Source organism: Bifidobacterium simiarum (assembly GCF_002802905.1).
In the GTDB taxonomy this organism is placed as follows: Bacteria; Actinomycetota; Actinomycetes; order Actinomycetales; family Bifidobacteriaceae; genus Galliscardovia; species Galliscardovia simiarum.
This window is the reverse complement of the sequence record NZ_PEBK01000009.1, coordinates 1-115,343: the sequence shown is the minus strand read 5'-3', so window position 1 is coordinate 115,343 and position 115,343 is coordinate 1. Positions and strand designations below refer to the sequence as shown.

87 protein-coding genes, 1 tRNA gene and 2 pseudogenes are annotated in these 115,343 nt (G+C 63.8%); 60 read left to right on the top strand and 30 right to left on the bottom strand.

Features of this window, described 5'->3' with window-relative positions; translation table 11 throughout:
- Nucleotides 1-67: 67 nt before the first annotated feature.
- Nucleotides 68-991: a glycosyltransferase family 2 protein gene (locus tag CSQ87_RS09220; protein ID WP_100513579.1), complete on the bottom strand. Its 924-nt coding sequence runs from the start codon at nt 989-991 to the stop codon at nt 68-70.
- Nucleotides 992-1,092: 101 nt separating this feature from the next.
- Here CSQ87_RS09220 and CSQ87_RS09215 point away from each other — a divergent pair, with 101 nt between their 5' ends.
- The 11 genes and pseudogenes from CSQ87_RS09215 to CSQ87_RS09165 all read left to right on the top strand — a co-directional run bounded on the left by CSQ87_RS09215 (nt 1,093) and on the right by CSQ87_RS09165 (nt 13,929).
- Nucleotides 1,093-2,778: an AI-2E family transporter gene (locus tag CSQ87_RS09215; protein WP_100513578.1), complete on the top strand. Its 1,686-nt coding sequence runs from the start codon at nt 1,093-1,095 to the stop codon at nt 2,776-2,778.
- A complete protein-coding gene (locus tag CSQ87_RS09210) occupies nt 2,779-4,005 on the top strand; it encodes a glycosyltransferase family 2 protein (RefSeq protein ID WP_100513577.1) in 1,227 nt (408 codons plus the stop codon).
- 22 nt (nt 4,006-4,027) lie between these two features.
- Complete coding sequence (gene dacB, locus CSQ87_RS09205; RefSeq protein WP_243388904.1) at nt 4,028-5,581, top strand: D-alanyl-D-alanine carboxypeptidase/D-alanyl-D-alanine endopeptidase; 1,554 nt, start codon at nt 4,028-4,030, stop codon at nt 5,579-5,581.
- Nucleotides 5,582-5,583: 2 nt separating this feature from the next.
- On the top strand, nt 5,584-6,696 hold the full coding sequence (gene tilS / locus CSQ87_RS09200) for a tRNA lysidine(34) synthetase TilS (RefSeq protein WP_100513576.1): 1,113 nt from the start codon (nt 5,584-5,586) through the stop codon (nt 6,694-6,696).
- Nucleotides 6,683-7,246, top strand: coding sequence for a hypoxanthine phosphoribosyltransferase (hpt, locus tag CSQ87_RS09195; RefSeq protein ID WP_100513575.1), 564 nt, complete (start codon nt 6,683-6,685; stop codon nt 7,244-7,246). The genes tilS and hpt overlap by 14 nt, the downstream gene beginning before the upstream one ends.
- The gene (gene ftsH / locus CSQ87_RS09190; protein WP_100513574.1) at nt 7,246-9,432 is read left to right on the top strand and encodes an ATP-dependent zinc metalloprotease FtsH; all 2,187 of its coding nucleotides are present in this window, start codon (nt 7,246-7,248) and stop codon (nt 9,430-9,432) included. Before hpt ends, ftsH begins: the two co-directional genes overlap by 1 nt.
- Nucleotides 9,432-10,052 carry a GTP cyclohydrolase I FolE gene (folE, locus tag CSQ87_RS09185; protein ID WP_100513573.1) on the top strand — a complete coding sequence of 207 codons (621 nt, stop codon included), beginning with the start codon at nt 9,432-9,434 and terminating at the stop codon, nt 10,050-10,052. The genes ftsH and folE overlap by 1 nt, the downstream gene beginning before the upstream one ends.
- 272 nt (nt 10,053-10,324) lie before the next feature.
- On the top strand, nt 10,325-11,206 hold the full coding sequence (folP, locus tag CSQ87_RS09180; RefSeq protein ID WP_100513572.1) for a dihydropteroate synthase: 882 nt from the start codon (nt 10,325-10,327) through the stop codon (nt 11,204-11,206).
- Between the two features lie 189 nt (nt 11,207-11,395).
- Nucleotides 11,396-12,355 (top strand): annotated as a pseudogene (folK, locus tag CSQ87_RS09175) (2-amino-4-hydroxy-6-hydroxymethyldihydropteridine diphosphokinase); the annotation flags it as partial.
- A 42-nt stretch (nt 12,356-12,397) separates the two neighbouring features.
- Nucleotides 12,398-12,967, top strand: coding sequence for a DUF3180 domain-containing protein (locus CSQ87_RS09170; RefSeq protein ID WP_100513570.1), 570 nt, complete (start codon nt 12,398-12,400; stop codon nt 12,965-12,967).
- An 80-nt stretch (nt 12,968-13,047) separates the two neighbouring features.
- Nucleotides 13,048-13,929, top strand: a complete 882-nt coding sequence (locus CSQ87_RS09165) for a hypothetical protein (RefSeq protein WP_100513569.1) — start codon at nt 13,048-13,050, stop codon at nt 13,927-13,929.
- A 93-nt stretch (nt 13,930-14,022) separates the two neighbouring features.
- Here CSQ87_RS09165 and CSQ87_RS09160 read toward each other — a convergent pair whose 3' ends face one another.
- Nucleotides 14,023-14,943: an acyl-CoA thioesterase gene (locus CSQ87_RS09160; RefSeq protein ID WP_100513568.1), complete on the bottom strand. Its 921-nt coding sequence runs from the start codon at nt 14,941-14,943 to the stop codon at nt 14,023-14,025.
- A gap of 206 nt (nt 14,944-15,149) precedes the next feature.
- Nucleotides 15,150-15,728 (bottom strand): hypothetical protein, encoded by a 579-nt coding sequence (locus CSQ87_RS10810; RefSeq protein WP_165776814.1) that lies wholly within the window; start codon nt 15,726-15,728, stop codon nt 15,150-15,152.
- Between the two features lie 311 nt (nt 15,729-16,039).
- On the opposite strand from CSQ87_RS10810, the gene CSQ87_RS09155 reads away from it, so the two are divergent.
- From CSQ87_RS09155 to CSQ87_RS09145, 3 genes are all read left to right on the top strand, one after another.
- Entirely contained in the window at nt 16,040-17,353 is a 1,314-nt protein-coding gene (locus tag CSQ87_RS09155) for an MFS transporter (RefSeq protein ID WP_100513567.1), read from the top strand.
- A gap of 195 nt (nt 17,354-17,548) precedes the next feature.
- The gene (locus CSQ87_RS09150; RefSeq protein ID WP_243388903.1) at nt 17,549-20,320 is read left to right on the top strand and encodes an alpha-L-rhamnosidase; all 2,772 of its coding nucleotides are present in this window, start codon (nt 17,549-17,551) and stop codon (nt 20,318-20,320) included.
- Nucleotides 20,321-20,399: 79 nt separating this feature from the next.
- Nucleotides 20,400-21,389 (top strand): LacI family DNA-binding transcriptional regulator, encoded by a 990-nt coding sequence (locus CSQ87_RS09145; protein ID WP_100513566.1) that lies wholly within the window; start codon nt 20,400-20,402, stop codon nt 21,387-21,389.
- A 490-nt stretch (nt 21,390-21,879) separates the two neighbouring features.
- Here CSQ87_RS09145 and ettA read toward each other — a convergent pair whose 3' ends face one another.
- Entirely contained in the window at nt 21,880-23,559 is a 1,680-nt protein-coding gene (gene ettA / locus CSQ87_RS09140; protein WP_100513565.1) for an energy-dependent translational throttle protein EttA, read from the bottom strand.
- A gap of 380 nt (nt 23,560-23,939) precedes the next feature.
- On the opposite strand from ettA, the gene CSQ87_RS09135 reads away from it, so the two are divergent.
- Genes CSQ87_RS09135 through CSQ87_RS09125 form a run of 3 tightly spaced genes read left to right on the top strand, consistent with a single transcriptional unit; the run spans nt 23,940 to nt 27,050 of the window.
- Complete coding sequence (locus CSQ87_RS09135) at nt 23,940-24,491, top strand: PadR family transcriptional regulator (protein WP_100513564.1); 552 nt, start codon at nt 23,940-23,942, stop codon at nt 24,489-24,491.
- On the top strand, nt 24,491-25,759 hold the full coding sequence (locus tag CSQ87_RS09130) for a hypothetical protein (protein ID WP_100513563.1): 1,269 nt from the start codon (nt 24,491-24,493) through the stop codon (nt 25,757-25,759). Before CSQ87_RS09135 ends, CSQ87_RS09130 begins: the two co-directional genes overlap by 1 nt.
- A 58-nt stretch (nt 25,760-25,817) precedes the next feature.
- Entirely contained in the window at nt 25,818-27,050 is a 1,233-nt protein-coding gene (locus CSQ87_RS09125; RefSeq protein WP_133122384.1) for a hypothetical protein, read from the top strand.
- Nucleotides 27,051-27,099: 49 nt separating this feature from the next.
- Here CSQ87_RS09125 and CSQ87_RS09120 read toward each other — a convergent pair whose 3' ends face one another.
- Nucleotides 27,100-27,858, bottom strand: a complete 759-nt coding sequence (locus CSQ87_RS09120; protein ID WP_207761132.1) for an SDR family oxidoreductase — start codon at nt 27,856-27,858, stop codon at nt 27,100-27,102.
- Between the two features lie 154 nt (nt 27,859-28,012).
- Between CSQ87_RS09120 and CSQ87_RS09115 the strand changes: the two genes are divergently transcribed.
- Together CSQ87_RS09115 and CSQ87_RS09110 are read left to right on the top strand one after the other, a co-directional pair.
- The gene (locus tag CSQ87_RS09115; RefSeq protein WP_243388905.1) at nt 28,013-28,477 is read left to right on the top strand and encodes a MarR family winged helix-turn-helix transcriptional regulator; all 465 of its coding nucleotides are present in this window, start codon (nt 28,013-28,015) and stop codon (nt 28,475-28,477) included.
- On the top strand, nt 28,474-29,988 hold the full coding sequence (locus CSQ87_RS09110; RefSeq protein WP_100513560.1) for a DHA2 family efflux MFS transporter permease subunit: 1,515 nt from the start codon (nt 28,474-28,476) through the stop codon (nt 29,986-29,988). Before CSQ87_RS09115 ends, CSQ87_RS09110 begins: the two co-directional genes overlap by 4 nt.
- Nucleotides 29,989-30,191: 203 nt before the next feature.
- Here the strand turns inward: CSQ87_RS09110 and CSQ87_RS09105 are convergent.
- Nucleotides 30,192-30,653, bottom strand: a pseudogene (locus CSQ87_RS09105) (HD domain-containing protein); the annotation flags it as partial.
- A 265-nt stretch (nt 30,654-30,918) separates the two neighbouring features.
- Nucleotides 30,919-32,421, bottom strand: a complete 1,503-nt coding sequence (locus tag CSQ87_RS09100; RefSeq protein WP_207761131.1) for an MDR family MFS transporter — start codon at nt 32,419-32,421, stop codon at nt 30,919-30,921.
- Nucleotides 32,422-32,810: 389 nt separating this feature from the next.
- On the opposite strand from CSQ87_RS09100, the gene CSQ87_RS09095 reads away from it, so the two are divergent.
- The 3 genes from CSQ87_RS09095 to CSQ87_RS09085 all read left to right on the top strand — a co-directional run bounded on the left by CSQ87_RS09095 (nt 32,811) and on the right by CSQ87_RS09085 (nt 36,133).
- Nucleotides 32,811-34,115: a class I SAM-dependent methyltransferase gene (locus CSQ87_RS09095; protein ID WP_100513559.1), complete on the top strand. Its 1,305-nt coding sequence runs from the start codon at nt 32,811-32,813 to the stop codon at nt 34,113-34,115.
- Between the two features lie 170 nt (nt 34,116-34,285).
- Nucleotides 34,286-35,215, top strand: a complete 930-nt coding sequence (gene rarD, locus CSQ87_RS09090; RefSeq protein WP_100513558.1) for an EamA family transporter RarD — start codon at nt 34,286-34,288, stop codon at nt 35,213-35,215.
- Between the two features lie 141 nt (nt 35,216-35,356).
- Nucleotides 35,357-36,133, top strand: coding sequence for a TetR/AcrR family transcriptional regulator (locus CSQ87_RS09085; RefSeq protein ID WP_100513557.1), 777 nt, complete (start codon nt 35,357-35,359; stop codon nt 36,131-36,133).
- A 70-nt stretch (nt 36,134-36,203) separates the two neighbouring features.
- Here the strand turns inward: CSQ87_RS09085 and CSQ87_RS09080 are convergent, their stop codons facing one another.
- The 8 genes from CSQ87_RS09080 to deoC all read right to left on the bottom strand — a co-directional run bounded on the left by CSQ87_RS09080 (nt 36,204) and on the right by deoC (nt 45,680).
- Nucleotides 36,204-37,637 (bottom strand): MFS transporter, encoded by a 1,434-nt coding sequence (locus CSQ87_RS09080; RefSeq protein WP_100513556.1) that lies wholly within the window; start codon nt 37,635-37,637, stop codon nt 36,204-36,206.
- Nucleotides 37,638-37,926: 289 nt separating this feature from the next.
- Nucleotides 37,927-38,880, bottom strand: coding sequence for a nucleoside hydrolase (locus CSQ87_RS09075; RefSeq protein WP_100513555.1), 954 nt, complete (start codon nt 38,878-38,880; stop codon nt 37,927-37,929).
- A 33-nt stretch (nt 38,881-38,913) separates the two neighbouring features.
- Nucleotides 38,914-40,245: a NupC/NupG family nucleoside CNT transporter gene (locus CSQ87_RS09070; RefSeq protein WP_100513554.1), complete on the bottom strand. Its 1,332-nt coding sequence runs from the start codon at nt 40,243-40,245 to the stop codon at nt 38,914-38,916.
- 165 nt (nt 40,246-40,410) lie between these two features.
- Complete coding sequence (locus CSQ87_RS09065) at nt 40,411-41,709, bottom strand: pyrimidine-nucleoside phosphorylase (RefSeq protein WP_100513553.1); 1,299 nt, start codon at nt 41,707-41,709, stop codon at nt 40,411-40,413.
- A 147-nt stretch (nt 41,710-41,856) separates the two neighbouring features.
- On the bottom strand, nt 41,857-42,813 hold the full coding sequence (locus tag CSQ87_RS09060; protein WP_100513552.1) for a sugar-binding transcriptional regulator: 957 nt from the start codon (nt 42,811-42,813) through the stop codon (nt 41,857-41,859).
- 84 nt (nt 42,814-42,897) lie between these two features.
- Nucleotides 42,898-43,605, bottom strand: coding sequence for a purine-nucleoside phosphorylase (gene deoD, locus CSQ87_RS09055; RefSeq protein ID WP_100513551.1), 708 nt, complete (start codon nt 43,603-43,605; stop codon nt 42,898-42,900).
- Nucleotides 43,606-43,668: 63 nt separating this feature from the next.
- Nucleotides 43,669-44,868, bottom strand: coding sequence for a phosphopentomutase (locus CSQ87_RS09050; protein WP_100513550.1), 1,200 nt, complete (start codon nt 44,866-44,868; stop codon nt 43,669-43,671).
- A 137-nt stretch (nt 44,869-45,005) separates the two neighbouring features.
- A complete protein-coding gene (gene deoC / locus CSQ87_RS09045) occupies nt 45,006-45,680 on the bottom strand; it encodes a deoxyribose-phosphate aldolase (RefSeq protein ID WP_100513549.1) in 675 nt (224 codons plus the stop codon).
- 263 nt (nt 45,681-45,943) lie between these two features.
- On the opposite strand from deoC, the gene CSQ87_RS09040 reads away from it, so the two are divergent.
- The 6 genes from CSQ87_RS09040 to prmC all read left to right on the top strand — a co-directional run bounded on the left by CSQ87_RS09040 (nt 45,944) and on the right by prmC (nt 50,744).
- Nucleotides 45,944-46,017: transfer RNA gene (locus CSQ87_RS09040), tRNA-Ile, on the top strand.
- A 175-nt stretch (nt 46,018-46,192) separates the two neighbouring features.
- Nucleotides 46,193-47,146: a potassium channel family protein gene (locus CSQ87_RS09035; protein WP_243388902.1), complete on the top strand. Its 954-nt coding sequence runs from the start codon at nt 46,193-46,195 to the stop codon at nt 47,144-47,146.
- Nucleotides 47,147-47,286: 140 nt separating this feature from the next.
- Nucleotides 47,287-48,069, top strand: coding sequence for an SDR family oxidoreductase (locus tag CSQ87_RS09030; protein ID WP_100513547.1), 783 nt, complete (start codon nt 47,287-47,289; stop codon nt 48,067-48,069).
- 123 nt (nt 48,070-48,192) lie between these two features.
- Complete coding sequence (gene rpmE, locus CSQ87_RS09025; protein ID WP_100513546.1) at nt 48,193-48,405, top strand: 50S ribosomal protein L31; 213 nt, start codon at nt 48,193-48,195, stop codon at nt 48,403-48,405.
- A 229-nt stretch (nt 48,406-48,634) separates the two neighbouring features.
- On the top strand, nt 48,635-49,729 hold the full coding sequence (gene prfA / locus CSQ87_RS09020) for a peptide chain release factor 1 (protein WP_100513545.1): 1,095 nt from the start codon (nt 48,635-48,637) through the stop codon (nt 49,727-49,729).
- 118 nt (nt 49,730-49,847) lie between these two features.
- A complete protein-coding gene (prmC, locus tag CSQ87_RS09015) occupies nt 49,848-50,744 on the top strand; it encodes a peptide chain release factor N(5)-glutamine methyltransferase (protein ID WP_100513585.1) in 897 nt (298 codons plus the stop codon).
- Between the two features lie 20 nt (nt 50,745-50,764).
- On the opposite strand, the gene CSQ87_RS09010 is transcribed toward prmC, so the two are convergent.
- Nucleotides 50,765-51,466: a sugar O-acetyltransferase gene (locus tag CSQ87_RS09010; RefSeq protein WP_100513584.1), complete on the bottom strand. Its 702-nt coding sequence runs from the start codon at nt 51,464-51,466 to the stop codon at nt 50,765-50,767.
- A 281-nt stretch (nt 51,467-51,747) separates the two neighbouring features.
- On the opposite strand from CSQ87_RS09010, the gene CSQ87_RS09005 reads away from it, so the two are divergent.
- The 4 genes from CSQ87_RS09005 (at nt 51,748) to guaB (ending at nt 56,066) form a co-directional block, all read left to right on the top strand.
- Nucleotides 51,748-52,425: an L-threonylcarbamoyladenylate synthase gene (locus tag CSQ87_RS09005; RefSeq protein ID WP_100513544.1), complete on the top strand. Its 678-nt coding sequence runs from the start codon at nt 51,748-51,750 to the stop codon at nt 52,423-52,425.
- Nucleotides 52,422-53,651, top strand: a complete 1,230-nt coding sequence (locus CSQ87_RS09000; protein WP_100513543.1) for an MraY family glycosyltransferase — start codon at nt 52,422-52,424, stop codon at nt 53,649-53,651. Before CSQ87_RS09005 ends, CSQ87_RS09000 begins: the two co-directional genes overlap by 4 nt.
- A 154-nt stretch (nt 53,652-53,805) precedes the next feature.
- On the top strand, nt 53,806-54,336 hold the full coding sequence (locus tag CSQ87_RS08995) for a Cg1360 family ATP-synthase-associated protein (protein WP_100513542.1): 531 nt from the start codon (nt 53,806-53,808) through the stop codon (nt 54,334-54,336).
- 182 nt (nt 54,337-54,518) lie between these two features.
- On the top strand, nt 54,519-56,066 hold the full coding sequence (gene guaB / locus CSQ87_RS08990) for an IMP dehydrogenase (protein WP_100513541.1): 1,548 nt from the start codon (nt 54,519-54,521) through the stop codon (nt 56,064-56,066).
- A gap of 186 nt (nt 56,067-56,252) precedes the next feature.
- Here guaB and CSQ87_RS08985 read toward each other — a convergent pair whose 3' ends face one another.
- Nucleotides 56,253-57,515, bottom strand: coding sequence for an MFS transporter (locus CSQ87_RS08985; RefSeq protein ID WP_243388901.1), 1,263 nt, complete (start codon nt 57,513-57,515; stop codon nt 56,253-56,255).
- Between the two features lie 118 nt (nt 57,516-57,633).
- Nucleotides 57,634-59,424 (bottom strand): glycoside hydrolase family 13 protein, encoded by a 1,791-nt coding sequence (locus CSQ87_RS08980; protein WP_100513582.1) that lies wholly within the window; start codon nt 59,422-59,424, stop codon nt 57,634-57,636.
- Between the two features lie 295 nt (nt 59,425-59,719).
- On the opposite strand from CSQ87_RS08980, the gene CSQ87_RS08975 reads away from it, so the two are divergent.
- Nucleotides 59,720-60,757, top strand: coding sequence for a LacI family DNA-binding transcriptional regulator (locus CSQ87_RS08975; protein WP_100513540.1), 1,038 nt, complete (start codon nt 59,720-59,722; stop codon nt 60,755-60,757).
- 175 nt (nt 60,758-60,932) lie between these two features.
- Here the strand turns inward: CSQ87_RS08975 and CSQ87_RS08970 are convergent, their stop codons facing one another.
- The 3 genes from CSQ87_RS08970 to CSQ87_RS08960 form a co-directional block, all read right to left on the bottom strand.
- Nucleotides 60,933-62,594 carry an aryl-sulfate sulfotransferase gene (locus CSQ87_RS08970; RefSeq protein WP_100513539.1) on the bottom strand — a complete coding sequence of 554 codons (1,662 nt, stop codon included), beginning with the start codon at nt 62,592-62,594 and terminating at the stop codon, nt 60,933-60,935.
- A 541-nt stretch (nt 62,595-63,135) separates the two neighbouring features.
- Entirely contained in the window at nt 63,136-64,404 is a 1,269-nt protein-coding gene (locus CSQ87_RS08965; RefSeq protein ID WP_100513538.1) for an MFS transporter, read from the bottom strand.
- Nucleotides 64,405-64,621: 217 nt separating this feature from the next.
- Nucleotides 64,622-66,373: a glycoside hydrolase family 13 protein gene (locus CSQ87_RS08960; RefSeq protein WP_100513537.1), complete on the bottom strand. Its 1,752-nt coding sequence runs from the start codon at nt 66,371-66,373 to the stop codon at nt 64,622-64,624.
- Nucleotides 66,374-66,840: 467 nt separating this feature from the next.
- On the opposite strand from CSQ87_RS08960, the gene CSQ87_RS08955 reads away from it, so the two are divergent.
- A complete protein-coding gene (locus CSQ87_RS08955) occupies nt 66,841-67,881 on the top strand; it encodes a LacI family DNA-binding transcriptional regulator (RefSeq protein WP_243388899.1) in 1,041 nt (346 codons plus the stop codon).
- 182 nt (nt 67,882-68,063) lie between these two features.
- Nucleotides 68,064-68,771, top strand: a complete 708-nt coding sequence (gene orn / locus CSQ87_RS08950) for an oligoribonuclease (RefSeq protein ID WP_100513536.1) — start codon at nt 68,064-68,066, stop codon at nt 68,769-68,771.
- Between the two features lie 33 nt (nt 68,772-68,804).
- On the opposite strand, the gene CSQ87_RS08945 is transcribed toward orn, so the two are convergent.
- Nucleotides 68,805-71,018 (bottom strand): beta-L-arabinofuranosidase domain-containing protein, encoded by a 2,214-nt coding sequence (locus CSQ87_RS08945; RefSeq protein ID WP_100513535.1) that lies wholly within the window; start codon nt 71,016-71,018, stop codon nt 68,805-68,807.
- 146 nt (nt 71,019-71,164) lie between these two features.
- Nucleotides 71,165-73,471 carry an alpha-galactosidase gene (locus CSQ87_RS08940; RefSeq protein WP_100513534.1) on the bottom strand — a complete coding sequence of 769 codons (2,307 nt, stop codon included), beginning with the start codon at nt 73,469-73,471 and terminating at the stop codon, nt 71,165-71,167.
- Nucleotides 73,472-73,796: 325 nt separating this feature from the next.
- On the opposite strand from CSQ87_RS08940, the gene CSQ87_RS08935 reads away from it, so the two are divergent.
- The 16 genes from CSQ87_RS08935 to CSQ87_RS08860 all read left to right on the top strand — a co-directional run bounded on the left by CSQ87_RS08935 (nt 73,797) and on the right by CSQ87_RS08860 (nt 93,339).
- Nucleotides 73,797-75,557: an ABC transporter substrate-binding protein gene (locus CSQ87_RS08935; RefSeq protein ID WP_100513533.1), complete on the top strand. Its 1,761-nt coding sequence runs from the start codon at nt 73,797-73,799 to the stop codon at nt 75,555-75,557.
- Between the two features lie 162 nt (nt 75,558-75,719).
- Nucleotides 75,720-77,627: a dipeptide ABC transporter ATP-binding protein gene (locus tag CSQ87_RS08930; RefSeq protein WP_100513532.1), complete on the top strand. Its 1,908-nt coding sequence runs from the start codon at nt 75,720-75,722 to the stop codon at nt 77,625-77,627.
- The gene (locus tag CSQ87_RS08925) at nt 77,624-78,832 is read left to right on the top strand and encodes an ABC transporter permease (protein ID WP_100513531.1); all 1,209 of its coding nucleotides are present in this window, start codon (nt 77,624-77,626) and stop codon (nt 78,830-78,832) included. Before CSQ87_RS08930 ends, CSQ87_RS08925 begins: the two co-directional genes overlap by 4 nt.
- 1 nt (nt 78,833) lies before the next feature.
- Nucleotides 78,834-79,790, top strand: coding sequence for an ABC transporter permease (locus tag CSQ87_RS08920; RefSeq protein ID WP_100513530.1), 957 nt, complete (start codon nt 78,834-78,836; stop codon nt 79,788-79,790).
- Between the two features lie 72 nt (nt 79,791-79,862).
- A complete protein-coding gene (locus tag CSQ87_RS08915) occupies nt 79,863-81,497 on the top strand; it encodes an aminopeptidase P family protein (protein WP_100513529.1) in 1,635 nt (544 codons plus the stop codon).
- The gene (locus tag CSQ87_RS08910) at nt 81,494-82,786 is read left to right on the top strand and encodes an alpha/beta fold hydrolase (protein ID WP_100513528.1); all 1,293 of its coding nucleotides are present in this window, start codon (nt 81,494-81,496) and stop codon (nt 82,784-82,786) included. The genes CSQ87_RS08915 and CSQ87_RS08910 overlap by 4 nt, the downstream gene beginning before the upstream one ends.
- A 535-nt stretch (nt 82,787-83,321) precedes the next feature.
- Nucleotides 83,322-83,966: an amino acid ABC transporter permease gene (locus CSQ87_RS08905; RefSeq protein WP_100513527.1), complete on the top strand. Its 645-nt coding sequence runs from the start codon at nt 83,322-83,324 to the stop codon at nt 83,964-83,966.
- A 1-nt stretch (nt 83,967) separates the two neighbouring features.
- Complete coding sequence (locus CSQ87_RS08900; protein WP_100513526.1) at nt 83,968-84,633, top strand: amino acid ABC transporter permease; 666 nt, start codon at nt 83,968-83,970, stop codon at nt 84,631-84,633.
- Between the two features lie 105 nt (nt 84,634-84,738).
- Entirely contained in the window at nt 84,739-85,635 is an 897-nt protein-coding gene (locus tag CSQ87_RS08895; RefSeq protein ID WP_100513525.1) for a substrate-binding periplasmic protein, read from the top strand.
- 218 nt (nt 85,636-85,853) lie between these two features.
- Nucleotides 85,854-86,663, top strand: coding sequence for an amino acid ABC transporter ATP-binding protein (locus tag CSQ87_RS08890; protein ID WP_100513524.1), 810 nt, complete (start codon nt 85,854-85,856; stop codon nt 86,661-86,663).
- 350 nt (nt 86,664-87,013) lie between these two features.
- Nucleotides 87,014-88,219: a proline reductase-associated electron transfer protein PrdC gene (locus CSQ87_RS08885; protein ID WP_100513523.1), complete on the top strand. Its 1,206-nt coding sequence runs from the start codon at nt 87,014-87,016 to the stop codon at nt 88,217-88,219.
- 262 nt (nt 88,220-88,481) lie between these two features.
- On the top strand, nt 88,482-90,284 hold the full coding sequence (gene prdA / locus CSQ87_RS08880) for a D-proline reductase (dithiol) proprotein PrdA (protein WP_100513522.1): 1,803 nt from the start codon (nt 88,482-88,484) through the stop codon (nt 90,282-90,284).
- Between the two features lie 53 nt (nt 90,285-90,337).
- The gene (locus CSQ87_RS08875) at nt 90,338-90,526 is read left to right on the top strand and encodes a CBO2463/CBO2479 domain-containing protein (protein ID WP_100513521.1); all 189 of its coding nucleotides are present in this window, start codon (nt 90,338-90,340) and stop codon (nt 90,524-90,526) included.
- A 64-nt stretch (nt 90,527-90,590) separates the two neighbouring features.
- A complete protein-coding gene (gene prdB / locus CSQ87_RS08870; RefSeq protein WP_100513520.1) occupies nt 90,591-91,328 on the top strand; it encodes a D-proline reductase (dithiol) protein PrdB in 738 nt (245 codons plus the stop codon).
- A gap of 80 nt (nt 91,329-91,408) precedes the next feature.
- Nucleotides 91,409-92,038, top strand: a complete 630-nt coding sequence (locus CSQ87_RS08865) for a TetR/AcrR family transcriptional regulator (protein ID WP_100513519.1) — start codon at nt 91,409-91,411, stop codon at nt 92,036-92,038.
- A gap of 143 nt (nt 92,039-92,181) precedes the next feature.
- A complete protein-coding gene (locus CSQ87_RS08860) occupies nt 92,182-93,339 on the top strand; it encodes a proline racemase family protein (protein WP_100513518.1) in 1,158 nt (385 codons plus the stop codon).
- A gap of 1,140 nt (nt 93,340-94,479) precedes the next feature.
- On the opposite strand, the gene CSQ87_RS08855 is transcribed toward CSQ87_RS08860, so the two are convergent.
- Nucleotides 94,480-96,579, bottom strand: coding sequence for a CocE/NonD family hydrolase (locus CSQ87_RS08855; protein WP_100513517.1), 2,100 nt, complete (start codon nt 96,577-96,579; stop codon nt 94,480-94,482).
- A 158-nt stretch (nt 96,580-96,737) separates the two neighbouring features.
- Nucleotides 96,738-98,291 (bottom strand): MFS transporter, encoded by a 1,554-nt coding sequence (locus tag CSQ87_RS08850; RefSeq protein WP_100513516.1) that lies wholly within the window; start codon nt 98,289-98,291, stop codon nt 96,738-96,740.
- Nucleotides 98,292-98,566: 275 nt separating this feature from the next.
- Here CSQ87_RS08850 and CSQ87_RS08845 point away from each other — a divergent pair, with 275 nt between their 5' ends.
- Complete coding sequence (locus tag CSQ87_RS08845) at nt 98,567-99,229, top strand: TetR/AcrR family transcriptional regulator (protein ID WP_165776813.1); 663 nt, start codon at nt 98,567-98,569, stop codon at nt 99,227-99,229.
- Between the two features lie 107 nt (nt 99,230-99,336).
- Complete coding sequence (locus CSQ87_RS08840) at nt 99,337-100,233, top strand: DUF559 domain-containing protein (protein ID WP_133122383.1); 897 nt, start codon at nt 99,337-99,339, stop codon at nt 100,231-100,233.
- A gap of 301 nt (nt 100,234-100,534) precedes the next feature.
- On the opposite strand, the gene hypD is transcribed toward CSQ87_RS08840, so the two are convergent.
- The 4 genes from hypD to CSQ87_RS08820 form a co-directional block, all read right to left on the bottom strand.
- Nucleotides 100,535-102,964: a trans-4-hydroxy-L-proline dehydratase gene (gene hypD / locus CSQ87_RS08835; protein ID WP_100513513.1), complete on the bottom strand. Its 2,430-nt coding sequence runs from the start codon at nt 102,962-102,964 to the stop codon at nt 100,535-100,537.
- A gap of 391 nt (nt 102,965-103,355) precedes the next feature.
- Nucleotides 103,356-103,553 (bottom strand): hypothetical protein, encoded by a 198-nt coding sequence (locus CSQ87_RS08830; protein WP_100513512.1) that lies wholly within the window; start codon nt 103,551-103,553, stop codon nt 103,356-103,358.
- Nucleotides 103,554-103,771: 218 nt separating this feature from the next.
- Nucleotides 103,772-104,554, bottom strand: coding sequence for a glycyl-radical enzyme activating protein (locus CSQ87_RS08825; RefSeq protein ID WP_100513511.1), 783 nt, complete (start codon nt 104,552-104,554; stop codon nt 103,772-103,774).
- Nucleotides 104,555-104,741: 187 nt separating this feature from the next.
- A complete protein-coding gene (locus CSQ87_RS08820) occupies nt 104,742-105,101 on the bottom strand; it encodes a hypothetical protein (RefSeq protein WP_100513510.1) in 360 nt (119 codons plus the stop codon).
- A gap of 619 nt (nt 105,102-105,720) precedes the next feature.
- Here CSQ87_RS08820 and CSQ87_RS08815 point away from each other — a divergent pair.
- The 7 genes from CSQ87_RS08815 to rpsI all read left to right on the top strand — a co-directional run bounded on the left by CSQ87_RS08815 (nt 105,721) and on the right by rpsI (nt 112,463).
- A complete protein-coding gene (locus tag CSQ87_RS08815) occupies nt 105,721-106,713 on the top strand; it encodes an NAD(P)-dependent oxidoreductase (protein ID WP_165776812.1) in 993 nt (330 codons plus the stop codon).
- A gap of 108 nt (nt 106,714-106,821) precedes the next feature.
- Nucleotides 106,822-107,466, top strand: a complete 645-nt coding sequence (locus CSQ87_RS08810) for an IMPACT family protein (RefSeq protein ID WP_100513508.1) — start codon at nt 106,822-106,824, stop codon at nt 107,464-107,466.
- A gap of 61 nt (nt 107,467-107,527) precedes the next feature.
- Nucleotides 107,528-108,268, top strand: a complete 741-nt coding sequence (locus CSQ87_RS08805; protein ID WP_423734788.1) for an AbrB family transcriptional regulator — start codon at nt 107,528-107,530, stop codon at nt 108,266-108,268.
- Between the two features lie 230 nt (nt 108,269-108,498).
- Nucleotides 108,499-110,670 (top strand): 4-alpha-glucanotransferase, encoded by a 2,172-nt coding sequence (gene malQ / locus CSQ87_RS08800; protein ID WP_100513507.1) that lies wholly within the window; start codon nt 108,499-108,501, stop codon nt 110,668-110,670.
- A complete protein-coding gene (locus CSQ87_RS08795; protein WP_279324848.1) occupies nt 110,667-111,170 on the top strand; it encodes a very short patch repair endonuclease in 504 nt (167 codons plus the stop codon). Before malQ ends, CSQ87_RS08795 begins: the two co-directional genes overlap by 4 nt.
- A gap of 328 nt (nt 111,171-111,498) precedes the next feature.
- Entirely contained in the window at nt 111,499-111,948 is a 450-nt protein-coding gene (gene rplM, locus CSQ87_RS08790; protein WP_100513505.1) for a 50S ribosomal protein L13, read from the top strand.
- A 23-nt stretch (nt 111,949-111,971) separates the two neighbouring features.
- On the top strand, nt 111,972-112,463 hold the full coding sequence (rpsI, locus tag CSQ87_RS08785) for a 30S ribosomal protein S9 (RefSeq protein ID WP_100513504.1): 492 nt from the start codon (nt 111,972-111,974) through the stop codon (nt 112,461-112,463).
- A 93-nt stretch (nt 112,464-112,556) separates the two neighbouring features.
- Here the strand turns inward: rpsI and glgX are convergent, their stop codons facing one another.
- A complete protein-coding gene (gene glgX, locus CSQ87_RS08780) occupies nt 112,557-115,241 on the bottom strand; it encodes a glycogen debranching protein GlgX (protein ID WP_100513503.1) in 2,685 nt (894 codons plus the stop codon).
- Nucleotides 115,242-115,343 lie beyond the last annotated feature (102 nt).

The following is a 115,343-nucleotide window of genomic DNA, read 5'->3' as shown; positions in this document are numbered from 1 at the left end:
GTACGTCGCACAATATGTCGGGGGCGAAGTATTCCTTCCCCTTGAGAGGAAGGTGGCCGACGAAACTCTATTCGTGTTTTTCGTCGTAGACTTCGTCGGTGGGGGTTTCGTCGTAGAGCTCGTGGCCTTCCTTCTCGGCGAGTTCCATCTGCTCGTTGATCCACGCGGCCTCGGCCGGATTGATGTCGGCCGTGTTCAACACCTTCTGCCACACCGGATAGAACAGGTGCATTACCGGGTACATGGCGGTGAACAGGATCTCCGGCTTATGCTCGCGCCAATGCTGCGGATGCGCGTCGAAGGTGTTCCTGAACCGCTTCATGTAGTTGCGGAACGAACTCAGCGAGGTGTCCATGCGTCGGGCGCTCATGCCGGCGATCATGCGCGGCGAATACACGGTCTTGAGCCCCTTGCCGATCAGATGCAGTGAAATGTCGATGTCCTCATGCATGACGTCGGACTTGTCCCGGCACACCTCGCCACGGATCTCACGCCATGCCGTGGCCCGCAACGCCATGTTCGAGCCGAACAGCAGGGGCTGTCCGCCGTCGGCGCGGTAGATGCGCTTGCGGATCGAATTGTCGCCCTTGAGTCCCATCCTCCGGCTCGGCATGTCATAGTACATCACCGGCCCGGTGGCTCCCATGGCGGTCGGGTCCTCGGTGAAGATGCCGGAGACGACCTCAACCCAGTCGGGCTTGATCATGCAGTCCGCGTCGAATCGGCCGAGAATATCGCCGGTCGCATGATCCAGACCGTAGTTGCGGGTCGGAATCAGTCCCTGCTCCTCGTCCTGATCCATCAGGATCACGTTGTCGTCCGGATGCTGATCGATGAATTCGCGTACGATCCTCGCGGTGTCGTCGGTCGAACGGTTGTTCACCACGATGACCTCGTGAGGCTTCACCGTCTGCCGAGTGGCGTTCAGCAGACAGTCGACGATGCGTTCTTCCTCATTCCACGCCGGGATCACAATTGAGACACTAAGCACGATTCCTACAATACGTGGGACCGGGGATCCGGCGGTACGCGGCCGGGGCCCGGTCCTCCTTCTTGTCGGGGATGTCACCGACGGTGGGAATAATGGCGCGTATGAGCGTACAGCATGAACAGAGCCGGCCCGGGGAACGGTCGGAAACGCAATTGGGGGATCGACCGGGGGATCGATCGGCCGACGAGGAACAGTTCGATCTGGCGGCGGTGTTTCCGTCGAAGGGGGATCCCCGACGGCCTCCCGAATGGTTCGGTCGCGGACTGCTGTATGCGGCGATCGCCGTGTTCCTGTCCATCTTCGTGTGGCAGACGTGGGACAAGATCGATTCGATCGTGCTGTACATCGTCATCTCGATGTTCATCGCGCTGGCCGTGGAGCCGATGGTGCGGTGGCTGGTCGTCCACGGATGGAAGCGTGGTGTGGCCTCCGCCGTTACCTTGGTGGCGTTCCTGATCATCATCTGCGGACTGCTCACGCTGTTCGGCAACATGTTCATCCAGCAGCTCGTCGGCATGGTCAGCAGCCTGCCCGGCCTGTACGAGCAGATCGTCGACGTGGTGCGCGAACAGGCCCATTGGGAGCTGCCCGCCATGCAGGATCTGTGGGGCGAACTGTTCCGTAATCTGCAGACCAGCACCGTGACCAATCTCGCCAATCAGGCGCTGAGCACCACGGCCTCGCTGCTCAACGCCATGCTGGGCATCCTGACCGTCGCGCTGGTGACCTACTACGTGTCGGCCGCCCTGCCGCGCATGCGCCGCAGCGTCTGCCAGTGGGTCGCGCCGAAGAGCCAGGAGCGCTTCCTCGTGGTGTGGACCGTCGTGCAGGACCAGATCTCCAACTTCCTGTACAGCCGCATCATCCTCGCCGCCATCTCCAGCGTGTGCATGTCGGTGTTCATGATCGCGCTCGACATCCCCTACTGGCTGCCGCTGTCGATCTTCTGCGGACTCGTCTCCCAGTTCGTCCCCACCGTCGGCACCTACATCGGCGGCGCGCTGCCCGTGCTGTCCGCGTGGGGCTCCAACGGCATCAAGTACGCGCTGTTCGTCCTCCTCTACATCATCGTCTACCAGCAGATCGAGAACATGCTGCTCTCCCCGGCGATCTCCCAGCGGACCATGGATCTCAATCCGGCCGTCGCCTTCCTCGCGGTCCTCGCCCTCGGCTCCGTGTTCGGCGCGCTCGGCGCGTTCCTCGCGCTGCCGCTCACCGCCAGCTTCCAGGCCGTGTTCAAGGCGTACACCAAGCGCTATGAGCTCATCGACTCCCCGCTGCTCAGCGATCCGAAGCCGCTGAAGAAGTCGAAGATGATCACCGGCATGGAGGCGTTCAACGAGCATGTGATCAAGCCGGTCGCCGACCACATGCCCCGGGCGGCGCAGGGCTCATCCGCGCGCGTACACACGCACGAGACCCAGCTGCGCAGCGAACTCGACTATGCGCACAACCGCCTCGCCGATTTCGCCACGGCGCAGGAGCTCGACGAGTCGGCCACCGTGGCAATTCCCAAGAACGTCGTATCATCGGGTAGAGCCGATCGCGGCGACGGCACCGGCAAACCGGATCTCAATCCGGAGTCTGGCGCGCGCGGCCCGATCGACGAGACGGTCGACGGCGCGCGCGGCAACGCGGGCGATCGGACGAACGGAACCACCGACATCAACGATGGTATTGACATCAACGATGGTATCGGCGACGGCGAGGATCACGGCGAGGACCGAGGTCCGGACGCCGGCGATACCGCGCGAACCGGCCGAAGTGCCAGGGAGGAGTGGCGCTAAATGGCCCTATTGTCCGTCATCGACGTTCTGCTGTTCGTGCTCGGCGTGGTGGGCATCGGCTACCAGATGGTGTGCGTGCTGGCCGGATTCTTCCACAAGGTCACGGTGTTCCCCCAGGCCCCGCAGGACAAGCGGTTCGCGGTGCTGATCTCGGCGAGGAACGAGCGCAACGTGGTGGGCAACCTCATCGACTGCATCCAGAACCAGAGCTATCCGAGCGATCTCATCGACATCTGGATGGTGGCCGACAACTGCACCGACGACACCGCCGAACTGGCGCGCGGCAAGGGCTGCCACGTCGTCGAACGCTTCGACCAGACGCAGATCGGCAAGGGCTTCGCGCTGACCTTCCTGCTTAACCACATGATCGACTCCGGCGTGAGCAAGCGGTACGACGCGTTCTTCGTCTTCGACGCCGACAACCTGCTCGACAAGGAATACTTCACGCAGATGAACAACGCCTTCCAGGCGGGGTTCAGAATCCTCACCAGCTACCGCAACTCGGTGAACTTCGACGACAACTGGGTCTCCTCCGGCTCCGCGCTGTGGTTCGTGCGCGAATCGAGGTTCCTCAACAACTCGCGCATGCTGTTCGGCTCGAGCTGCCATGTGGGCGGCACCGGATTCATGTTCTCCCGCGAGATCATGGAACGCAACAGCGGCTGGAAGTTCCACCTGCTCACCGAGGACCTCGAATTCACGCTCGACTCCATCCTGCACGGCGACCGCATCGGCTACTGCGGCACCGCCGTGCTGTACGACGAGCAGCCCGTGACCTTCAAGCAGAGCTGGCGTCAGCGCCTGCGCTGGAGCCGCGGCTTCCTGCAGGTGTTCCGCTACTACGGCCCCGCGCTCGTGCGCCGCGCCATCAAGGAACGCGACTTCTCCTGCATCGACCTGACCCTGCTGATCTGCCCGTTCACCGCGCTGAGCGTGATCCGTCTGGCACTGGGCATCCTGTTCGTCGCGCTCGGCTTCGTCTCGCTGAACAGCCAGCTCACGCAGCTGACCAACGGCCTGCTGGGCGGTGTGCTCGGCGTACTCGGCATGATGATCCTTGCGGCCATCACCTGCATGGCCGAACGCGAGAAGATCGACGCCACCAACAAGGAGCTCGTGGCCTACTGCCTGAGCTTCCCGATCTACCTGATCAGCTACATCCCGATCTCCTTCCAGGCCATGTTCTCCAAGCCCGGCTGGAAGCCGATCGAACACCGGGGGAAGTGATCGATTCGTGAACGATCGATTCGTGAACGCACGAAACACGGGAACTGACAACGCCTCCATGCTCGGCGGCTCCGTGCCCGACCGCCCGAACGGCCCGATGAACACGGTCCCGTCCCGCGACGCCTCCAGCCGCCGTGCCGCACGCCAGTGGCGGCGCACGATGGCCCGTCGCCGCCGGACCGTGGCCATCGCCGTGATCGTCACGATCCTGCTGGGATCGGCGTACGTGATCGGCGACGCCCATGACGTGCTGCCCGGCCCTTTAAGCGTTCACACCTCGCAGGGCCCCACGTTCCCGGCGGCCGTGGCCGTACGACAGGCGAAGACCGTGACCGGTGATTCCGATACCGGTCCGCAGATCGACGCCGCCAAGGTGAAGTCCCTCGTCGACGCGTTCGCCAAGTCGGAAGGCGTCGGCAACGACTTCTCGGTCGTGATCGCAGACGGCAACGGCGATCCGATCGTGCAGCGGGCCGAGACGACCCCTCGCGAACCGGCCTCCACGATGAAGACCATGACCGCGTACGCCGCCTCCACCACGCTCGACATGTCGTCCACGCTCGACACCGAGGTCTACCTCGACGAGTCCGGCGAAGGCGTGCGGCTGGTGCTCAAGGGCAACGGGGACATGCTGCTGGGGGAGGGCGCCAGCGATCCGGACCACATCAATGGCCGCGCCGGCCTCGCCACATTGGTCGACCGCACCATCGCCGCGCTCAACAAGCATGACGTCAACGCCGTGACGGTCGCCTACGACGATTCGCTGTTCGGCAGCAAGCGCTTCCCCGACACCATCGGCGCCAACAACCCCAATCTCATCTACGCCGCGCCGATGGCCTCCATGGCTATCGACGAGGCCCGCAACTGGACCGGCGTGACCAAGCCGAAGGACCCGGACGTCGAATCGTCGTACCCGACCAGATCCTCCACCCCCGCCTCCGACGTGGCGAAGAAATTCGCCGCCCAGCTCAAGGCCAAGGGCATCAAGGTCTCCGGATCGGTCTCCGAAGGCACGGCCCCCGACGGCGACGCCCCGATCGCCTCGGTGAGCTCGGCCCACCTGAGCGAAATCATGGGCTTCATGCTCAAGAACTCCGACAACACCGAAGCTGAACTGTTCGGCCGATTGACCGCGCTGAAGACCGGGAAGGACAATTCCCCCGAAGGCGCGACCGCCGCCGTGAAGGCCATCCTCGCCGAGCGGGGCATCGACCTGACCGGCGTCAACGTCGCCGACTGCTCCGGACTCTCCCAGGGATCGAAGCTCACCGTCCGGGCCCTCGCCCAGGTGCAGGCCAAATACGTGGAATCCGATGCGGAAGCGGCCCCGGCCGCCGAGGGGCTGGCCATCTCCGGACTGTCCGGCACCGCCCTGCACCGCACCATCAGCAGTTCCGCCGACGGACTCGTCCGTCTCAAGACCGGTTCGCTCGACCAGGTCACCTCGATGACCGGCAACGTATCCCGGGCCAAGGGCGGCACCCTGATCTTCTCGATCATCGTCAACAAGCCCGGCAACATGTGGTCCGCCTCCCGGGCCGTCGACAAACTCGTCTCCGAGCTGCCGGAGGTGTGACCATGGCCTATACCCCGACGATCCGATACGCGATCGGCCAGGTCCGGCTCAATCTGGCCGATCTGGGGATCACCCGTCAGCCGGGCCGCACCCGCGAGCACGGCGAGCACCGGCCGGAACCGGACGCCCCGCTGGTCCTCGTCGCCTGCTCCGGAGGCCGTGACTCGCTGGCCCTCGCCTCCGTCTGCGCCACGGTATGCGGCACGCTCGGCGTGCGCTGCGGCGCGGTGATCGTGGACCATGCGCTGATCGCCGGATCCGCGCAGGTGGCCGAACGGGCCGCGGAACAATGCCGGTCGTTCGGCATGGACCCGGTGATTGTCCGCCGGGTGATCGTGGAATTGTCCGGCGTCGGCGTGGAGGCCGCGGCGCGCGACGCCCGGTATCAGGCCCTGCAGGAAAGCGCGCGCGAGACCGGCGCGGCAGCCGTGCTGCTCGCGCACACCCGGGACGATCAGGCTGAGACCGTGCTGCTCGGCCTCTTCCGCACCATGGGTCTCGACGCGCTCGCCGGCATGCCCACCACCATCGACCGCGACGGCGTGACCTTCAGCCGCCCGTTCATCGGCCTGACCCGGGGCCAAACCACCGAGATCTGCCGGACCTTGGACATCGACTGGTGGGACGATCCCAGCAACGGCGACCGCAGCGCCGACGAGGGAGGACTGTCCACCGACTTGCCGCTGCGCTCGCGGATCCGCAACGCCCTGCTGCCGTATCTGATCCATTTCGTGGACGCCGATCTGGTGGACCATCTCTCCCGCAGCGCGCGCATCGCCCAGCGGGACAAGGACTATCTCGACTCGTGCGCGGCCGAGGCCTACGGCCGTGCGGTCCGGATCGAGCAGGCGGCGGAGGCCGATTCCGCGGGGATTTCGGTGCATATCGACGTGCGGGAACTGGCGGACGAGCACGCGGCGATCCGCTCCCGGGTCATCGCCCGGGCGGCCGCGGATACGGGGATCGAAATCTCCTCGCGTCAGGTGGAGGCCATCGACGATCTGATCCATGATTGGCACGGTCAGGGCGGTGTGCGACTTTCCAGAGGATACCTAGCGATTCGCCAGCGTCACGTCATTCATCTGTGCCATGATGGTATGCATGAAAATCGCTGATATCCAAGACGACATTGCCTATGAGCTCGTCAGCAAAGAGCAGATAGACGCCAAGATTCACGAGGTCGCGGCCGAAGTGGATCGCGACTACGCGGGACGAACCCCGCTGCTGGTGGCCGTGCTGAAGGGGGCGGTCAACACGCTCGCCGCGTTCTCCCAGGCGGTGAGCATCCCCGTGACCATGGATTTCATGAGCATCTCCACCTACGGTTCGGGCACCGAATCGTCGGGGAAGATCACGGTGCGTCAGGATCTCTCTACGGATGTTCGCGGCAGGCACATTCTGATCGTGGAGGATATCATCGACTCAGGCATCACGCTTGACTGGCTGATCAAGGAGCTGAAATCCCGCGGGGCGGCGTCCGTGGAAGTGTTCGCCCTGCTGGAGAAGCCGGCCCGGCACAAGGTGCATATCGACGTGAAATACAAGGGATTCACGATTCCGGACGAGTTCGTGGTTGGGTTCGGTCTGGACTATGACGAGCGGTACCGGAACCTCGATTCCATCGCCGTTCTGGATCCCAAGGTGTATCAAGGAGATCAGCAATAATGAGCTTCCCAGGGCCGAATCGCAACGATAACGGCAATCCGTTCTCCAATCCGGACGGGGGACGAGGCAGGAACCGCGGCAACCGCAACGGCGGCGGGCAGAAGGGGCCCCGTCCGTTCTGGCAGGCCCCGTGGCTGTGGATCACGATCCTGGTGCTGCTGTCGATCAGCGCGTTCCAGATGTTCTCCATGGGCGGCACGCAGACCATCAACACGCAGGACGGTCTCGAACTGCTCAAGGACGGCAAGGCCAACTACGCGGAGATCACCGAAAGCAAGCAGACCGTCAAGCTCGAGCTGAAGGACGACTTCACCAAGAAGGATCCCGACTCCGGCAAGGAACGCAACTACGGCAAGAGCGTCCAGTTCTACTACGTGTTCGCGCAGGGTCCGCAGGTCTCGCAGGCCGTGGAGAAGGCCGATCTCTCCAAGGGCTGGACCTCCACCGTGCCGCAGACCAGCATGCTGACGTATCTGCTGACGTCGCTGCTGCCGTTCGTGATCATCTTCGGCCTGTTCTGGTGGCTGATGAGCCGCATGCAGGGCGGTGCCGGCGGCATGTTCGGCATGGGCGGCAAGAAGAACGCCAAGCTGCTCGAAGGCGAGACCCCGAAGACCAAGTTCGCCGACGTGGCCGGCGAGAACGCCGCCGTGCAGGAGGTCGAGGAGATCAAGGACTTCCTGCAGGATCCGTCCAAGTACAAGGCCCTCGGCGCGCGCATCCCGCGAGGCGTGCTGCTGTACGGTCCCCCCGGCACCGGCAAGACGCTGCTCGCCCGAGCCATCGCCGGCGAGGCGGGCGTGCCGTTCTACTCGATGGCCGGTTCCGACTTCGTGGAGATGTTCGTCGGCCTCGGCGCCTCCCGTGTGCGTGACCTGTTCGACGAGGCGAAGAAGAACGCCCCGGCCATCATCTTCATCGACGAGATCGACGCCGTCGGCCGCAAGCGCGGTTCCGGCATGGGCGGCGGCCACGACGAACGCGAACAGACCCTGAACCAGCTGCTCGTGGAGATGGACGGCTTCGACAACGACACCAACCTGATCATCATCGCCGCGACGAACCGTCCCGACGTGCTCGATCCGGCACTGCTGCGCCCCGGTCGATTCGACCGTCAGGTGGCCGTGGAGGCCCCCGATCTGGAAGGCCGCGAGGCGATCCTGAAGGTGCACGCCAAGGGCAAGCCGTTCGTGCCGGGCGTCGACCTGCACATGATCGCCGTGCGTACGCCGGGCTTCACCGGCGCCGATCTGGCCAACGTGCTCAACGAGGCCGCCCTGCTGTGCGCCCGAGCCGGCGCCCAGCTCATCGACAACCGTGCCATCGACGAGGCCATCGACCGCGTGATGAGCGGTCCGCGCCGCCGTTCCACCGGCATGGCGCTCAAGGAGCTGCGCAACACCGCCTACCACGAGGGCGGACACGCTCTGGTGGCCGCGGCCCTGCATAACACCGACCCGGTGACCAAGGTGACGATCCTGCCGCGCGGCCGCGCCCTCGGCTACACGGCGGTCATGCCGACCGAGGACCGCTACTCGCAGTCGCGCAACGAGCTGCTCGACCAGATGGCGTACGCCATGGGCGGCCGCACCGCCGAGGAGGTCGTGTTCCACGATCCGACCACCGGCGCCTCCAACGACATTGAGAAGGCGACGAACATCGCCCGCAAGATGGTGGTGGAGTTCGGCTTCTCGTCGCAGCTCGGCGCCATCAAGTGGGCTTCCGACGACGACCAGACCACGGTGATGGACGGCCTGAGCCCGCGCAAGTACTCCGATCGCACCGCGCAGATCATCGACGACGAAGTGCTCAAGCTCGTCGAGACCGCGCACACCGAGGCATGGACCATCATCAACGAGAACCGTGACGTGCTCGACGAACTGGTCCGCCAGCTGCTCGAGAAGGAGACGCTCAACGAGAAGGAGCTGGCCGCGATCTTCGCGAACATCCGCAAGGCTCCGGAACGTCAGGTGTGGCTGAGCAACGATCAGCGCCCCGACTCCGATCTGCCTCCGGTGCCGATTCCGGCCTCGCTGGAGAAGAGCGCCCGCGAGCAGGAGGAGGCCGCCCGCCGCGAGGACGGGCTCGAGCCCAATCCGCCGCAGTACGGTCAGAACGACAACGGTGGCAATGCCGGTAACGGCGGTACCGGTAATGGCGGCAACAGTCAGGAGGCTTCCCGCTGATGACGATCGATACCGTGAACACCGACGTTACCGATGAGACTGCCGCCGCCAAGCCCGTCTATGACGAGGAGGGCGTGCGCAAGGCCGTGCGCATGTACCTCAAGGCCATCGGCGAGGACCCCGACCGTGAGGGCCTGCTCGACACCCCCGACCGCATCGCCCGCGCCGGTCGCGAACTGTACGCCGGACTCCGTCAGGACCCGGCCGAGGTGCTGGCCAAGCGATTCCGCGTGGACACCGAGGAGATGGTGCTCGTGCGCGACATCGAACTCTACTCGGTGTGCGAACACCATCTGCTGCCGTTCCACGGCGTGGCCCACGTGGGCTACATTCCGTCCAAGGACGGCGTGACCGGGCTGAGCAAGCTCGCCCGCCTCGTGGAGGTGTACGCCCGGCGTCCGCAGGTGCAGGAGCGGCTCACCCAGCAGATCGCCGACGCGCTGATGAAGTACGTCGACGCACGCGGGGCGATCGTCGTGACCGAATGCGAGCACATGTGCATGGCCATGCGCGGCGTGAAGAAGTCGCAGGCCCGGACGGTCACCTCCGCGGTGCGCGGCATCATGCGCACCCCGGCCACCCGTGCCGAGGCGATGAGCCTGATCTTCTCGCAGCGGTAGGAGCGTGCCCGTCTCCTTATCGGCATGTGCTTGGCGTCGGGCGATGTGCCCGTTCCGACACACTCAAGGCCGTTCGGCCCCGTGGCCAGCAAGCTGGCCACTAGCCTACGGTCGGAACGGGCACATCGCCCTCTGCCGGTATGGGGTTGACAATGAGCTATAAGGACGCCTCCTGCCTTCCCCTTGAGGGGAAGGTGGCCGGCTTGGCCGGTCGGATGAGGTGACCGGTGAACCGTCCTACGAGGTGACTGGCGAGAGCAAGGAGGAGTGACATGATTGATTCCAAGGCATTGCACGATCTGCATGACGCGGATCGTACGCTGGTGATGGGCGTGCTGAACATCACCGAGGACTCGTTCTCGGACGGGGGACTGTGGCTTGACCCCGCCAAGGCCCGCGAGCATGGCGCGGCGATGCTGGATGCCGGCGCCGACATCGTCGACATCGGCGCGGAATCCACCCGACCCGGCGCCAAGCGCGTCAGCGAAGCCGACGAACTCGCTCGCGTGACCGGCGCGACCAAGGCGCTGCTGGAGCATGGCGCCGTGCTGTCCATCGACACCACGCGCGCCTCGGTGGCCGCGGCGGCGCTGGACGAGGGCGCACAGATCATCAACGACGTCTCCGGCGGCACATTGGACGCCGAGCTGCCGCATGTGGTGGCCGATCACGACTGCCTGTACATCGTGCAGCATTGGCGCGGCTGGCTGGCCGGATCCAAGGGCGCGACCCCGGACGCCGACACGTCGGTCTACCACGGCGGCGTGCTGCATGACGTACGCGACGAACTCATGCGGCAGGTCGACGCCGTACTGGCCGCCGGCGTGAAGCCCGAACGGATCATCATCGACCCCGGTCTGGGATTCTCCAAGCCGGGCATCGAACACAACCTGCCGCTGCTGGCTGGGCTGGAGACCTTCCGCGCCACCGGATACCCGGTGCTGATCGGACAGTCGCGCAAGCGGTTCGTCTCCGCACTACTCGCCGACGCCGGCTTCGACGAGCCGACAATGGACGATCGCGACAACGCCACCGCCGCCTTCAGCGCCCTGTGCGCCGAACACGGCGCGTGGGCGGTGCGCGTGCACGACGTGGCCCGCAGCCGCGCCGCCGTGGCCGTCGGCAACGTCTGGCGCCGGTACGCCGCCGCCTGACCGCCGACGTCGACCGTGCCCCCGCCGGCGGGGGCTGTCGGCAACGCCGACTGGGGTGGTCGGGCCTGCGAGATCCGGGGCACCTCATCCGTCCGACGATGTCGGCCACCTTCCCCTCAAGGGGAAGACCGAAGATGGTGTCGCCGCAGACGGCACCGACGAAGCATGAAACGAAGTACAAGGAGCGTTATGGATTCGATCCGACTGACCGGCGTACGTGCCGAGGCCGCACACGGCGTCTACGATTTCGAGCACGTCGACAAGCAGCCGTTCATCGTCGACGCCACGATGTTCCTTGATCTCGCGCAGGCCGGCCGCACCGACGATCTTGACGATACGGTGAACTACGGCGCGATCGCGAACGGCATCGTCGAGATCATCGAGGGCGAACACGTCGATCTCATCGAACGGCTCGCCGCCAAAATCGCCGATCGGATCCTGGACTTCGACCGCATCCAGCGGGTCATCGTCACCGTGCACAAGCCGAACGCCCCGATCAAGGTGCCGTTCGGCGACGTGAGCGTCACCATCGAACGGTCCCGCGATCATACGGGCGATTCCGCCTTCGCCTCGTCGGACGCGGAATCGCGGGAATCTCACGGATCTGGGGAAACTCAGTCCGGTGCCCGTCCCGCCTCCCGCGTCCACAAGGCCGTGGTGGCGATGGGCGGCAACATCGGCGACGTGGAGCAGACGCTGCGTGCCGCCGTCGTGGCCATCGACGGCGTGCCCGGCAACCAGATCACCGGCATCTCCCCCCTGTACCGTACCGCCGCATGGGGCATGGAACCCGGCACCCCGGACTTCCTCAACGCCGTGGTGGAAGTGACCACCACCCTCGACGCCGATACCCTGCTCAGCGCCTTGCAGACCATCGAGGCCGCGCACGGCCGCTCCCGGGAGGTCCACTGGGGATCCCGTCCGCTCGACCTCGACATCGTCGACTTCGACGGCGAGATCAGCGATGACCCTCACCTGACCCTGCCCCATCCGCGGGCATGGCAGCGGTCCTTCGTTCTGGCGCCGTGGGCCGATCTCGATCCGAACGCCGTCCTGCCCGGCGAGCACGGCGGCCGCGTCGCCGATCTGCTGGACGGGGCCGCGGACCGTGATTCCGTGGAATGTCTCTCCGATACGTGGATCCTCGGCGGCACCGCCTGAGCGAAAGGTCAACCAGCGAAAGGTCAACCGATGAAAGCACGTCGCACCCCGTGGTGGTATTACGTGATCGCCATGATCCTCGGTCTGTTTGCCGGGGCCATGCTGGTCAAACTCACCGAACACAGCGCCTATACGCTGGTGGGCGCACCCTGGCTGGTCTCCGGTCTGCTGGTGATTCTGGGGCTGATCGTGCTATGCCTCGCCTGGCAGGTGCGCCGATACGCCAAGGGGGATCTTAAGGAACTGGACATGAACCGCGCCGTGCAGACGCTGGTCCTGTCCAAGGCGCTCGGTGTGGCCGGCGCCGCGCTCGCCGGCTGGTACGGCGGTCAGCTGCTGGTGAGCCTGACCCATGTCGACGCGGAATTCTACGGTGACGCCGCGCTGGAATGTGGAGTGGCCACGGTGATCTGCCTGATCGACATGATCATCGGCATCGTCGGCGAATACTGGTGTCAGCTGCCGCCGAAGGACGGTCCGGAAAGCCCGAAGGCCAAGGCCGAGCAGCGTCAGCGCCAGCTGGCGGCCGCGGGCGCCGCCGCATCGGGCGCCGCGAACGCCACGGACGAGCGTACCGCCTCCCGTACGCCGAGGAGGTAGCCAGTCGGTTGGATCGGTCGGGATGGGTGCCGGGGCGTGGGGCGAACCGCCCATGATCGGCGTGTGCCACAATGGAACGTATGACACGTTTTGAATTGCGCACGGTTTCCGCGAGCCGTGATATCGCCTTGCTGATCAATGATGACAGCGGATCGTCCCGTCTGGTTCACGTCTATGGGGAGCAGGAGCAGTATCCGCTGGGAACCGACCGGTATTATCGTAATCTGCCCAATCTGTTCCTCGACGTGATCGATCTGCTGGACGGCAACGATCCGCTGATCGACGAGGAATCCGCGGGATCCGATCCCGATGCGATCAAGGGCAACGCCATCAGTCTCAAGACGCTCACCCAGCGGGCTGCCCATGCCGCGGCCGACGGGTCCGGGAACGCCAGAAGATTCAAGGACGCCCGGTCGCTGTGGGCGCTGATGACCAACCATGTCGAAACCCGGGTGCGCCGGCCCGACGACGATCCGATCGTGGACGTGCGGCGTACCAAGAACTGGAAGAAGAACCAGCCGATGCGAGCCGTGCCAGCCGATCCGGACGCGTGGTTCGTCACCGGCGTGTATTCGCGGTCGAATCAGATGCGCGATCCGCTGGCCGTGTACCGCGGACTGGATGCGCTGTTCGCCACCATGCTGTCCGAGCTGGACGAGACGGCCGCGCCCAATCTTGTCCACGCGCGCGACGCCGTGCGCGTGAATCTCGACTACCCCACCTACGCCGAAGTGGCCGCGATCCTCGACGATTCCAACATGCTGGTGTTCCACAACGACCAGTCGCTGGCCGACTGGATCCGGACGCAGAGCAAGGAGCAGGAGGCCATCCACGCGGAGACCCCCGTGCAGGTGCATGTGATCCCCGATCCGGTGCTCGATGAGGACGATCCGCGGTATCTGCCCGCGGACTCCACGATGACGGCCGCCCATCTGGCCAACGTGATCGCGCCGCGGGAGTAGGGCGGCTTCGGGGCTGATTCGGGGGCTGATTCGGTTCGCGTTGGGGCTAGGACTGTTCTGCCCCCGTCGGCGGCTTCGGGGCGGGAGGCCGGCTCAGTGCCGGGGGATTTCGTCCTCGGGCACTCGAAGCATGGCCTCCTGCGCCATCGCGGCCACCAGCGTGCCGTCCTGCGCATACACCTTGGCGTGGCTCAGGCCGCGCCCGTGGGCCGCGGTGGGGGTGTCCTGCACGTACAGGTGCCACTGGTTGATGTCCACGTCGCGGTACCACCACATCGAATGGTCGATGGTGGCGTACGAGATGCCCGGCGTCATGAAGCTCAGACCGGCCCGTCGCACGATCGGTTCCAGCATGATCTGATCGCAGCCGCAGCCCAGGATCGCGCGGTGGCACAGCTGCGGCAGGTCCACGGTGCCGTCGGCCTTCATCCACACCAGCTGGCGGCCGGAGTCGTTGGTCGTGGCCGTGTGGTCGCTGCCGAGCATCACGGTGGAGTTCACGTGGCGGATGTCGAATGGCGACTTCGTGGCGTAGTAGTCGGCGAACGGGGACTTGCCGGCGTAGGGTTCCATCAGGTCCTTGGCGCTGGACAGCGACTCGGGGTCGGGGACGTTTTCGGGCATCGGGTCGGCGTATTCCACGCCATCCTGGCCCTGCTTCTGGAAGCTGGCGATGGCGGTGAGGATCGCGCCCGAGGCCTGCGTGGCGTTGACGCGGCGAGCGGAGAACGACCGGCCGTCACGCAGATTCTCCACGTCGAAAAGCACGTCCTGACGGATGTCGCCGGCACTGATGAAGTAGGCGTGGATGGAGTTCGGCAGGCGGTCCGGGTCCACGGTGCGGGCGGCGGCCACCATCGACTGGGCGATGACCTGACCGCCGTAGACGCGGCCGGTGGGGAAGTACAGACTTTCGCCGTTGATGTACGTATGATTTCGGTATGCGGACGGCTGTCCGAGATGCAATACCTTGACAAGATGCTCGAGCGGTGTCTGCTGCTCCTGCGTAGGCATGACTAGATCCCCTTCGACGATGTACTGGCGATGTTCATTGCAATGCAGTCTATTCGCGGGGTGCGCCAAGTTTTTGGCGTGTTTGTAACGAGTTCGTGAGTTAGGTGAACGCCAGATGACGCAATCGGCACCGACGGGACGGCGATGGGGCGATGGCGTGGCGCTGATGGGACGTTGATGGGACGATTTGCCAGTAGGTGTCGGGTTTATTGGCCGAAGTGCCAGTTGACGCTGGGAAGGGCGGTGGTTGCGGCGTGCTCTCTGGGGCTGGTCGGTGCGGACGAGTGTGGTGCGGTGTGTTGGTTGGTGCGGTGTGTTGGTTGGTGCGTTGCATCACGTCGGTCGGTGTGGATGAGTGTGGTGCGGGTGAGCGTGATTAGTTGAATGATCAAGGGGTGACACCGGCCGCTGATGGATTGCGGTGCATTTTGGCGAATATGCGGCGTGATCCATAGGAATGAGGTCGTTTTCGATGGATTGCGCGTGATTTCGGCGGATTTGCAGAGTAATCCATCGTCTTCGCGCCGGGCGGCATTCGAGATCGTTGCAATCATGCGGTTCTGCGGAGTCGGATGGTCCGGGGGCGATGGATTGCGGTGCAGAATGATGGATTTTGCAGAGTAATCCATCGGGAAGGCCTGATTTTCGATGGATTGTGCGTGATTTCGGCGAATATGCGTTGCAATCCATCGGAAACGGTGACTGCCGATGGGCTGCAACGCATGTTGGCGGGGGAGAGCGACCCTCTCCACCGAAGGCGGGGCTGTCTCATACCGTTTTTCCATGGTCTGCTGGATCGGCGTTCCGGATTGCCGGGCTGTATCGGATTGCCGAGAAGGCATATCGGGTTGCAGAGGGGCCTGTTCCGGATTGCCAAGGAGTCTGCCTCGGTCAATGAGGAGCCGTCGCGCGGATCTCCGAAGCGTCCCCGTATGTGGGATTCGATGACGATCGCGGTCGTCCGACTTGCGGCGGCCCAATTTTCGTCGCATAATTGAAGCGCTTCATTGAAACGCTTCAATCCATATTTTGACCGCTGCGATGATGCCCGGGCCGCTATGGTGCGGCTACGGTGATATCAGGAAAGGTGCCAACGATGGCGAATACCGAAAAGCTTGATAAGCGTTATTGGAAACTGGCGAGAAACGCGGGCATAGCCTCGTATCTCGACGCCGCGCTGCTCGTCTCCGCGGGCGTGGCCCTGCCGCTGTGGCAAAGCCACTTTTCCCTCAGCCCGTGGTGGGCCGGCGCGGTGAGCACGATCCTCACCCTGTCGGTCGCCGTGGGATCCTTCTTCGGCGGCCGCCTGTCCGACCGCTTTGGTCGTACCGTCGTCTTCAACATCGACATCCTGTTCGTGGTCGTCGGCGCGGCGATCATCGCCTTCGCCCCCAACCTCACCGTGCTGCTGGTCGGCATCATCATCGCAGGTCTGGCCTCGGGCGCCGATCTGCCCACCTCGCTGGCCGTGATCTCCGAGCGAGTGCCCCGTGAGCATCAGGGGCGCGTGGTGTCCTCCACCGAAATCTTCTGGATCGCCGCCATCGTGATCTCCCAGGGCATCGGATTCCTCGTCTCCGGTCTTGATATGACCGGCGTGACCATCATGTTCCTCGTGATCGCCGCCGTGGCCCTGATCACCTGGCTGGTCCGTGTGGCGAGTCCGAGCTTCAAGAAGATCGAGGAGGATCTCGCCGCCGAATTCGCCCATACGCAGGTCGACGCCCACTCCACCGACGCCCAGCAGGCGTATCCGCTGGGCCAGCTGCTGAAGAACCCCCGTTATCTGATCCCGCTCATCGGTCTTGCCGGCTTCTACCTGTTCTGGAACCTGCCGGCCAATACGTGGGGATCCTTCCTCAACTACTATCTGGTCACTATCGGCGGTCGCAGCCAGTCGTTCGCCACCGCAGCCGGATTCTTCGCCAACATCCTCGGATGCCTCGTGCTGTACGGCATCTACATCCGTCTGGCCGACACACGCCACCGCTATTCGATGATGCACGTCGGACTGATCCTGTGCATCGCCGCCATGGCCGTCTCCGCCTTCGCCGGCGGCACCTGGATGATCTTCACGGTCTGCTACTTCGTCTACTGCACGGCGAACATGCTGCACGGCGAGCCGCTGTACAAGGTCTGGAGCCAGGAACTGTTCCCGGTCAACGCCCGCGCCACCGCCACCGGATTCACCTATGCGGTCGTCCGCTTCATCACCGCGATCTTCGGATTCGTCACGCCGGCGCTGATGGCCGTCTCCCCGAATCTGCTGCTGTGGATCCTCGTGGCCTCGCTGTGCCTCTCGTACGCATCCGCCTTCGGCATCATGAAGTTCATCAAGGGCCGTGGCATTCCCGATCCGGCGCTGAACCCCGCTGCCGTAGAAGCCGTCGAATCGGCGGAAACCCGGTGACCGTCGGGCGGCCATAGCCGATCCATCACCCAACGCGGCCCGGGTGTTCCATCGCCCGGCCGCATCAGCCATGTCAGGTATCAGCCATGTCAGGTATCAGCCATGTCAGGTATCAGCCATGTCAGGCATCAGCCTTGTGTGGGAAGTCCATACGTGGGAAGTCCATACGCGGGAAGTCATAGAAGGAAAGAGACCATGAAAGCATCCATGTCTTTGGATACCGGCCGCGCCGATCAACACGGCAGCCATATCCATCACGGCAGCCATATCGAGGAGGTGAACGTCGAACACCTGCACGGTGAAGCGCTGGGCATCGGCATGGCGACCCCGAGAATCTCATGGGTCTACGATTCGTCGATCGACTCCATTGCCGATCGACGGGCGACCGTCCGCATACGGCGAGGCCGTCCCGGTCTGTCATGGCAGGAGCGGACGTTCAGAGTCCGTGCCGATGGCAACGTCCTGATGGACTGTCCGGACGATCCCCTGGCATTCGGCGAACAGGCCCGGATCGCGGTAGCGATCGACGATCTGCCCGGCAACGAGGATCCGTCCGGCAGTGACGATCTGCCCGGCAGTGACGATCCGTCCGGCAACGACGATCCTTCCGGCATCGGGGAACATGCATGGTCCGATGAGATCGTCGTGGAACCGGGGATGCTCGGTCCGGCCGACCGCAAGGCCGCGATGATCGGCCCGGGCTGGTACGAGCCGACCAGCGACTGGCGTCATGCCCCGCTGCTGCGTACGGAAACCTCGCTGGACGACCGGCCGGTCGCCGCCCGTCTGTATCTTTCCGCACTCGGTCTGGTGGAGGCCGAGATCAACGGGCATCGGGTGGGCGAGGACATCCTCACCCCCGGATGGACCGTCTACGATCACCGGGTGCACTACCGGACGTACGACGTCACGGATCTGCTGAAGGCCGGCGGCAACGGCATCGGACTGTGGCTGGCCGACGGCTGGTATCGGGGACGCATCGGATTCTGCGGCGGCAGCGTGAACACGTATGGGGATCGTCTCGCCGCCTATGCGCAGCTGGAGATGACCTTCGCCGACGGGTCGACGCGGACGCTCGTCTCCAACGCCTACGACGGCCGGTGGAAGGCGAAGCGCGGTCCGATCGTATACAGCGGACTGTGCGAAGGCGAACGGTATGACGCCCGGCTTGCGGATGCCGGATTCTCCTCGGCCGGATACGACGACTCCGACTGGGAGCCGGTGACCGAAGTGCGCTTCGATCCAATGCTGCTCGAAGCGCCCCGAATGGAGCCGGTACGCGCCATCCGTACGACCGGTCCACGATCGATCAGGAATCTGGGGAACGGATCGTTCCTGCTGGACTTCGGTCAGAACTGCACCCAGCGACTGCGACTGCGCATGCACGGGCTGAAGCCGGGCGACGAGGTGACCGTCCACCATGCCGAAGTACTGGAACCGGACGGCGAACTGTCGTTGCGTCCGCTACGCCGCGGCGTGCAGACGGACGTCTACGTCGCCGACGGTCATGACGAATGGTGGGAGCCGCGATTCACGATCCACGGATTCCGGTATGCGCGCATCGACGGCTGGCCGGGAGAACTGGACGCCGACGACGTGGTGGCCGTGGCCTACGGCACGTCGATGCAGCGGACCGGATGGCTGGAGACCTCGAACGCCATGGTCAACCGATTGCACGAGAACGTGGAATGGTCGATGCGATCCAACTTCGTCTCCATTCCCACCGACTGTCCCCAGCGCGACGAACGGCTCGGATGGACGGGGGATATTGCCCTGTTCGCACCGACCGCCGCCTTCCTGCACGATGTGGAAGCGATCCTCACTGATTGGATGGACGATGTGGCCGCGGAAACCGAACGCTGGGGCACGGTACCGTACTACGTGCCGTTCATTCCTCTGGCCGAATGGCGGGTGCCCGAGGCGATCGCCATCTGGGGCGACAGCGTCGTCGTGGTGCCTTGGGCGTTATACATGGCCAGTGGCGATGCGCAGACGCTGCGTGAACAGTATCCGTTGGCCAGACGATGGGTCGAGGAGGTCCGTGGGCATCTAGCCGACGACGGTGTATGGGACCGACGGCCGAACCTGATGTACGGTCAGCTCGGCGACTGGCTCGACCCGACCGCTCCGCCGGACGACGCGGCCCGTGCGATGACCGCCAAGGAACTGGTGGCCACGTCGTTCTTCCAGCATTCGGTGCGTCTGCTGGCCGAAATGGCGGCCGTGCTCGGCGACTCGGCGGCCGAAGACGACTACCGATCACTGGCCGAACACATTCGTCGCGGATTCCTCTCCCGGTTCGTACTCGCCGACGGCCGGATGACCTCGGACACCCAGTGCGCGTACACGCTGGCGATCACCTTCGACCTGCTCGACGAGCATGACGAGCGGCGACGGGCCGCCGGCGATCGCCTCGCCGAACTGGTGAAGGGCGGCGGCTACACGGTGGGCACCGGATTCGCCGGAACCCCGTATCTGCTCGATGCGCTGTGCGCCACCGGTCACGTCGACGTGGCCTATCGGCTGTTCCTCTCTGAGCAGTGCCCCTCGTGGATGTATCAGGTGCGCATGGGCGGGACGACGACCTGGGAACGTTGGGATTCCATGCGTCCGGACGGATCGGTGAACCCCGGGGTGATGACCTCGTTCAACCACTATTCGCTCGGCTCGGTCGCCGACTGGATGCATCGGACGATCGGCGGAATCACGCCGCTGGAACCGGGGTGGACGACCTTCGAGGTCGCGCCGAAACCCGGCGGCGGCATCGCCTCGGCCCATGTGACGCATCGCTGCCCGCTTGGTCTGATCGATGTGCGCTGGAAGGTGTCGGATGGTGCGATGACCATGGCGCTTCGGGTGCCGGCCGGCGGCCGGGCCGTCGTGTGCGTGGGCGACGAGCGCCGGGAGTATGAAGGAGGAACGTATCGGCTGCGATTCGATGTAGATCCCGGGTTCGATTCGATGTAGGCCCCGGGTTCGATATGGCGTGATTCGATATGGTGTAGAGTTCTAGCCGAATGTGATTCGATCGGATTCGGGAGGCGACATGGCTCGGGTGACCATCAACGACGTCGCGAAACGTGCGGGAGTGGCCATGGGTACCGTGTCGAACATGCTGAATCATCCGGAGAAGGTGCGACCGGAGACCCGGGAGATTATCCGACAGGCCATCAAGGAACTGGGATTCGTGCCCAACCGCAATGCCAGTGCGCTCGCCGGCGGACGCAATCCCGCCTTCGGTCTGGTGCTTACCGGTCTGGATCACGCATTCTCCCTGCAGGTTTCGCAGGGCGCCTATGATGCCGCCCGGGAAGCCGGATTCGATCTGATGATCACCAGCGCCGACAATGATGATCTGCTGGCCAATCACTATGTGGATTACTTTCGGGGTGCGCGCATGTCCGGCATCATCGTCGAGCCGCGGCCCGGTGCCGGATGGCGGCCCGACTGGCCGGTCGACACCCCGACGGTGGTGCTGGATTATCGCAGTGATTCCTGCGATCTGTGTCAGGTATGCGCCGACAACGTTCAGGCTGGGGTTTTGGCGGCCGAGCATGCCCTGCGGATCGGGCGGAACCGGGTGACGGTGATCTCGGCGTCCGATGACATCCAATCGCTGGATGACCGGTGCAGGGGCATCCGATCGGTGATCGGCGATACCGAGATCATCGACGTGGCCGATTGGCGCAATCCCCGTTCCGGATACGAGGCCGGGGTCCGACTGGCCGAGCGATCTGATGATACGCGACCGGACTTCGTGATCGGTCTGACCGATGTGTTGGCGGCCGGTTGTATTGACGGCATACTCAGTTGCAGACGATCGGTTCCAGGCGATATGGCGGTGATGGGCTGCGACGGCAATCCGCTGGCATGGGGCGGTCCGGTGCCGATGACCACCATTGAGCCGCACGGGTATGAGATGGGACGGGCCGCGGTGGAGCTGCTTGTCGATGAGATCCGGCACGCCGACGACCATCGGCATACGATGAAGACGATCCCTTCCCGTCTGCTGGTTCGGGCCAGTACGGCGGTTTAGGCCAGTATGGTGGCTTGGGCCAGTACTGTGGTTTGGTCCAGTACGGTGGTTCGGTCCAGTACGGTGGTTTGGGCGGCTGTTGCTGATGGATTGCGGTGCGTTCGATGGATTGCGGTGCATTTTGGCGAATATGCGGCGTGATCCATAGGAATGAGGTCGTTTTCGATGGATTGCGCGTGATTTCGGCGGATTTGCAGAGTAATCCATCGTCTTCGCGCCGGGCGGCATTCGAGATCGTTGCAATCATGCGGTTCTGCGGAGTCGGATGGTCCGGGGGCGATGGATTGCGGTGCAGAATGATGGATTTTGCAGAGTAATCCATCGGGAAGGCCTGATTTTCGATGGATTGCGCGTGATTTCGGCGAATATGCAGCGTAATCCATCGGGGGGGGGCTTGGGATTCACTGGGCACTATGCGAAAGGCCGGCTCCCGGGATGGGGAACCGGCCTTGATGTCGGGAATCTGGCGCAGTGGGTCCGCTGCCAGTGCCTACGCGCGGGTCAGCTTGCGGTGCAGGCGATGCGGACGGGCCGCATCCTCGCCGAGACGCTTGACCTTGTTCTCCTCGTAGGACTGGAAGTTGCCCTCGAACCAGTACCAGTTGGCCGGGTTCTCGTCGTTGCCCTCCCAGGCGAGGATGTGCGTGGCGACGCGGTCGAGGAACCAGCGGTCGTGGGAGATCACCACGGCGCAACCGGGGAACTCAAGCAGCGCGTTCTCCAGCGATTCGAGCGTTTCCACATCGAGATCGTTGGTGGGCTCGTCGAGCAGCAGCAGGTTGCCGCCCTGCTTGAGGGTCAGAGCGAGGTTCAGACGGTTGCGCTCGCCACCGGAGAGCACGCCCGTGAGCTTCTGCTGATCGGAGCCCTTGAAGCCGAAGCTGGCCACGTAGGCGCGGGTCGGCACCTCGACGCCGCCCACCTCGATGTAGTCGAGACCGTCGGAGACGGCTTCCCACAGGTTCTTCTTCGGATCGAGGCCGGCGCGGTTCTGGTCGACGTAGCTGATCTTCACGGTTTCGCCGATCTTCAGTTCGCCGCTGGTGAGCGGCTCAAGGCCGACGATGGTCTTGAACAGCGTGGACTTGCCCACGCCGTTCGGGCCGATCACGCCGACAATGCCGTTGCGCGGCAGCGTGAAGGAGAGGTCGTCGATGAGCACGCGGTCGCCGAACGCCTTGTGGATGTGCTTGGCCTCGAGCACCGTGGAGCCCAGACGCGGTCCCGGCGGGATCTGAATCTCGGAGAAGTCGAGCTTCTTGGAGTTGCGTGCCTCCTGCTCCATCTGGTCGTAACGCTCCAGACGGGCCTTGTTCTTGGCCTGACGGGCCTTCGGCGAGGAGCGCACCCATTCGAGCTCGTTCTTCAGGCGCTTGGCGAGCTTGGCGTCCTTGGCGCCCTGGATCTCCATACGCTTGGCCTTGGTCTCCAAATACGTGGAGTAGTTGCCCTTGTACGGGTACAGGTGTCCGCGGTCGACCTCGCAGATCCACTCGGCCACGTTGTCCATGAAGTAACGATCGTGGGTGACGGCGATCACGGCGCCCTCGTACTTGTGCAGGAACTGCTCCAGCCACAGGATCGACTCGGCGTCGAGGTGGTTGGTGGGCTCGTCGAGCAGCAGCAGGTCGGGGGCTTCGAGCAGCAGCTTGCACAGGGCCACGCGACGGCGCTCGCCACCGGAGCACACGTTCACCGGGGTGTCGGGGTCGGGGCACTGCAGGGCGTCCATGGCCTGCTCGAGCTGGGAGTCGAGATCCCAGCCGTTGGCGGCGTCGATCTCGGTCTGGAGGGTACCCATCTCCTCCATGAGGGCGTCGAAGTCGGCGTCCGGATTCGCCATCTCCTCGCCGATCTGGTTGAAGCGGGCCACCTTGTCGGCGATCGGGCCGAACGCCATCTTGATGTTCTCGCCGACGGTCTTCGTGTCGTCCAGCGGCGGTTCCTGCTGCAGGATGCCGACCGTGTAGCCGGGGGTGAGGCTCGCCTCGCCGTTGGAGACGGTGTCGAGGCCGGCCATGATCTTCAGCAGCGTGGACTTACCCATGCCGTTGGGGCCCACCACGCCGATCTTGGCGCCGGGCAGGAAGCTCAGCGTCACGTTGTCGAGGATCACGCGGTCGCCGTACGCCTTGCGCGCGTTGATCATCTGGTAAATGAATTCAGCCAAGTGAGTTCCTTATCTCTAGCGTTGGTTGTATTCCGTTGATTTCCCAAAAATTTGCGTACCCCGGTCATCCTGGAATTGCGCGGAGCACGGCAAAAAGTTCCAAAACCATTATTCTACAGGCCATCTACAGCCGACGGCAACGGCGTTTGGCAGGTCGAAAGCCCCGTTATCGGCGATTGACGGTGCCTTATGGTCGTTTTTCTGGGCGGAGAACGACCGAAAAGCACCATGAATCGCGGATTTCGACTGGTTTGGCCTGTGATTTCAGACGGCAGGTAGTTAGCGGCGGCGGATGACAGCAGAGGTATTGTGTCGTATCTAGATAGCATATATACTTAGATATGCGATCGGTATTTGGGTGATCGTGATGGAGGTGGCATATGGTGCGCGAACATGATCGTCAGGAGGCGAAGTGGCCGGTGCTATGGGTGCGTGCGGCCATGCGCACGGCGATTCTGGTGTGTCTGGAAGCCGGACCGTTGCATGGCTACGGCATTGCCTTGGCCCTTGAGGGGCTGGGCTTCGGACGGCCGAAGGGCGGATCGCTGTATCCGATTCTCGAGGAGCTCAAGAATGCCGACGTGATCAATGACGAATGGGAGCAGAGCGAAGGCGGTCCTGGTCGGCGGGTGTACCGGCTGACCGAGACGGGACGCGCCCGGCTGGAACGTGAACGGCGGCAGTGGAACATGATGGTCGGGGTATTGGTCGGTGCAAGTTCCGGTCATGCCGCCGGCTCGTCGGATGATGCAGTCCCAGGCAGAGCAATGGTGGATGATACGACGGTGGGCGGAGACCTAGCGGGTGGGAGCGAAGTCGTTACCCATGCCGCCGACGCCATATTGCAGGAGGTGCGGTCCGCGCCGAATTCCGGCAGGCAAGTGGCCGATCGGTGGAAGCGGAACGTCCACGCAGATCGTGATGGACGGTGATGATGATGAAATCGGCAATGACGGCGATGGCTGATGTCTCGGTTGATGCTCTGACTGAGGAGTATCGCCGGGTTCGCGGCGATGATGCGGATGCGGTCTGGGCGGCGGAAGCGGCCTGTGAACTGTGTGAGCGCTGGCACGTTGATGTCGATAGGGCGTGTCGGGTATTGGAGGAGCAGTGCACGACGTTCCGTGCAATTATCGCTGATGCCGATTTGGAAGATATTGATTCGGAGGATGTCTACGAAGCCAAAGCGGGTGCTAAGACCGGGAATGCTGGTTTCCGTCATGGGGCGTCATTGAACGAGATGTTTGGGGATCCGAAGGCGTGGGCCTTCGGTCGGGTCGAGGAATGGCGGGAAGAGGGGATCGACGCATTCGCATACGAACGACCGGAATCCATGCGCAATGTGACCGTGACCGCGTTGAAGGCGTCGGCTCCGGTGTATGTGGTGTTCTGGCTGCTGATGCTGGCCAGCGGCTGGTCCTCGATGACATGGAGTTTGGCGTTGGTCCCGTTTCCCGTCATGTCCGGCGATTCCTCCACCCTGTGGTCGGGAGACGGACTGTTTCCGCTACGCGATCTGTTCATGCCGTTCGTGATCGTGCTGATGATCGGTCTGGCTCGAACGGTGTATCGTCGGGTGCTTCGCAATATCTCCCATATGCTGGCGGTCGTGACGGTCGGAGTGCTGGCCGTCGTCGCCGGATTGGGTGGTGCGATGCTGTCCGAATGGCTATTGCCGCCGGCTCGGGTCAACGCCGCGTGGATGCTCTTGCTGGCCGCCGTATGGGCATTGTCTGGATGGGTGGTCGCGCGACTGTGGAGGGAGCCCAGCCGTCGGTCCAGGCTCAGTGAATCGAGTCCGTTCGTGGACGATGCGACGTGGATTCGCGATGTCGGCAGATTATTGCGGGAGCGCGGCGATATCACCGATGGTGCGGCCCGGCGAATCTGCGATGAGGCGGAGGCGTTCTCCGCACGGTCCGGATCCGATCTGGTTGCCGAATTCGGTACGCCAGCCGAATACGCCCATCGGTTCCGGGAAACCTCCGTACGCGCTCGCCGGGAGATGGCCGGGTGCGTGGCCACGGTGATGCTCCTGACGTTGATCATGGGATTGGCCTTGTTGGCGATTGTCGGAGGGCAATGGCATGGATCGCTGGTTCCCGTGGGCGTGCAGGGCGTGTTCTATGTGATGGCGGTCGTTGCCATGATCGATTCCGTCCGCCGATATCGGCACGCCGCGATTCTGGCGAAACGATAGCGCGGCTGGACGGGAAGGCGGTGAATTGGAAGTGCCAAGCATGAGGGAGATGCCGACAATGACCAAGGCGTCAGGGGAGGCGGGGTCTGATCGCTCGCTGGGTGACGTGTTCGAAGCGTTCGAACGTGTTCGTGGTGATCATCATGACCGCATCTGGGCCGAACGGGTCGCATGGAGTCTGCTGGACGAGCATCATGGGCAAGTCGATGCGGTGCGCAGTGCCCTCGAACGGGCGCTGGATGAACTACGCATGATGCTCGGGGATGATGGCGGCACGCCTTTGGCGGAACTCTTCGGGGAGCCACGGGAGTGGGCGGCTCACGAGGTCGAGGAATGGCGTGAGGACGGGCTTGACCGATTCGGCGTCGAGCCGCCGCCGTCTCTTCGGGATGTGGTGGTCCATGGGTTTGGTTTCGCGGCACCGTTGTCCTTGCTGTTCTGGATTGTGCTGGTGCTTGCCATCCGTGACTGGCATGTGCCGGGGATGGTCGGTCGGGCGTTCGTTCCGTCGCCGACGCTGATCACGCCGGATGACGTCATGCTCTCGACCGGGACGGTCGGCAAGGCGAGCGGATTGATCGCATGGCCGATGGTGGTGGTGCCATGGCTGCTGACGGTTACGGCTCTGATGGGCAATCGGATATATCGATTGGTGCTGGCGGCCAGATCGGCGGTAGATGCGGCGATCGCCGCCGTGGCGGTGGGGCTGCTCGGTGTCGTGTTGCTGGTAGCGGTGATGTGGTCGGCGACCGGCGGGCCATATGTGCCGACGGCATGGATGCTCGCCATGACGGTGATCTACGGTATTGCCGCGTATGCGATCAGCCGCGTGTGGAAGGAAGAAGCGTCAAAGGGTTTCGATGCTGGCGGGGATGGTATCGCTGGGACTTCGTATGACTCAACTGCCGACGACCTCTTGCTGACCGACGATGAATGGCTGGCGAGGGTCGCCGTGCTGCTACGGGTGCGCAACGATATGACCGACGCCGACGTGCGGCGCATCTGTGACGATGCCCGGAATCATGCCGGCGAAAGCGGAGTGACACTCGTTTCGGAATTCGGCACGCCGGGCGAATACGCCAGTCGATTCGCGCCGACGCCGATCAAGGCCCGGAGAGAGCTGTGGTATTGGGTGTTCGCGGCAGTGCTCGCCGTGGCGAACATCCTCTGGATCGTCTTCACCGGGGGACCGGTGTCCGGAGCGCAGATCGGCCAGCTGATCTGCTTCGACGTCGCCGTGATTCTCGCCTATCGCGGATGGCGCGGGCACCGAGATCGCCACGGACTGTGACCTGAAAAGACCCGGAAAGACTCGGAAATCCGTGACTTGGAAATGAAACCTACAGCGCGGAGATTCCGCCGTCCACATGGATGGTCTGGCCGTTGATGAACCCGTTGCTCATCAGGAACAGGTAGGTTCGCGCCACCTCGTCGACGGTGCCGAGACGCTTGAGCGGATTGGCCGCCGCCATCTGCTCGCTCTGCCGATGCAACTGGTCGGCCGGAACGTCACGCCACAATCCGGTGGGCGTCCACCACGGCGCCACCGCATTGACCCGCACGCGGGGCGCCGACTCGATGGCCAGCCCCTGCGTCAGCGTGGCGATGGCCTGATTGCCCAGCACGGCGCCCGAAGCGTTGTACGGTCGGCCGCCGGAGCCTGCGGTCAGCGTGAGCGAACCGCCGTCGGCGATCCGGGGCAGAACGATTCTGGCGATGCGCAGTGCCATGAGATACTTGCCGTCCACGGCCGAGCGGATGGCCTCGTCGGTGTTGCTGAGGAACCCTCCTCCCATGGCGCCTCCCATCATGGAGACGACATGGTCGAACGGAGCTCGGGCACCGATGCATTCGTCGAAGGTGTCGGTGTCGGTGACATCGCAGCAGGCCACCTCATAGCGTGGATCGTCGCCGTTCTCGTCCTGCTGACGAAGGCGGGACTCGGCCTCTTCGATGTGGGCGGCCGATCGTCCGATCGCCGTGACCCTCGCCCCGGCTTCCAGTGCCAGTTCGGCAATGCGAAGGCCGAACCCCGACGTTCCTCCGATGACCAGCACGCGGCTGTCCCGCATCGGCTGCTCCCCGTTCGATGATGTCATCAAAGCCTCCCGCCCGTTGTTGCTATTGACTGTTGGTCGTGACCATTGTATGTACGCCCGTATGCACTCCAGCGTCGGCGACGATGTCCGACGCGGTCATATACTTACCATCAGTCATTACTAAAGGTAACTAAATGAAAGGCCGGTGGCCACCATGACGACGTCATTGCCGGTGGAGCAGGTGCGGGTGCTGCTGGACGCCTGCTGGAAGGCGAAGCGGATCACCGAACTCATGCCGGATCTTCCTCGGGGGATGAAGCCCCGGCAGGTGCATGTGATCGACGCGATCTGGCATCTCAACGAGTCGAACGGGCAGGACGTCGGCACGGCCAGGGTCGGCGACGTCAGCGCATTCCTCGGCGTCACCACGCCGAGCGTCACCAAACTCGTGAACGAGATGTCGACGCTGGGTCTGGTGACCAAACATCCCGGCCGGGAGGACCGCCGCGCGGTCACCCTCACCCTCACCGAACGAGGACTGGACATCCGCCGCCGGTACGTGCAGGAATACCACGAACACCTCGGCCGTCTGCTGGGCGGACTGACCGAGGACCAGTGCCGGACCACCGCGGCGACGATCGCCGAAACGCTGAGACTCATGCAGGAGGACGAACGATGAACGAATCTCGCGCCAATACAGCCAAGGCCGCCAACACCGTCCCGACCGGCAACACCGTCCCCGCCGCCAACACAACCTCCGCCGCCAACACCGTCAGCGGCAACACCGTCCCGGCCAGCCTGATCGTCGCCGTGGTATCGCTGGCGATCCTGACGTTCCTCGGCATCCTCTCGGAAACCTCGCTGAACATCGCCTACTCCACGCTGATGAGCGAATTCTCCCTCGAGGCCTCCGTGGTCCAGTGGCTCACCACCGGCTACCTACTGCTGCTTTCCGTCGCCATCCCCAGCTCCCCGTTCATGGTCCGACGGTTCGCCACCAAGGCCCTGTTCGTCACGGCCGTCGCGATCTTCACCGCCGGCACGGTGCTGGGCGCGCTCGCCGTGAACTTCCCGATGCTGCTGGCCGCCCGACTGGTCATGGCGCTCGGCACCGGCATCTCGCTGCCGCTGATCACCACCATCATCCTCGAAAAGGCGCCGCTGAACCGACGGGGCATGATGCTCGGCATCGTCAGCCTCGTCACCTGCGCCGCACCGGCGATCGGCCCGGTGTTCGGCGGCGTGGTCATGGAATACCTCGACTGGCACTGGATCTTCTACACCATGCTGCCGTTCCTCGGTGTCTCGCTCGTCCTCGGCACGATCACCGTCCCCGATATCCGCAAGGGCGAACGGGCGTCGATCAGCGTGCCGTCGCTGCTGCTGGTGGCCTCGGGACTGGCCGGACTGATCGTCGCGGTGAGCTTCTTCGCCGAATGGAACGGCGACTGGCGGTTCTGGGTCGTACTGGCGTCAAGCGTGATCGTGCTTGCCGTTTTCGCCGTGGTCCAGCTGCGCATGGACCGTCCGCTGATTCAGGTGCGGGTGTTCGGCTACCCCGGATTCACCCTGGGCATGCTGATCCTGCTGGCGGCATCCGGCGGCGTACTGGGACTCAACTTCCTGCTGCCGATCCTGCTGCAACGCGGATTCGGTCTGAGCGGTCTGGTCTCCGCGCTGATTCTGTTGCCGGGCGCTGTGATCGGGGCGATCTGCGCGCCGATGATCGGCAATGCGCTGAAAAGCCATTTCCCGCCCACATTCATCATCTTCGGCCTGTTCGGCGTCACGGTGATGGATGTGGTGATGGTGATGCTGTCCGGGCGTATCTGGGCGGTCGCCGTGGCCTACGCCCTGTTCATGGCCTGCTCCGGATTCGTCCTGGTGCCCGATCAGACCCACGCACTCAACCAGCTGCCGATGCGGCTCAACGCCGACGGGTCCGCGGTGATGAACACCGTGCAGCAGATGGCGGGCGCGATCGGCACCGCCGTGGCCAGCACGCTGATCTCCGAATTCTCGGCCGCGCACATGCGTGACGGCCTCGACACGGCCGGCGCGACGATGGCGGCGTTCCCCGAAAGCATGTGGACGCTCACCGGCATGGCGGTGGCGGGCATCGTGATGGCGGCGCTGATGTTCCGATACTCCTCGCGCAGGACTCCGGAACTGAAGGAAAGCGCCATCTAGCACCTCAAGTGCCCGTGCAGCGCCATTTACCACCCGCGCAGTGTCATCTACCGCCCGCGCAGGGCGAGCAGCGTGTGATACGCGCCGGAACGGATCGAGCCGATGCCGTTGGTGTTGTTGACCGCGGCCTCCACCGACCGCAGCGCGCCCAGCGACGGCACCTTGGGCAGGGAGTCGAGGCCGGAGATCACGCGGTGGCTCTTGCGCACGCGGAAGCGTTCGCGGTTCACCGCCTCGCCGGTGGCGCACAGCTTGTCGCTGATGCTCACCAGCCAGCCCTCGGTGTACTTCGGCGGGACGTTGGTGAGCGGATACATGTGGTTGATCAGACTGTCGGCGACCACGTCGTTGACGATGTCGCGCCCGTAGTCGCGGATGGCGTTCAGGCAGGCGATGCGGCCGTGCGTGAAGCCGTGCAGCCGATGCCAGTCCTCGTCATCGTGCCAGTCGTACAGGAAATAGTCGTGCAGCAGCGCGGCCACCACCAGCGACCTCATGTCGACGATGTCGTCGAGTCCGAACCGGTGCGCGAGCCTGACGGATCGCTCGGCCACGGCCACGGAATGCTGGAAGGTGGTGGTGTTGCCATGCTGGAAATAGCGTTTCTCGGATTGCATACCCGGTGACTCGATGATGTCGAGTCCGTATTCCAAAACGGTGAGCATGGCCTCGCCCGCCGAATCGGCGTCGGCATCAAGGGCGTTCATGGTATCCATCGCGAAGCGATTCATCACGGTAGTGTTCGAAGTCCTCTCTGGGTTGACCCACCCCTCAGCGTAGCCAAAAGAGGGATGGATGTCCACCGGGATCCCATGAACGTTCGGACTGCCGTCACCGACTGTTCGCCTTTGTCGACTGACCGGCGGCCGGTCGGAGGTTCGCCCTTACCGGCCGTTTTGCCCTTACCGATCGTTACGTTTTCGCCCTTACCTACCGTTTGCCGGCCGGACGACGGCCGTGATCGCGGATGAAGCACGAGGCCACGAGGCATACCGCGCACACCACGATCAGCACGCGGAACGACACCTGCATGCCGTGTACGGCCCCGGCCCGGCCATACACCGCCGGATCGAGCGTGAAGGAGGTCATGATGGTGACCAGCAGTGCCGTGCCGATCGCGCCGGAGGTCTGCCGCAGTGTGTTGTTCATCGCGGTGCCGTGCGGGATCTCCGGTCCGGTGAGCTGGTTGAGCGCGGCCGTGGTCAGCGGCATCGAGCAGAACGCCGAGCCGGACAGCAGCAGCGTGAAGAACAGGGCCGGCATCCACACCGGCGAATCCGCCTGCAGCATGGACAGCAGCAGCGTGCTGACGGTGAGCAGCGCGAAGCCGATCATGCCCAGCGGCCGGCCGCCGAACCGGTCGTACAGGTGGCCGCCGACCGGATTGAGCAGACCCATCATGATGCCGCCCGGCATCATCAGCAGACCGGACTCCAGCGCCGAGACGCCCAGATCGTTCTGCAGGTACAGCGGCAGGATGTTCTCCACGCCGATGAAGGCGGCGAAGCCGAGCACCGAGATCGTCAGGCACAGCGTGAACATCGGGTGGCGGAAGATGCGGAAGTTCAGCATCGGCTGGTCGAGTCGCAGCTGACGGCGGATGAATACGGTCAGCGCCACGACGCCGACGATCAGGCTGACGACCACCGGCACGCTGGTCCAGCCGGCCCGGCCTGCTACCGAGAAGCCGTACAGTACCCCGCCGAAGCCGAACGTCGACAGCACCACCGACGGCACGCCGATATGCGGATGGGACGGCTCGCCTACGTTGCCGACGGTGAACCATGCGGCGACGATCACCGCGGCCGTGATCGCCATGAGCAGGATGAAGATCGCCCTCCACGGCAGGTATTCGAGGATGATGCCGGAGATCGTGGGGCCGAGCGCCGGGGCGAACGCGATCACCAGACCGAACATGCCCATCGCTGCGCCTCGGCGTTCCGGCGGATATACGCGGAACAGCACGGTCTGCAGTAGCGTCATCAGCACGCCCGCGCCGCACGCCTGGATGATGCGGCCTGCCAGCAGGAACGGGAATCCCGGGGCGCAGGCGCAGATCAGCGATCCGGTGAAGAACATGCCCATCGCGTACAGGAACAGTTGCCGGGTGGTGAACGTTTCGATCAGGAACGCGGTGATCGGGATCATGATGCCGTTGGTGAGCATGAACCCGGTGGTCAGCCACTGCACGGTATTGCTGGGGATGCCGAATTCGCGCATGAACGTGGGCAGGGCGGAGATCATCAGCGTCTGGTTGAGGATCGCGACGAACGATCCGATCATCAGCGTGACGACCATCGCCCGCGCCCGGTGCGGATCCGGTGTGCGGTCGATGGGCCGGGACCGTTCTTCGGACGGATCGGTTTCGGCCTCGGTGACGTTTGCGGTGTTTGCAGTGTTGACGGTGTTTGCGGTGTTGACGGTATTGGACATGACGATTTCCCGTGACTTGGCGGATATGGCTCGACTGGTATGCGCATCGGCCGAATCGTTTCCCCGTCACATTCGGTGCGTGTGTGCGCGAATCGATGCACTGACATCCAACCCCGGCGTCCGGACAACGCCGGTTTCGGACGATCCGTATGCCGTCGGATGGGCGCTCTGCCCTCGGGCGATCCACCCGTATGACACCGGGTGATCCGTCCGTATGCCGGACCGTCAGCTTACGGCGGAACCGGACGGATTGTTATGATCCGTTGGCTGAAGTCACCGTCCGGACGTACTAAGCTTCCACTCGGAAAACGGTGCGACCCCGTATCGGGATCACAAGGGCGCTACGAAGCAAACGCTACGAGCGGTGTTGAGATATATGGAGGTCCGGCATGGCCAACGGCAAATCGATGACGATCAGTGAAATGGTGGGGATGTTCGTCTCTCCTCAGGCGCCGCTGCGCGTCGACGCCTTCGACGGCTCGACGTTCGGTCCCGAAAGCGCCCCGCTGCATGTGAAGGTCAACAATCCGAACGCCGTCTACCAGATCGTCGAACACCCCAACGAGATCGGCGTCGTCCGCGCCTACATCCTCGGCGACTTCGACGTGGAGGGCATCGACTACGCCGACCCCTACCCGGTGCTGCGCAGCTTCATCGACATGGCCCCCTACGTGCGCAAGCCCACGCCGCTGGACGTGGCCCGCGTGGCCGCCGCGGTGTTCAGCCACGGATTCCGCAAGGCCCCCGTGCCCGAGGTGGAAGGCCCCTCGAAGTGGCAGCGCATCAAGTCCGGTCTGCTGCCGCACACCGAAAAGGCCGATTCCGAGACGGTCAGCTACCACTACGACCAGTCCAACGACTTCTACGCCGACTTCCTCGGCCCCTCGATGACCTACACCTGCGCCGTGTTCGAGAACGAAGCCATGAACCTCGAGGATGCGCAGGCCAACAAGCTGCGGCTGATCCTCGACAAGCTCGGTCTCAAGCCCGGCCAGCGTCTGCTCGACATCGGCTGCGGCTGGGGTTCCATGGTCATCACGGCCGCCCGCCGTGGCATCAAGGCGCTCGGCGTGACGCTGTCCAAGGAGCAGGCCGCCTACGCGCAGGAGTGGATCCGCCGCGAGGGCCTCGAGGATCTCGCCGAAGTGCGTGTGATGGACTACCGCGACGTGCCCGAACGCGACTTCGACGGCATCTGCTCGATCGGCATGATGGAGCATGTGGGCGTGAAGAACTACAAGAGCTACTTCGAGGAGATGTTCAAGCTGCTCAAGCCCATGGGCCGCCTGCTCAACCACCAGATCACCATCAGCCACGGCAAGCCGAACGGCAAGCCCGGCACCGACGAGTTCCTTGACCGCTACATCTTCCCCGACGGCGACCTCGGCACGCCCGGCTTCATCGAAAGCTGCATCCACGACTCCGGCTTCAACGTGGTGCATCAGGAGAACCTGCGCCAGCACTACGCGCTCACCCTGCACCATTGGAACCACAACCTTTCCGAGCACTGGGACGACGCGGTCAAGCAGGTGGGCTTCGACCGTGCCAAGGTGTGGGGCCTGTACATGGCCGCCTGCGCGCTGAACTTCGAGCTCGACGGCATCCAGATCCACCAGTTCCTCGCCGTCAAGCCCGACCGCGTCGGCCACCCCGACGGCAAGTGGTACCCGCTGCGTCCGTGGTGGAAGGCCTGATCGTCGGTCGTCTGATTGGTGGCCGGCTGTCTGATTGGGGCCGGCTGACCGGTGAGCGCTTGGTCGGCCGGTCAGCGTTTGCCTGACCGGTGGCTGGAGTGTCTGACCGGTGATCTTCTGAGTGGGGCTCGGTATCGTCGCGGTATCGGGCCTCGCGGTATCATCATCCGGTGAAGAGAACGGATCAGATCAAACAGACTCCCCGTGGCGTGGCCGCCACGGTCGCCCAGGCCTTCGTCTACGGCATCTTTCCCCTGTACTGGGCCGCGCTCGCCAGCGTGTCCGCGATGAACGTGATGCTTTACCGCATCGTCACGGCGTTCGTGGTGATGCTGCTGGTCATGGTGGTCTCCGGCCGGTGGGGACGGTTCCTTGCCTCCGTGCGCGCGCTGTGGAAAAACCAGCGGATTTTCTGGCTTGAGGTACTGGCCGCGGTGCTGGTGTCGATCGACTGGGTGGTCTACATCTATCTGGTGGTGATCGGCCGCACGTCGGAGGCCAGTGCGGCGAACTTCCTCATGCCGCTGATCAACATGCTGCTGGCGTTGCTGCTCCTGCGCGAGCGGACCACGCGGCTCGGCATCGTCTCCATGCTGATCGCTCTGGTGGGCGGCGGCCTCTACGTGCTGGACACGGGGGCGTTCCCCACGCTGGCGCTGCTGATGACGTTCAGCTACAGCGGCTACTGCCTGATCAAACGGTTCATTCCGCTGGATTCCTTCGAATCCCTGACCTTCGAGACCGGCGTGCTCACCCCGGTGGCCTTCGCCGCACTGGCCATGCAGCCGCGGTTCGGCGTGCCGGCCGGGGCGCCCGTGCATGTGTGGGTGCTGCTGGCCTGCTGCGGCATTCTCACCGTGGTGCCGCTGGTGCTCACCTCGTACGGCGTCAAGCACGCGCATTTCCTGACGCTGAGCTTCACCCAGTACATCACGCCGACGATCCAGCTGATCCTCGGCATCGTGGTGCTCGGCGAACAGGTGCCGGCCCACCGGTTCATCTCGTTCTCGGTGATCTGGATGGCCCTGGTGGTGTATTCCTTCGACATCGTGCTCCAGCACCGCCGAAAGCTCACGCTGGGTGATGTGGCTGAGCGGTGAGCGGCGGCTGAGCGGTGAGTGGTGGGTGGGCTGGCCGTCACCCGGGGTCTTGTGAGTTGACCGTCACCACGGGGGTCTTGTTTGTGGGGGATGGTGGTGGTTGAATGGCTCAGAGGGTGAAGGTTGTGGAATGGAGGGGCCATGACGTCGGTTGGGGAGCGTGCCGTAGGCGGATTGGGCGACGTGAACGACGAGACGGGTGGCGGCCTCGACAATAAGGCGGTCGTCAAACGCCCTGAGAATGGCGGTGTCGGTCACGAGACGGGTGGCGCGAACCATGAGGCGGGCGGATCCGCTGCCCGGCCGGAATCTCACCGCCGTCGGGGGCGTCGCCCGGGCAACAGCCCCAGCAGGCAGCGGATTCTGGATGCGGCGTGCGAGGAGTTCTCGTCGCACGGCTACCGCGGCACCACGATCAAAGGGGTGGCGGCCGCGGCCGGGGTGGACGCCAAGCTGGTGAAGTACTACTACACCGACAAGGAGACCCTGTTCATGGCGGCGGCCTCCGACCTGTTCCGTTCCCAGGAGTTCTTCAACCTGCTGCATGAGAATAAGCACGATCACACCATGGATTCGACCGGCAGCCGATTGGTCTACGCGTTCCTGATGCAGGCGGTCGACCCCCGCCGCCGTCTGCTGCTCGGGTTGCTCAAGGATCTCGGCGCCAACGAGGAGTTCCGCAACTTCTACGTGCGGTTCCTGAAGAACGAGATCGTCAACAGCATCCAGCCGCCCATCGACGACCGTCACGCCGCGGAGCGACTGGGACTGGTGTTCTCGCAGATCATCGGGCTGGTCTCCAGCTGGCATCTCATCGAGATCCCGGCGCTGCGGCGGCATACGGTGCTGGAGATGGCGAAGATCGTCGGACCGGTGATCGACCACTACCTGTACGACGATCTGCCATTCGACGAGTAGCGCCGCTACATGGTCTTATCCCTACTTGGTCTTGTGACCCTACCTGGTCGCGTTGGTCTGGTACGGCTCCCTACTTGGTCTGATACAGCGCCTTGCGGTGAACGACGAGCCAGAGGACGCCGAACACCATGACGGCCGCGTAGATGAACAGCTTGGACCCGTAGTAGGCGTTGGCCAGTGGGAACGACGAGACCGCGGCATCGGTGGCCGAGGCCTTGGCCTCGTAGGCGGCGACGCTGATCATGGATCCGAAGATCGCGATGCCGATCGCACCGGAGCCCTGCATGGCCAGATCGTTCATGCCCACGCCGCGGCCGCTCTGCTCGGGCGGCAATGTGCCGAGCACGGTGTCGACGACGGGGGAGTACGTCATCGCCATGCCGATGTAGTACACCGAGATCGCGGCGGCCAGCGGCCATGAGGTGTGGCTGCCCGCCGAAAGGTACAGGTAGGCGCCGCTGAGCACCAGTCCGAGGGCCATCAGGGTGCCGGCGAGCAGGATCGCGCGGAACCGGCCGATCAGGTCGACGATGCGACCGGACAGGGTGCCGGTGACGGTGGCGAGGATCAGCGCCGGAAGCAGCAGCAGCGAGACCTGTGTGGAGCTCATGCCGTAGATCACCGAGCCGGCGGCGTTGAACAGCGGCGTGACCGAGAAGTTCAGCGAATAGAAGATCACGATGAGCAGCACGGCCTTGATCCATCGGGTGTTGCGGAAGAACGCCGGGGTGATGAATGGGTTCTTCGCGCGGCTGATGTAGATCGCGAAGCCGACGAAGGCCACGGCGGAGGCGATGATCAGCGGCCAGGTGAGGTCGGAGAAGAACAGGGTGAGGAACAGGGCGCCGGCGCCGAACAGGGCGAAGCCGATGACGTCGATGCGCGTGCCATGGCTTGCCGAGTCCGGCAGATCCTTGAGCAGCAGCGGGACCACCAGCACGGACAGCGCGGGGATGAGGAACAGCCACGACCAGTCGATGGCGCTGAACAGGCCGCCGCACAGCACGCCCAGAGCCGTGGAGAGCTGGAACACGGCGGTGAACAGGCCGAAGTACAGCAGTTTGCTTTCCGGCTTGAGATATCGCGCCACGATGACCAGATACACGGATCCCGCGGCCTGGAAGCCGATGGTCTGGATGCAGCGGGCGATGATGACGAGCATGAGATTGCCGTGCAGCAGGAAGCCGAACGCGCAGCCGACCCACAGCAGGATCAGGCCGACGAAGGTGAGCTTCTTCAGGGAGACGAAGTCGCACAGCGAACCGTAGACGAAGCAGACGATGCCCAGAACGACGCCGGGGATCGCGGTGATCAGCGACGCCTGGGAGACGGCGCCCAAGTCGGTGCCGATGTGCTCGAAGACCAGATTGAACGCCTGTAGGCACAGCACGCCGAGCAGATAGACGAACAGCAGGGGAAACAGGGCCTTGCGGGCCTTGTCGGCGACGGCGTCGACGTCGGTGGCGCTGGTGCCGGTCGCGGGGGATGATGGCCGATTGCTCATGATGAGTCCTTACCTTGATTGGCAGATGTGGAATCTCTTGGGTAATCGGCTCGGACATTTCTTATGCGGAGGAGCCGGAGGACCGCAATGCCCAGTGTAGTGCCTTGGGACGATCGGGACGGGTGATTGAACCGGGTGATTGGGACGGGTGATCGAACCGGGTGATCGAACCGGGTGATCGAACCGGGTGATCGAACCGGGTGATCGAACCGGGTGATCGAACCGGGTGATTGGGACGGGTGAGAGAACAATGGCTCCCCGGCCGGGGTGGTCGGGGAGCCATCGGATATCAGGCCTTGGTGAGACCGGTGATGCGGGTCATGAACTCGTCGAGGAATCGCGGCACATCGACGCCGACCGCGACCTTCATGGTCTTGACCGGATCGTTGAGCCGTTCGTTGTCGCCGATCGTACGGCCGCGGGTCGGTCCGTCGACGTCAACCTGCATGTTGATGTCGAGCGTGGTGACCAGCGACGGATCCACGGCGACGCCTGCCGCGAGCGGGTCGTGCAGACCGCAGCCTCCCAGATGCGGGGAGGTGGTCTCGTACGCCTTGATGTAGTAGTCGGTCATGTCGGCGAGGAACCGGCCGGCCGGGGTGCCCAGATCGCGCCAGCGCTGCGTCTCCTTGTAGGTGAGCAGGGTCTGCAGCGTGACGTCGAGGCCGATCATCGTGGCGGGGGCGCCGGAGCGGAACAATGCATTGGCCGCGTCCGGATCCTGCGAGATGTTGGCCTCGCTCCATGCGGAGACGTTGCCGCAGACGGTGAGCGCACCGCCCATCAGCACGATCTTGCCGATCTCATCCTTGATCTCCGGCGCCTTGGCCAGTGCCGCGGCGATGTTGGTCATCGGGCCGGTGGGCACGTAGACCAGATCCTTGCCGTAGGTCTTCACCGCGTCGATGATGAAGTCGACGGCGGATTCGGTTTCCGGCTCGCGGTTCGAATCGGGGATCTCGACGTCGCCGATACCGTTCTTGCCGTGGATGAACGCGGAGACCGGCTGCACTTCGAACGAGTCCTTGGTGCTGGCGTGCGGCAGGCCCTTGTACACCTTGACCTCCGGGTGACCGAACAGGTCGGTGACCGCCAGCGCGTTGCGCACGCCCTGATCGAGCAGGACGTTGCCGTAGGTGCCGGTGATGCCGATCAGTTCGACTTCGGGGCTGCCCAGCGCGTAGGCGGTGGCCAGCGTGTCGTCGATGCCGGTGTCGAGATCGAGGATGAGTTTCTTGGTCATGGTTGACTCCTTAGCAGAGACGTATGCGGTGGATTACCAGACGAACAGGCCGACGGTGGCGGCGGAGAGCAGGGAGACCAGGATGCCGGAGAGCAGCATGCGGCCGACCTGCTTGGAGATGGCGTCGTTCTTGTCCTTGTCGACGATGCCCTTGAAGCAGCCGATGACCATGCCCAGCGTGGAGAAGTTGGCGAACGAGGTGATGAACACCGTCAGCACGGCCTTGTAGTGGGCGGCGTAGGTGGCGACCTCGCTGGTGATCTGGCCCATGACCACGAATTCGTTGGTCACGAGCTTGAGGCCCATGAGCTGCGAGAAGTGCCAGGCGGTGCCCGGGTCAAGACCCATGAGCCAGGCCGGGATGTACATGACGACGCCGAGGATGGATTCGAGCGAGAGCTTGTCCCAGATCATGCCGAGGCCGGCGTCGATGAGGGCGGCCAGCGCCACGAAGGCGACCACGTTGGCGGTGATGATGAGGATCAGCTTGCCGCTGCCGAGGATCGAATCGCCAAGGAAGGAGAAGAACGGTTCCTTGACCGGCTTGCTCGGATCGTGCGTGATGAGCTTCTTGAACCAGGGCAGGGCCTTGTACTCCTCGATGGCCTTGTCCTTGGCGGCCTGCTCCTCGGCGGTGAGCTCGACGACGTCGTCTTCGGCGGCGGGATCGCCGAGGCCGTAGATCACGTCCTCGTCCTTGCTGACCTCGACCGGGTAGAGCATGTGGCTGACGATCAGGGCGTTGATGCAGTTCAGCGGGATGGCGGTGATGACGAACTCACCGGGGACCATCTGGATGTAGGAGCCGATGATGGCGGCGGTGACGCAGCTCATCGACATCATGGCAAGCGTGACGTTACGGCCGGCCTTCATGCGCTGCAGCTGGACCTTGGAGACGGCGAGGGCCTCGGTGTTGCCGAGGAACATCATCTCGACGGCGTAGAAGGTCTCGAACTTCGGACGACGGGTGACGAAGCTCAGTCCGCGGCCGATCCACTTGATGATCCACGGCAGGAAGCCGATGTAGGTGAGGATGTCGAACAGCGGGACGATGAGCAGGATCGGCAGCAGGGCGCTGGCGATGAAGTTCACCGGAGCGGGGTTGGTGCCGTCGGCGCCGACCCAGTTGGCGAAGGCGAAGTTGACGCCCTTGTAGGAGAGGTTGACGATGGCCGCGAAGCCGTCGGCGGCGGCCTTCACCGCCATGCGTCCCCATTCGAAGCTGGTGAGGAACCACGCGATGACGAGGTTCAGAACGAGCATGCAGCCCACGGACTTGAAGTCAATGCCCTTGCGGTTGTGGGAGAATACCCAGCCCAGGGCCAGAAAGACCAGCAGGCCCACGATGTTGATCGCTAGATACATGAGTTCCCTTCCTTTGGTTCTCAGTTTCTCAAGTGTTGGCCGGTGTTGCCCCCGGCCGGCACCACTACCCACGGTAGTGGCTGCGTATGTCATCCGATTGATATCGGGATGAATTTCCTCCGGTGTCGGCCCTGATGCGAGACCGGCACCGGAGCGTGGAAGACGTCAGACGATGATCTGATGGATCAGTGTGATGGGCTCAGCCTCCTTGCTGATGGTGATGTTGTCGCGGATGAGGCGTTCGACGTCCGCGATGTCCTCGCGGTCGCTGTGCACGGTGAGCAGTACGTCGCCTTGGTGCACCTCGTCGCCGACCTTGTGGTTGAGCACCAGGCCCACGGCGTAGTCGAGCTCGTCGTCCTTGGTGGCGCGGCCGCCGCCGAGCATCATCGAGGCGATGCCCATTTCGTCGGCCCTCATGCCGGTGATCACACCGTCCTTGTCGGCGGTGATGGGGATGCGGTACTTGGCCTGCGGCATGATCGTCGGGTCGTCGATCACCCGGCCGTCGCCGCCCTGCGCCTCGATCATCATGCGGAAGCGCTCGAGGGCCGAACCGTCGGCGATCTTCGCCTCCAGCTTGGTGCGGGCCTCGTCGAGGTCCTTGGCCTCTCCGGCCATCACCACCATCTGGCTGCCGATGGTGAGCACCAGATCGGTCAGGTCCTTCGGGCCCTCGCCGCGCAGCACGGCGATCGATTCCTCGATCTCGAGGGCGTTGCCGATGGCGAGGCCGAGCGGCTGGTTCATGTCGGAGATCACGGCCATGCAGTCCATGCCCACGCCCTTGCCGATGTCGACCAGCGCACGGGCCAGGGCCACGGCGTCCTCCTCGCTCTTCATGAACGCGCCGGAACCGGTCTTCACGTCCATGACCAGCGCGTCGGTGCCGCTGGCGATCTTCTTGCTCATGATCGACCCGGCGATCAGCGGAATGGAATCCACGGTGTCGGTGACGTCGCGAAGGGCGTAGATCTTCTTGTCGGCGGGGGCGATGTTGCCGGTGGCGCCGGCGATGATGCAGCCCACCTCGCGCAGCTGACGCTTGAAGGCGTCCTCCTCGATCTCCACGGTGTAGCCGGGGATGGCCTCGAGCTTGTCGAGCGTGCCGCCGGTGTGGCCGAGGCCTCGGCCGGAGATCATCGGCACCACGATGCCCAGCGAGGCGACCAGCGGGGCGAGCGGGATGCTCACCTTGTCGCCCACGCCGCCGGTGGAGTGCTTGTCGACCTTCTTGCCGGGGATGTCGCTCAGGTCCAGCTTGTCGCCGGAGTTGAGCATGGCCATCGTCAGGTGGCGGGTCTCCTCGGCGGTCATGCCGTTGAACCAGATCGCCATCAGCAGGGCGCTGGCCTGATAGTCGGGGATGTCGCCGGCCGTGTAGCCGTCGACGAAGAAACGGATCTGCTCGTCGCTCAGTTCGTTGCCGCCGCGCTTGGCGTCGATGATGTCGATCATTCGCATAATGCTGGCTCCTTTGCCGAGGTGATGATAAAACGTTAAACTATTCTTACGGTTTTTACAAATGTGCGTGTCGCGTCGTGAACATCTGTTCGTTCATGCCGCGGTTCGATGTGAACCGACGTTCATCGTCGGATGTCAGGTCGGACGTCATGTCGCGAATTCCAGCAGATCGGCGGCACTGATCTCGTCGATCACCAGCGTGTTGGCGTAGCCGGCGACCAGTGCGCCGTGCGTGGCCGGCACCTTGATGGGGGAGGCGGCCACGAGAATGCTGTGCGGCTTGTTCTTCAGGTCGTCGAGATGCAATCCGATCGTGCGGGCGTCGATGTCCTCGTCGATGATGCCGCCGTCCCGGTCGATGAACCGGGAGAGCACGTCGCCCACGGCCTCGTGCTGCAGACGGTCCCGTTCGGCCCGGGTGAGGTATCCCAGACGGAACAGCAGGGCCGAGTCCTGTACGGAGCCGACGGTGAAGATCGCGATGTTGGCCCGTCGGCCCATGTCGAAGATATGCGAGATGTAGGTCTCCTGCTCCACCAGTTCACGGGTCTCCCGACGGTCGAAGATCACCGGCAGGGGCAGGTACTGCGGCAGGGTGTGGAATGCGGCGGCGAAGGCATTGGCGCTTTCGAACGCGAAGTTGTTGCTTTCCGTGTTCGAGATGCTGCCCTTGATCTGCACCACGGTCACGCCGCGCACGTCCTTCGGGGCCAGATGGGTGCCGATGGCGTACAGCGTGCGGCCCCATCCCAGTCCGATGACGTCGTCGTCCTGCACGATCGATTCGATGTAGTCCGCGGCGGCCTCGCCCACGGTGTCGATCCGATCCTTCGGGGCGATGGTGGCGATCGGCACCACCTCCACATGCTTCAGGCCGTACTTCTGCCGGATGCGGTCGGCCAGATCGGGGACCTCGACGCTCGGGTCGGCGATGTCGATGCGCACCAGCCCGCTTTCGCGCGCGTACTGCAGCAGTCGGGAGACGGTGGGACGGGAGATGTGCATGAGCGTGGCGATTTCGACCTGGCTGAAATCCTGCTGATAGTAGAGTTTGGCTACCTTCAGCGCGTCCTTGGTCTTCTTCGTCGTAACGTTCATGCTCATCTCCCGTCCCTTATGATCCGGCTCCTGTGACCCGGTTCCTATGATCCGGCCGTCGTCCGGCCCTGGTCCTGCGGTTGCGGCCGATCAGGCGATGGCGGTCTCCAGCGCGATGGTGATCATGTCGTTGAAGGTTTTCTCGCGCTCCTCGCTGGTCGTCTTGCCCTCGCCGAAGATCAGGTCGGAGACGGTGAGGATCGACAGGGCGCGGAAGCCGAGCTTGGCGCCGAGCAGGTAGAGGCCGGCCGACTCCATTTCGGTGCCGAGCACGCCGTAGTCGGCGAGCTTCTTCATGTCGAGCTCGTCGTTGTAGAAGCGGTCGGCCGCGAAGATGTCGCCCACCTTCACGTCCACGCCCTGCTCCTTGGCCACATGGTAGGCGGTGTCGAGCAGTTCGAAGTTCGCCAGCGGCGCGTAGTGCACGCCGTGGCCGAAGGTGTTGGTCACCACGGCGGAGTCGGTGGTCGAGCCGGAGGCGAGCAGCACGTCGCGCAGCTTGACGCCCGCCGCCATGCCGCCGCAGGAGCCGACGCGGATGATGGTCTTCACGCCGTAGATGGTGGCCAGCTCGTTGGTGTAGATCGACAGCGAGGGGATGCCCATGCCGCTGGCCTGCACGGAGATGCGGTGGCCCTTGTAGGTGCCGGTGAAGCCGAGGCAGTTGCGCACGCCGTTGACCTGCACGGCGTCGTCGAGGAAGTTCTCGGCGATGTACTTGGCGCGCAGCGGGTCGCCGGGCATCAGTACGACGTCGGCGTAATCGCCCGGTTCTGCTTCGATGTGGGGGGTTGCCATGATGGGGTCCTTTCGATGGTTGTGATGGCGATGCGGTGTCGTTGATTGCGATGCCGGACGGGCTCAGCGGACCTGATCGAGGAAGCTGGTGCCGTTGCCATTGCCTTCGACGCCGAAGTTGTCGAGGATGGTGGCGCCCATGTCGGAGGCGGTGTCGCGGATGCCCAGCGACGTGCCCGGGTTCGACATGCCGGGGGAGTAGGCGAGGATCGGCACGAATTCGCGCGTGTGGTCGGTGCCCTTGTAAGTGGGGTCGTTGCCGTGGTCGGCGGTGATGAGCAGCAGATCGTCGTCGTGCATGTTGTCCATCACATGGCCGAGACGCTCATCGAAGGCCATCAGCGCGTCGCCGTCGCCCTGCGCGTTGCGGCGGTGGCCGTACATGGCGTCGAAGTCCACGAGGTTGGTGAAGCACAGGCCGGTGAAGTCGGAGGCCATGGCCTCGTCCACATGGTCCATGCCGTCCATGTTGCTCTTGTTGCGCCAGCCCTTGGTGATGCCGTGGCCGGAGAAGATGTCGTTGGTTTTGCCCACGGCGAGCACGTCGTATCCCGCGTCGTGCAGAAAGTCGAGCACGGTCGGCGCGATGGGCTCCAGACCGTAGTCGTGACGGTTCGACGTGCGGGTGAAGTGGTCCTTGTCGGGGCCGACGTACGGACGTGCGATCACGCGGCCCATCACGATCTCGGGGCCGTTGATCAGCGTGCGGGCGTATTCGCAGATGCGGTACAGCTCGTCGATCGGGATCACGTCCTCGTGGGCGGCGATCTGCAGTACCGAATCGCCGGACGTGTAGAGGATCAGGTCGCCGGTCTTCATCTGGTGCTCGCCGTAGTCGTGGATCACCTCGGTGCCGGAGTACGGCTTGTTGACGATCACCTTGCGGCCGGAGAAGGCCTCCAGCTTGTCGACGATGTTCTGCGGGAATCCGTTCGGGAAGGTAGCCATCTCGAACTTCACCGGCAGGCACATCATCTCCCAGTGCCCGTCGAGCGAATCGTTGCCGTGGGAGGTGATGGTCATCTTGCCGAAGCAGCCAACGGCCGGATCGGCGACCGGCACGCCCTTGATCGGATTGTCGGGGCGGATGTTGCTCAGGCCGATGCGTCCGAGGTTCGGCAGATGCAGCTTGCCGTCGAAGAACTCGCCGATATGGCCGAGCGTGTCGGCGCCGACGTCGTCGAAGCGGGCGGCGTCCGGCGCTTCGCCGATGCCGATGGAATCGAGGGCGATGGCGAGGACTCGTTTGTAGGTGTATGCCATGGAAGGCTTCCTTTCACCGTTGAAAGATCAAAATATGGAAAAGACCGAAAAGACCGAAATCTGAACGCGATCGGAATGATGGGAACGATCGAAACGTGGAGGTCCGCCGATGGGGGCGGCGGACCTCCGAGCGAACCTTACTGCTGCGCGGCCTCTTCGAGGATCGCCACGGAGGCGGAGACGCCGAGCCTGGTGGCGCCGGCCTCGATCATCGCGTAGGCGTCGGCGAGGTTGTGGATGCCGCCGGCGGCCTTGACGCCGAAGTCGGGGCCCACGTTCTCGCGCATGAGCTTCACGTCGTGCACGGTGGCGCCGGCGGTGGAGAAGCCGGTGGAGGTCTTGACGAAGTCGGCTCCGCCTTCGACGGTGAGCTTGCTGGCGCGCACCTTCTCGTCGTCGGTGAGCAGCGCGGTCTCGATGATCACCTTGAGCAGCTTGCCCTTGGCGTGGGTGGCCTCGGCCACGGCCTTGATGTCGGCGAGCACTACGTCGTCGTTGCCGCCCTTGAGTTCGCCGATGTTGATGACCATGTCGATCTCGTCGGCGCCCTTGTCGATGGCGTCGTTGGTTTCGAACACCTTGACGTCGGTGGTGTTGGCGCCGAGGGGGAATCCGATCACGGTGCAGGTGGCGATGCCGGTGCCGGCCAGGGCCTTGGAGACGCGGGGGATCCAGTAGGGGTTGATGCAGACGGATGCGGTGTTGTACTTGATGGCTTCGGCCACGGTGTTGTCGATCTGTTCGGCGGTGGCGTTGGCCTTGAGGAGCGTGTGGTCCATGTACTTGGCGAGCTGAGCCTGGGTGAGGGACATGATGGGCGTTGCCTTTCTGATAATTCACGGGAAGTCCGTGAAGGGCTGGCCTTCGTTGGCCGGCTTGGTGATTTCCACTCTAGCAGAGAATGTTACAAATGTCCACCTACGTAGTTGAACGTTTGTTCAATCTGGGTCGGGCGGCCCCTGCACCGATGTCCTCGGTCCGGCTGGCACCCAACCGGGCCGAGACCGACTCGTACCGCGGACGCGCATGATTTCGCCGGTCTTTGCTACCATAACAAAGTTGCGTTGCGCAACGTGGGGCTGTAGCTCAGTCGGTTAGAGCATCGGACTCATAATCCGCCGGTCCAGGGTTCAAGCCCCTGCGGCCCCACTTCTTTTTCCTCCTGATCAATGGTGCCTGATCAATGATGTTCGGCAGAGGGGAGCGGAGGGGCATGAATGTGAGCGAGACGGCGAAAGAGGCCGAAAGAACCGAAGGGACCAAAGAGACCAAAGGAACCAAAGGGACCAAAGAGACCAAAGAGACGGCGAAAAAGGCCATGGACGTGAAGGGGACGACGTCGGCCGTTCGGGAAAGCCCGACGCTGAAGATCTGGCGCAAATGGACCGAATGGCCGCTCACCGCCGCGGCTGTGGTGTTCCTGATCGCCTACTCCTGGCAGGTGCTGGGAGCACCTCCGAACACGCAGGGGGCGTCGGCCTCGGCCGGTTCGGCGATCATCATGGGCATGACGGGCTCCCGGATATGCGAGACCGTCATGAACGTGGTCTGGGTGCTGTTCGCCATCGACTACGTTGTTTCGCTGGCGCTTGCGAACGATCGGCGGCACTGGTTCGTCCACCATCTGTTCGATCTGGCGTCGGTGGTGCTGCCGGTGTTGCGACCGTTGCGCCTGCTACGGCTGTTCATGGTGCTCAAGGTGCTCAACCGCACGTCCGGCATGGCGCTTCGGGGCAGGATCGCCATCTACGTGGTGGCCACGGTGACCCTGATGATCTACGTGGGCGCACTCGCCATGTTCGATGTGGAACGGCGGGCCGGCGACGGGATGATCGACGATTTCGGAGACGCAGTGTGGTGGGCGTTCGTCACGGTCACCACGGTGGGGTACGGCGACTATGCGCCGGTCACCTGGCAGGGGCGGTGCATCGCCGCCGCGTTGATGCTCGGCGGCATCACCCTGATCGGCGTGATCACCGCCATGGTGGCCTCCTGGATCATGGAACGGGTCGAGACCGGGGAGCGGACCGCATGGGGACGGGGAATGGAGAGCCGGCTGTCGCACGAGATGGACGAGGACGCCCGGGCCGGCGAACGGCGTGACATGCGGCTGATGGAACGTCTGGATCTCCTGTCCGCGCGACTGGACGGTCTGGACGAGCGGCTGAGTCGGATGGACGAACGACGGAATCGGATGGACGGCCGGTCGAATGACCGGAATAGACGGACTGACCGGTCGGATGACCGGAATGGACCGACGAGCCGACCGGATGAGTGATCGGAACGGACGGAATGGACAGGCCAGTCGATCGGAACGGACGGGTCGATCGGAACGGGCTGGTCGATCGGAACCGAGCGGCCGCCCGCGCACTACAGTGGAGAACGATACGGCAGATACGACAACAGTAAGGAGTCGCAATGGCTGAGACGGTCAACAAGGAGATCAACAAGACGGTCAGGCGTGCCGTGGTGACGGGCGCGTCCAGCGGCATCGGCGCCGCGACGGTTCGTGCGCTGGTGGCCGACGGATGGCAGGTGGTGGCGCTTGCCCGCCGCGAGGAGCGGCTGGCCGCGCTCGCCGGCGAACTGGGCGGGGCCTGCACCTATCACGTATGCGACGTGACCGACGAGGCCTCCACGCAGGCCGCAGTGGACGCCGTGCTGGCGGGCGGTCCGGTCAAGGCGCTGGTCAACTGCGCGGGTGCGGCGATCGGCAAGGATCCGGTGGCCACGGCGAGTCTGGATGACTGGCGCGACATGTACGAGCTCAACGTGCTCGGCACCCTGCGCATCACCCAGAAGCTGCTGCCGGCGCTGAAGGAGACCGAGGGCACGGTGCTGGTGATCTCCTCCACGGCGGGCATCGAGCCGTATGAGGGCGGCGCCGGATACTGTGCCTCCAAGTTCGCCGAACGGGTGATGGCCCGCGTGCTGCGTCTGGAGCAGATCGGCGAGCCGGTGCGCATCGTGGACATCTCGCCGGGCATGGTGGCCACCGACGAGTTCTCGCTCAAGCGCTTCCACGGCGATGAGGCCAAGGCCGCGGCGGTCTACGCCGGCGTGCCTAGCCCGCTCAAGGCCGAGGACATCGCCGAATGCGTGCGCTGGGCCCTTGCCCAGCCCGACACCGTAGACATCGACTCCATCGTCGTGCGTCCCCGTGCCGAAGGCTCCTACACCAAGGTGTACCGCGAGCGGTGACGGAGTCTCTCCGCGGTCGGTTGACCTTGTAGGGGTGTGCGAGTATAATCTCATCGGTTCCGGTTCACGTCTGCCATCGGGGCAAGGCGACCCGGTCCTGAAATACACCCCTAGGAGTTAATCATGAAGCAGGGAATCCATCCCGAATACGTGCCGACCGAGGTCGTGTGCTCTTGCGGCAACACCTTCGTCACCCGCTCCACCATCACCTCCGGTCACGTGACCGCTGATGTGTGCGCGAAGTGCCACCCGTTCTACACCGGCAAGCAGAAGATCCTCGACACCGGTGGTCGTGTGGCCCGCTTCGAGAAGCGTTACGGCAAGAAGGCCAAGTAACATTCGTTGCCACGCCAGTCTTGCGCCCGGGTACGATCGATCCGGCGCGGACTGGCGTTTTTGTTTATCCGGTCCGATCCCTCGGTCCGATTCCTTCATTCCCCATTCCCCGTTTCGCGGTTCGCTCCCGTCCGTTCGTATGGTTCCGTTGGTTCCTTGTCCCACCCGGCCGCATCCTCACATCCTCGCATTCCCGCATCCTCGATCCTGAACCCCTGAAAGGCATGGCATGACAGCAGCAGAAGAGTTTCCCGCGGCGCAGACCGCATTGGACGAATACCGCAATCTCGAAGAGGACATGAGCCGCCCCGAAGTGGCGTCCGATCCCGAGAAGATGCGCAAGCTCGGCCGTCGTCACGCCGAACTCGCGCAGATCGTCTCCGTATACCGTCAGTACGCCACGCTGTGCGACGACTACGAGGCCGCGAAGGAGATGGCCTCCGAGGACCCGGACTTCGAGGAGGAGGCCAAGCGTCTCGAAGCCGAAATGCCCGAGGTCCGCGAGAAGCTGCGTACCGCGCTGATCCCGCGCGACCCGGACGACGCCCGCGACACGATCATGGAGATCAAGGCCGGCGCCGGCGGCGAGGAGGCCGCGCTGTTCGCCGGCGACCTGCTGCGCATGTACACGCGCTACGCCGAACGCCGTGGCTGGACCGTGGCCATCCAGTCCGAGAACTCCACCGAACTCGGAGGCATCAAGGACGTGCAGATCGCCATCCGCGCCAAGGGCGCCGTGGCACCCGCCGACGGCGTGTGGGCGTCGCTGAAGTACGAGGGCGGCGTGCACCGCGTGCAGCGCATCCCCGTCACCGAATCGCAGGGCCGCATCCAGACCTCCGCGGCCGGCGTGATCGTGTTCCCCGAAGCCGATGAGGACGACGACGAGATCGAGATCGATCCGAAGGACCTCAAGATCGACATCTTCATGAGCTCCGGCCCCGGCGGTCAGTCCGTGAACACCACGTACTCCGCCGTGCGCATGACCCACATCCCCACCGGCATCGTGGTGAGCATGCAGGACGAGAAGTCGCAGATCCAGAACCGCGCGGCCGCCCTGCGCGTGCTGAAGTCCCGACTGCTGGCCATGAAGCATGAGCAGGAGGCCGCCGAAGCCGCCGACATGCGCCACTCTCAGGTCCGTTCGCTCGACCGTTCCGAGCGCATCCGCACCTACAACTTCCCGGAGAACCGCATCGTTGATCACCGTACCAACTACAAGGCGTACAACCTCGATCAGGTGCTCGACGGCGACTTGCAGGCCGTGATCGACTCCGACATCCAGGCCGACGAGGCCGCCCGTCTCGCCGCCGCCCAGCAGTAAACCGGTCCTCGGCTTTCGGTTTTTGGCCAATCCAAGCGTGAAGGACGTCGTGTATCGGTGTGTCGTGCTTGGATTTGCCAAAAACCGGGATGAACCCGAATCGACAAGGGGGACGATGATGGATCTTGGCTCCGTATTGAACGCAGCGACCCGTACTTTGGCCGACGCGGGTGTCGACACCCCCCGTTTCGATGCGAAGCTCCTGCTGGCCCACGCGGCTGGCGTGGAACTGCGCGACGTCGACCGGGCCATGCTCATGAGGGAGTCCCTGGATTTCGACGAGTCGGAATTCCGGGCCATGATCGCCCGCCGATCGGCCCGCGAACCTCTGCAGCACATCACCGGCCATGCCCCGTTCCGGTACCTTGACCTTGCCGTCGGCCCCGGCGTCTTCATCCCCCGTCCCGAGACTGAGATCGTGGTCGAGGCCGGCTTTGACTGGCTGAAGGAGCAGCGAATCGATCATCCGGGAATCGATCACCCCCGGATCGTCGATCTGTGCGCGGGCAGCGGAGCGATCGGCCTGTCCGCGGTCACGGAACTGGCCGACAGTGAGGTCTGGGCCGTGGAATTGAGCCCCGAAACCCATCAATGGACCGAGCGCAACCGGAAGAGGATCCTTGCCGCTAATCCCGACGCGGAGTCGCGATACCACCTGATTTTGGGGGACGCCACCGATCCCGCAACCCTGAATGATCTGGACGGCACGATCGATCTGGTGATCTCCAACCCCCCGTATGTGCCCGAATCCGAGGTTCCGGAACAGCCCGAGACCCGCGATCACGATCCCGAACTGGCCCTGTACGGCGGCTCGGCCGACGGTCTGCTGATCCCCGAGAGGATCATTGACCGGTCGGCCGGATTGCTCAGACACGGCGGCGTGTTGGTCATGGAGCATGACATCAGTCAGGGTGTCGCATTGGTCGATTATGCCGGCCGATCGGGGTTTGACCACGCCCGGACTGGCAACGATCTCACCGGCAGACCGCGGTACCTGTTCGCGGTCCGGTCCTGACCGCTTACTGCGCGTAATCCCTACTGCGCGTAGTCCTGCAGCGCCGAGGCGTCCGCGTCGGTGATCGTCTTGATCACGCGGGCGGGATTGCCCACGGCCACGGAATTCGGCGGAATGTCGCGGGTCACCACCGCGCCGGCGCCGATCACGCAGCCGTCGCCGATGGTCACGCCGCCCAGTACGGTCACGTTGCCGCCGAACCAGCAGTTGGAACCGATCACGATCGGCAGACCATACTCATAGTCGTATGCCGTGCCGTCCTCACGACGACGGACGTTGCGGTCCTGCCAGCGCAGCGGATGCATCGGCGGCAGCAGGGAGACGTTCGGGCCGAACAGGACGTCGTCGCCGATGGTCACGGGAGCGCAGTCGAGCACGGTGAAGTTGAAGTTGGCGAAGACCCGGTCGCCGAACGTGGTGTGGATGCCGTAGTCGAAGAACACCGGGCCGAGCACGTCGAGGCCCTCGCCGTGATGGGGCAGCAGCTCGTCGAGCACGGCCTTGCGCTCGGCGGTCGCGCCGCGCGGCAGGGCGTTGAACTTCGAGCACAGGTCGGCGGACGTGGTGCGCAGACGGTCGAGTTCGGGATCCGAGGCGTCATACAGCTTGCCCGCCAGCATCTCCTCGAGCTCGCTGGCGCGCGGCCTGCGCAGTTCGACGGGCGGAATCGGCGTTCTGGATTCCGTGGCGTTGCCGTCGTCGGCGTTGATGGTGTCGGTCATGATGCACTCCTTCGTGGTCGGGATCGCCGTTATGGTCGATCGTTCGATCATCACATTAATTAGAACGTTCTTATTCTATGGACCGGCGTTGACCCGGTGCCGACACGGTGATCGACCCGGTGGCTGACCCGATGTGTATGCCGATGACGGGGTTGTGCCATACTAAGTAAGTTCGATAACAGGCAAGTGCAGCAATACGCAACAGGTAAGTCCGATAGCGGTGGCAGAACGGTGGCAGTGCGGACGGCCCGTGACCGGCCGGCGGCGGAAAGGAACACGTAATGGTGGACATTCGTCCGGTCGATGACGAGTCTCTGGCGCTCGCCGCCCGTCTGGTGCGCGAGGGGCATCTGGTGGTGGTGCCGACGGATACGGTGTACGGCGTGGCCTGCGATCCGCGCAACGCCGAGGCCGTGGACAACATCTTCCGGGCCAAGCGGCGTCCCCGGGCCAAATCGCTGCAGGTGCTGCTCTCCTCGATGACCGAGGTCGTCCGTCTCGGACTCGATCTGCCGGTGCCGTTGGACCGTCTGTCACGCCGGTTCGTGCCCGGCGCGTTCTCGCCGATCTGCGTGGCCGGGCCGGACTGCGATCTGGTCACCGTACGATTCCGGCCGAACGAGCATCCGAGCCGTACGCAGGGCATCAGGGTGCCGGATTCCGAGGTCGCGCTGCGCATTCTGCGCACCACCGGGCCTCTGGCCGCGTCGAGCGCCAATCTTTCCGGCGGCGAATCGGCCCAGACGGTCGAGCAGGCGGCCGAGGCACTGGGCGAATCGGTGTCGTTGTATCTGGACGGCGGGCCGACCCCCGGTCCGGTCTCCAGTACGGTGGTCGCGGCCGATCCGCATGGGCGGGACGGCATCGCGATCCTGCGCGAAGGCGTGATCCCGCAGACGGAGATCCGCGCCGCTCTGCACGAGACGACGGCGTCGGCCGTCGGAGGTGCCCGCGCATGAGAACGTATCTGTTCGTGGCCGCGGTGGCCGGCGGCGTCACCTACCTGCTCACCCCGCTGATCCGCCACATGGCGATCGAATTCGGCGCGGTGGGCGAGGTGCGTGCCCGCGACGTGCACACTGTGCCCACGCCCCGCATGGGCGGCGTCGGCATGCTGCTGGGATTCGTGGTGTCGATGATGTTCGCCAGCCGACTGAACCTGACGAACCGTCTGTTCGCCGGCAGCATGCAGCCGTGGATCATCGTCATCGGCGCGATCGGCGTGTGCCTGCTCGGCGTGTGCGACGACCGCTGGGACCTCGACTGGATGCTCAAGCTTGCCGGTCAGCTAGCGATCTCCGTGTTCGTGGCGTGGGGTGGTCTTCAGGTGGTCTCCCTGCCGTTCGGCTCGCTGGTCGCCGCATCCCCGAGCGTCTCGATGGCGATCACGGCCATTCTGATCGTCGCCTCGATCAACGCGGTGAACTTCGTCGATGGTCTGGACGGGCTGTCGTCGGGCATCGTGGCGATCGGCGGCATCGCCTTCGCCATCTACTCGTACATCATCGCCCGCTCGTCGCCCAACTACGCGTCGATGGCCACGCTGATCGACGTGGCGCTGGTGGGCATCTGTGTGGGCTTCATCCTGCATAACTGGCATCCGGCCAAACTGTTCATGGGCGATTCCGGTTCGATGCTGCTCGGATATCTGGTCACCTGCGCGTCGATCGTGATGACCGGCCGCATCGATCCGGCCACGATCCACACCAGCATCTACCTGCCGGTGTTCATGCCGATCCTGCTGCCGGTGCTCGTGCTGTTTCTGCCGGTGCTCGACATGTGTCTGGCGATCATCCGGCGCGTGAGCAAGGGGCAGTCGCCCATGCACCCGGACCGTATGCACCTGCATCACCGTATGCTGCGCATCGGCCACACCGTGCAGGGCGCCGTCCTGACGTTGTGGGGATGGGCCGCACTGATCGCCTTCGGCTCGATCATGGTGCTGTTCTTCCCCGTGGGATACGTGGGCATCGGATTCGCGATCGCCACGGTGCTACTCACCGTGATCACCATGTACCCGTACCTCAAGCACCGCATTCCCGAGATCAGGGCGGAGAACGCCGCACTGGCCGCGGCCCGCGAGCAGACACGCGGATCGGGCCGGCCGAAACACAGTGCCGGTACGGTAGCCGCGGGCGGTCGGCACGAGCGGCCTGAGGGGCCTGAGGAACGTGGGCGGGCCTGATGGGCCTAGGCGGGTGTGAGCGGCCGTCGGCATTGCGATAATGCGCAACGGATACACGGAATACCGCAACGGATGACCGAATAACCGCGAATAACCGAATAACCGAATAACACGTAACGTAACGAACCCGATACGGAATAGGGGAGAGGAATCGATGAGCGAATCGGAAGATCGTAACGAAGCCGTGGCCAAGGATAAGGCCAAGGCCAGGAAGCCATTCGGCAAGGGCAAGCGCCTCGGCGAGGAGACCGTGGGCGACCTCATGGGCCGCGCCATCCACGAGAGCCTGTTCTTCATCGGCGTGTTCGCGGTGGTGGCCATCGTGGTCGGCTACATGTTCGTGGGCTGGCCGGGCATCTGGTCGGCGGTGATCGCCACGCTCACCACCGTGATGTTCTGCCTGTCGAACCCGTTGCTGGTGGCCGTGCTCAGCCGGCTGCACCTGCGGCCCGCCGCCTACCTCACCTGGTTCCTGCTCGGCTGGCTGATCAAGGTGGGCATCTGTTTCGTGGTGCTGCTCGCCATCCAGCGTCAGACGTGGCTTGACGCGAAGCTGTGCGCGATCTTCATCGCGGTGGGCGCCGGCATCATTCTGCTCGCCGAAATGCACACCGCCGCCACCAGCCGCGTGCCGTACGTCGATCCGCCGACGCGTCGGAAGGACGACTCCGGATTCGACGACTGAGGCCGTGTCGATCCCCGGAAGTCAACGGCGGATAACAATACGGCAACATTCGTGCGAATCGTTCCGGATCGTGGAAAATGAACGGCGGCTTACGGATCCGTTACGGTACAGTGCCTAAGGCGGATCGGGCCCGGCGACACCGCATGCCCGGTGAAGTCGTCAAGCGCCTATAGAGTGGGTTCATGGCTTCAATCAATTCCGTAGCAGAAGAGTCCGTATTCAATCCCCTTCCGTCGCCGTTCCAGAAGCTTGGACTGGCTTACGATGATGTGCTGCTCCTGCCCGAGGAGACCGACGTCATCCCCTCCGAGGTGGACACCACCACCCATCTCACCCGCGAAATCACGATGAAGGTTCCGGCCATCTCCGCCGCCATGGACACCGTCACCGAGTCCGACATGGCCATCGCCATGGCCCGTAACGGCGGTATCGGCGTGCTGCACCGCAACCTCTCCATCGACGATCAGGCCTCGCAGGTCGATGTCGTCAAGCGCAGCGAATCCGGTATGATCACCGACCCGCTCACCGTGCACCCCGACGTCTCCCTCGCCGAACTCGACAAGCTGTGCGGCCGCTTCCACATCTCCGGCCTGCCGGTGGTGGACAACGACGACCGCCTCGTCGGCATCATCACCAACCGCGACATGCGCTTCATCGCCTCCGAGGACTACGACCACCTCAAGGTGCGCGACGTGATGACCAAGGAGAACCTGATCACCGGTCCGTCCAACATCACCAAGGAGGACGCCCACCGTCTGCTCGCCCAGCACAAGGTGGAGAAGCTGCCGCTGGTCGACGGCAACGGCAAGCTCACCGGTCTGATCACCGTGAAGGACTTCGTGAAGACCGAGCAGTACCCGGACGCCACCAAGGACGGTCAGGGCCGTCTGCGCGTGGCCGCCGGCATCGGATTCCTCGGCGACGCGTGGCAGCGTGCCACCGCGCTGATGGAGGCCGGCGTGGACGTGCTCGTGGTCGACACCGCGAACGGCCAGGCCCACCTCGCCTGCGACATGATCAGCCGCATCAAGAACGATCCCGCCTTCCGTGACGTGCAGGTCATCGGCGGCAACATCGCCACCCGCGGCGGTGCCCAGGCCATGATCGACGCCGGCGTCGACGCCGTGAAGGTCGGCGTGGGCCCCGGCTCCATCTGCACCACCCGCGTGGTCGCCGGCGTCGGCGTCCCGCAGCTCACCGCCGTGTACGAGGCCGCTCAGGCCTGCCGCGCCGCCGGCGTGCCCTGCATCGCCGATGGTGGCATCCACTACTCCGGCGACATCGCCAAGGCCCTGGTGGCCGGCGCCGACTCCGTGATGCTCGGCGGCACGCTCGCCGGCTGCGAGGAGGCTCCGGGCGAGAAGGTGCTCCTGCACGGCAAGCAGTACAAGCTGTACCGCGGCATGGGCTCCCTCGGCGCCATGGCCCCGCGCGGCAAGAAGAGCTACTCCAAGGACCGCTACTTCCAGGCCGACGTGACCAGCAGCGACAAGGTGGTGCCGGAAGGCATCGAAGGCGAGGTGCCGTACCGCGGACCGCTGAACGCCGTGCTGTACCAGATGATCGGCGGCCTGCACCAGTCGATGTTCTACATCGGCGCCCACAACATCGCCGAGATGCGTGAGCGCGGCCACTTCATCCGCATCACCGACGCCGGTCTGCGCGAGTCCCACCCGCACGACATCGTGATGACCGCCGAAGCCCCGAACTACTCCGGCTTCCACAACTGATCGGTGATTTGGTCGGTTTGATCTGGCCGGTTTGATCTGATTGGCCAGATCTGATCGAGGCCTCACGATTCGAATACTGCAATAGACTGCAATAGGGGTCTTCCTCAATGTGAGGAAGACCCCTATGTTGTGTGGGCTATATTGTGTGGATTCAGACGTCCCACACAGGATGACCGTCTCGGTGGGCTACTTCGTCTTCTTGATGGTGAAGACGAGCACGCCTGCGAAAATCGCGATGCCAATGGCGGTGGGGAACACCAGCGTGTATGCCGCGGTCACCGTTACGATCCATGAAGTGATTCCGGAGCCGATGGCTTGGCCTGCACAGGTGGCGATGTTGAGAATACCGAGGTCCTTTCCGGCCTCCTCCGGGTTCGGCAACACATCGACATTCAGTGCCTGATCGACGGCGAGGTACATGCCGTAACCAAAGCCCGCGATGGCGGCGAAGAGGAACATGCCCATGCGGCTGGGGAACAGCCATGGCATGGCGATGCCCACTGCATACAGGCCGCAGGCGAACATGACCAGAGGCTTACGGCGACCGATCTTATCGGAGATCGGCCCCGAGACCGCGGTGGACAGTAGCGAAACCACCAGTGTGATGATGGACATCACGGAGATGGCCGCTGCGGAATCGGCCTTGGTGAGTCCGACGTGTTCCTGAAGAATGTACAGCTGGTACGAGGTGATCATCTGATAGGCCACGATCAGGCCGGTGCGGCACAGGAACGCTTTCCAGAAGTCCGCAGCACCCTTGATCGGCGGGCGGAATGTTTCGAGAATGACCTTCCAGACCGGATCCTCGTTCTTCGGCTCCTGAGCGGTGGAACGGTCCTTGGGGTTGATCACGGTGATGATCAGACCGCCGGCCGCCATGCACAGACCTCCCACGATGAAGCCGATGATGGGCTGGAAGATGAAGAAGGATCCCAGCAGTGTGCCGACGCTCTGGCCAACCACCTGGCCGCCGCCATATGCCGCGGATACCGTGGCTCGGCTTCGCTGGGGAATGGAATCGGACAGAGTGGCCACGATCGGGGCGATCATCATGTTGTTGCCGATCATGGCGAACCAGTAGGCGTATCCTACGCCGATGCCGGTCTGCGGGTTACCGATGGCCCAATAGGAGAATCCGGCGATGATTGCGCCGCAGAAGATCCACGGCTTGCGGCGGCCGAATCGAGAGCGGGTGCGGTCGGACATCGATCCGACGATCACATTGATGAAGATGGAGATAAGAGAACCGCCGGCGCTAATCATACCAAGCATGGCAGTGGGATTCGACAGACCGATATCCTTGAGATGCTGGGGCATCAGCACGGAGACGATCATGCTGAAGGCTACGCCGTGCAGGAAGGAATACATCAGGAAGCCGGCGAAGTAACGCTGCATGCGACGGGAAAGACCAAACAGACGATTCGGATCGTATCCGTCTTCGGGATTCATGGGCGGTTGTTTCGGCTCGATGGCAGTTTCAGGGGAAGTATTGGTGGACATGGGAGTTTCCTGTGTTTGGTTGGTAAACGGTGATTGATTCTCTATGGGGTTAGGTTTTCCTAAGGCATTAGTCGTTGAGCTGGATCCATATGGAAGTATCCTGTGGCAGTTTTCCGTCAGGGGTGAGTGGTCCTGATGTCAGCAGGATTTCTCCTTCGGGCAGTGCTTCGGGCTGAGATCCGAAATTGGTGAGATTCGCCCAGCCGTTGGCCCTCCGGTAGGCGATGACTCCGCCGGTGCTGCCTTCCGCGCCATCCGGGGCGTTGGAACTTTGGTCCTCGGCAAGCCATGTCAGCGTAAGATCATCCGTTTGCAGCTTTCGTCGCCATTCCAGCGCAGCACGATATAGGTTGAGCATGGAAGTCGGATCGGATTCCTCGACGCTTACCGCATAATCGGCAAACCATGACGGCTGGGGGAGATGCGGCGTTTCGCTGGGTGTACCATCGGCTTTCACCGCGGGTGAGAATCCGAAGGACGTCGTGTCGTCGCGAGTAACGTTCCACGGAAGCGGTACGCGACAGCCGTCGCGTCCTTTCTGGGAGATTGCCTGAGACATGCCGAATGCTCTTGGATCCTCCAGCTCCTCCCATGGGATGTCGGCCACTTCGAACAGACCGAGTTCTTCACCTTGATAGAGATATGCGGAGCCGGGCAGCGAGAGGGCCATCATGATTTCCGCGCGAGCGCGACGTGTGCCGAGATCTCGCCGTTCTACATACGATTTGCCGTCTCTTAACAGCCAATCCGTGGCAAGCTGATGAGTGCCGGGGGTAGGGATCTGAGGTAGTCCGTATCTGGATGCCTGCCGGGGCACATCATGATTGGAAGCCACCCAAGTGCAGGTGGAACCATTACGCTCGGCCGATTCGATACCGCTTTCGATGGCCTCATGCATTTCGTCTCGAATCCAATTTTTCTTGGCGAATTCGAAGTTGAACACCTGACCAAGTTCGTCCGGCCTGGCGAATAGGGGCTGCCGATCCGGATTCACCCATGCTTCGGCCACCGCGAATCGGGGCGGATCGTATTCATTGAAGACCTTACGCCACTCCCGATAGATCTCATGTACTTCATTGCGGTCATATACCGGATGTGAGCCATCGCTGGGAATCGGTACGGAGAATCCGATGCCATAAATGTCATAATCGTCCAGATCGTCACGGTCCAGATCCTTGGCAAGGCCGGCCGCTACATCGACGCGGAAGCCGTCGGCGCCGTGATCGGACCAGAAACGCAGAGTGGTGAGAAAGTCCTCTCGGACTTCGGGGTTGTTCCAGTTGAAATCCGGTTGCTCGACGGTGAACATGTGCAGGTACCATTGTCCGTCGGGCACGCGGGTCCATGCCGGGCCGCCGAATTTGGCAGTCCAGTTCGTGGGTGGCAGTTCGCCGTTGGGGCCCTTGCCGTCTCGGAAGATGTAGCGGTCGCGCTCCGGGGAGCCGGGGGTGGCCTTCAGCGCATCTTGGAACCAAGGGTGAAGATTGGAACTGTGGTTGGGGACGATGTCGACAATGATCTTGATTCCGGCGGCATGTGCCTTGGTGCTGAGTTCGTCGAAGTCGTCCATGGTGCCGAGCTTGGGGTCGACGTTGCGGTAGTCGTCGACGTCGTAGCCGCCGTCGGCGAGCTGTGAGGGGTAGAAGGGGCTGAGCCAGATGGCGTCGACGCCGAGTTTGGCGAGGTAGTCGATCTTCTCGGTCACACCGGCGAGATCTCCGATGCCGGAACCGGTGGAGTCTTTGAATGAGCGGGGGTAGACCTGATAGACGACGGCCTGCTTCCACCAGGAGGCGGAATCTGTGGATTTCGTGACGGCTGTTGCCGATGTCTGTTCATCTGACTGGGGATTTCGGATGGGCAATTGGGCTCCTTCGCAGGGGTGGCTTAATGGTGCGGCAATGCACCGTTTGTCTTGTGGTTGGAAGCGCTTACATTATGGTTGATACTTTTGGTATCGGTTATTCTGCAATATTTTTTATTATGTATTGCGTCTTTGCTTTAGTGCTTCCTGATGAAAATTAGTATAACGCTTACATAAAATAATGCAAATAATGTATGATACGCCTTGTTTTTCAATAATGTAAGCGATTAACATAAATAATGTAAGTTACATTTTCATGGTATGCGGCATGTGATTGATCGGAGGAGCCATGGTCAGAGCGACCATCAGTGATGTGGCTGCCAGGGCGGGAGTGTCCGAGGCTACGGTCTCTCGGGCGTTGCGTGGTAATGGCAAGGTTCGGGAGGCGACTCGGGCGAAGGTTCGTCGGGCCGCGGAGGAATTGCATTTTTCCTTTTCCAGAAGTGCGGCGTCGCTTGCTTCGGGGAAAACCAATCGTGTGACCATTCTGCTATCGGCCGGTATGAATACGTGGTTTAGTTCCTCGGCCTTGCAGGGAATATACGAGGTGCTTGCGCCACAAGGTTATGATCTTGTGCCTTGCGTGGCTTCATCCAAACGCCAGTTGAAGGATTTTTTCGCTCAGCTGCCTGACTCCAAGAATTCGGACGGCATGATTGTGGTGTCCATTGATCTCAATGAGGAGCAGCGGGCCGAATTGAGGGAGTTGGCTTTACCCTCTGTGGGCTTGAACACACCGTCTCAGGGGTGCTTTGATGCCTCAGTGCGCATCGACGATCGTGAGGGGATGACGCAGGCAGTGCGCCTTCTAGTCTCTTTGGGGCATGAGTGTCTGGCCTTTGTGGACGAACCAGCCCGTGCCGACTTCGAATACAGTGCCAGCGTCCGTGCCGATGGTTTTCGCCGTGCGGGTCTTGAATGTGGTTTGGATGAAAGCCGATTGGTGCACGTCGCCATGCCTTTACTGTCGCATTATGAATCCATGGAGGAGGCCGCTTCGGTGGCTGCCACCAAAATTGTTTCCGACTCCACCTATCCCACGGGAATTTGCGTGCGTACGGACGCCTTTGCGGTACTGCTTATCGATCAGCTTGAACGGTGTGGTGTGCAGGTGCCTCGCGACATATCGGTCATTGGCTTTGACGATAGTACCGTGGCTCCGGTGGCTCATCTCACCACGATCAGGCAGAATCCCGTCGCTCTTGGGCGGGCCGCGGCGGATCGCATTCTTCGACTCATGCGTGGTGAGCCACTGCCTCTGCCGCATGAGTTGGTTTCTCCGTCCCTTATTCTGCGGCGTACCGTTGATCGAATGCGGCGATCCTGACTGCCCGGCTTGGGCGGGTCGTGGTGTCTTTCGATCGTTGTTTGGCGTGTTGCTCGGGGAATATGCGCTCACGCGGGCCGCCCGTCCCGCGTGAGCGTGGTTGACCGTTGTTGCGATTTCAACGATTGTTGCGTGACCTCACATGGGCCGCCCGTCCCACGTGAGACGATACGGGCTATGCGAACCAGAAATCCTTGAAATCGTATTTGAAGACGCGATAGATGAAGGCGCTGTTGATTGTCATCGTGTAGTCGCGCAGCAGGGTGCCGTCCGCGGTGTACACGCCCCACACACCCTTGATGCCCGATTCGGTGATGATCGTGCCGTCCGAATACTCCTCGGCGCTGCTGATGTAGCCGGAGTACGGCACCGCGAACCGTGTGACCAGCTTATAGGTCCCTGCCTTCTCGTCCACCAGATACTTCTGGAAGTACGACTTGTTGCTCGAGTCCTGCGAGGCGAGGTTGGTCACCATGCCGGGAATCTGCGACCAGTCGTAGTCGGTGGTGGAGCTCACGCCGCCGTTGTTGTTGAACATGTAGAGGTAGTACTGGCCGTCCGGCAGCGAATCATCCTTCACATAGGTGACCGTGTGCTGGCCTCCCGAACTGGGGAAGTCGCCGATCTTGGTGAGATTGTATTTCGCGTAGTCGGTGCTCTGCCAGAACGTGCTCTCGCCGATGATGTACTTCAGCGTCGGCTTCGTGCTCACGTCGTCGATCTTGATGATCGAGGAGGTTTCGCGGGAGCTGACGATGATGCTGTCGTCGTCGCTCACGTACTGGATCGTATTGAGATGAATCCAGTCCCATGCGTCGGAGCCGGAGTCGGTGGACGTGGCCTTGGCGTCGGCGTCGTGCTTGGTGCCGGCCTTGTATGATGCCATGAGCGTGCCCATGTCCACGGCCAGCGTGGTCTTGCCGGTGGCGAGGTTCACGCGTACGACCTTGTCCTGCACGGAATTGCCCTTCATGTCGGTGGCGAGCACGAGCAGATTGCCGTTGTCGTCGAACACGTAGTCGTGGTGGAGAATGTACCGCTCGCCGAGATTGTAGAACTTCTCGATGCGGCCGAGCCTGTTCATCGCCACGATGTCGTGCGTGGAGGCGCTGAAGTACATGAGCCCGTCCTTGAAGACGAGACGCTGGGCTCGGTAGTAGAGGATCGGGATCTCGCCGCGCAGCACGCCGTAGTCGTCGTAGAGGTAGATGAGGTCCTGCTCGTTGCTGTCGTTGCCGAGCACCGCGTACAGGCCGTTGCCCATCGTGCCGGCGTACTGCGTTTCGGTGCCGGTTTCGGTGACGGTGCGGTCGAGCCGGATCTGCTCCCCGCCGATCGTGGACGGCGCCTTGCGGTGGATGGTGTGCGTGGTGGTGCTGCCATCCTGCTTGGTTAACGTGACGGTGATGTCGTTCTCCTCGCCGGGGATCAGGCCGATCACCTGGAATTCATGCACGGTGGCGTAGGAGTCGCCGCCCGATGGCGTGGCGGAGAAGTCCGGGTAGTCGGTCTTCGGCGCGCTCACCGTGTAGGAGACCTTCACCGCGTCGTCGGTTGTGAAGTACACGTAGAGCGACGTGGTGTTGGTGCCGTACGGATTGTTCGCGACCAGCATGTGGTCGGATGTCCATTCGCCGGATGATTTCTGGCTGTCGAGATCGGTTTGCGCCTGCTGCTGGTAGTCCTCGGTGTAGATCTTCGCGATTTTCGCCGAGACGTCGGATTCCGCCGCGGCATGTTCAACGGAGGAGAATGCGGCGAGCGAGACCGTGGCGGACAATGCCACGACGGCTATGGCGCTGGCCGCGGTCTGGATCGTGCGAGCCCTGAGATTCATGGTGACCTTTCGAAACGGGGAAGGAAGATATTCGCACCGTAGGGCCGTGATCTCCGCCATGACTGGGGTTTGGCTGGATGAACCGTGAAAAACAGGGGCAAGAATTCTAGTAATGATGATGTGCCGGGGCAATCATCCGCACGGATGATTCGGTGGCGATGCGTGATGGATTGCAGCGCATAATCGCCGATATGCACCGCAATCCATCGAAACCAGCGTGATTCTCATGGATTGCGGCGGCAAACCCCGCTTTTGACGTCGCCATCCATAAGAGGCCATGTGTGCGAGCCGGTAATGGGGTGATCCGTGGGGTATCGGGTGGCGTGATGTTGTGGAAGGGCGATGTTGACGGCTGTCGGTGGGTGCTTTGGTGATGGCATCTGAGTGGGAATAGGAAAAGGCCCCGTAGCCTTTTGGGCTGCGGGGCCTGGGGGAGGGATGGACGGGTACGTCTTGAGTTGGGGTTGTGGCCCCGACCTCTGCCGAGGCCACAACGCTTTGGCGCTTCCCGCCGGGTTGCTCCGGCAGGGGAGGGAGGGTGTTACTTGACGCGCTTGATGCCGAGGACGGCGATCGCGGCGATCGCGGCCATGGCGATGGCGGTCGGGAACACGAAGTTGTAGGAGCCGGTGGCGGCGACGATGCTGGAGGTGATCGCCACGCCGATGGCCTGACCGGCGCAGGTGGCGATGTTCATGAAGCCGAGGTCCTTACCGGCGGTCTCCTTGTTCGGCAGCACGTCGACGTTCAGAGCCTGATCGACGGAGAGGTACATGCCGTAACCGAAGGAGGCGATGCCGCCGAAGAGGAACATGCCCATCTGGGTCGGGAAGATCCACGGCATGGCCAGACCGATGGCGAACACGGCGCAGGCGACGGCGATCGGGGCCTTGCGGCGGTGGAGGGCGTCGGCGATCGGGCCGGAGATCAGGGAGGCGATCATCGAGGCGACCATGGTGAGCACGGAGATCACGGACATGGAGACGGCAGCCTGCTTGGTGCTCTCACCGATGTGATCGGTCAGGATGTACAGCTGGTAGCTGAAGATCATCTGGTAGGCGACGATGAGGCAGGTACGGCAGATGAACGCGCGGTAGAAGTCGCCGCAGTTCTTCAGCGGCGGGGTGAGGGATTCGACGATCACCTTCCACATCGGCTTGGAGGTGTCCTTAACCATGTCCTTGGAGGACGGTTCCTTCGGGGTGATGACGACGGCGAGCACGCCGGCGGCCAGAGCGCACAGACCCGTGCAGACGAAGCCGATCTCGACGTTTTCGATGAAGCGGGAGCCGATGAGCGTACCGATGCCCTGGCCGATCACGCCGCCGCCGCCGATGGCCGCGGAGACGGTCGCACGGTTGGATTCCTCAACACGGTCAGAGATCAACGCGTAGATCGGGGCCTGCACCATGTTCAGACCGATCAGGGCGATGACGTAGAAGATGCCGATAAGCACGGCGGTGGACGGACGGCTCAGCGACCAGAAGCAGATGCCGTAGATGAACGCGCCGGTGAAGATCCACGGGGTGCGCTTGCCCCAGCGGCTGGCGGTGCGGTCGGAGAGGGCGCCGATGAACAGGGCGATGAAGATCGAGGCGATGGAGCCTGCGGAGTTGATGGCGCCGAGCGCGGCGGTCGACTCGGTGGCGCCCATGCCGAGGTCCGCACGCAGACGCTGCGGGACCAGCACCGACATAGTGCCGAAGAAGGCGACGCCGGACAGCACGGCGAAGGCCATGAAGCCGCCAACGTAGCGCCACTTCTCCGACTTGGTGTTTGCGGGAGTCGGGTTCACTGTTGCAGTGGACATTTTCCTTTTCTCCTCTTCCTTGAGTTGCTGTTGTGTCAGATAACGAATGATGGAGCCTGTGACGCGACCGGTCGGGGTATGCGATGCTCGACACACTCAAGGCCGTTCGGCCCCGCGCCCGGTCGAGCCGGGCGCTAGCTTACGGTCGAGCATCGCATACCCCTCCCTCTCTGACGCAGTCATGCATCTCGCGTCGAAAGGAACGAATGGGGGAGCGTTAGAGCTGAATCCAGGCGGAGGTGTCCTGGGGGAGCTTGCCGTCCTCGGTCAGCGGGCCGGAGGTGAGCAGCAGCTCGCCGGCGGGCAGGTCGACCGGATCGGCGCCGAAGTTGGTGATCGAGGCCCAGCCGTTGGCTCGCTTGTAGGCGATGGTGCCTCCGGTGAAGCCGTTGGCGCCGTCGGGCTTGCCGCTGGAGCGGTCCTCGGGCAGCCATTCGATGCTCAGGTCGGTGGTCTGCAGCTTGTGGCGCAGCTCGAGCACCTTGCGGTAGAGGTTGAGCATGGAGTCCGGGTCGGCGTCCTCCACGTCGGCGGCGAAGTCCTTGTACCATGCCGGCTGCGGCAGGTGCGGTTCCTCGGTGGCGTCGGCGGGGGAGAAGCCGAAGGAGCCTCCGGTGCCGAATTCGTCGCCGGGGTGCGCCAGCTTCGGGGCGTCGGCGGCGGTCCAGGGCAGCGGCACGCGGCAGCCGTCGCGGCCCTTGGTGCTGGCGGCCTGCGAGGTGCGGTGGCCGGACGGGTCCTCGACGCGGTCCCACGGGATGTCGGCCACTTCGAACAGGCCGAGCTCCTCGCCCTGGTACACGTAGGCGGATCCGGGCAGGGCCATTTCCATGAGGATGGCGGCGCGGGCGCGCTTGGTGCCGAGCTCCTTGTCCAGCGGGTAGGTGGTGCCGTCGCGCAGCACCCAGTCCTTGGCGAGCTGGTGGTATTCGCTGGTCGGCACCTGCGGCAGGCCGTAGCGGGTGGCGTGGCGGACCACGTCGTGGTTGCTCATCACCCAGGTGGCGGAGGAGCCGGAGCGATCGGCGCTTTCGATGCCCTCCTCGATGGCCTGGTGCATGGCGTCGCGGATCCAGTCCTTCTTGGCGAACTCGAAGTTGAAGATCTGGCCCAGATCGTCGGGGCTGGCGTACAGGTACTGGCGGTTGGGCTGCACCCAGGCTTCGGCGACGGCGAATGCCGGCGGATCGTACTCGTTGAACACCTTGCGCCACTCGTGGTAGATCTCGTGGACCTCGTCGCGGTCGATCACCGGGTGGGAGCCGTCATCGGGCTGGTCGGAGGTGCACCACACGACGTAGTTGTCGAGGTCGTCGCGGTCGAGATCCTTGGCCAGGCCGTGGGCAACGTCCACGCGGAAGCCGTCGGCGCCGTGGTCGAGCCAGAAGCGCAGGGTCTTGAGGAAGTCCTCGCGGACCTCGGGGTTGTTCCAGTTCCAGTCGGGCTGTTCCTTGGTGAACATGTGCAGGTACCACTGGCCGTCGGGCACGCGGGTCCATGCCGGGCCGCCGAAGTGGTTCTCCCAGTTGCTCGGCGGGATGTCACCGTTGGGTCCCTTGCCGTCGCGGAAGATGTAGCGCTCGCGCTCCGGGGAGCCGGGGGCGGCCTTCAGGGCCTCCTGGAACCAGGGGTGAAGATTGGAGGAGTGGTTCGGGACGATGTCCACGACCACCTTGATGTTCTTGGCGTGGGCGGCCTTGGCGAGTTCGTCGAAGTCGTCCATGGTGCCGAGCTTGGGGTCGACGTTGCGGTAGTCATCGACGTCGTAGCCGCCGTCGGCGAGCTGAGAGGGGTAGAAGGGGCTGAGCCAGATGGCGTCGACGCCAAGCTTGGCCAGATAGTCGATCTTCTCGGTCACTCCGGCGATCTGGCCGAGGCCGGATCCCTTCGAGTCCTTGAACGAGCGGGGGTAGACCTGATAGACGACTGCCTGCTTCCACCACAGAGCCGGATCGTTTGCTGCTTCCATGTTCCGTTCCTTCCCATCCTGATGTTGCCGTTGTTAATAAAAACGCTTGCATGACTGAGAGCATTGCGAACACTCGGTTGTGCGGGTGTTGTGAGGTCAGTTCTCGTGCGTCTTTGTGAGACTCTGTGAACCTAGCGTGTCAGTCCTGCGTCGTTGCGTTCTTGTTTAACGTTGTTAACGATAATAGCGCTTGCATTGCTGTTATCAAAACGTTATCGGCGTGTCGTGATGTAAGAACGGTAAAACCCTTGCAATTATTGGTGTTTCGGCGGTGCAAACGTTTGTATGTATAATGATCATACCGTTTGCATTGCGGAGTTTTGGCAGCGCTGCCCGCAACAATCGGCAGCAAATGGGATCAACATATCCGATTTTCCGTCGCGATGCATACAGTAAGGCATATATCCGTATGGTGTAACGGTTTTGATGCGGGTTTTTGTCCACGGCGATAGAGGCATAGGAGGTTCATGATGGCGCGTACCACGATCGGCGATGTGGCCAAGGCGGCCGGAGTCTCCGTATCCACGGTCTCCCGTGCGCTGCGCGGGCTCGACAAGGTGAATCCGGATACCCGCAAACGAGTGGAGGACGCCGCCGGGCGTCTGCACTTCAGCTTCTCCAAAAGCGCTTCCTCGCTCGCCAGCGGCAAGACGATGAGGGTGGCGGTGCTGCTGCCCAACCAGATCAGCGGATGGTTCACCTCGCACGCCTTCGAAGGCGTCTACGAAGTGCTGTCGCAGGAGGGCTACGACGTGATCCCCTACGTGATGTGGGAGCAGCGGGATCTCGACGCCTTCTTCCAGAACCTGCCTGGCAACCAGAACGTGGACGCCGTGGTGGTGGTGTCGTTCGCGCTCACCGAGGCGCAGACGAAGGTGCTCGAAGGGCTCACCGTGCCGGTGCTCGGCCTCAACACCCCGGGCGACGAAGGCTTCGCCGCCACCGCCCGCGTGGATGACATCGCCTCCATGCAGGCGCCGGTCCGTCTGCTGCATTCGCTTGGTCATCGCAGTCTCGCCTACGTGGAGCAGCCGGAGGTCTCGCCGTTCCTGAGCACCTCCGACCTGCGCACGCAGGGCTTCGAGGAGGCGGCGAAGGCGCTCGGCTACGGCGACGAGGACATCCTGATCGTGCCCGCGGTGGGACACACCGGCATGCGCAGCGAGCAGGACGAGTTCTCCGGGATCGCCGCGCAGCTCATGAGCGCGCCGTCCGCGCCGACCGGCGTATGCGTGGAGAACGACAAGGTGGCCTCCGCGCTGGTCAAGGAGCTGCGTCGGCTGGGCGTGGACGTGCCGGCGGAGATGTCGGTGATCGGTTTCGACGACGACTACCGGGCCGCACTGATGGACCTGACCACCGTGCACCAGAACCCGCTGGAGACCGGACGGCTCATCGGGCGCAAGGCGCTGACCCTGATGCGCGGCGAACCGCTGGACGAGCCGTACACAGTGATCCCCACCTCGCTGGTCCTGCGCGGCACCACCAACGTGCCCCCGCAGGACTAGTCCGCCCGGCCGCGCCCGTTCCGCCCGCCCCGGATCTCCCCGCCCGGCCAGTCCCGCCCCGATCGTCGGCGGCATCCACCGGCCTGTTCGGGCTTCGAGGTATGCTGACATGTTCCATAATGACGAGCGTGCCGGAGGATCGCGACGCATCGCGAACGGCATGCAACGGAAAGGCGGCGGCAATGGCATCGCACAACGACAAGGAGACCTTCGACCCCAAGGAGTCCCGACTCATCTGGATCGACTGCGAGATGACGGGTCTCGACATCTTCCACGACGAGCTGTGCGAGGTCTCCGTGGTCCCGACCGACTTCGACCTCAACGTGCTTGACGAAGGCATCGATCTGGTCATCAAGCCGTCCGACGCCGCTGTGGCCCACATGAACGACTTCGTGCGCAACATGCACACCTCGTCCGGTCTGATCGACGAATGGAACGCCAACGGTCTGGAGCTCGACGAGGCGCAGCGGCAGGTGATCGAATACGTGAGGCAGTGGCTGCCGAAGCGTGGCAAGGCGCATCTGGCCGGCAACTCGGTGGGCAGCGACAAGAAGTTCCTTGACCGCTACATGCCCGACCTCATGAGCCTGCTGCACTACCGCGTGATCGACGTGAGCACGCTCAAGGAGCTCGCCCGCCGCTGGTACCCGGACGTCTACCTCAACAAGCCGGCCAAGCACGGCGGCCACCGCGCGCTCGCCGACATCATCGAATCGCTCGACGAACTGCGCTACTACCGCAAGGCGTTCTTCGTGCCCGCCCCCGGCCCGGATGCCGCGGGCGCGAAGGCCATCGCCGCCGACATCGAGGCGACGAGCCTGCTGCGCACGTACGAGGAAAACGGCAACCCCGTCGAGGACCCGAACAAGGCCGAGAAGGCCGACTACTAAACCGGTCCTGATCCGCCAGTCCGGTCCGGTGGATCAGCCGAGTCGCAGATAGAGATGATAGGGCTGGCCGACGTCGATCAGCCCTATCGGCCGGAACCGTATGCCGCTGGGACGGTGTACCCATTCCAGATCATGGCCCAACCGAGATAGCGAGGCCGCGGGATCGTCGGGGTCGATGTCGATCGGCATCAAATCGGCCACATCCACCGGCGGCACGCGCATATGCGCATTCGTATTCGTACTGGCCGGTTCGGCGTCAGCCTCCTGACCGTCACCACCCTGACTGTCACCACCCTGAGCAATACCGTCCTGATCCGTATTGTCCTGATCGGCATCGTTCCTCCCGGAACTCCCGTCCCGATCGCCGCCGTACGGCCCCGGGCCGTGCAGCGCCGCCAGCACATATGGTCCCCACGACACCGAAACCACCGAAGGATCGTCCGGCGTTGCGGTCACCGCGAGCCGGGGGCGGAACATCAGATCGATATGGGCGCCGGCCCACGACGTCAGTCCGGCCTGGGCCAGCGCGTGATGATCGAGAATCAGCTCGCGATCGACGCCGTCATAATCGGCACCATTCTGATCGACACCGCCATGATCGGCATTGTCATAACCGGCACCGTCAGAACCGGCCTCTCCATAACCGACGCGCAGCGTGACGTCGTTCATCATGACGATCGGCCGATCCGCAGCCCGTCCAGTCGCCCACCATGGCACCCGCAGACACAGCACGTCGTAGGGCATCCGGTCGAGGTCGATGGCCACATGACCCGGATTGTCGTCCCGCACCTTGATTCTCAGTCGTATGCCGGTGCTCGGATCGGCAATGCTGCCCGGCAGATACTGCGTGAGATGCAGAGCCGAACGGTTCATGTCGACCAGCGCCATGCCCTCCGCGAATCGGAACGGCGTCTCCATGCCGGTGCCGTGGCAGCAGGTGTTGCCGTCGAGATCGAAGGACTTGACCCCACCCGGCGTGGTCGGCAGAAAATACGTGCTGCCGCCGTCCGGCCGGGGAGAGACCGAGGCGAGCAGATGATTGCGCGTGGCCAGCTCCACATAGTCTGCAAGGCCCATGCCGACGCGACCCCGAGCATCATCCCGTGCATCATCCCGCGCGCCCTCATGCAGCCGCAGCCGATGCGCCAGCTTCACCATGTTGTAGGTGGCGCAGGATTCTGCGGTCTCCTCGCCCAGCTCCCCGGCGATCACGCCCGGTGCGTGCAGCATCTCCCCTCGGCCGAACCCACCGAAGGCGTACATGTGATCCGCGGTCATCTCCCGCCAGAACCGTTTCGCTGCCGTAAGATACCGGTTCTCTCCCGTTCGTTCGTAGAGCCGCACCCACCCGATCACCTGCGGAATATGCTGATTGGCGTGCATCCCGTCCAGGGCATCGACCCCGTGCAGCAGCGGTGCCATCAGCCGGTCGTTGTCGAACAGCCGGGCGGCGTCGGTCAGCCTGTTCGCGTCCGTCGCGTCAGTCTCGTCCGTCGCGTCCATCCCGGCCGCGGCCTTCTCATCTGCGTCGTCATCCGTGTCGTCATCCGTGTCGTCCCTGCGCGATTTGAGTCGGTCGGCCAGCAGGGCCAACGACTCGTTGAGTCCGCCGAATTCCCCGGCGATGTACATGCCCCACATACGCTGCAGCTGCGATGCGGGCAGCCGCCCCAGCCGTCTCGCCGTCCACAGGCCGAGTCCGCGGGCCAGATCGAGGGCCGGCTCCGATCCGGTCAGGTCGTAGGCGTCGAGCAGTCCGGCGATCAGCTTGTGCAGGGTGTAGTACGGCGCCCAGATCGTCGGATACGGTACGAACCGCTCCAAGTCATCGAACTGCGATTCGTCGTAGGCCGAAAGAAATCCGGGATGGATGCCGGGCCGTTTGGCGAAGGCGTCGCGCACCTCGACCAGCCCGTCGATCAGGGCGTCGAGGGTGCCGAGCACCGCGTCGTCGCCGGTTGCGGCATGGCACAGGGCCAGCGCGGAGAGTGCATGCCCGGTGGTGTGGCCGCGCAGGAGACAGTCGGGTGAATCCCATCCGGTCATCGGTTCGGCGCCGCGGTCGGGCAGACCGGCCGATCGGCGGAACATGACCAGCAGCCGGTCGACGTCGAGCGTGCGGAGATAGTCGAGTCTGGCCCGTTGCGCCCGGCCGAGCAGACCGGACGGATCGAGACGGACGGAGGAGATCGGAATCTCGCGCAATGCGGACGATGCGGATGCGGAAGACGCGGATGCGGGTGACATGGATGGCTTCTTTCGGACTTAGGGCATGGACTTAGGGCAGATGGATTCAGGGCAGGCGGATTCGGAACGGTGACCAGGATCGGCACGGTGGTACCGGTCGGCACGGTGACCGGCGCCGGGACTCCGATTCGGGTCGCCGATATTGCTTATGACGCGGCCTTGAGCAGGAACAGCCGCGACGTGCCGTCCCCGAGGGGCGGGGAACCCCAGGTGACGGTGGCGCGGTCGGTGAGCGTCAGTCCGGCCAGCCGCAGTTCGTCACCGTACCGCGGCCGGTGTGCGGTACGCATGACCGGCCCGTCGAGATCGATTTCGGTGACCGCGTAGCGCAACGCATCGTCCAGTCCGGCGAGCCGTAGATGCCGGACCGGCAGATTCACACCGGTCAGCGCCCGATACCAGCCGACGAGCGCGGTCCGGCGGTCGGGGGAGACGACCATCCACGCGGCATCGGCGAGGTCGGTGCCGGACCCGCCGCCAAACCCAGCGTCGCCAAACCCGGACCGGGCATCGAACGGGCTGATCAGTCGCCAGAACGTACCGCGGACCATGAGATCGTCGAGGGATCGTACGAATCCGATCTGCCGACGGACCGCCTCGCGCTCGGTGTCGGTCAGGCTCCGCGGGTCGAGTTCGTAGCCGAACGTGCCGAACATCGCCACGGCGGCCCGGGTGCCGAACGACGTCGTCCGGCCGGTCTGTTCGTTCGGCACGGCGGAGACGTGATTCGACATGGCGTCGGGAGGCTGGACCATCGACGTGCCGTATTGGATCCTCACCCGCTCCACGGCGTCGGTGTCGTCGGAGATCCACGCCTGCGGTGCATAGGCCAGCGTGCCGAAGTCCACGCGGGCGCCACCGCTGGCGCACGATTCGATAAGCAGATCGGGGAATCGCGTGGTCAGACGCCGCAACAGATCGTAATAGCCCAGCACGTACCGGTGGTAGACCTCACCCTGCCGTTCGGGCGGCCACGCGGTGGAATAGACCTCGGCGAGCGAACGGTTCATATCCCATTTCACATAGTCGATACCCGCCCCGCCGATCACCGCGGTCATGGCCGAATACAGGTAATCGACCACCTCGGGCCGGGTCATGTCGAGCACGAACTGCCGTCGCTGCACGCTCAGATCACGCAGCGGGATCCGCGGATCGGCCAGCACCCAGTCGTGGTGGGCGCGGTACAGCTCACTGTCCTCACTGATCATCTCCGGTTCGAACCACAGGCCCAGCTTCAGTCCCAGACCATGCACGGCGTCGGCCAGCGGCCGCAGTCCGTCCGGGAACTTCCGCGGATCCGGCGTCCAGTCGCCCAGCGAGGAGTCCGCCCGGTCGCGATGCCCGAACCATCCGTCATCCACCACCAGCATCTCGACGCCCAGATCGGCGGCGGAACGGGCCATGTCGGTCAGCGAGCCGAGATCCATGGCCATGTGCACCGCCTCCCAGGTGTTCAGCACGATCGGCCGGCGACGATCCTTCCACGGGCCGCGCATCACATGATCGCGGGCGAAGACGTGGAAGGTCTGGCTCAGCCCGTTGAGTCCATGCTCGGTATGGGCGATCACCGCCTCGGGGGTGACGAAGTCCTCGCCGGGCTCCAGTCGCCATGAGAACAATGCCGGATTGATGCCGATGCGCAGTCTCGCCGTACCGTAGGAATCCACATGCACGTCGGCGTCGAAATTGCCGCTGTAGAGTAGGGCCACTCCGATCGCCTCGCCCTGCATCTCGTCGGCGGACCGTCTGGCGAGCGCGAGATACGGGCTGGCGTGCTGGCTGCTGTGGCCCCTGAGCGAGGAGACGCCCTGCGATCCGATGCGCAGCGGCATACGCTGGATCGAGCATTCGCGGCCCCACGCTCCGGTGAGGGTGATGAGATCCCAGTCGGCGTCGGGCAGATCGAGGTTCGCGCTGTACGCGGCCTCCACGGTCAGCGGGCGATGGCCGACGTTGACGATCCGCGCACTGCGGACGATCGCCGGCAGATCGTCGAACAGCGTGTACGAGAGGGTGACCGACAGTCCGAACCGCGGGTCAGCCATGTCGATCAGCAGGGTCTTGCCGTCCTCGGGGTGCGTGACGTACGAGGAGGGCAGTCCCTCCAGTTCGGGTTTGCCCTGGATCACCCGATGACCGCGGTACGTCAGGTTCACCGCGTGCGAGCCGGTGGCGTCCCGCACGCTCAGGGCGCAGGGCCTGAGATCGGACGAGCCGGCCTGCGGGTATTCGCGCCGGACCAGCTCCTTGGACAGTCCGCCGTACCGTTCGGCCGCCTGCATGACGTCGCGGCAGGCGATGTCCTGCAGATCGGCCATGTCGCCGGAACAGCGCAGGGCCGAGCCGAAGTACAGGGTGTTGAGGTCGCCGTTCTCCAGTACGCGCATGATATGGCTGATCCGCCCATTGCTCAGGTGGAACTGCCGTCGGCCGAGATTATCGATGATGATCATGCTTCCGCCCCCTTGTCGAAGCGATGTCGAAGCGATGCGCAGTTGTGGCCAAGCCTACGGAGGGCCATGTTTCGGCATGGTGATCTGGGCGTAACGGTGGGAACGGATTCCGAACCCCAGTTCACTTCGGCGTTACATCGGTGCAAAGTGTTGTGCGAATTCGTCGCCTTACATAAAAGACATCACTTCACCACGAAGAACCGGTTCCACGGTTCGCCGTCGTCCCACCCCACACGGAACGCCGGCGTCTCCGCCCTGATTCTCCCCTTTTCCAATCCCACATCTCAGGCCGGACCACAACGGCCGTAAGAAAGAGGAACCATAAATGAACAGAAGAAGCAAGGCAGCGGGCGCGGCGGCCATCATGGCCGTCGCAGCGATGGTACTCAGCGGTTGCGGAGGCGGTTCGTCCTCCGACTCCTCGTCCGGCGAGGCCAAGACCGGCGGCACCATCAAGCTGGTGGGCACCGACGACATCGACCATCTTGACCCGACCGGCAGCTCGCTGGTGAGCACCTACACGTTCCAGCGTGCCATCAGCCGCCAGCTCATCAGCTACAAGGCCAGCAACGACGCCAAGGAGCAGGTCGAGGCCCAGCCCGATCTGGCCGAATCCATGCCCGAGGTCTCCTCCGACGGCCTGACCTACACGTTCAAGCTGCGCAAGGACGCCATGTGGAGCACCGACCCCGCCCGGGCCATCACCTCCGAGGACGTGGCCAACGGCTTCAAGAAGGTCTGCAATCCGCTGCTGCCCTCCGCCGCGGCCTCCTACTTCAACGTGATCGACGGCATGGAACAGTACTGCGCCGCCTACGACACCAAGAACCCCACCGCCGCGAATGTCAAGCAGCACATCCTCAACGACAACGTCTCCGGCATCACCACCCCCGACGACCAGACCATCGTGTTCAAGCTCAAGGAGAAGGCCTCCGACTTCATTTACATGGTCTCGCTCGACAACGTCTCCCCGGTGGCCAAGGAATCGCTCGACTACGAGCCCGACAGCCCCGACTACCGTTCGCACTACATCTCCTCCGGCCCGTACACCGTTGACGAGTACAAGGCCGACAGCCACCTGTACCTCAAGCGCAACCCCAACTGGAAGAAGGCCTCCGATCCGCTGCGCGCCGCGAACGCCGACCGCATCGAATTCACGTTCGGCGTCAGCGCAGACAACGCCATCCAGCAGGTCTCCAACGGCGACGCCGACGGCCTGTGGGCCATGAACGTGCCCGCCGCGCAGTGGGGCACCCTCCAGGCCACCAACGGCGACAACATGAGCACGTTCTCCCAGGGCGGCTCGAACTTCCTGTGGTTCAACACACTGTCGAACAACAACGGCGGCGCACTGAAGAAGACCGACGTGCGCAAGGCCCTCCAGTACGCGGTGGACAAGGCCGCGTTCGTGCAGAAGCTCGGCGGCAGCGAACTCGCCGAACCGGCCATCGGCATCTTCGGCCGCGGCGTCGTCGGCTTCGACGAGAAGAACGACCCGTACAAGACCGACGGCAACAAGGGCGACCCGGCCAAGACCAAGGAACTGCTCGCCAAGGCCGGCGTGAGCAACCTGAAGCTCAAGCTCGCCTACCGTTCCGACAACGCCACCGAGCCCTCGATCGCGCAGATCATCCAGCAGGACATGAAGAAGGCCGGCGTCGACGTGGAACTCGTGCCCGTGCCCGCCTCCGACTTCTACGCCAGCTTCATGACCACGCCCGACAACACCAAGAACGGCAAGTGGGACATCGCCCTGTGCGGCTGGAACCCCGACTGGGTCGGCGGCGCGGCCCGCTCCGTCTTCCAGCCCCAGTTCACCTACACCGGCACCGCGCAGGTGTACAACTACGACAACTACAACAACGACAAGGCCAGCTCGCTCGCCAAGCAGGCGCTCGCCAGCTCCAGCACCTCCGACGCGGAGAAGCTGTGGGGCGAGGTCAACGACGCTGTGATGAACGATCCGCCGGTCCTGCCGCTGTACTCGGTGAAGGCGACGCTGATCCACAGCAGCGCGATCAAGAACGCCTCCATCTTCGCGCTCGCCGCCGGCTACGACTGGACCAACGTCTCGGTCGAACGGTAGCGGTTTCGGCCCCCGCCCGCGATCGGATGATCGTGTGATCGGCGGGGGCCGGTTTTCATCCCCTGATTGATTCTTGTTTTCCCCATTCTTTTCCTGTTCATTCCCATGGTGCCGGCGCGGCCTCGATGTGAGCGCTCCCGTCGGAAAACGAAGGAGTCATGGATGTCCATTCTTCAGGTACACGACGTATGCGTGAACCTGCCCACGGAGGACGGTGTGGTCCACGCGGTGCAGCACGTATCATTCGAAGTCGATAAGGGCGAGGTGTTCGGCATCGTCGGCGAATCCGGTTCCGGCAAAAGCGTGCTCACCCAGGCGATCACCGGGCTCATGCCCGGCGCCGAGGTGAGCGGCACGGCGGTGTTCGACGGCATGGATCTGCTCACCGCCACGCCGAAGCAGCTGCGTTCGATGCGCGGCAACAAGATCGGCATGATCTTCCAGGATCCGCTTTCCAGCCTCCACCCGTACTTCACGATCGGCTCGCAGATCGTGGAGGTGATCCGCACCCACGAGCCGCATACCTCGCGCGAGGAGGCCCGCAGGCGGGCGATCGAAATGCTCGAGATGGTCGGCATCAAGAACGCCGACCAGCGGTTCGGCGACTATCCCCACCAGTTTTCCGGCGGCATGCGGCAGCGCGTGATGATCGCCATGGCGCTGGTGCTGCGTCCGGAGATGATCATCGCCGACGAGCCGACCACGGCGCTGGACGTGACGATCCAGAAGCAGGTGCTCGACGTGCTGCGTGACATGTCCGACCGGCTTGGCACCACCGTGATCATGATCTCCCACGATCTGACCCTGCTCGGCTCGTTCGCCGACCGGGCGATGGTGATGTACGCCGGCCACCAGCTGGAAACCGGTCCGGTCGAGGCACTGTTCTCCCGGCCTGCCCATCCGTACACGCTCGGCCTGCTGCATTCCTCGCCGGACGCCGAGGGCGACCGCAAGCGCCTCACCCCGATCGAGGGCCGTATGCCCAGCCTGCTCGACGTGCCGACCGGATGCGTGTTCGCGCCCCGATGTCCGGACGCCACCGACCGGTGCTTCCGCGAGGCTCCGCCGCGCGTGACCCTCAGCGACGGCGTGACGGTGAGCTGCTGGATGAAAACCGATCCGACGCCGGCCGAGGCCAAGCCGGAGATCGATGAATTCGTGCTGCAGCGCGCCCGGGACCGTGCTGAGGAAGCCGCCGCACAGGCATCCCGGTCCGGCGCGACCGAGGAATGGCCGGTCGACAGGAACGCGCCGATCGCCGTCGTCAACGATCTGCACCTGACCTACGGCGCCGGCACCCGCAACGCGGTCGAAGTGCTCAAGGGCATCGACCTGACCGTCAACCGCGGCGACTCGATCGGACTGGTCGGCGAATCCGGCTGCGGCAAGACCACGCTCGCCCGCGTGATCGCCGGACTTCTGCCGGCCACCAGCGGCAAGGTCACGCTGCTGGGCAAGGACAACGCCACCGTCACCAAGGCGGAGTGGCGCGAGCAGCGCCGGCATGTGCAGCTGGTGTTCCAGGACCCGTATGGGTCGCTCAACCCCCGCCGTCGCGTCGGCTCGATCATCGGCGAGCCGCTGCGCATCCAGCACCACTGGTCCGGCGAGCGCCTGAAGAAGCGGGTGCAGGAGCTCATGGAGCTCGTCGGCCTCAACCCCGAGCACTACAACCGGTATCCCGGCGAATTCTCCGGCGGCCAGCGTCAGCGCATCGGCATCGCCCGGGCGCTCGCACTCGACCCGGAGCTGATCATCTTCGACGAGCCGGTCTCCGCCCTCGACGTGTCGATTCAGGCACAGATCCTCAACCTCATTCAGGACCTGCAGGACGCCTTCGGCTACACGTATCTGTTCATTTCGCATGATCTGGCCGTGGTGAGGCATGTGTGCAGCCGGGTGGTGGTGATCGAGAACGGGCGGATCGTCGAACGCGGCGACACCGACCGCATCTACGACGACCCGCAGGCCGCGTTCACGAAGCGGCTGCTGGCCGCGTCGGTGCGGGCGATTCCGCCGCAGAGTCCGGCGACGGCGTCCCGCGTGATGGTGAAGGAGGTGGCCGCATGAGTGAGGCGACCGTAAGAAACACGACGTCGGCCGATGCCAAGACCAGTCTCGGCACGGTCGGTGCCGCGAGCAACAAGCCGACGAGCGGCCGGAAGATCGAGCAGCTGAGCACCGGTCAGGCCACCTGGCGGCGCCTCAGGCACGACAAGGCCTCGATGATCGCCATGGGGTTCATCGTCTTTCTGGTGCTGCTGGCCGTCTTCGCCCCCGTGCTGGCCATGGTCACCGGGCATGATCCGGCGCAGCAGTACCGTGAAACCGGTCTGACCGCCACGGGCCTGCCCACCGGACCGGGCCATGAGTTCTGGTTCGGTGCCGATCAGCTGGGCCGCGACGAGCTTGTGCGCATCGCCTACGGTGCCCGCGTCTCCCTGCTGGTCGGCGTGGTCGCCTCGATGTGCGGCTCGCTGATCGCCGTCGTCATCGGCGTGCTGGCCGGCTACTTCGGCGGCTGGGTCGACAACGTGCTCTCCCGCATCACCGACTTCGTGATGACGATCCCGTTCCTGCTGTGCGCGCTGGCCCTGGTCTCCGTGTTCGGTGCGAGCATCCGCATGTGCCTGTTCGTGGTGATCTTCTTCTCGTGGGCCGTCACCGGGCGCGTGATCCGCGCGCAGGTGCAGGTGCTCAAGAAGAAGGAGTTCGTGGAGGCGGCCCGGTCCCTCGGTGCCTCCGACGCGTCGATCATCGTCAAGGACATTCTGCCGAACCTCACCGAGACGATCATCGTCTACACCACGCAGGGCATTCCCAGCTGCATCGTGTTCGAGGCGTCGCTTTCGTTCCTCGGCATGGGCATCGTCCCGCCCACGCCGAGCTGGGGCGGCATGCTGTCCGAGGCGGCCGGCAACTCGATCTACATGGTGGCGCCGTGGCTGGTGTTCTTCCCCGGACTGTTCCTGCTGATGACCACCCTCTCGTTCAACATCCTCGGCGACGGTCTGCGCGACGCGCTCGACCCGAAGGCCGGCCGGCGCATGCTGGCGAAACGCCGCAAGCGCAAGGGACTGGCCGCGGTGGCCGGCGCCGCCCCGGTGGTGGCGCAGGTGAGCGCGGCGAAGGACGATCTCGCGGTTGCGGCGCAGTCCGCGCTGGCCAGCGGATCCGTCGCCGGTGCCCGGCCGGTCGCCGCCGCACATTCCGTTTCGGCCGCACACTCCGTTGCCGCGGTACGGTCCGTCCCCATGGGAAAGGAAGGTCACTGACATGATCAAGCAGGTCTTGCGGCGTCTGCTCTTCGCCGCCATCATTCTGTTCCTGCTGAGCATTTTCGTGTTCGGCCTGTTCTACATCGCCCCCGGCAATCCCGCCCGCCTCATCGCCGGCGAGAAGGCCAGCCAGGAGGTGCTCGATCAGGTCACGCGCAATCTTGGCCTCGACAAGCCGCTGTGGCAGCAGTACATCACGTTCATCACCAACGCGTTCCAGGGCGACTTCGGCATCTCCTACCGCAACCAGACGCCGGTCACCGACCTGATCGTCTCCCGTCTGCCGGTCACGTTCTCGCTGGTCGGCGGCGCCGTGGTCATCTGGCTGCTCATCGGCGTGCCGCTGGGCGTGGTCTCCGCCACCCATCCGGGAACGTGGAAGGACCGTCTGGCCCAGATCCTCAGCCAGCTGTTCATCAGCTTCCCCTCGTTCGTGCTCGGCATGTTCCTGCTGTACATGCTCTACTACCTGCCCAAGCGCAACGGCTTCACGCTGTTCCCGCCCGGAGGCTACACGAAGCTGGGCGACGGGTTCATCGGCTGGGCGTGGCATATGGCCCTGCCGTGGCTTACGCTGGCGCTGCTCATGGCCGCGCTCTACCAGCGCCTTACCCGCGCCGAGATGATCGACGTGCTCGGCGAGGACTACATCCGCACCGCCCGTGCCAAGGGCATCTCCGAAAACCGGGTGATCTACAAGCACGGACTGCGCTCCACGCTGACCGTGCTCACCACGCAGCTGGGCGCCGACATCGGTTCGCTGCTGTCCGGATCGATCATCATCGAGCAGGTGTTCGGCCTGCAGGGCGTGGGCGCGCTGGCCGTCAAGTCGGTCAACACGCAGGACCGTCCGGTGATCATCGGCGTGGTGCTGCTCGGCGGATTCTTCATCGTGATGATGAACCTGCTGGTCGATATTCTGCATGTGGCGCTGGAGCCGACCCTGCGCCGGTGAGCCGCAATCGTGTGGTGATCGGCAGTCGGTGATCGGTGATCGTCGATAATTCGGTACTAAGGAGAAGACGATATGGCATCGGAAAACGAAGTCGCGGAAAACGAAGCCACGGAAAACGAACAGGAGAAGCCAGCCGAGGCCGTGAAGAAGCCGACCGAGGCCGGTAAGAAAACGGCCGGGAAGAAGTCGGATTCCAGCTCCCGCCGTCCGCTCGGCGAGAACTTCCGCCGGTTCATGACCGACGGCTGGGCCGAACCGGACCGTACGGTCGAACCGCTGGCATCCAGCCGGTTCACGCCGGCACGGTGGCAGGCGATCGGCCGACGGTTCCCGGGGGAGCGGTTGGTGTTCCCGGCCGGCGCGCACAAGCAGCGGGCGAACGACCTCAACTACGCGTTCCGTCCCAACACCTCGTTCGCCTATTTCACCGGACTGGGGGAGGACTACGATCCCGATGCCGTGCTGGTGCTCGACCCGGTGGCCCCCGATTCCCCGGAGGCGAAACGGGGACTGACCCACACGCCCGCGCTGTACCTCCACCAGCCGGCCGACCACACCACGCGCGACTTCTACATGTCGGCCGAATACGGCGAATACTGGATCGGCCCGCGGCCCGGCCTGGCCGAGTTCGAGGCGATGACCGGCATCGAAACCCATGATCTGAGCCAGTTCGCCGACGCCGTGGCCAAGGACGTCGGCGCGGAGGGCGGCGTGCGGGTGCGCGTGATCCGTGAGGCCGATCCGCAGGCCAACACGGCGGTGGACGCGGCCCGTGCGGCCGGCGGATTCGACGATCCGGACGCCAACGCGGCCGACGACGCCGAACTGCATCAGGCATGCGCCGAGGTGCGCGTGATCAAGGACGACTATGAGATCGACCAGCTACGGCAGGCGGTGAAGGCCACCTACCACGGGTTCTGCTCGGTGCTGCGCCATCTGGACGAGGCGGTGGACACCCCGCGTGGCGAGCGCCTGATCGAGGGATGGTTCGACGCCAACGCCCGGTTCGAAGGCAACACCGTGGGCTACGACACGATCGTGGCCTCCGGTGACCACGCGCCCCGACTGCATTGGATGCGCAACAACGGCACCCCGCACGCCGGCGACCTGCTGCTCATGGACGCCGGCGTGGAGGTGAACGACCTGTACACGGCCGATATCACCCGTACGTTCCCACTGAACGGCCGGTTCACGCCGCTGCAGCGTCGCGTGTACGACGCGGTGTTCGACGCCCAGCAGGCCGCCTTCGACGCCTGCCGGCCGGGCGTGCCGTTCTCGGTGATCCACGACACCGTGATGCGGGTGACCGCCGAGAAGCTGCACGAGCTCGGGCTGCTGCCGGTGAGCGTGGAGGAGGCGCTAAGTCCGGAAGGCCAGCAGCACCGCCGTTGGCTCGCCTGCGGCGTGGGGCATCATCTCGGCCTCGACTGCCACGACTGCGCGCAGGCCAGGGACAGCGAATACTTCGACGCGGAACTGAAGCCCGGCATGGTGTTCACCATCGAGCCGGGACTGTACTTCCAGTCCGATGATCTGCTGGTGCCGCCGGAGTATCGCGGCATCGGCGTGAGGATCGAGGACGATGTGCTGATGACCGAGGACGGCCCCGAATGGCTCTCCTCGTATATTCCGCGCACCGCCGACGGCGTGGAGCAGTGGATGAAGGAGATGCGGGATACCGCGGAGACGAAGGGGGATCGGCGATGAGCGACTGGACCGGAGACTGGTATTTCGTACCCGGGTTCGCGGTACGCGACCACACGATCGACGTGCCGCTGGACTACGACGACGATGCGGCCGGACGGATCACGCTGTTCTATCGGGAGGTGACCGCGCCGGAGAAGCGTGGCGACGATCTGCCGCTGCTGCTGCACCTGCAGGGCGGACCCGGCGGCAAGGGGGAGCGGCCGATGACCGGCAGCGCCTGGCTGGAGGAGGCCGTGAAACGCTACCGGGTGATCATCCCCGACCAGCGCGGCACCGGCCGATCGACCCGGGTGGACGGTGCGGTGATCTCGCGGTTTCCCGATGCGCAATCCGCCGCCGGGTATCTCAGTCATTTCCTCGCCGACTCGATCGTGCGTGACTTCGAGCTGCTGCGGACGACATGCTTTGATGGTCGTCGCTGGCACACCATCGGTCAGAGCTACGGCGGATTCCTGACCCTCACCTATCTGTCGCTGTTCCCGGAAGGCCTGGCCTCTTGCCGCACGATGGGCGGCATCCCCGGTGTCCCGCCGAAGGCCGACGACGTCTACCGGCACACGTACCCGCGGGCCGCACGCAAGACCCGGCAGTTCTACGCACGCTACCCGCAGGACGTGGCGACGATGAGCCGGATCGCCGACCGTCTGGCCGAAGGCGACGTGCGACTGCCCAACGGCGACCCGTTCTCCGTGGCCCGGCTGCAGGGACTCGGCTCCGATTTGGGCATGCAGCCGGGATTCGAGCGATTGCACTGGCTGCTCGACGAGGCGTTCGACGCGGCCGGGGAACTCTCCTCGACGTTCCTGTATCAGGTGCTCGGTCGCACCTCCAACGCCGACAGTCCGCTGTACTGGACGCTGCAGGAATTCATCTACGGCAACGAGGACGACGGGCCGATCGACTGGGCCGCTCAGCGCGAACTGGCCAACCATCCCGAATTCGGGGAGGATCGCCGCCCGCTCATGCTGTTCGGCGAGATGGCGTTCCCCTGGATGTTCGACGAGATCAGCGAACTCAAGCCGTTCAAACCGGCCGTGGACCTGCTCATGCAGCGCGAGGTCTGGCCGAAGATCTACGACGTCGAGGCGCTCGCCGCCAACGAGGTGCCATTGCAGGCGCTGGTGTACTTCGACGACCTGTACGTCGACTCCGGCATCCAGCTCGACACCCTGAGCCGCGTCGGCAACGCGGAGGCGTGGGTGACCAACGAATACCAGCACGACGGGATCCGCCACTCCGGCGTCTTCACGCGGCTCGACACCCTGCTCGCCGAACGCGGCGCGTTCTGAGCGGTCATGATTCCTCACGCGGGCCGCCCGTCCCGTGTGAGGTCGACCCGAACAATGCTGTAATTGCAATGATTGCGGGTGGTTGCTCACGTGGGCCGGGCGTCCCGCGTGAGGGACTTGCTGGAATCTTCCTGCTGGATGATGCCATGCCGGTAATGGTGACGTCATGCCGGTAATGGTGACGTCATGCCGATGTGGCATCCAGTTCGATGGCGAATCCGGTTTGTGGTGACCTCCCGTAATGATTCATACGCAACGATTCGCCCGTCTGAGCCCCCTTCCCGAGGGGCTTTTTCGTTTGCGCAACCCCTATAAACACGATTTATGACGAGAGCGCTCACCGGGTGTTACGAACGGACTACAAATGGTCCGAGAACGGGCCGTGGGTTCACGTTCGTTTAACGCTCGAGCAAACAAACCGCCGCAAACCTCCTCTTTAATGATTGCCATCACAGCAAAGCCGAACGCCAATCCCACAGTCATCGTTCGGCCGAACTGATGGGTTTCATGAGCTATCAAGAGGAAGGGGGCTCATATGGAACCGCTGCTCGTCGTGCTCTCCGGATTGCCGATGACGCTGCTGATCACCGTCGCCGCCTTTGCGATCGGCGCGGTGCTCGGCGTCCCGATGGCACTCGGACTGCAGACCAAAGTGGCGCCGATCCGCTGGATCGTCCGTCTTGCCGTCGATCTGCTTCGCGGCATCCCGATGATCGTCTGGCTGTTCCTGCTGAAATTCGGCCTGTCCACGCCGACGTTCCGCATCACCGCACTGCAGGCCGCGATCTTCGGTCTGGGACTGATCTCCGCCGGCTATCTCGCCGACATCTACCGAGGCGGACTGCAGGCCGTGCCGAAAGGCCAGTACGAGGCCGCCGCCGCGCTGGGCATCCCCGGCACGGTGTCGTTCTTCGGCGTGATCGTGCCGCAGGCCGCCCACATCGTCAGCCCGTCCATCGCCACCTATGCGATCGGTCTGCTGAAGAACTCGTCGATCGCCTCCACCATCGCAGTCGCCGAAATGGTGTTCATGGCGCAAGGCTATGCGAAGCAGAACCTCAATTCGGTGGCCGGCGTCATGCCATACGCCATCGCCGGCGTGCTCTACATCCTGCTGAGCATCCCGGTGGCCATGCTGTCGCGCCGGCTCGACGCCAACCTCCGCAAGGCGGTGATCTGACATGGTACCCAAGGAACCGCTGCTGCAATTCTGGGCCGAAGGACTGCCGAACATGCTGCACGGCCTGCAGGTCAGTGCCTCGCTCGCCGGAGTCTCCATGCTCATCGGTCTGCCGCTCGGCCTGCTCTTCTGCATGATGGTGATGAGCCACAACCGATTCGTTTCGGCACTCGGCCTCGTCATCGTCGAAATCGGCCGCGGCATGCCCGCCCTGATCATCCTCTACCTCGTCTACTTCGGTCTGCCGAGCTTCGGTGTGCTGCTCGACAGCTTTCCCTCGGCCATCATCGCCCTCGCGTGGAACTACTCGTGCTACTGCTCCGAGATCTTCCGCGCCGGCATCCAGGCCGTCCCCGGCGGACAGAACGAGGCGGGCGACGCCCTCGGCCTCGACGGCCGCGTCACCTTCTTCTACGTGATCCTGCCTCAGGCGTTCCGATCCATCATCCCCGCGCTGCTCGGCCAGACCATCCTGCTGTTCCAGGACACCTCGCTGGCCTACACCGTCGCCGTGCCGGAACTGATGAAGGAGGCCTACACCTACGGCTCCACCACCTTCCAGTACCTGCGCGTCTTCGTGCTCGCCGGTATCTGCTACGCGGCGGTCACCCTGCCGGCCTCGTGGATCACCCGCTGGCTCGAACGCCGGCTCGCCCTGAGCTACTGAGCCGGAACCGCCGGGCCCGCGCGTCCCCCGCGCCCGCAATTCACATTCCATACGTATCCCGAAATCCCACAAACCCACAACAACCATAAGAGAGAGGAAATCGCCATGCGAATCTCACGAGTCACCAAGGTCATGGCCGCGGCCTGTGCCGCACTGATGAGCGTCACCGCGCTCGCCGCCTGCGGAGGCTCCGCAGGCTCGACGACCAGCGGGGCCAAGGACGGCTGTACCCCGTTGGTCTCCAACATCACCACGATCAAATCCGGCACGCTCACCGTAGGCGTGATCGACCAGCCGCCGTACTCCAGCTACAACGGCGGCAACCCCGAGGGCATGGACATCGACTTCATCAAGGAGATCGCCAAGGCCAACTGCCTTGACGTCGAATGGCAGCAGGCCTCCTTCGCCAACGCCATGCAGGCCATCTCCTCCGGTCAGATCGACACCGCCACCGGCGACATCAACGTGACCGAGAAGCGTATGCAGGCCGTGGACTTCCCCGCCTCGATCTACCTCGAAGGCGTGGGCTACGCGTCCAAGAAGGGCGTGGACGTCAAGACCATCGCCGACATCGACGCCAAGGGCATCAAGTCCATCGGCATCGGCGACGGCTACGGCTGGCTGGAAGACATGCAGAAGGTGTTCGGCGACAAGGTCAAGACCTATCCGAGTTCCGTGGAGATGAAGCAGGACCTCGAGGCCGGCCGAGTCGACATGATCATGGAGGCGTACGGCACCGCGGTCGACGAGTTCAAGAACGACAAGAACATCGTCGTCGAGTATGCGAACAAGAACCCCGACAAGCGCATCAACTCGCTGGTCGAGCCCCCGGAGGTCAGCTACCCGTACACCAAGGGCAACACCTCGCTGGGTGATGCCATGACCAAGGGCATCAAGCAGATCATCAAGGACGGCAAGGTCAAGACCACGCTGAAGAAGTACGGTCTGGACGAAGGCCTGGCCAAGATCCGCGACAAGCAGTACGTCGTGCCGATGAGCTGACGGCGCCGCGTTGCGACGACGTTGTGCTGGCGACGTTGCGCTGACGGTCGTCCGTGACACGTTGGAGCCATTCCGGTTCCGATCGGGGTCGCGGACCTCCGCCGGTGCGGCGCGGAACGATCCGCATACCCGCATATCCACATAGCCGGATTCGGCGCATCCGCATGGCCTTATCCGCATACCCGCATAGCTGTTCACAGGCAGAGAGGAACCACATCATGACACTGGCATCATTGGTATCGCAATCGGTGGCCGCGAAAGGCGCGGACGACGTCGATCACAGCAAATACATGATCGAACTGGGGGCCGTGGCCAAGTCGTACAACGGCAACAAGATCCTGCACGAGGTGTCGCTGCGCGTGGAGCGCGGCGAGGTGTGTTCGATCATCGGCCCCTCTGGCGCCGGCAAGTCCACGCTGCTGCGATGCATCAACCTGCTGGAGCAGCCCGATGACGGCAACATGGTGATCGACGGGCAGTTCGTGGACTTCACCGAGAACCTTGGCAAGAGCGATCTCATGGCCCTGCGACGCAAATGCGGCATGGTGTTCCAGCAGTTCAACCTGTTCCCGCATATGAGCGCGCTGAAGAACGTGGTGTTCCCGCAGATGCATGTGCTCGGCCGCAGCAAGGAGGAGGCCGAGGAGCGGGCCATGGAACTGCTCAAGCGCGTGGGACTGGAGGATCGGGCCGATCACAAGCCCTCGCAGCTTTCCGGCGGACAGCAGCAGCGCGTGGCGATCGCCCGTGCCCTGGCGCTCGACCCGGCCGTCATGCTGTTCGACGAGCCGACCTCGGCCCTCGACCCGGAGGTGAGCGGCGAGGTACTCAACGTGATGCGCGAACTGGCTGAAGGAGGCATGACCATGTGCGTGGTGACCCATGAGATGAGCTTCGCCCGCGACGTCGGCGATCATCTGGTGGTCATGGCCAACGGATCGATCATCGACGAGGGCGATCCGAAGGAGATCATGGCGCATCCGGTCAACGAGCGTACCCGGCAGTTCCTCAGCGCCGTCAACCGCTGAGTTTCCTCACATGGGCCGCCCGGCCCGCGTGACGTCAACCTGAACAACGTTGTCATTGCAGCGATTGCGGGTGGTTGCTCACGTGGGCCGCCCGGCCCGCGTGAGTGAATGCGGCCCGCGTGAGTGAATGCGGCCCGCGTGAATGCCTCCCTGCTTTGAGCCTGGCGGGGAGGTTTTCTTGTACTGTGTTCTATATGTTTCGGCGGTAACGTTGCGGTAACACAGGAAAATCCGACGTGTAACACGTCATCTTCTACTCTATAAATAGAACACGTTCTAGAACATTGAATATCGCTCCCTAGGCGTGTTCACCTACTTCGATCATCGTGAAGGAAACGAGGTGGAATCGCATGACTGCTCGAAAGCATCACATCATCGAATCCTCCCGGCTGTTCACCGACATTCCGGTGAAAACCCTGAGCAACCCCGATGCCGGCATCATCGACAAGGTGAAGGAATCCGGTCTGGTGGGCATGGGAGGCGCCGGCTTCCCCACCTTCAAGAAGCTCGCCTTCGGCAAGGGCTGCGAGACGGTGATCGCCAACGGCGCCGAATGCGAGCCCCTGCTGGAGCACAACAACGCCCGCATGGAAACCGACGCCGCCAAGGTGCTTTCCGGACTCACCCTCTCGATGAGGGCGGTGGGCGCCAAGCGCGGCATCGTGGCCATCAAGCCGAAGAACGCGCTCGCCGTACGCCGGCTGCAGGCCGTGCTCGACGCGGCCGCCGAAGGCTCGGCCGACTATGACATCGACCCGGACATCGAAATCGTCTTCCTCAAGGACCGTTACCCGGCCGGCGACGAACGCGCCATCGTCCGCGATGTGCTTGGCACCTTGCTGCCGCCCGACGCGATCCCCAGCGCCGCCTCCGCCGTGGTGATGAACGTCGAATCCCTGATGCGCGTGCACAATGCCGTGGTCGAGAATCTGGCCGTCACCACCAAGGACATCACCGTGGCCGGGCACATCGAAGGCAGCGGATTCCCCGACGACGTCAGCATCGTGGTCTACGACGTGCCGATCGGACTGAAGGTGCGCGACGTACTCGACGCCCTGCACGTCCACACGCCCACGCCGGACGAGCAGATCATGATCGGCGGGCCCTACATGGGCAGCCTCGGATCACTTGACAGCGAGATCGGCGAGACCTGCGGCGGCATCATCATCGCCGGTCCGGAGATCCCCGATCCCGGTCCGATGGGCATCATCGTCTGCGCCTGCGGCGCCAGCGAGGAGCGTCTCCGCGCGATCGTCGAGGCCAAGGGCGCCCCGCTCGTCGATGTGAGACTGTGCAAGAACGCCTGCCGTCTGCCCAACGGGCGACTCAAATGCCGCAATCCCGGCATCTGCCCCGGTCAGGCGCAGAACATCATCGCACTGAAGAAGGAAGGCGCCACAAGCGTCCTGATCTCCCACTGCACCGACTGCTCGAACACCGTGATGCAGGTGGCCCCCAAACTGGGCATGCGCGTGCACCACGCTACCGACGCGTTCATGCGGGCCGGCGACGAGCCGATCATCCGGGCCTTCCGCAAAACCGTGAAGGCCGCCTGAGTGCTTCGTCGGTCACCTCATCGGTCACCTCATCAGTCAGCCTACGGCTGCCAGCTTCCCCTCAAGGGGAAGCCGCCACGGGTCGAAAGTCCTGCCTTCCCCTTGAGGGGAAGGTGGCCGGCTTCGCCGGTCGGATGAGGTGACCGGCGGGGCTTCGTTCGTCCACCTCATCAGTCGGCATCCGCCGACAGCTTCCCCTCAAGGGGAAGCCCACACATCTGTCATACGTATCAATCACAACAACCAAGGGAAAGGAAACGAAATGTCGCTATCTCAGGAAACGCTGGAGGCGCACCTCAACGACCCGGCCGTGCTGTGCTGCCGTCGTCCCGCCGGAACCGTGCTGAGCGCCGCCGACTTCGAGGATCCGACCATCTTCCCCGATCTGGTCGACTCCAACCTCATGACCCTCAAGGAGGGCGGCCTGACCATCAAGCAGGCCCTCGGCGCCACGCTGATCAACGACGGCGAGGCCCTCACCCAGCTCACCCCCGAACTGCTCGACGGCATCGCCGCCGATGAGCCCGAACCGGCTGAGTCCGAACCGGCTGAACCGGAGCCGTCCGACTCCGCAGAGCCCGCCGACGAGTCTTCCTGCTGCTGTTCCGCGGCTCCCGCACCGGCTCCCGCGGTCACCACGTCCGACGGTTACGTGCACCTGCACCTCGACAAGGCCGAAGGCCTCGATCTGAGCTTCCCGGTCGGTGCCGTCTCCGGCGCCCCGGTGCCGCCCGCCGCTCCCGTCGCCCCCGCTCCGGCCCCGGCCGAGCCCGAGGACGAGACGCCGGCTGACCGCGTGTTGCGCACCCTGGTCAAGAAGGACTACCCGGTCACCAAGGTCGTGCTCGGCGACGCCACGTCATACGCCGACGGCGTGCTCACCATCGACAAGTCGCTGGTCGAGGCCGCGAAGAAGGCCGACCCGCTGGTCAAGGACGTGACCATGGAGGTCATCGACCCGTCCGACCGCCACGTCTACTCCAACACCATCATGGACGTCATCCCCGTGGCCGCCAAGGCCGAGGGCAAGCTCGGCGAGGGCGTGACCAACGTGCTCTCCGGCGCGGTCTTCGTGCTCACCGGCATGGACGAGGCCGGCGTGCAGGTCCACGAGTTCGGCTCCTGCGAAGGCTACATGGACGAGAAGATCCGCTACGGCCGCCCCGGCTGCCCCGACGAGAACGACATCATGATCCGCGTGGACGTGAAGATCGAGAAGGGCACCGGCATGGAGCGCCGCGGACCGTTCGCTGCCCACAGCGCCGTCGACGTGATCGTCCACGCCTGCCGCGAGGCGATCAAGGACCTCTCCGGCGTCAAGCCCGTCAAGGAGGAGACCTTCAAGGACGTGCGCCGCTCCGGCAAGCCGCGCGTGGTGCTGGTCAAGGAGATCATGGGCCAAGGCGCCATGCACGACAACCTGCTCGTGCCCAGCGAGCCCTGCGGCGTCAAGGGCGGCCAGAAGAACGTCGACCTCGGCAACGTGCCGGTGGTCCTCAGCCCCAACGAGGTGCTCGACGGCGGCATCCACGCCCTCGCCTGCATCGGACCGGCCACCAAGGAGATCACCCGCCACTTCTTCCGCGAGCCGATGGTCGAGGCCCTGCAGACCGACGAGGAGCTGGACCTGACCGGCGTGGTGTTCATCGGATCCCCGCAGGTCAACGACGAGAAGACCTTCGTCTCCGAGCGACTCGGCGCGCTGATCGAGGCCATGGAGGTCGACGGCGCGATCGTCACCACCGAGGGCTTCGGCAACAACCACATCGACTTCTCCGAGAACATCGCCGCCATCGGTTCCCGTGGCGTGCCGGTCGTCGGCGTCACCTTCGCCGCCTACCAGGGCCAGCTGGTCGTCGGCAACAAGTACATGGACGCGATGATCGAGCTCAACAAGGACCCGGAGGGCTTCGAGAACGAGATCCTCGCCGACAACACCACCACCCCCGAGGACGCCGCCCGCGCGATCCTCATGCTCAAGACCAAGATGGCCGGCATCCCGATCGAGCCCGCCGAGCACAAGTGGGACGAGTCGGTGATCGAGGCCAACAAGAAGCTCGTCTGAGCCGTTCGCCCCGCTCTGGGGCACCGTCGTGAACAAGACTAAGGAGACGTAGGATGCAGGTAGAACTCAGGCCCCTCAAACTCAAGGGCGTCATCAAGGAAGTCACCGAAGTGGGCGTGCGCATCGGAGTCAACGGGCGCATGGGCGTGCTCTCGCTGCCGCTGCGGCTGATCTACACCGACAAGCCGCTTGCGGTCGGTCAGGAGTGCGAGTTCTACCTCAGCTACGTCAACGTCCTCTGATCGCGTTCACGTCATATCTCGTTCAAGGCATACAGCACATCATCAGTACATCAAAGGAGCCATCATGCCAACCAAGTTCAAGCTGACCACGGCCAAGGGCCTGAAGTCCGAAATCTACGTGCCCATCACCCCCAAGCCGGTGTGGACCCCGCTCACCAAGCCGCTGAGCGAATGCAAGGTCGCCTTCATCACCTCCGGCGGCATCCACAAGAAGGACCAGACCCCGTTCAACACGGCTGGCGACTGGAGCTACCGCGAGATCCCGTCCGACACCCCGTCCGACGAGCTCATGGTCACCCACGGCGGCTTCGACAACTCCGACATCAACAAGGACGTCAACGCCATGCTCCCGATCGACCGCCTGCGCGAACTGGTCAAGGAGGGCTTCATCGGCTCCCTGGTGCCCACGTTCTTCGGCTTCATGGGCGGCGGCGGCAACGTCGACAAGTTCGAGCACGTCACCGGTCCGGAGATCGCCAAGAAGCTCAAGGCCGAAGGCGCCGACATCGTGCTCGCCACCGGCGGCTGCGGCACCTGCCACCGCTCCTGCACGCTGGTGCTGCGCTGCTGCGAGGCCGAAGGCATGAGCACCTGCATCATCGCCGCGCTGCCTCCGATCGCCCGACAGCAGGGTGCCCCGCGCATCACCGCGCCGCTCGTGCCGATCGGCTCCAACGCCGGCGAGCCGAACAACCCGCAGATGCAGATGGGCATCCTCAAGGACACCCTCAACGCCATGGAGGAGTTCGACCACTTCGGCCAGATGAAGGCCCTGCCCTACGAGTACCGCCACAACGTCTGACCGCCTCCGCGGCCCGAGCGCCCAACGGCCATCGGCGATTCCAGCCTGCGAAACGGCGTGACAGGAAGGAGCGGTTTATCATGGAGTCTGCACTTCTTTCCGCAATCAGTTTCGAAAGGCAGGGCTCGTCGATGGCACGAGACGCGCGAGGCAGCATCATCGATGCCTCTTGGGAGCTCTTCAAGGAGAAGGGCTTCGAGAAGACCACGATCGATGACATCATCGCCAAAGCCGGCATCGCCAAAGGCACGTTCTACCACCACTTCCAGGGCAAGTCCGCGCTGCTGAGCACGCTGAGCGACGTGTTCGACGAGAAGTACCGCGAGATGGACTCCGACCTCGACCCCGAAGGCTCGGCGGTCGAACAGATCGAATACCTCAACGTGCAGATGTTCGGCTGGATCGAACAGCATGTGCCGGTCGAGCTGCTCAGCGCCCAGCTGGCGTCGCAGCTCAACGAGCGTGGAGACCGGTCGCTGGTCAATCAGGACCGCTTCTATTTCGCCATCCACCGCAAGCTCGTCGCCCGCGGTCAGGAACGCGGCGAAATCACGCGGGACTACTCCACGCACGACATCGTCCGCCTCTACGCGATGGCGGAGCGATCGATGCTCTACGACTGGTGCCTGCATCAGGGTGCCCAGCCGCTGGTGGGCGAACCCACCAGAATCGTCGCCGAAGTGCTCGCCCGCTTCGTACGACGCATATAGATCCCGGATCGATTCCGGGACTCCGGAACTTCCGAACGGTTCGGATCTGCCGGACCGTCGATCGGCTCCCCTCGCCGGATGTGCGCCAAACGGCATATGCCGAGCAAGGCATGGCATATGCCAAGCACCATAGGGGAGTCATCATGACACTTACCGATATCCCGACTACCGATATCCCGGCCGTCGCCTCCGATGCGGCGATCGATTTCCACACCAAGGCGCTCGCCGCCGCCCGCGGCGTGCTCGACGACGCGATGTTCAGCAACAGTCCGACGCTGACCACCGTCGAATCCCACACCCAGGGCGAACCCACCCGCATTCTGGTGAACGGCCTGACCGCGCTCGACACCGAGCCCAGCGCCATCGCCGTGCGCGACAAGCTCATCAACGAATACGACGACGTGCGCAAGATCCTCATGCTCGAGCCCCGCGGCCACCGCGACATGTTCGGCGCGATCCTGTTCAAGCCCACCCGTCCCGACGCCGATCTGGGCGCGGTGTTCACCGATTCGGGCGGCTACCTCAACATGTGCGGCCACGGGTCGATCGGCGTCTCCACATTCGCCGTGGAATCCGGCCTCGTCACCGGCAAATACGATTCCTTCGCCGAGATCGAGAACGACGACATCGACGTGCATCTCGACACCCCGGCCGGCCTGATCACCGTCACCGTGCATGTGCGCGACCATCAGGTCGAGAACGCCACGCTGACCAACGTGCCGGCGTTCGTGGCGATCGACCCGGTCACCATCCACGTGGACGAGCCGGGCGTGCCGGTGCATGACGTCACCGCCACGATCTCGTTCGGCGGCAGCTTCTTCACACTGGTCGACTTCGATTCGCTCGGCCTCGGCCACGACATCGACGCCGCGCACTCGCAGGAGATCGCCGACGTGGGCATGGCGATCCTCAGGGCCGCGCGCGAGCAGATCGACGTGCGGCATCCGCTGGTCGACATCCGCGGTGTGGATCTGGTGGAATTCGGTCAGTTCGACAAGAAGACCGGCCATTACCGCAACGGCGTGGTGTTCGGCGGACGGCAGGTGGACCGTTCCCCTTGCGGCACCGGCACCAGCGCCAAGCTCGCCACGCTGGTGGCGCACGGCGAGATGGAGATCGGAGAGACCCGCGTGTTCGAGTCGATCACCGGATCGAAGTTCCTCGGCTGCCCGGCCTCGCGCACCTCGGTCGCCGGCTACGACGCCGTTGTCCCGCAGATCACCGGCAAGGCCTTCATCACCGGAGTTAGCACCTTCCGCCTCGACGCCACCGACATCTACCCCCACGGCTTCCTGGTGTGAGTGGGTTCGCGGTGTGGTCGGTTTCCCGGTGTGACCGGCCGATGCGGACTCTCGTCCTGCCTTCCCCTTGGAGGGGAAGGTGGCCGGCGTATGCAGGTCGGATGAGGTGACTGGAACCCGGATTTTTGATGTAAGCACTCACATGCTCCCGCCGGCGGGAGCTGTCCGCCCCGGGCGGACTGAGGGTGGTCGAGTCGCCTTCCTCTCAATTGCCTTCCTCTCCCGATGGATCGGAATGCGAAAACCCTGATTCCGCGGTCGAATCCATCGGATTTCGTCGATATCCGATGGATCGGAACGCAAAAACGCCCGATGTGCAGTCCGATCCATCGAAATCCGTTTTCCGTGATTCCGAGATCGTTGCAATCATGCGGTTTCTACGGACCAGCGATCTCGACCATGATGGAGAGGACCGCATTTCGCGTGAAATGCACCGTAATCCATCGGAGATCAGTGATCTCTTCCGTATGTCGGAATCTCAGACTTTCTGTATCTCAAATGGCGGTCAAGCCGTTCCCTGTTCTCCGGGTGAATGTGCGGATAGCGTGCCATGGTCGCACGCACCTCGTCCACGTCAAACATTGGTTATGCTCCTTTCCTCAATGCTTGTTCCTATGTTTTCTCCAGAGATATGCTGGCTGTATTTCCGCAGGAAATACGGTGCTGGCCAACCCCTGTCTTTTGATAACGCCGACCCTGACGTTCTTCCACGTACCCCAGATAATATGTCCGTCTGGGGCGTTCCGATTCTGATTGACCCCTGCACCCTTCCTTGGCCAATCCGTTCACGAGCGGCCGTTTTTCGGGCTCTTTATGAACGGGTGGGCCAAGGAAGGTTCTTCGTGAACGGTTTGGCCAAGTAATCCCGTTTCATGATCGGCTCGGCCGGTTTCGGCTAGGTAATGGTGATCAGGATGGCCGATCGGCCGGCGAAATTCACCGGATCAACGCGAATGCCTTCGCCCCTGCGGCGTGATGCCGGGAGCGAGGGCGGAGGTAGGCCTTCCCCTTGAGGGAAGGTGGCCGGCGCATGCCGGACGGATGAGGTGACGGGCGTAGTTCATGGGTGCTTCGTCCCATGCCCTCATCAGTCAGCTACGCTGACAGCTTCCCCCAGAGGGGGAAGCCGAGGAAACGAAGCTACAGGCCGCGGCGGGGGATCTTTTCGTCCCAGTCGCGGCGGAAGGAGTCCTCGCCGTTGATCTTCACGGTCATGAAGCCCTTGAGATAGAAGAAGTCGCGGTCCGAGGTCTGGGTGACGACGATGTCGGCGTCGGTGAGCCAGCCGTCGCGACCGTTCTTCATCTTCTGGGTGATTGTGTACTTCGCCGACAGCGGGTCCTTGTTCGACAGGGTCAGCTCGCGCTTGAGATTGTGCTCCACCACGGTGCCGATCTCGTCGAAGCGGTACACGCCCTCGCCGAACACGCCGCCCACGCCGTCGGTGATCGACGTCCACGAATCATGGACCAGATCATAGGTGATCGTACGATCCACATGACCGGGGGAGAGCTCGGTGGTGGGGGTCAGCGGCGCGCACTGGGCGTCCGGATCCGGTCCGTCGCAGTCCTTGCCGCTGAACACGGGCAGCGTGAGCCTAGCGGTGGCAAGGTCAAGCGACAGCGTGGCCAGTTCCGGCGACGGCCAGAACATCGGCCAGAACGAATTCGCCAGCGAAAGGCGGATCCGATGGCCCTTCGGGAACCGGTGCGCGCACACGTCCAGGCCGACGAAGGCATCCACCTGCTCGCCCGGCGTGAGCTCGACGATGATGTCCTGCCCCTGCAGATGCGTGAGGTTCATCACGCCGTAGGAGACGCGCGTCACCGCACCGTCGGGCGCCACGTCGGAGATCTGCGCGAACAGCATGCTCACCGGCTTGTCGCTTGACAGCTTCACGTCAAAGCGCGGGTAGCCCAGGATCTCCAGATCGTCGTCGAGCACCGCGGAATCGAACGTCATGGCCATGCCGTCGTCCATGCGCTGATCGGCCGGGCTCTCGCCGGGCACGCCAGCGCCCATCCACTCGTTGGCGGTCAGACCGTGATTCGGCAGCGTGCATAGCTGAACGATCTCCGGGGCCTTCTCGTCACCGTCCGCGGTACCCGCCTCGTCCGCCGTGGTATCTGCCGCATTCGCGATGCCCAGCAGCCGGCCGTACGTCAGACCCAGCTCCCTGCCGCTCACGTCGGCGGACGGCCATGAGTCCACGCCCACCCAGCGACCGCGGCTCACCGGGTGCACGGTCTCCGGCGGCATGGAATCCTCCAGCCACACGCGGGCCATCGGACCGTCCAACGTGTCGTTGTCGATGCCGCGCAGCCACTTGTCCCACCATTTCACGGCCTCGCCGAGGAAGTTCACGGCCGGACCGGGGTAGCCGTCATGCGCGAACACATGCGCCCACGGGCCGATCCACGCCTTGCGCGGCACGCTCAGCCCCTCCATCAGCGTGAGCACCGTGTTGGTGTAGGCGTCGGCCCAGCCGTCGATCGCGAACACCGGCACGGTGATCGCCGAATAGTCCTCGCACACCGACCCGTGCTTCCAGTAGTCGTCGCGCGTGGGATGCTCCATCCACAGCTGCGGCCACAGCGGCATTTCGTTGAGGCGGCGGAGCGTCTCCTCCTTCCAGGTGTCCGGCTTGATGTCGCTGTCGACCGCGCGGCTCTGATAGGCGAGCATGATGTTGCCCCACCAGAAGTTGTCGTTGAGCAGACACCCGCCCTTGTAGTGGATGTCCTGATTGAACCGGTCATCGGTGAAGCCCACGCAGATGATCGCGCGCAGTGCCGGCGGGCGCAGCGCCGCCACCTGCAGCGAATTGAAGCCGCCCCACGACTTGCCCATCATGCCCACGTTGCCGTCGCACCACGGCTGGCGGCTGATCCAGTCGATCGACTCCACCGCGTCGTCCTGCTCCTGCTGCAGGTATTCGTCCCTGAGCAGACCGTCCGACTCGCCGGCGCCGCGCATGTCCACGCGCACCACCGCGTATCCGTGACCGGCGAAGTAGCCGTGCATCGGCTCGTCGCGGCCGCGCATGCCGTCGCGCTTGCGGTAGGGGATGTACTCCATGATCGCCGGCACCGGCTTGTCGGTCTTCGGCATCCACAGACGGGCGGACAGCTTCGTACCGTCCTTCATCGGCACCCAGATGTTCTCGGTCACCTCCCAGTCGTAGGGGAAGTCCTCCTTGGCCAGCACCCGCTTGGCCGGGGCCGTGGTTTCGTCACTCATGATGTTGCTCCTTTGCTTGGTGATTGTTGCTTGATGGTTGGTTGATTGATGATCGTCTGACTGATCGGTTTGTGATGACCGGTCGGTCCGGTGTAATCGGTCGGTCCGGTGTGGTCGATCAGTCCGGTGTGACTAACTGACTGATCACGGCCGTCCGGTCAGCCCAGTTGGGCCTGCGGCTTGCCAGCGACCGAACCGGTGGTGACGGTCGCAGCCGATCCGGAAACCGGTCCCTTGGTGACGGACGCCACCAGCACCGTGTCCTCCTTGGCGGCGGCTCCGGCGGCCCGATCGGCCCGGGCCTTCGCCTCGCGCTCGCGGATCTGCTGCTGCTTGTACCGCCTGCCGAAGGTGTTGGTCCACAGCACCGAGAGGGCCAGACCGATCACGGTCATGGCGATCATAAAGCCGAAGTAGATGAAGTAGCCGGTCGATCCGGCGTACTTGTCGAGCGTGACGCCGGCCAGCAGCGGGCAGAGCACTTCGGGCAGGTAGCCGACCGTGGAGACCACGCCGACCGCGAACCCGTAGACGCCCAGCGGCACGCCGCCCTCGGTGAGGAACGAGTAGAGCAGACCGTAGTTGGAGAAGACGCCGAAGTACACGATCGAGCAGGCGAACACCAGCATGACCATCTGCGCGGTGCCGCTCATGCGCAGCACGAGGAAGAGCAGTGCGGTGCCGAGACCCATGAGGATGTAGCCGCCGGTCATGGCGTTGCCGCGGCCGATGCGATCGGCGAGAAAGCCTCCGCCGGGTGCAGCGAACGGGCGCACGTACTGCTGCCACGCCGAAACCATGGCGGCCACGACGGCGGTGGTGCCGACGATGTTGCTGGAGAACGGGGCGAAGTAGAAGATCGACATGCGGATCGAATAGGTGGTGAACACCATCAGGATGATGAGCCACAGGGCGGGCATGCGCAGCAGGGCCAGTGCGCTGTGCAGGGTGAGGCCGGAGTCCTTGGCGTCGGCGGATTCCTCGGCCGCGGTTTCGGCGGCGTCGGCTTCGGCCTTGGCGGTGCCGGTGTTGGCGGAGGCTTCCGCTGCGGAGGTCTGGGCGGCGGCTGACTGTGCCGCGGCTGACTGCGCGGTGGCGGCCTTGGGCTCCTTGATCAGGAACGCGAAGATCACGGCGAGGATCAGCGGGGCCACCGAGTAGAACACGATGATCCACCGGATGCCCAGTGCGGGCAGGGTCCTGGCCTGGAAGAAACCGAAGATCGCGGTGGCGACGGCCAGATGCGCGGCGCCGAATACGCCTCGGCCGCCTTCGAAGATGCCGTAGACGCGGCTCTGCTCGTCCTCGATGCCCTGCATGCGGGTGATCTTCATCAGGGCGGGCCAGAAGGTGAGCAGCGAGGTGACGCCCCACAGCAGGTAGATGGCCACCAGCATGTGGAAGTCGGTGATGAACAGGTGCAGGAAGCCGCCGAGGCCGGTGGCGGTGAGCGAGAAGATCATGAGCTTCTTCGCGCCGAACTTGTCGGCGAGGATGCCGCCGATGGCGTACGAGAAGACGCCGAGCAGACCGTAGGCGCTGCCGAGCGCGCCGATCTGCGTGTTGGTCAGATGGTACATCTGCTGATACGCGTCGTAGTAGTAGGTGCGGAAGTACGGCAGTCCGTAGATGATCGAGCCGGCGAATGACAGCAGGATCAGTGTGACGATGTTGTGCTTGAGTCCTATGGCATGTTCCTTGATGGCGTTCATATTCACCCTCCCGGATGAGGCGGTATGGATATGATGTAATAAACATGATTAGTTTGTAATCATGATTACCGAAGCATTTCCGGTCAGTTACATGGTGTGGTTTGCGGTTACATGACCGATCATTCGCAGGGAGACAATACTGGCGACACAAGGGGGCACAATGGTATCGCGGCCCTCGGTGGTATCGGGGGATGCCGGCCGTTCGCAAGGGAAGTCACGGGAATTCGCGGGGGGCTTGTCAGGGTACGGAAGCAGTGGTACGGAAGGGAGCCATCATGAACATGAGCGGTCGTGACCGACGGCGGCAGCGCACGCTGGTCGCGTTCATCTCGTCGGCGCAGCGGATCATGGAGGACAAGGGACCGGACCGGGTCACCATCCGCGACGTGGCCGCCGACGCCGGATACAACAGCGCCACGCTGTACCTGTACTTCAGTGATCTCGACCAGCTGATCCTCTACGCGTCGCTCAAATACCTGAGCATGTACAACCGGGCGGTGGTCGAACGGCTGACGGACTGCCATAGCGATCAGGAACGGCTCTTCGTCACCTGGGAGGTGTTCTGCGAGGTGTCCGACCGGCATCCGGAGGCGTTCGAACGCATCTTCTTCGGCGCGCACAGCCAGTCGCTCACCGACATCTGCGAACAGTACTATCGGCTGTTTCCCGAGGAACGGCAGGCCCCCGAAGAACTGGCGCTGTCGCCGATCTTCTCCTCGTTCTCCCTGTTGGAGCGCAACCTGCTCGTGCTGCGGCCGCTGTGTTCGGGGATGGATGAGCAGCGTATGCAGGTGATCAACGAACTCATGGTGTTCGGCTATGCCGGTCTGCTGCACCGCCGCATCGAGGAGAAGCGCGCCGGATTCGACGGCGAGCCGCTCGCCACGCGCTTCCGCGAATATCTGGACTATCTCACCGCAGAACTGCCGGCCGAGTGACTGTCTGCCTACGGCTGATCGTCGGTCTGCAGCTGGGGGAAGTCGAGTTATCCACATTTTTCAGGAGGCGCTTTCCTTGTGTGGGGAATCCTCCTAGCGTGAGAGTCGTGAATGATCAATCGATAACGGTGCGGCATCTTACCGCGGCGAAGTATCAAAGGGCGCAGGTCTGTGCCGAAGTTCAGAGCGGAACGAAAGCCGGATTGGTGTACGACCTGTGCACTGCATTGGAGCTGCAATCCGTGGAGCTTCCGATGGAGCATGTGCTGGATAAGCGGCGTCTTCATGTCGCGGTTCGGGGCGGTGGCGGTAAGAGAAACCTGCGCGGTGTCGCCTTTCATCGGTATTCGAGGCCGTTCGACGAGGTGTTGGTGGATCGGCGGTTTCGATGCGTGGCACTGCCGGATGTGTGGATGCATTACGCGGCGGTGCTGTCGCTGGAAGAACTCGTGGTGTTGACCGATTGTCTGATGCGTCGCGATGGTCGACTGCACCGGGTGGGGTTGGAAACGCTGATCGCCGAGTTCGAAAGCGTCGAGGGGCGATTCGACGGCAAGCGGAAATGTCGTCAGGCGCTGAGGCTCGCCCGTGAGGGGACGGACTCCTCGTATGAGACACGGCTGAGGCTTGTCCTGATGATGTACGGATTGCCGTGCCCGGAGGTGAACTATCCGGTGTCATGCGGTGGTGCGGGGAAGCGCGGGTACTTTCTCGATATGGCGTATCCCGAATGGATGATCGCCATTGAATATGACGGCGAACACCATGGGCGGCAGTGGAAACAGGACAACGGCCGGCGAGAGGCGCTGGAAAACATGGGTTGGTCGGTCATCAAGGTGTTCTATGAGGATCTTCGCGATGAGGCGGCTCGTGCCGCTCTGGTCGAACGGGTGGCGTTGAGGATCAGGCAGAAGACGGGAATCGCTCTGCCGCTTGTTCGTAGGAGCGTGGAGCGATTGGCCGATGGACGCTCATGGCGTTATGGCACGTTGCAGTGCCGATGAGCGATCTCGGACGGCTTGCGAATGCTAACTCCATTCTGTGGGGCGGATTTGCCGGCTTGCAGACACCTATCTGCGTTCTGAGGGTCGTTGAGACGGCGAAACCGATCTATGAACGTTGACATTGCAACGACGATACATGGGATATCGCCATTGAATGACCCCAAGAATGGAGATAGATGTCTGCAGAGGGGTGAAATCTGCCCTCAGAATGGAGATAGGTCATGAAAACGGCCGGAACGGCCTTCATCACAGGATGATGGGTGCCGTTCCGGCCATGCGAGGGGACCGGATGGGTTGCCGCTCAGTACAGGGTCTGCTCGGTGCGGGCGATGATCTCGTCCTGCAGGGCCTTGTCCAGGTTGTTGAAGTAGTCGGAGTAGCCGGCCACGCGGACGATGAGGTCCTTGTACTGCTCCGGGTGCTTCTGCGCGTCGATCAGCGTGGCGCGGTCGATCACGTTGAACTGGATGTGGTGGCCGTCCATGGCGAAGTAGCTGCGGATCAGGGCGCTCATGCCGAGGATGCCCTTCTTGCCGGCCACGACCTGCGGCGTGAACTTCTGGTTGAGCAGCGCGCCACCGGTCTTGAGCTGGTCCATCTTCGCGGCGGAACGGATCACGGCGGTCGGGCCGTTGATGTCCGCGCCCTTCTCCGGGGCGATGCCGTCGGGCAGGGCGATGTGCTCGTGGCGGCCGTTCGGGGAGGCGAGCATCGTCTGGCCGAAGTACACGTGGCAGGTGGTCGGCAGGAACTCCACGATGGTCTTGGATCCCTTCGGGGTCGGGCGGCCCGCCACGATCTTCTGCAGCGAACCGGAGACCTCGCGCAGCACGTCGTCGGCGTAGTCGTCGTCGTTGCCGTACTTCGGAGTGTGGTTGAACACCTGGTCGAACATGTCGTCGTAGCCCTTGAAGTCGGCCTCGCAGGCGGCGAGCACCTCGTCCATGGAGAAGCGCTTGTCTTCGAAGACCTGCTTCTTGAACACGGTGAGCGAGTCGGTGACGGTGCCCATGCCCACGCACTGGATGTAGCTCGTGTTGTAGCGGGCACCGCCGCAGTTGTAGTCCTTGGCCTTGGCGATGCAGTCGTCGGTGATCACCGAGAGCAGCGGCACGGGCAGGGTGTCCATGAACAGGCGCTCGATGAGGTTGTTGCCGGCCACCTTGATGTCGGTGACGTACTTGAGCTCCTTCTCGAACGCGGCGTACAGCTCGTCGAAGCTCTTGAAATCACGCGGATCGCCGCAGTCGATGCCGATCTTCTTGTTCGTGTAGTGGTCGTAGCCGCGGTACATCACCAGCTCCAGCACCTTCGGCACGTTCAGGTAGCCGGTGAGCACGTAGGCTTCCTTGCCGGCGGTGCCGGTCTCCACGCAGCCGGAGGCGATGCCGGCCTCGCGGGCGTCGTCCAGCGACTTGCCCATGTTCAGCAGCTCCTGGATGATGGCGTCGGAGTTGTAGAACGCCGGCTGGCCCCAGCCCTTGCGGCTGATCTTCACGGCCTCGTGCAGGAAGTGCTCCGGGGTCTTGCGGCTGATCTGCACGTTCGAGCTCGGCTGCAGCAGCTTCATCTCGTCCATGACCTCAAGGATCAGGTAGCTCACGTCGCTCACGCCGCAGGTGCCGTCCGGACGCAGCGCGCCGGTGTTGAAGTTGCAGAAATCGGTGTAGGTGGCGGACTCCTTCAGCGTGATGCCCACCTTCGGCGGGGCCGGCTGGTTGTTGAACTTCACCCACAGGCACTCCAGGTATTCGCGCGCCTGATCGCGGGTGAGCGTGCCGGCGGCGATCTCCTTGTTGTAGAAGGGCTCAAGGTGCTGGTCGAACTTGCCGGGGGAGTAGGCGTCCCAGTTGTTCATTTCGCTGGTGACGCCGATGTGGGTGAACCAGTACATCTGGATCGCCTCGCGGAATGTGCGCGGCGCATGGGCCGGCACGCGGTCGCACACCTCGGCGAGCTGCTCGAGCTCCTCGCGGCGCACCGGGTCGTCGCACTCGGCGGCCTTTTCGCGGGCCAGGGCGGCGTAGCGCTGACCGAGGATGATCATGCCTTCGCACACCAGATGCATGGCCTGCAGTTCGGCCTGCTTGTGCTCGGCGTCCATGTCGTTGTTGTAGTCGATGGCGGCGAGCTCGTCGTCGATGCGCTTCATGAAGTCCGCGTAGCCGGACTTGTAGATCTTGCCGTCGGCCACGGTGTGGCCCGGTCCGCGCTGGGCCATGAACTCGGTGTACATACCGCCTTCGAACAGCAGATGCCATTCCTCGGGCAGCATCTTCATCATCTTGGTCATGGATGCGCGATCCTGCCAGAACGGGATGATCACGTCGCGCTGGATCTCCTTCTGCTCCTCGGTCACCGAGAAGGAGACGTGCTCGCGGTTGTTCATGTTGTCGAAGTCCTCGAGGCTGTGGCAGCACAGTTCGGGGAAGGTCGGCGCGGACTGCGGGCCGACGCCCTTCTCGCCGACGATCAGCTCATCGTCGCCCAAGTACAGCGTGCGCTTCTCCATCAGCGTCTTGAAGAAGATGCCGCGCAGCACCGGCGTGGGCACCTTGCCCTCGTACTGCTTGTACACCTCGGTTTCGATGAGCGCGCGCTCGAGCGAGATGCTCGGATGCGTGGTCTCGCTCAGCTCGCGCAGCCGCTTGGTGCGCATGGTCGAGCCGCGCTTCTCGTCCCAGTTGATGCCGGTGGTGGTGTCGACCGGCGTGATCGTTGCAGTGGTCATGATGTGATTCCTCTTGATGGTTGTGGGTTGTGGATATTGGATTGTGGGTTATGGAGTGAAGAATATGGTCGGGGAGTGTGGTCTGTTGCCTTGGCGTATGGCCTGTCACCTCATCCGTCCGACGTAGTCGGACACCTTCCCCTCAAGGGGAAGGCAGAAGAACCCCGTGCAGGATTTCGCCGTAAAGCAAACGGCAGAGCCGTTTGCAGGCGAGCCGGAAATGGACGAAAGCCGACAGGCGAGCCCGTGAATCGGTGAAAGCCGACTGATGAGGTGATCAACGAAGCCTCGTACGAATCCCGACGAAAATGTTCCGCTTCGTGAGCCGCTTCGCGAACAGCCATGTGAGTCGCTTTGCGAGCCGCCACGCGCCCCAATGCGCGTGCGAACGTTATTTGAGAATGGTTTCCGCGCCGCTGCGTGCGCCGGGATGTCCCTGACTGCGCTTGCGGGAATACGCGCAGCCGGTCATCGCCATCAGACCGGGAATGCAGGCGGACGCGGAGATCGGCGAATCGGCCACGATTTCGATGCCAACCATGTGATTGCTCATCATGCCATTGCTGGTCATGCAATCGTTCATCGCCATGCCTCCCTCCGTCTTGGTATCGGATACCGCTTGTGGTATCGGGGCTATCGTAACGCCGTTGTGTTATGCGTGTCGTGGTCGGCGTAACAGGACCGCAACACGGGCGATGCGGACGCGATGCGGGCATCGGATCCACGGCCGATTATCGCACGGCCACTGGTCATCTGGCTACCGGTCATCCGGCTACCGGTCACCCAATCCGGTCATCCGGCCGCTGGTCATCCGCCGATGGTCACGTTGTCGTAGAACTTCTCGATCTCGCTTTTGACGCGCTGCATCTCGTCGTCCTCGGGGACCTCGAAGTAGATGGCCTTGCGGCCGAGCTTGGCGTACTTGTCCATGCCGTACTTGTGGTAGGGCAGGATGTCCACCTGTTCGACGGGGATGTTGTTGGTGCGCAGCCACAGCATCGTCCGCTCGATCATGTCGGTGCTGGTGTTGATGCCGGGCAGCATGATGAGTCGCAGGAAGATGCGGGCGTTGTTCGCGGCGAGCACCTGCAGGTTCTTGAGCACCAGATGGTTAGATCCGCCGGTGTACTTGCGGTGCAGGTCGTCGTCGATGAACTTCAGGTCGTACAGGAAGAAGTCGGCGTATTCGCAGATCTGCTCGACGGTCCGGGTGGCGGCCACGCCGCAGGTGTCGATGCCGATGCTGACCTCCTGCTCGTCGAGCCGCCGGGCGAGCTCGAGGATGTAGTCGCGGTCCATGGCCAGCACCTCGCCGCCGGAGAGCGTGACGCCGCCGCCGGACTGGTCGTAGATCATGTGGTCCTTGAGTACGTCGGTCATCAGCTCGTCGATGGTGTACTGCTTGCCGACGAGCTCCTTCTTCCCGTCGTTCTGGGTCATGATCTCCGGCTCGAACAACTGGCTTTCTGGATTGTGGCACCACTGGCAGCGCAGCGGGCATCCCTTGAAGAAGATGGTGGTGCGAATGCCCGGCCCGTCATGCGTGGAGAAATGCTGGATGTTGAACACGTACGGTGTCCGTGACGGCATGGGATCCCCCTTTCCGATTCGGTTTCCACCAACCATAGGCACGCCGTGTGTTAACGACATGTCATCGGTCGGCGGCGGGAAACACATCGGAAACCGCACCGGAGACGGAAATCACGCCGCCGACGGAAACCGCACGGGCACACGGGCACACGGCACACGGCCAGATGATCGCGGGTCGGGCCGTCCGTCAGCGGGCGTGCTGCGGCACCAGACCCCAGAACAGGTCGACGATCCGCGCCTCGTAGGTGTCGCTCAGCTCCTGATTCGCCCGCGCGATGTCGTCGGCGTCGGGCTCGTGATCGAAGTCGTAGGTCACGCCCTTGCGAGGCTCGTACCGGAACGGACTGTCGGCGAGGATCTCGTTGGTCTTCTCGATGAATTCGTCGGCGATGGCCTGGCAATCGTGGCGGGCGGAGGGATTGTCCTCGGGCAGCCGGTCCTTGCGGGTGTCGAGCACGACCGCGACGATGCGGGCGAACGAATCGTTGAGGATCTCGGGGTCGTGGATGGTCCAGAAATCGGCTTCGGACAGAATGACGGAACGCATGGCCGGTCCTTTCGGGTGATCGGGTGTCTGATGATCGGGGCGATGCGATGGGATCGCGGTGATCGTCGCGGACCGCCGCAACCGCGGATGATCGCATCGCGGATGAACACATGGTAGATCGACGTCACCTGATTTCGGGCGGGATGACCACGAACGGACGGAAACCAGACGGACGGGACAGACGGACGGAACCGAACGGAAGATGAGGACGATACCGATACCGAGGACGATTACCGAGGACGATGCAAGCGGGAAGCAGACGGATAAAAGGCGGGGACGGAGGTACGCCATTGTCCGCCCGTCTCCGGTTCATACGATAGCGGAAATTCCCGGGTCCGGTAAGCCGATCGCCGTGTCGATCGCCATCATCTGACGGACTTTTCGCCAAAGGCTAATCCTTTTCGCGTCGCCGATTCATTGTCGTCCGTCACGCCCGGCTGATGAGGTGACGGACGGTTTTCGATGAACGAACAGTGACCGAATGGTGAACGGACGATGATCGGATGACGGCCGATTGAAGGCGGTCTCCGATCGACAAGAGGCCGCCGCAAAACCGATCAGGGCTGGGATCGGCGGACGAATCCCGTCGCGCCGCCGGCGTACGGCTATGCTGGAGGCCATGACCGTGATTACGAGAAACGTCGAGCGGCGGGACCTGCCGCTGGTGTCGATTCCCATCTGCTTCCCCGCCATGGTACCGATGTTCGCCTCCCGGCTCGACGCCTTCGACGGCTTGGCCCGCGTGGTCATGTACGACGATCTCGAATCCGACGAAACCGTCCTCGCCGAACGCATGGAGGACGCCACGGTGGTGATCTCCACCGGCATCCACTTTTCGCATGATTTGCTCGAGCGCGTGTCGCGCACGGTCCGGTGTGTCACGTTCGGCGGAACCGGCGTGGCCAGCTTCGTGGACCTCGCCCAGGCGTCCCGGCTCGGCATCAGCGTCTGCAACGCCGTGCATTACGGCGACAACGCCGTGGCCGAACACGCCATCGCCCTGATGTTCGAGCTCACCCACCGGGTCGGCACGCTCAACGCCCGGATGCGGCCCACGGCATGGCCCATCAGCGACATCGAGGAGCTCACCCACCGCACGCTCGGCCTCGTCGGCTTCGGCGGCATCGGCAGGCGGGTGGCCCAGCTGGCCCGGGGACTGGGCATGCCGGTGACGGTATGGTCCCGCCACCCCGACCGGGCCGCGCTCGCCGAACTGGGGGCCTCGGCCGCGCCGAGCATGGACGACGTGTTCGCCCGCGCCGACGTGGTCAGCCTGCATCTGGCACTCAACGAGGCCACCGAAGGCATGATCGGCGACCGTCAGCTCGACCTGCTGAGGCCGGGATCGATGCTGATCAACACGGCCCGGGCCGAGCTGATCGCCCCCGGGGCTCTGGAGCGCCGACTCTCCCGCGGCGACGTGACCGCCGGCGTGGACGTGTTCGCGCCCGAACCGCTGCCGCCCGACGCGCCGCTGCGCTCGCTGGACAACGTGGTGATGACCCCGCATGTGGCGTGGAAGTCCCCCGAGGCGTTCGAAGGCATCGTCGAGCAGAACGTGCGGGCCGCGGTGGCCTTCCTGCACGGCGAGTCGTACAACGTCGTGGTCTGACTGCCTGACCGATGACCTGACCGCCTGACCGATAGTCTGACTGACTGGTGGTCTGACCGGTACCGTCTGATTTCTTTTCCGTTTCCCGATCCATTTTCCGGAGGCCGTATGCGTACGTTGCTCAATCCCGCCGACCGGCCGGCGCATGATTCGCTGGTCGAAAAGAAGTCCGAGTTCATCGGCGACGCCTGCCACATCGAATCCGGCGCCGAGGCGCTGGCCTTCGTGCAGTCCATCCACGACCAGCATCCCAAGGCCCGGCATGTGGCCTATGCCGCGGTGTGGGGCGGCTCCGACGGGCAGCTGGGGGAGCGGATGAGCGATGACGGCGAACCCTCCGGCACGGCGGGCAAGCCGATCCTCGACGTGCTGCGGCAGAGCGAGCTCACCGACTGCGTGGTGGCGGTGACCCGGTATTTCGGCGGCATCCTGCTCGGTTCCGGCGGACTGATCCGCGCGTATTCCAGCGCCGCCTCGCTGGCGGTGAAGGCCGCCGAGGGAGCCAGCATCGTGCCCTGCCGGTGCATGGCCGCCACCTTCGACTACGCGCAGCTGACCATGATGCGCCAGCTGGTCGCCGCGGCGAACGGCACGATGGACGACGAGCAGTTCACCGACCGCGTGAGCGCCCGGTTCTCGGTGCCCGAACAGGCCGCGGACGATTTCGCCCGTCGCGTGGTCGAGACGTTCAACGCCACGGTGAGCGTGGAGACCGTCGGCAGCATGAACCGTCCGGTCCCCGACGCGGCCTGAGCGATCGACTAAGCTATGGCGCATGAGCGAATCCGCAGCACCTGAATCCCAGCCGACGCCGATGGCCGAAACGTCCCAGCCCGAACAGACCCCGGCCGAGCAGACCCCGACTGATCAGTCTCAGTCCGATCAGCCCATGACTGATCAGACTCCGGCAGACCAGTCCCAGTCCGAGCAGACCGCGACTCCGGCGGCACCCGACGAGGCCCACGAGACCCTGACCGCCTCGTACGAGCGTCTTCGCCATTCCGTGGATCCCGAAGAGCTCGGGGAGTTCGCCCGTCGACCGCTGCCGGATCCCTCCGACGCGGCCGCGTTCTCCCGCGCCACCGCACTGCTGGAGGCCGTGGCGGGCAATCTGCATACCGCGGTGGCCGACCGACTGTATCTGGCCGAGCACATGCCGTTCCCGAATATTCTCGTCAAGCTCAGCGTCGATCCCGAGATGGCCGTGCGCAAGGCCGTGGCGCAGAACACCGACGACAAGAACTGGCTGGTGGGCCGGCTCACCAAGGACGACGAGCTGGAGGTGCGCTCCGCCGCGCTGGTCAATCCGCGCACCTCGTGGAAGATGCGCATGGAGGGGGCACAGGACGAGCGCAACGACCCCGAGACCCTGGACTACCTCTCCCGGTTCGGCGTCAGCGAGGACCAGCCCGGTCCGGCGGTGCTCACTGCCATGATCCGCCGGGCCGTGGCGCTGAATCCGAGCGCCTCGGAGGAGACGATCGAACGACTGTCTCAGGATGCGGATATTCAGGTGCGGCATGCCGTGGAGAAGCGCAGGGCGTCCGCCGCGTGACGGCGAACGAGGACGATCCGTCGTGCCGACGATGCGTGGTCCGGCACGACACGCCTGATTTCGTGAGATTTCCGGTGATTCCGTGCGCGCCCGTGTGAGGCCGTCAAGATGACGTGCGGGTTTGGTGCGGATTGCCGGCAGGTAAACATCGGATTGGGAATTGAGGCTTCCAACGCAACTTTGGGTATGTCCACCGGTGCGTCGGCATGTTTCAGAGTTAAGCTGAAACCATGGAAAAGCGAGAAGAATCCGAGGAACGCCTTTCCCGCCCGCTGATTGCGCTGGCGAAGGCCAAAGGTGTTGCCACTAGCTATATCGGCCAGCAAGGAGAGTACATCGAGATCGATGACGATGTCCTGATCGATGTGCTGGCCAGTCTGGGCGTTGACGCCTCCAATGAAGAATCCGTCGAAGCCGAGTTGCGCAAGGATGCGCGGAACCGTTTCGAACGTCTGATTCCCCCCACCATTCTGCATATCGCCGGTCAGGAAAGCCGCGTGAAGGTGAACCACGGGGTGTTCGACATTCCCAAGGCCACGCTTGAGCTGGAGGACGGCAGCCGTTACGCCGGCGAACTGCCCGGTGTGGCGGGTGACGGCGCGATGGCCCAGCCGATCGACGACCGGTTCATCGTCAACTCCGCCATCGTGATTCCCGCCGACGTGCCGCTGGGGTACCACACCCTGCATGTGACGGTGAACGGCCGCACCGAATCGGCCACGCTGATCAGCGCCCCGGCGAAGGTGGAGCTGCTCGACCCGATGAAGCACGGGCACCTGTGGGGATGGATGGCCCAGTTCTATTCGGTGCGCTCATCGAAGTCCTGGGGCATCGGCGACTTCGGCGATCTGAAGACCATGCTGTGCGAGTCCAAGGAAAAGACCGGATCGGACTTCGTGCTGATCAACCCGGTGCACGCGGCCGAGCCCTGCACCCCGCTCACCCCGTCGCCGTATCTGCCGATCTCCCGCCGGTTCGTGAACTTCACGTACATCGCCCCGGAGCAGATCGCCGAATACGAGCGGCTCTCCGACGAGGACAAGGCGCAGGTCCGCAAGCTGCACGACTCCGTCAAGGCGCTGAACGACAACGCCGAGCAGCTCGACCGCAATGCGATGTGGGATGCGAAGATGCCCGCGCTGTGGACGATCTTCAAGGCCGGCCGCAGCGAGAAGCGCCAGCGCGAGTTCGACGAGTACAAGAAGCAGGCCGGGCCCGATCTGGAAGGCTACGCCACCTGGTGCCTGGCCTACGACAAGTGGGGTGCGCCGACCACCGCGGCGGATTCCTGGGTGAAGCGGTTCGGCCGCGAATCCGATGAGGTCAGGCAGCTGCGCGAGCAGTACCCCGACACTCTCGACTTCTACCGCTGGCTCGAATGGATCGCCGACGAGCAGCTGGACGAGGCACAGAAGGCCGCGCGCGAGGCCGGCATGCAGATCGGTCTGATGGCCGACATGGCCGTGGGCGTGCATCCGCTGGGCTCCGACGTGTGGTGGAATCCCGAGCGATTCGCCTACGGCGCCACGGTGGGCGCTCCGCCGGACTTCTACAACCAGCAGGGTCAGGACTGGAGCCAGCCTCCGCTGAACCCGAACTATCTGGCCGCCACCGGCTACAAGGCGTATAGGGACATCGTCCACGGCATGTTCGCCCACGCGGGCGGCGTGCGCATCGACCACGCCATCGGTCTGTTCCGCCTGTGGTGGATCCCGAAGGGCCGCGGCGCGAAGAACGGCGCCTACGTGTACTACGATTCCGCGGTGATGATGGGCATTCTGGCGCTGGAGGCCAAGCGTGCGCACGGCGTGGTCGTGGGCGAGGACCTCGGCGTGGTGCCGGACTACATGTCCGAATCGCTGGCCGCCCACGGTCTGCTCGGCTGCGCGATCGAATGGTTCGAGCAGCGCGACGGCAAGTTCCGCAAGCCGCAGGACTGGCGTCCGCTCACGCTGGCCTCGGTCACCACGCACGACATTCCGCCCACCGCCGGATATCTCAACTACGTGCATGTGAAGCTGCGCCACGAGCTCAACCTGCTTACCGGCAGCTACGAGGAGTTCCTCGCCGATGCCCAGCGCGAGCACAACGCCCTGCTGTCCATGCTGGCCGACGGCGGATGGATCAAGCGCGGATGGCTGAACAACGAGGCCGAGCACGAGCAGGACCTCATCGAAGGCATGCATCGCGCGCTGTGCGCCTCGCCGTCGAAGCTGCTGTGCGCCACGATCACCGATGGCGTGGGCGAACGCCGTACGCAGAACCAGCCCGGCACCGATAACGAATACCCGAACTGGCGCATTCCGCTGGCCGACGGGGAAGGCCACGCCGTGTCGCTGGACGGCCTGTTCGACAACCCGCGGCTGCGGTCGCTGGCCGCCGTCATGCGCGGCGAGAAGTGAGCCGGGCCGGCACGGCAACGGCTGGGAAGACGAAGTCGAAGTCCGGATCGGCGCCGGCGTCGCGCTACGAACGCGGGGCACGCAGCTATGTGATGTCCCGCATTCGCGGCAAGGACACCTCCATCGAGGTGATGGTCCGGCGGTATCTGTTCGCCCGCGGACTGCGGTTCCGCAAGAACGACCGGCGGTATCCGGGCCATCCCGACGTGGTGCTGCCCAAATGGCATACCGTGGTGTTCGTCAACGGATGCTTCTGGCATATGCATGAGGGCTGCTCGAAGCATACGATGCCGAAATCCAACGTGGAGTTCTGGACGGCGAAGCTGACGCGCAATCGGGAACGCGATGCGCGGCAGCACCGGCAGCTGGCCGAGATGGGCTGGCGGGTGATCGTCGTCTGGGAATGCGAGCTGGGCAAACGGACCCGTGAGGCCCGGCTGGAACGACTGTATGGGCAGATCGTCGCCGATTCCGGACGCCGGGAGGATCGGACGTCGTGATCGGACGCCGTGATCAGACATCAGACTGATCGGGAGTCGGCTGATCAGGCGTCGGGCTGATCGGGCCGGGGGAGCGGGACCGGGGATCGTGGCCGAGGATGGGGACGGGAATCGCCGGAAAATCATCGGCGTGTCGCATTGACTTGTTGGTTTTGACGTCACGGCAAAACGCGGTATGCTAGTGGATTGTTGTGTTTCCCTAGAGGGGTCCTTAAAAGCGCTGTCCCACTCGCCATTAGGACTTTCAGGGAGCCCACGGATAATGAGGCAGCAAGGGCCTAACCAACCCGGAGTTGCCCGGAACACAATAGTAAAGAAAAGGTATATCGTGAAAACTTTCTCACCGAAGCCTAACGATCTGAGCCACGAGTGGTACGTCATCGACGCCTCCGACGTGGTGCTTGGCCGTCTCGCCACCGTCACTGCGAACCTGCTGCGCGGCAAGAACAAGCCGACGTTCGCTCCGCACGCTGATGGCGGCAACTTCGTCGTCATCGTGAATGCCGACAAGATCGCCATTTCCGGCAACAAGCTCGACAAGAACCTCTACCAGCACTCCGGTTTCCCGGGTGGTCTGCGCGCCGCTTCCTACGGCGAGCTGCTGGAGAAGGATCCGGCTCGCATCATCCGTTCCGCCGTGAAGGGCATGATGCCGAAGAACCGTCTGTCCAAGGTGCAGCTCACCCGCCTGCGTATCTTCACCGGCACTGAGCACCCGCACACCCCGCAGAAGCCCGTTCCCTACGAGATCACCCAGGTCTCTCAGCAGGCTAAGTAATAGGACCGAAAGGAGAAAAGGCAATGGCTGAAAACATCGAAAACTCCGCGGTCCAGGAGACCGAAGAGGAGCTCACCCAGTACACCTCCGAGACCAACGCCGGCGCTGGCACCGGTACTTCCACGATCGCTCCGGGCTACGGCACCGGCCGTCGTAAGGAAGCCGTCGCTCGCGTGCGTCTGGTTCCGGGCACCGGCAAGTGGACCATCAACGGTCGCACCCTCGAGGAGTTCTTCCCGGGCAAGATCCAGCAGCGTGAGGTCAACTCCCCGATCGTTCTGCTGAAGCTCGAAGGCAAGTTCGACGTCATCGTTCTGGTTGACGGCGGCGGCACCACCGGTCAGGCCGGTGCCATCCGTCTCGGCGTGGCTCGCGCCCTGAACGCCATCGATCGTGACGCCAACCGCGCCGCCCTGAAGAAGGCTGGCTTCCTGACTCGTGACGCCCGTGCGGTGGAGCGCAAGAAGGCCGGTCTGCACAAGGCTCGTCGCGCCCCGCAGTACTCCAAGCGTTAAGCTCGGTCGCTGCATCCGGCGTATCTGCGAAAGCCCCTTCGTCTCCTTGGTGGGACGAAGGGGCTTTCCCTATTTCCGGGCGATTACGTCCGGCTACCGCTGCTGCTTGAACAGGTTGATGCTCAGCTCCGAGATCAGCCACGGATCGTTGTGCCGTCGTGCGGCGGCCTCGTTCGCCGCGGCGACGTCGGCGTCATCGGTCTGCTGATCCGCCGATGCGGCGTTCATGGCCGAACGCTGCGTCTGGATCTGCTGGGCATTCGCACCTGATCCGCTGCCTGATCTGCTGGCCGTGTCGTCGACGTTCCACGCCGACTTGAGTCGATCGTTGCGGTGGATCCACCGACGGTGCCGAGTGAACGGATCGTCATTCGGCCCGGTCGGCCCCTCCGATCCGTCCGGTGCGGATCCGGCGTTCGCGGCCCGGGCCTTGGCCGTCAGACGGTCCATGAACGCCAGATCCTCGTCGGTGAATCCCTGCGAGGCGACGTCGAATTCATGCGCTTCGGCGGCCACGTCGGCCTTCACCTCATCGAGGTCGTTCACGTCGTCGAACCGGACCGGCCCCTCGTCGTCCAACGAGGCGGAACTCCACAACATCTTCCACGACGTGTCGTCCGGTAGCACGAACGCCTTGTCGTCGTCGGTGCCGTTGACCACGATCATCACGTCCTCGTCCACGTTGGACAGCAGACGCATGGCAAACGCCCTGACCGACTTGTCGAACCAGTCGTGCTCCGCGGGGGCGGATCCGTCCGGCAGAATCCACTGCACGCGGCTCGACGGCTTCATCAGGCCCAGCATCGACAGCAGCGTGAAGAAATCCTCGTGATGATACAGGTCGATCGACTTGCGCATCGCGATCAGATCGGTCACCGTCTCCAACCGCCTCATCTCGGGCGTTTTCTCCTTGGCGTACAGCCAATCCCAGTTCAGCCAGTTGATGTCGTTGTCCTGACAGTAGGCGTTGTTGTTGCCGCCCTGAGTGTTGCGGAACTCGTCGCCGGCGAGGATCATCGGCGTGCCCAGACTCATCAGCAGCGTGCCGAACAGGTTCAGCGCCGCGCGTTCGCGGTTGCGCTCGATCAGCTCGTCGTCGCTCGGTCCCTCCACGCCGAAGTTCACCGAATGGTTCATGTCCGTGCCGTCGCGGTTCTCCTCGCCGTTGGCCTCGTTGTGCTTGTGGCTGTATCGGGTCAGGTCGGTCATCGTGAAGCCGTCATGGCAGGAGACGAAGTTGATGGAGCTGACCGCGCCGCGTCCCGGGTCCGTGGCGTACAGGTCGGCCGATCCGCACAGTCGGGTGGCCATCTCCTGCAGGCCCACCTCGTTGCCGCGGCCGTGGTGCTGGCTGTCCACGTCGGTGAGCCAGAATTTGCGGGCGGTGTCGCGGAACCGGTCGTTCCACTCGGCGAACGGGATGCCGAACTGACCGGTGCGCCACCCGCCCTCGCCCAGATCCCACGGCTCCATGATCAGCTTGAGATTGCCGAGCATCAGATCGCTGCGCAGGGCGTACAGGAACGGATGATGCTTGCTGAACGTGCCCTCCAGACGGGCCAGCGTGACGCCGAGGTCGAAGCGGAAGCCGTCCACGCCGATGCGCTTGGCCCAGTACCGCAGCGAATCCACGGCGAATTCGATCACGCGGGTGTTGGTGAAGTCGAGGGTGTTGCCGCATCCGGTGGTGTCGATCAGCGTGCCGGGGTTGTCGGACCGGCGTCGGTAGTAGCTCACGGAGTCGAGGCCGCGCCAGCAGACGGTGGGGCCGTCGTTGGCGCCCTCGCAGGTGTGGTTGTACACCACGTCGAGCAGGACCTCGATGCCGCCGGCGTGCAGGGCGCGGACCATGTCGATCACTTCCTGACGCACGGCGGTGGGGCCGAGTTCGCGGGCCCGCTTGGTGGCGTACTGCGGATTGGGGGAGAAGTATCCCAGCGTGGAGTAGCCCCAGTAGTTGGTCTTGCCCCGCTGGGCGATGCCGACCTCGGTCTGCGAGGCGAAGATCGGCAGCAGCTCCACGGTGGTGATGCCGAGGTTCTGCAGGTAGGCGATGGTGGTGGGGTGGGCGAGCCCCGCGTAGGTGCCGCGCAGCTCCTCGGGCATCCACGGCGCGTTCTTGGTGAAGCCCTTGACGTGCAGCTCGTAGATCACGGTCTTGCTCCACGGCACATGGGGGTGCTTCGGATCACCCTCGTGCTTGTGCGTGTCACGGTCGTCGATGACCGTCGACAGCGGGACGTGGCCCAGCGAATCCAGTTCGCTCATCTTGCCGTACGGGTCGCCGATCACCTTGCCGTCCTTGACCGTGCACTGGTAGGAGAACGCCTCGGGGCAGATCTCCATGGTGCCGTCCACGCCCTTGGCATAGGGGTCGAGCAGAATCTTGTAGGGGTTGAACTGCACGCCGCGCTGTGGGTCCCAGGCGCCGGCGGCGCGGTATCCGTAGCGCATGCCGTCCCATGCCCGTGGCAGATGGACGTACCACATGCCGTAGTTGGGCCCCTCCATCTTGAACAGGGTCTCACGGCAGTACTGGTCCTCGATGATGCGCGAGCAGATGGGGTAGATGTCGATCTGCTGGTCGAACGGCATGGAGGATTTCTTCGGCAGACGGGTGGCGGTGGTGTAGAAGGCGCTGGGCTGGTCGATGGGCTCGATGACGGAGAGCCATACCTGATCGGCGGTCTCGGACCATACGACGGCGTCGGCACCGCCGTCGTCGGTGAGGAACAGTCCCGGACGGGTCGCATAACGATGTAATGTTGTTCGCTCCATAACCTCATTATCCTCTTACGGTGTGTCCGGGGCGGGGGATCGCGGTGATTCCGGGCGTTTCCCCGGGTGATTGGCTGGGGATTGTGGGTGATTGGCTGGGTG

Coding starts and splice junctions, on each gene's coding strand:
- rpmE (WP_100513546.1), top strand. CDS start 48,193: ATGAAGCAGGGAATCCATCCCGAATACGTGCCGACCGAGGTCGTGTGC.
- CSQ87_RS08960 (WP_100513537.1), bottom strand. CDS start 66,373: ATGGAAGCAGCAAACGATCCGGCTCTGTGGTGGAAGCAGGCAGTCGTC.
- CSQ87_RS08935 (WP_100513533.1), top strand. CDS start 73,797: ATGAACAGAAGAAGCAAGGCAGCGGGCGCGGCGGCCATCATGGCCGTC.
- CSQ87_RS09155 (WP_100513567.1), top strand. CDS start 16,040: ATGGCGAATACCGAAAAGCTTGATAAGCGTTATTGGAAACTGGCGAGA.
- CSQ87_RS09050 (WP_100513550.1), bottom strand. CDS start 44,868: ATGGCATACACCTACAAACGAGTCCTCGCCATCGCCCTCGATTCCATC.
- CSQ87_RS09060 (WP_100513552.1), bottom strand. CDS start 42,813: ATGAGCATGAACGTTACGACGAAGAAGACCAAGGACGCGCTGAAGGTA.
- CSQ87_RS08915 (WP_100513529.1), top strand. CDS start 79,863: ATGGCATCGGAAAACGAAGTCGCGGAAAACGAAGCCACGGAAAACGAA.
- prfA (WP_100513545.1), top strand. CDS start 48,635: ATGACAGCAGCAGAAGAGTTTCCCGCGGCGCAGACCGCATTGGACGAA.
- CSQ87_RS09070 (WP_100513554.1), bottom strand. CDS start 40,245: ATGTATCTAGCGATCAACATCGTGGGCCTGCTGGTCTTTCTGGCCCTG.
- CSQ87_RS08900 (WP_100513526.1), top strand. CDS start 83,968: ATGGTACCCAAGGAACCGCTGCTGCAATTCTGGGCCGAAGGACTGCCG.
- CSQ87_RS09005 (WP_100513544.1), top strand. CDS start 51,748: ATGGTGGACATTCGTCCGGTCGATGACGAGTCTCTGGCGCTCGCCGCC.
- CSQ87_RS08810 (WP_100513508.1), top strand. CDS start 106,822: ATGCGTACGTTGCTCAATCCCGCCGACCGGCCGGCGCATGATTCGCTG.
- CSQ87_RS08850 (WP_100513516.1), bottom strand. CDS start 98,291: ATGAACGCCATCAAGGAACATGCCATAGGACTCAAGCACAACATCGTC.
- CSQ87_RS08955 (WP_243388899.1), top strand. CDS start 66,841: ATGATGGCGCGTACCACGATCGGCGATGTGGCCAAGGCGGCCGGAGTC.
- CSQ87_RS09130 (WP_100513563.1), top strand. CDS start 24,491: ATGATGATGAAATCGGCAATGACGGCGATGGCTGATGTCTCGGTTGAT.
- CSQ87_RS09110 (WP_100513560.1), top strand. CDS start 28,474: ATGAACGAATCTCGCGCCAATACAGCCAAGGCCGCCAACACCGTCCCG.
- hpt (WP_100513575.1), top strand. CDS start 6,683: ATGAAAATCGCTGATATCCAAGACGACATTGCCTATGAGCTCGTCAGC.
- CSQ87_RS08815 (WP_165776812.1), top strand. CDS start 105,721: ATGACCGTGATTACGAGAAACGTCGAGCGGCGGGACCTGCCGCTGGTG.
- CSQ87_RS08820 (WP_100513510.1), bottom strand. CDS start 105,101: ATGCGTTCCGTCATTCTGTCCGAAGCCGATTTCTGGACCATCCACGAC.
- CSQ87_RS09085 (WP_100513557.1), top strand. CDS start 35,357: ATGACGTCGGTTGGGGAGCGTGCCGTAGGCGGATTGGGCGACGTGAAC.
- CSQ87_RS09030 (WP_100513547.1), top strand. CDS start 47,287: ATGGCTGAGACGGTCAACAAGGAGATCAACAAGACGGTCAGGCGTGCC.
- hypD (WP_100513513.1), bottom strand. CDS start 102,964: ATGACCACTGCAACGATCACGCCGGTCGACACCACCACCGGCATCAAC.
- CSQ87_RS08975 (WP_100513540.1), top strand. CDS start 59,720: ATGGTCAGAGCGACCATCAGTGATGTGGCTGCCAGGGCGGGAGTGTCC.
- orn (WP_100513536.1), top strand. CDS start 68,064: ATGGCATCGCACAACGACAAGGAGACCTTCGACCCCAAGGAGTCCCGA.
- deoC (WP_100513549.1), bottom strand. CDS start 45,680: ATGTCCCTCACCCAGGCTCAGCTCGCCAAGTACATGGACCACACGCTC.
- CSQ87_RS09120 (WP_207761132.1), bottom strand. CDS start 27,858: ATGACATCATCGAACGGGGAGCAGCCGATGCGGGACAGCCGCGTGCTG.
- CSQ87_RS09125 (WP_133122384.1), top strand. CDS start 25,818: ATGACCAAGGCGTCAGGGGAGGCGGGGTCTGATCGCTCGCTGGGTGAC.
- CSQ87_RS08910 (WP_100513528.1), top strand. CDS start 81,494: ATGAGCGACTGGACCGGAGACTGGTATTTCGTACCCGGGTTCGCGGTA.
- rpsI (WP_100513504.1), top strand. CDS start 111,972: ATGGCTGAAAACATCGAAAACTCCGCGGTCCAGGAGACCGAAGAGGAG.
- CSQ87_RS08855 (WP_100513517.1), bottom strand. CDS start 96,579: ATGAGTGACGAAACCACGGCCCCGGCCAAGCGGGTGCTGGCCAAGGAG.
- CSQ87_RS08995 (WP_100513542.1), top strand. CDS start 53,806: ATGAGCGAATCGGAAGATCGTAACGAAGCCGTGGCCAAGGATAAGGCC.
- CSQ87_RS09080 (WP_100513556.1), bottom strand. CDS start 37,637: ATGAGCAATCGGCCATCATCCCCCGCGACCGGCACCAGCGCCACCGAC.
- CSQ87_RS09075 (WP_100513555.1), bottom strand. CDS start 38,880: ATGACCAAGAAACTCATCCTCGATCTCGACACCGGCATCGACGACACG.
- CSQ87_RS09215 (WP_100513578.1), top strand. CDS start 1,093: ATGAGCGTACAGCATGAACAGAGCCGGCCCGGGGAACGGTCGGAAACG.
- tilS (WP_100513576.1), top strand. CDS start 5,584: ATGGCCTATACCCCGACGATCCGATACGCGATCGGCCAGGTCCGGCTC.
- malQ (WP_100513507.1), top strand. CDS start 108,499: ATGGAAAAGCGAGAAGAATCCGAGGAACGCCTTTCCCGCCCGCTGATT.
- CSQ87_RS08890 (WP_100513524.1), top strand. CDS start 85,854: ATGACACTGGCATCATTGGTATCGCAATCGGTGGCCGCGAAAGGCGCG.
- CSQ87_RS08825 (WP_100513511.1), bottom strand. CDS start 104,554: ATGCCGTCACGGACACCGTACGTGTTCAACATCCAGCATTTCTCCACG.
- folP (WP_100513572.1), top strand. CDS start 10,325: ATGATTGATTCCAAGGCATTGCACGATCTGCATGACGCGGATCGTACG.
- CSQ87_RS08830 (WP_100513512.1), bottom strand. CDS start 103,553: ATGGCGATGAACGATTGCATGACCAGCAATGGCATGATGAGCAATCAC.
- folE (WP_100513573.1), top strand. CDS start 9,432: ATGACGATCGATACCGTGAACACCGACGTTACCGATGAGACTGCCGCC.
- CSQ87_RS08875 (WP_100513521.1), top strand. CDS start 90,338: ATGCAGGTAGAACTCAGGCCCCTCAAACTCAAGGGCGTCATCAAGGAA.
- CSQ87_RS09170 (WP_100513570.1), top strand. CDS start 12,398: ATGAAAGCACGTCGCACCCCGTGGTGGTATTACGTGATCGCCATGATC.
- CSQ87_RS08905 (WP_100513527.1), top strand. CDS start 83,322: ATGGAACCGCTGCTCGTCGTGCTCTCCGGATTGCCGATGACGCTGCTG.
- CSQ87_RS08925 (WP_100513531.1), top strand. CDS start 77,624: ATGAGTGAGGCGACCGTAAGAAACACGACGTCGGCCGATGCCAAGACC.
- CSQ87_RS08895 (WP_100513525.1), top strand. CDS start 84,739: ATGCGAATCTCACGAGTCACCAAGGTCATGGCCGCGGCCTGTGCCGCA.
- CSQ87_RS09210 (WP_100513577.1), top strand. CDS start 2,779: ATGGCCCTATTGTCCGTCATCGACGTTCTGCTGTTCGTGCTCGGCGTG.
- CSQ87_RS08970 (WP_100513539.1), bottom strand. CDS start 62,594: ATGAATCTCAGGGCTCGCACGATCCAGACCGCGGCCAGCGCCATAGCC.
- CSQ87_RS08860 (WP_100513518.1), top strand. CDS start 92,182: ATGACACTTACCGATATCCCGACTACCGATATCCCGGCCGTCGCCTCC.
- CSQ87_RS09135 (WP_100513564.1), top strand. CDS start 23,940: ATGGTGCGCGAACATGATCGTCAGGAGGCGAAGTGGCCGGTGCTATGG.
- CSQ87_RS08805 (WP_423734788.1), top strand. CDS start 107,528: ATGGCCGAAACGTCCCAGCCCGAACAGACCCCGGCCGAGCAGACCCCG.
- CSQ87_RS08845 (WP_165776813.1), top strand. CDS start 98,567: ATGAACATGAGCGGTCGTGACCGACGGCGGCAGCGCACGCTGGTCGCG.
- prmC (WP_100513585.1), top strand. CDS start 49,848: ATGGATCTTGGCTCCGTATTGAACGCAGCGACCCGTACTTTGGCCGAC.
- CSQ87_RS09165 (WP_100513569.1), top strand. CDS start 13,048: ATGACACGTTTTGAATTGCGCACGGTTTCCGCGAGCCGTGATATCGCC.
- prdB (WP_100513520.1), top strand. CDS start 90,591: ATGCCAACCAAGTTCAAGCTGACCACGGCCAAGGGCCTGAAGTCCGAA.
- CSQ87_RS09000 (WP_100513543.1), top strand. CDS start 52,422: ATGAGAACGTATCTGTTCGTGGCCGCGGTGGCCGGCGGCGTCACCTAC.
- CSQ87_RS09065 (WP_100513553.1), bottom strand. CDS start 41,709: ATGCGAATGATCGACATCATCGACGCCAAGCGCGGCGGCAACGAACTG.
- CSQ87_RS08865 (WP_100513519.1), top strand. CDS start 91,409: ATGGAGTCTGCACTTCTTTCCGCAATCAGTTTCGAAAGGCAGGGCTCG.
- CSQ87_RS09100 (WP_207761131.1), bottom strand. CDS start 32,421: ATGTCCAATACCGTCAACACCGCAAACACCGTCAACACTGCAAACACC.
- ftsH (WP_100513574.1), top strand. CDS start 7,246: ATGAGCTTCCCAGGGCCGAATCGCAACGATAACGGCAATCCGTTCTCC.
- CSQ87_RS09160 (WP_100513568.1), bottom strand. CDS start 14,943: ATGCCTACGCAGGAGCAGCAGACACCGCTCGAGCATCTTGTCAAGGTA.
- CSQ87_RS08930 (WP_100513532.1), top strand. CDS start 75,720: ATGTCCATTCTTCAGGTACACGACGTATGCGTGAACCTGCCCACGGAG.
- CSQ87_RS08985 (WP_243388901.1), bottom strand. CDS start 57,515: ATGAATCCCGAAGACGGATACGATCCGAATCGTCTGTTTGGTCTTTCC.
- glgX (WP_100513503.1), bottom strand. CDS start 115,241: ATGGAGCGAACAACATTACATCGTTATGCGACCCGTCCGGGACTGTTC.
- deoD (WP_100513551.1), bottom strand. CDS start 43,605: ATGGCAACCCCCCACATCGAAGCAGAACCGGGCGATTACGCCGACGTC.
- CSQ87_RS09150 (WP_243388903.1), top strand. CDS start 17,549: ATGAAAGCATCCATGTCTTTGGATACCGGCCGCGCCGATCAACACGGC.
- CSQ87_RS08940 (WP_100513534.1), bottom strand. CDS start 73,471: ATGATCATCATCGATAATCTCGGCCGACGGCAGTTCCACCTGAGCAAT.
- CSQ87_RS09115 (WP_243388905.1), top strand. CDS start 28,013: ATGACGACGTCATTGCCGGTGGAGCAGGTGCGGGTGCTGCTGGACGCC.
- CSQ87_RS09010 (WP_100513584.1), bottom strand. CDS start 51,466: ATGACCGACACCATCAACGCCGACGACGGCAACGCCACGGAATCCAGA.
- guaB (WP_100513541.1), top strand. CDS start 54,519: ATGGCTTCAATCAATTCCGTAGCAGAAGAGTCCGTATTCAATCCCCTT.
- prdA (WP_100513522.1), top strand. CDS start 88,482: ATGTCGCTATCTCAGGAAACGCTGGAGGCGCACCTCAACGACCCGGCC.
- CSQ87_RS09095 (WP_100513559.1), top strand. CDS start 32,811: ATGGCCAACGGCAAATCGATGACGATCAGTGAAATGGTGGGGATGTTC.
- CSQ87_RS08965 (WP_100513538.1), bottom strand. CDS start 64,404: ATGTCCACTGCAACAGTGAACCCGACTCCCGCAAACACCAAGTCGGAG.
- CSQ87_RS08945 (WP_100513535.1), bottom strand. CDS start 71,018: ATGTCACCCGCATCCGCGTCTTCCGCATCCGCATCGTCCGCATTGCGC.
- CSQ87_RS08885 (WP_100513523.1), top strand. CDS start 87,014: ATGACTGCTCGAAAGCATCACATCATCGAATCCTCCCGGCTGTTCACC.
- CSQ87_RS08920 (WP_100513530.1), top strand. CDS start 78,834: ATGATCAAGCAGGTCTTGCGGCGTCTGCTCTTCGCCGCCATCATTCTG.
- CSQ87_RS09145 (WP_100513566.1), top strand. CDS start 20,400: ATGGCTCGGGTGACCATCAACGACGTCGCGAAACGTGCGGGAGTGGCC.
- CSQ87_RS10810 (WP_165776814.1), bottom strand. CDS start 15,728: ATGGAAAAACGGTATGAGACAGCCCCGCCTTCGGTGGAGAGGGTCGCT.